Source organism: Pantoea sp. Sc1, from assembly GCF_000255315.1.
GTDB classification, from domain to species: Bacteria; Pseudomonadota; Gammaproteobacteria; order Enterobacterales; family Enterobacteriaceae; genus Pantoea; species Pantoea anthophila.
The window spans coordinates 1,553,784-1,669,126 of the sequence record NZ_AJFP01000001.1; the positions used below are offsets into that span (position 1 = coordinate 1,553,784).

98 protein-coding genes, 2 tRNA genes, 3 pseudogenes and 1 other annotated feature (1 of these 104 only partly in view) are annotated in these 115,343 nt (G+C 55.4%); of the genes and pseudogenes, 68 read left to right on the plus strand and 35 right to left on the minus strand.

All coding sequences use genetic code 11. The features are described from left to right. Positions 1–35: 35 nt before the first annotated feature. From wcaK to gndA, 18 genes are all read left to right on the plus strand, one after another. Entirely contained in the window at positions 36–1,298 is a 1,263-nt protein-coding gene (gene wcaK, locus S7A_RS07155; RefSeq protein ID WP_033736181.1) for a colanic acid biosynthesis pyruvyl transferase WcaK, read from the plus strand. 4 nt (positions 1,299–1,302) lie between these two features. After that, complete coding sequence (locus S7A_RS07160; protein ID WP_009089267.1) at positions 1,303–2,526, plus strand: glycosyltransferase; 1,224 nt, start codon at positions 1,303–1,305, stop codon at positions 2,524–2,526. Further along, a complete protein-coding gene (locus S7A_RS07165) occupies positions 2,523–3,863 on the plus strand; it encodes a lipopolysaccharide biosynthesis protein (protein WP_009089269.1) in 1,341 nt (446 codons plus the stop codon). The genes S7A_RS07160 and S7A_RS07165 overlap by 4 nt, the downstream gene beginning before the upstream one ends. A gap of 278 nt (positions 3,864–4,141) precedes the next feature. Continuing rightward, positions 4,142–5,044, plus strand: coding sequence for a UTP--glucose-1-phosphate uridylyltransferase GalF (galF, locus tag S7A_RS07170; protein ID WP_009089271.1), 903 nt, complete (start codon positions 4,142–4,144; stop codon positions 5,042–5,044). 42 nt (positions 5,045–5,086) lie between these two features. Beyond that, a complete protein-coding gene (gene galE / locus S7A_RS07175) occupies positions 5,087–6,100 on the plus strand; it encodes a UDP-glucose 4-epimerase GalE (RefSeq protein WP_009089272.1) in 1,014 nt (337 codons plus the stop codon). 432 nt (positions 6,101–6,532) lie between these two features. Next, entirely contained in the window at positions 6,533–7,612 is a 1,080-nt protein-coding gene (gene rfbB / locus S7A_RS07180) for a dTDP-glucose 4,6-dehydratase (RefSeq protein WP_009089274.1), read from the plus strand. Beyond that, positions 7,612–8,499, plus strand: coding sequence for a dTDP-4-dehydrorhamnose reductase (rfbD, locus tag S7A_RS07185; protein WP_009089277.1), 888 nt, complete (start codon positions 7,612–7,614; stop codon positions 8,497–8,499). Before rfbB ends, rfbD begins: the two co-directional genes overlap by 1 nt. A 44-nt stretch (positions 8,500–8,543) precedes the next feature. Continuing rightward, positions 8,544–9,425 carry a glucose-1-phosphate thymidylyltransferase RfbA gene (gene rfbA, locus S7A_RS07190; protein WP_009089278.1) on the plus strand — a complete coding sequence of 294 codons (882 nt, stop codon included), beginning with the start codon at positions 8,544–8,546 and terminating at the stop codon, positions 9,423–9,425. Beyond that, positions 9,425–9,973, plus strand: coding sequence for a dTDP-4-dehydrorhamnose 3,5-epimerase (rfbC, locus tag S7A_RS07195; RefSeq protein WP_009089279.1), 549 nt, complete (start codon positions 9,425–9,427; stop codon positions 9,971–9,973). Before rfbA ends, rfbC begins: the two co-directional genes overlap by 1 nt. Position 9,974: 1 nt before the next feature. Further along, positions 9,975–10,904: a glycosyltransferase family 2 protein gene (locus S7A_RS07200; RefSeq protein WP_033736183.1), complete on the plus strand. Its 930-nt coding sequence runs from the start codon at positions 9,975–9,977 to the stop codon at positions 10,902–10,904. Between the two features lie 35 nt (positions 10,905–10,939). Beyond that, positions 10,940–11,773 (plus strand): ABC transporter permease, encoded by an 834-nt coding sequence (locus S7A_RS07205; protein WP_071987799.1) that lies wholly within the window; start codon positions 10,940–10,942, stop codon positions 11,771–11,773. After that, positions 11,763–13,136 carry an ABC transporter ATP-binding protein gene (locus S7A_RS07210; RefSeq protein WP_009089285.1) on the plus strand — a complete coding sequence of 458 codons (1,374 nt, stop codon included), beginning with the start codon at positions 11,763–11,765 and terminating at the stop codon, positions 13,134–13,136. The genes S7A_RS07205 and S7A_RS07210 overlap by 11 nt, the downstream gene beginning before the upstream one ends. A 156-nt stretch (positions 13,137–13,292) precedes the next feature. Continuing rightward, positions 13,293–15,146 (plus strand): methyltransferase, encoded by a 1,854-nt coding sequence (locus S7A_RS07215; RefSeq protein ID WP_071987800.1) that lies wholly within the window; start codon positions 13,293–13,295, stop codon positions 15,144–15,146. Between the two features lie 34 nt (positions 15,147–15,180). Continuing rightward, positions 15,181–17,328, plus strand: a complete 2,148-nt coding sequence (locus S7A_RS07220) for a glycoside hydrolase family 99-like domain-containing protein (protein WP_141629804.1) — start codon at positions 15,181–15,183, stop codon at positions 17,326–17,328. A gap of 193 nt (positions 17,329–17,521) precedes the next feature. Continuing rightward, positions 17,522–19,306: a hypothetical protein gene (locus tag S7A_RS07225; protein ID WP_009089291.1), complete on the plus strand. Its 1,785-nt coding sequence runs from the start codon at positions 17,522–17,524 to the stop codon at positions 19,304–19,306. Beyond that, entirely contained in the window at positions 19,303–19,683 is a 381-nt protein-coding gene (locus S7A_RS21795; protein ID WP_009089294.1) for a GtrA family protein, read from the plus strand. The genes S7A_RS07225 and S7A_RS21795 overlap by 4 nt, the downstream gene beginning before the upstream one ends. Next, positions 19,680–20,660, plus strand: a complete 981-nt coding sequence (locus S7A_RS07235; RefSeq protein WP_009089297.1) for a glycosyltransferase family 2 protein — start codon at positions 19,680–19,682, stop codon at positions 20,658–20,660. The genes S7A_RS21795 and S7A_RS07235 overlap by 4 nt, the downstream gene beginning before the upstream one ends. Before the next feature lie 152 nt (positions 20,661–20,812). Next, entirely contained in the window at positions 20,813–22,222 is a 1,410-nt protein-coding gene (gene gndA, locus S7A_RS07240) for an NADP-dependent phosphogluconate dehydrogenase (RefSeq protein WP_009089298.1), read from the plus strand. A gap of 35 nt (positions 22,223–22,257) precedes the next feature. Here the strand turns inward: gndA and S7A_RS07245 are convergent, their stop codons facing one another. From S7A_RS07245 to hisL, 12 genes and pseudogenes are all read right to left on the minus strand, one after another. Beyond that, on the minus strand, positions 22,258–23,556 hold the full coding sequence (locus tag S7A_RS07245; RefSeq protein WP_009089300.1) for a succinylglutamate desuccinylase/aspartoacylase family protein: 1,299 nt from the start codon (positions 23,554–23,556) through the stop codon (positions 22,258–22,260). Positions 23,557–23,661: 105 nt separating this feature from the next. After that, positions 23,662–24,453 carry an ABC transporter substrate-binding protein gene (locus S7A_RS07250; RefSeq protein ID WP_009089301.1) on the minus strand — a complete coding sequence of 264 codons (792 nt, stop codon included), beginning with the start codon at positions 24,451–24,453 and terminating at the stop codon, positions 23,662–23,664. Positions 24,454–24,519: 66 nt separating this feature from the next. Continuing rightward, a complete protein-coding gene (locus S7A_RS07255) occupies positions 24,520–24,996 on the minus strand; it encodes a YbaK/prolyl-tRNA synthetase associated domain-containing protein (protein ID WP_009089303.1) in 477 nt (158 codons plus the stop codon). Positions 24,997–25,110: 114 nt separating this feature from the next. Next, complete coding sequence (gene hisIE, locus S7A_RS07260; protein WP_009089305.1) at positions 25,111–25,722, minus strand: bifunctional phosphoribosyl-AMP cyclohydrolase/phosphoribosyl-ATP diphosphatase HisIE; 612 nt, start codon at positions 25,720–25,722, stop codon at positions 25,111–25,113. Continuing rightward, positions 25,716–26,492 carry an imidazole glycerol phosphate synthase subunit HisF gene (hisF, locus tag S7A_RS07265; RefSeq protein ID WP_009089307.1) on the minus strand — a complete coding sequence of 259 codons (777 nt, stop codon included), beginning with the start codon at positions 26,490–26,492 and terminating at the stop codon, positions 25,716–25,718. Before hisF ends, hisIE begins: the two co-directional genes overlap by 7 nt. After that, positions 26,474–27,211: a 1-(5-phosphoribosyl)-5-[(5-phosphoribosylamino)methylideneamino]imidazole-4-carboxamide isomerase gene (hisA, locus tag S7A_RS07270; protein WP_009089309.1), complete on the minus strand. Its 738-nt coding sequence runs from the start codon at positions 27,209–27,211 to the stop codon at positions 26,474–26,476. The genes hisF and hisA overlap by 19 nt, the downstream gene beginning before the upstream one ends. Then, positions 27,211–27,803 (minus strand): annotated as a pseudogene (gene hisH, locus S7A_RS07275) (imidazole glycerol phosphate synthase subunit HisH). The gene hisA and the pseudogene hisH overlap by 1 nt, the downstream one beginning before the upstream one ends. Then, a complete protein-coding gene (gene hisB / locus S7A_RS07280) occupies positions 27,803–28,870 on the minus strand; it encodes a bifunctional histidinol-phosphatase/imidazoleglycerol-phosphate dehydratase HisB (protein WP_009089312.1) in 1,068 nt (355 codons plus the stop codon). The pseudogene hisH and the gene hisB overlap by 1 nt, the downstream one beginning before the upstream one ends. Then, entirely contained in the window at positions 28,867–29,943 is a 1,077-nt protein-coding gene (hisC, locus tag S7A_RS07285) for a histidinol-phosphate transaminase (protein WP_009089314.1), read from the minus strand. The genes hisB and hisC overlap by 4 nt, the downstream gene beginning before the upstream one ends. Further along, positions 29,940–31,244, minus strand: coding sequence for a histidinol dehydrogenase (gene hisD, locus S7A_RS07290; protein ID WP_009089316.1), 1,305 nt, complete (start codon positions 31,242–31,244; stop codon positions 29,940–29,942). Before hisD ends, hisC begins: the two co-directional genes overlap by 4 nt. Positions 31,245–31,247: 3 nt before the next feature. After that, positions 31,248–32,147 carry an ATP phosphoribosyltransferase gene (gene hisG / locus S7A_RS07295; protein WP_009089318.1) on the minus strand — a complete coding sequence of 300 codons (900 nt, stop codon included), beginning with the start codon at positions 32,145–32,147 and terminating at the stop codon, positions 31,248–31,250. 48 nt (positions 32,148–32,195) lie between these two features. Continuing rightward, positions 32,196–32,316: a sequence feature (His leader region), on the minus strand. Next, complete coding sequence (gene hisL, locus S7A_RS21205) at positions 32,292–32,339, minus strand: his operon leader peptide (RefSeq protein ID WP_100396937.1); 48 nt, start codon at positions 32,337–32,339, stop codon at positions 32,292–32,294. It overlaps the preceding feature by 25 nt. 179 nt (positions 32,340–32,518) lie before the next feature. On the opposite strand from hisL, the gene S7A_RS07300 reads away from it, so the two are divergent. Continuing rightward, on the plus strand, positions 32,519–33,346 hold the full coding sequence (locus S7A_RS07300) for an NAD-dependent epimerase/dehydratase family protein (protein WP_009089320.1): 828 nt from the start codon (positions 32,519–32,521) through the stop codon (positions 33,344–33,346). Between the two features lie 163 nt (positions 33,347–33,509). Here S7A_RS07300 and S7A_RS07305 read toward each other — a convergent pair whose 3' ends face one another. The 3 genes from S7A_RS07305 to puuD are packed head-to-tail and all read right to left on the minus strand — an operon-like array spanning position 33,510 to position 36,121. Continuing rightward, positions 33,510–34,787 carry an FAD-binding oxidoreductase gene (locus S7A_RS07305; RefSeq protein ID WP_009089322.1) on the minus strand — a complete coding sequence of 426 codons (1,278 nt, stop codon included), beginning with the start codon at positions 34,785–34,787 and terminating at the stop codon, positions 33,510–33,512. A 19-nt stretch (positions 34,788–34,806) separates the two neighbouring features. Then, complete coding sequence (puuR, locus tag S7A_RS07310) at positions 34,807–35,364, minus strand: HTH-type transcriptional regulator PuuR (protein ID WP_009089325.1); 558 nt, start codon at positions 35,362–35,364, stop codon at positions 34,807–34,809. Next, positions 35,357–36,121 (minus strand): gamma-glutamyl-gamma-aminobutyrate hydrolase, encoded by a 765-nt coding sequence (gene puuD, locus S7A_RS07315; protein ID WP_009089326.1) that lies wholly within the window; start codon positions 36,119–36,121, stop codon positions 35,357–35,359. Before puuD ends, puuR begins: the two co-directional genes overlap by 8 nt. 201 nt (positions 36,122–36,322) lie before the next feature. Between puuD and S7A_RS07320 the strand changes: the two genes are divergently transcribed. Beyond that, positions 36,323–37,741 carry a glutamine synthetase family protein gene (locus S7A_RS07320; protein ID WP_181161925.1) on the plus strand — a complete coding sequence of 473 codons (1,419 nt, stop codon included), beginning with the start codon at positions 36,323–36,325 and terminating at the stop codon, positions 37,739–37,741. A gap of 403 nt (positions 37,742–38,144) precedes the next feature. After that, positions 38,145–39,503 (plus strand): APC family permease, encoded by a 1,359-nt coding sequence (locus S7A_RS07325; protein ID WP_009089331.1) that lies wholly within the window; start codon positions 38,145–38,147, stop codon positions 39,501–39,503. Between the two features lie 50 nt (positions 39,504–39,553). On the opposite strand, the gene ygbI is transcribed toward S7A_RS07325, so the two are convergent. Then, positions 39,554–40,315 carry a DNA-binding transcriptional repressor YgbI gene (gene ygbI, locus S7A_RS07330; protein ID WP_009089333.1) on the minus strand — a complete coding sequence of 254 codons (762 nt, stop codon included), beginning with the start codon at positions 40,313–40,315 and terminating at the stop codon, positions 39,554–39,556. A 253-nt stretch (positions 40,316–40,568) separates the two neighbouring features. On the opposite strand from ygbI, the gene ltnD reads away from it, so the two are divergent. From ltnD to S7A_RS07355, 5 genes are all read left to right on the plus strand, one after another. Beyond that, the gene (gene ltnD, locus S7A_RS07335) at positions 40,569–41,474 is read left to right on the plus strand and encodes an L-threonate dehydrogenase (RefSeq protein ID WP_033736190.1); all 906 of its coding nucleotides are present in this window, start codon (positions 40,569–40,571) and stop codon (positions 41,472–41,474) included. Next, complete coding sequence (gene otnK / locus S7A_RS07340; RefSeq protein WP_009089338.1) at positions 41,474–42,736, plus strand: 3-oxo-tetronate kinase; 1,263 nt, start codon at positions 41,474–41,476, stop codon at positions 42,734–42,736. The genes ltnD and otnK overlap by 1 nt, the downstream gene beginning before the upstream one ends. Next, entirely contained in the window at positions 42,729–43,373 is a 645-nt protein-coding gene (locus tag S7A_RS07345; RefSeq protein WP_009089340.1) for an aldolase, read from the plus strand. The genes otnK and S7A_RS07345 overlap by 8 nt, the downstream gene beginning before the upstream one ends. Next, positions 43,373–44,158: an HPr family phosphocarrier protein gene (locus tag S7A_RS07350; protein ID WP_009089342.1), complete on the plus strand. Its 786-nt coding sequence runs from the start codon at positions 43,373–43,375 to the stop codon at positions 44,156–44,158. The genes S7A_RS07345 and S7A_RS07350 overlap by 1 nt, the downstream gene beginning before the upstream one ends. A gap of 126 nt (positions 44,159–44,284) precedes the next feature. Beyond that, positions 44,285–45,640 (plus strand): GntP family transporter, encoded by a 1,356-nt coding sequence (locus S7A_RS07355; protein WP_009089343.1) that lies wholly within the window; start codon positions 44,285–44,287, stop codon positions 45,638–45,640. A gap of 56 nt (positions 45,641–45,696) precedes the next feature. Here S7A_RS07355 and sbcB read toward each other — a convergent pair whose 3' ends face one another. The 3 genes from sbcB to S7A_RS07370 all read right to left on the minus strand — a co-directional run bounded on the left by sbcB (position 45,697) and on the right by S7A_RS07370 (position 48,962). Beyond that, entirely contained in the window at positions 45,697–47,124 is a 1,428-nt protein-coding gene (gene sbcB, locus S7A_RS07360) for an exodeoxyribonuclease I (protein ID WP_009089345.1), read from the minus strand. A 582-nt stretch (positions 47,125–47,706) separates the two neighbouring features. Next, on the minus strand, positions 47,707–48,198 hold the full coding sequence (locus tag S7A_RS07365) for a type VI secretion system tube protein TssD (RefSeq protein ID WP_009089346.1): 492 nt from the start codon (positions 48,196–48,198) through the stop codon (positions 47,707–47,709). Positions 48,199–48,440: 242 nt separating this feature from the next. Further along, entirely contained in the window at positions 48,441–48,962 is a 522-nt protein-coding gene (locus tag S7A_RS07370; RefSeq protein ID WP_009089349.1) for a DUF2778 domain-containing protein, read from the minus strand. 528 nt (positions 48,963–49,490) lie between these two features. Here S7A_RS07370 and dacD point away from each other — a divergent pair. The 3 genes from dacD to tmaR all read left to right on the plus strand — a co-directional run bounded on the left by dacD (position 49,491) and on the right by tmaR (position 52,461). Next, complete coding sequence (dacD, locus tag S7A_RS07375; protein ID WP_009089351.1) at positions 49,491–50,654, plus strand: serine-type D-Ala-D-Ala carboxypeptidase DacD; 1,164 nt, start codon at positions 49,491–49,493, stop codon at positions 50,652–50,654. A 261-nt stretch (positions 50,655–50,915) separates the two neighbouring features. Next, the gene (locus S7A_RS07380) at positions 50,916–51,974 is read left to right on the plus strand and encodes an FUSC family protein (protein WP_009089353.1); all 1,059 of its coding nucleotides are present in this window, start codon (positions 50,916–50,918) and stop codon (positions 51,972–51,974) included. Between the two features lie 160 nt (positions 51,975–52,134). Beyond that, positions 52,135–52,461, plus strand: coding sequence for a PTS system regulator TmaR (tmaR, locus tag S7A_RS07385; protein ID WP_004571340.1), 327 nt, complete (start codon positions 52,135–52,137; stop codon positions 52,459–52,461). Between the two features lie 96 nt (positions 52,462–52,557). Here the strand turns inward: tmaR and S7A_RS07390 are convergent, their stop codons facing one another. The 3 genes from S7A_RS07390 to S7A_RS07400 all read right to left on the minus strand — a co-directional run bounded on the left by S7A_RS07390 (position 52,558) and on the right by S7A_RS07400 (position 55,593). Continuing rightward, positions 52,558–53,619, minus strand: coding sequence for a LacI family DNA-binding transcriptional regulator (locus tag S7A_RS07390; RefSeq protein WP_009089355.1), 1,062 nt, complete (start codon positions 53,617–53,619; stop codon positions 52,558–52,560). Between the two features lie 132 nt (positions 53,620–53,751). After that, on the minus strand, positions 53,752–54,666 hold the full coding sequence (locus tag S7A_RS07395; RefSeq protein ID WP_033736513.1) for a ketopantoate reductase family protein: 915 nt from the start codon (positions 54,664–54,666) through the stop codon (positions 53,752–53,754). A gap of 153 nt (positions 54,667–54,819) precedes the next feature. Then, on the minus strand, positions 54,820–55,593 hold the full coding sequence (locus tag S7A_RS07400; RefSeq protein ID WP_009089359.1) for a phosphate/phosphite/phosphonate ABC transporter substrate-binding protein: 774 nt from the start codon (positions 55,591–55,593) through the stop codon (positions 54,820–54,822). 219 nt (positions 55,594–55,812) lie between these two features. Here S7A_RS07400 and S7A_RS07405 point away from each other — a divergent pair, with 219 nt between their 5' ends. Both S7A_RS07405 and katG read left to right on the plus strand, forming a co-directional pair. Then, positions 55,813–56,835 (plus strand): LLM class flavin-dependent oxidoreductase, encoded by a 1,023-nt coding sequence (locus S7A_RS07405; RefSeq protein WP_009089360.1) that lies wholly within the window; start codon positions 55,813–55,815, stop codon positions 56,833–56,835. 413 nt (positions 56,836–57,248) lie between these two features. Continuing rightward, complete coding sequence (gene katG, locus S7A_RS07410) at positions 57,249–59,480, plus strand: catalase/peroxidase HPI (RefSeq protein WP_009089362.1); 2,232 nt, start codon at positions 57,249–57,251, stop codon at positions 59,478–59,480. Between the two features lie 435 nt (positions 59,481–59,915). On the opposite strand, the gene S7A_RS07420 is transcribed toward katG, so the two are convergent. Next, on the minus strand, positions 59,916–60,155 hold the full coding sequence (locus S7A_RS07420; protein ID WP_033736515.1) for a hypothetical protein: 240 nt from the start codon (positions 60,153–60,155) through the stop codon (positions 59,916–59,918). A gap of 68 nt (positions 60,156–60,223) precedes the next feature. Here S7A_RS07420 and S7A_RS07425 point away from each other — a divergent pair, with 68 nt between their 5' ends. After that, positions 60,224–60,913 (plus strand): hypothetical protein, encoded by a 690-nt coding sequence (locus tag S7A_RS07425; protein ID WP_009089367.1) that lies wholly within the window; start codon positions 60,224–60,226, stop codon positions 60,911–60,913. A gap of 362 nt (positions 60,914–61,275) precedes the next feature. Here the strand turns inward: S7A_RS07425 and S7A_RS07430 are convergent. Next, positions 61,276–61,351 (minus strand) — tRNA-Asn (locus tag S7A_RS07430). Between the two features lie 332 nt (positions 61,352–61,683). On the opposite strand from S7A_RS07430, the gene S7A_RS07435 reads away from it, so the two are divergent. Then, the gene (locus S7A_RS07435) at positions 61,684–62,805 is read left to right on the plus strand and encodes a Gfo/Idh/MocA family protein (protein ID WP_009089369.1); all 1,122 of its coding nucleotides are present in this window, start codon (positions 61,684–61,686) and stop codon (positions 62,803–62,805) included. A 68-nt stretch (positions 62,806–62,873) separates the two neighbouring features. Here the strand turns inward: S7A_RS07435 and S7A_RS07440 are convergent, their stop codons facing one another. The 3 genes from S7A_RS07440 to S7A_RS07450 form a co-directional block, all read right to left on the minus strand. Further along, a complete protein-coding gene (locus tag S7A_RS07440) occupies positions 62,874–63,704 on the minus strand; it encodes a glycosyltransferase family 8 protein (RefSeq protein WP_009089371.1) in 831 nt (276 codons plus the stop codon). An 8-nt stretch (positions 63,705–63,712) separates the two neighbouring features. Next, positions 63,713–65,095, minus strand: a complete 1,383-nt coding sequence (locus S7A_RS07445) for a D-arabinono-1,4-lactone oxidase (RefSeq protein WP_009089374.1) — start codon at positions 65,093–65,095, stop codon at positions 63,713–63,715. A gap of 83 nt (positions 65,096–65,178) precedes the next feature. Beyond that, positions 65,179–65,811, minus strand: a complete 633-nt coding sequence (locus S7A_RS07450; RefSeq protein ID WP_009089375.1) for a TetR family transcriptional regulator — start codon at positions 65,809–65,811, stop codon at positions 65,179–65,181. Positions 65,812–65,950: 139 nt separating this feature from the next. Here S7A_RS07450 and S7A_RS07455 point away from each other — a divergent pair, with 139 nt between their 5' ends. Next, complete coding sequence (locus S7A_RS07455) at positions 65,951–66,490, plus strand: DUF2058 domain-containing protein (RefSeq protein ID WP_009089376.1); 540 nt, start codon at positions 65,951–65,953, stop codon at positions 66,488–66,490. Between the two features lie 16 nt (positions 66,491–66,506). Here S7A_RS07455 and S7A_RS07460 read toward each other — a convergent pair whose 3' ends face one another. Next, entirely contained in the window at positions 66,507–67,205 is a 699-nt protein-coding gene (locus tag S7A_RS07460; RefSeq protein ID WP_009089377.1) for an RluA family pseudouridine synthase, read from the minus strand. Positions 67,206–67,429: 224 nt separating this feature from the next. Here S7A_RS07460 and S7A_RS07465 point away from each other — a divergent pair, with 224 nt between their 5' ends. After that, complete coding sequence (locus S7A_RS07465) at positions 67,430–67,690, plus strand: hypothetical protein (RefSeq protein ID WP_009089378.1); 261 nt, start codon at positions 67,430–67,432, stop codon at positions 67,688–67,690. A 210-nt stretch (positions 67,691–67,900) separates the two neighbouring features. Here the strand turns inward: S7A_RS07465 and S7A_RS07470 are convergent, their stop codons facing one another. Then, complete coding sequence (locus tag S7A_RS07470) at positions 67,901–69,823, minus strand: methyl-accepting chemotaxis protein (protein WP_009089379.1); 1,923 nt, start codon at positions 69,821–69,823, stop codon at positions 67,901–67,903. 644 nt (positions 69,824–70,467) lie between these two features. On the opposite strand from S7A_RS07470, the gene S7A_RS07475 reads away from it, so the two are divergent. Genes S7A_RS07475 through S7A_RS07490 form a run of 4 tightly spaced genes read left to right on the plus strand, consistent with a single transcriptional unit; the run spans position 70,468 to position 75,380 of the window. Next, a complete protein-coding gene (locus tag S7A_RS07475; protein ID WP_009089380.1) occupies positions 70,468–71,364 on the plus strand; it encodes an ABC transporter substrate-binding protein in 897 nt (298 codons plus the stop codon). Continuing rightward, the gene (locus tag S7A_RS07480) at positions 71,361–72,284 is read left to right on the plus strand and encodes an amino acid ABC transporter permease (RefSeq protein WP_009089381.1); all 924 of its coding nucleotides are present in this window, start codon (positions 71,361–71,363) and stop codon (positions 72,282–72,284) included. The genes S7A_RS07475 and S7A_RS07480 overlap by 4 nt, the downstream gene beginning before the upstream one ends. After that, a complete protein-coding gene (locus S7A_RS07485; protein WP_009089382.1) occupies positions 72,277–73,038 on the plus strand; it encodes an amino acid ABC transporter ATP-binding protein in 762 nt (253 codons plus the stop codon). Before S7A_RS07480 ends, S7A_RS07485 begins: the two co-directional genes overlap by 8 nt. Before the next feature lie 32 nt (positions 73,039–73,070). Continuing rightward, positions 73,071–75,380 carry a molybdopterin-dependent oxidoreductase gene (locus tag S7A_RS07490; RefSeq protein WP_009089383.1) on the plus strand — a complete coding sequence of 770 codons (2,310 nt, stop codon included), beginning with the start codon at positions 73,071–73,073 and terminating at the stop codon, positions 75,378–75,380. Here the strand turns inward: S7A_RS07490 and S7A_RS07495 are convergent. Genes S7A_RS07495 through S7A_RS07505 form a run of 3 tightly spaced genes read right to left on the minus strand, consistent with a single transcriptional unit; the run spans position 75,362 to position 78,359 of the window. Further along, positions 75,362–76,666 (minus strand): MmgE/PrpD family protein, encoded by a 1,305-nt coding sequence (locus S7A_RS07495; RefSeq protein WP_009089384.1) that lies wholly within the window; start codon positions 76,664–76,666, stop codon positions 75,362–75,364. The two genes, S7A_RS07490 and S7A_RS07495, sit on opposite strands and share 19 nt — an antisense overlap. Further along, positions 76,663–77,817, minus strand: a complete 1,155-nt coding sequence (locus S7A_RS07500; RefSeq protein ID WP_009089385.1) for an amidohydrolase — start codon at positions 77,815–77,817, stop codon at positions 76,663–76,665. Before S7A_RS07500 ends, S7A_RS07495 begins: the two co-directional genes overlap by 4 nt. 11 nt (positions 77,818–77,828) lie before the next feature. Continuing rightward, complete coding sequence (locus S7A_RS07505) at positions 77,829–78,359, minus strand: GNAT family N-acetyltransferase (RefSeq protein ID WP_009089386.1); 531 nt, start codon at positions 78,357–78,359, stop codon at positions 77,829–77,831. Positions 78,360–78,614: 255 nt separating this feature from the next. Here S7A_RS07505 and S7A_RS07510 point away from each other — a divergent pair. From S7A_RS07510 to S7A_RS07530, 5 genes and pseudogenes are all read left to right on the plus strand, one after another. Beyond that, positions 78,615–79,684: pseudogene (locus S7A_RS07510) on the plus strand (iron-containing alcohol dehydrogenase family protein). 47 nt (positions 79,685–79,731) lie between these two features. Then, positions 79,732–81,033, plus strand: coding sequence for an LLM class flavin-dependent oxidoreductase (locus S7A_RS07515; RefSeq protein ID WP_009089387.1), 1,302 nt, complete (start codon positions 79,732–79,734; stop codon positions 81,031–81,033). 169 nt (positions 81,034–81,202) lie between these two features. Beyond that, positions 81,203–81,433: a hypothetical protein gene (locus tag S7A_RS07520; protein ID WP_369750590.1), complete on the plus strand. Its 231-nt coding sequence runs from the start codon at positions 81,203–81,205 to the stop codon at positions 81,431–81,433. A 352-nt stretch (positions 81,434–81,785) separates the two neighbouring features. Then, positions 81,786–82,139, plus strand: a complete 354-nt coding sequence (locus tag S7A_RS07525; RefSeq protein WP_009089389.1) for a type II toxin-antitoxin system RelE/ParE family toxin — start codon at positions 81,786–81,788, stop codon at positions 82,137–82,139. A 4-nt stretch (positions 82,140–82,143) separates the two neighbouring features. Next, on the plus strand, positions 82,144–82,446 hold the full coding sequence (locus S7A_RS07530; protein ID WP_009089390.1) for a helix-turn-helix domain-containing protein: 303 nt from the start codon (positions 82,144–82,146) through the stop codon (positions 82,444–82,446). A gap of 122 nt (positions 82,447–82,568) precedes the next feature. On the opposite strand, the gene S7A_RS07535 is transcribed toward S7A_RS07530, so the two are convergent. The 3 genes and pseudogenes from S7A_RS07535 to S7A_RS07540 all read right to left on the minus strand — a co-directional run bounded on the left by S7A_RS07535 (position 82,569) and on the right by S7A_RS07540 (position 83,994). Further along, positions 82,569–83,165: a hypothetical protein gene (locus tag S7A_RS07535; protein ID WP_141629806.1), complete on the minus strand. Its 597-nt coding sequence runs from the start codon at positions 83,163–83,165 to the stop codon at positions 82,569–82,571. Between the two features lie 299 nt (positions 83,166–83,464). Continuing rightward, positions 83,465–83,707: pseudogene (locus S7A_RS21800) on the minus strand (integrase); the annotation flags it as partial. A 211-nt stretch (positions 83,708–83,918) separates the two neighbouring features. Further along, a tRNA-Asn gene (locus S7A_RS07540) sits at positions 83,919–83,994 on the minus strand. 505 nt (positions 83,995–84,499) lie between these two features. Here S7A_RS07540 and S7A_RS07545 point away from each other — a divergent pair. The 24 genes from S7A_RS07545 to S7A_RS07660 all read left to right on the plus strand — a co-directional run. Then, a complete protein-coding gene (locus tag S7A_RS07545; RefSeq protein WP_009089392.1) occupies positions 84,500–85,423 on the plus strand; it encodes a sugar ABC transporter substrate-binding protein in 924 nt (307 codons plus the stop codon). Positions 85,424–85,455: 32 nt separating this feature from the next. Continuing rightward, positions 85,456–86,940 carry a sugar ABC transporter ATP-binding protein gene (locus S7A_RS07550; RefSeq protein ID WP_009089393.1) on the plus strand — a complete coding sequence of 495 codons (1,485 nt, stop codon included), beginning with the start codon at positions 85,456–85,458 and terminating at the stop codon, positions 86,938–86,940. Positions 86,941–86,963: 23 nt separating this feature from the next. Continuing rightward, complete coding sequence (locus tag S7A_RS07555; protein WP_181161923.1) at positions 86,964–87,989, plus strand: ABC transporter permease; 1,026 nt, start codon at positions 86,964–86,966, stop codon at positions 87,987–87,989. Positions 87,990–88,441: 452 nt separating this feature from the next. Further along, positions 88,442–89,359, plus strand: coding sequence for a nitrogen assimilation transcriptional regulator NAC (nac, locus tag S7A_RS07560; RefSeq protein ID WP_009089395.1), 918 nt, complete (start codon positions 88,442–88,444; stop codon positions 89,357–89,359). Between the two features lie 918 nt (positions 89,360–90,277). Beyond that, positions 90,278–91,237 (plus strand): HTH-type transcriptional regulator Cbl, encoded by a 960-nt coding sequence (cbl, locus tag S7A_RS07565; protein WP_009089396.1) that lies wholly within the window; start codon positions 90,278–90,280, stop codon positions 91,235–91,237. Positions 91,238–91,397: 160 nt separating this feature from the next. Continuing rightward, on the plus strand, positions 91,398–92,855 hold the full coding sequence (locus tag S7A_RS07570) for an NAD-dependent succinate-semialdehyde dehydrogenase (RefSeq protein WP_009089397.1): 1,458 nt from the start codon (positions 91,398–91,400) through the stop codon (positions 92,853–92,855). Positions 92,856–93,300: 445 nt separating this feature from the next. Beyond that, complete coding sequence (locus S7A_RS07575; RefSeq protein ID WP_009089400.1) at positions 93,301–94,770, plus strand: aldehyde dehydrogenase; 1,470 nt, start codon at positions 93,301–93,303, stop codon at positions 94,768–94,770. A gap of 28 nt (positions 94,771–94,798) precedes the next feature. After that, complete coding sequence (locus S7A_RS07580) at positions 94,799–95,467, plus strand: haloacid dehalogenase type II (protein WP_009089403.1); 669 nt, start codon at positions 94,799–94,801, stop codon at positions 95,465–95,467. Positions 95,468–95,476: 9 nt separating this feature from the next. Continuing rightward, positions 95,477–96,754 carry an FAD-binding oxidoreductase gene (locus S7A_RS07585; protein ID WP_009089405.1) on the plus strand — a complete coding sequence of 426 codons (1,278 nt, stop codon included), beginning with the start codon at positions 95,477–95,479 and terminating at the stop codon, positions 96,752–96,754. An 81-nt stretch (positions 96,755–96,835) separates the two neighbouring features. After that, on the plus strand, positions 96,836–98,443 hold the full coding sequence (locus S7A_RS07590; protein ID WP_009089407.1) for an ABC transporter substrate-binding protein: 1,608 nt from the start codon (positions 96,836–96,838) through the stop codon (positions 98,441–98,443). Positions 98,444–98,470: 27 nt separating this feature from the next. Further along, positions 98,471–99,427, plus strand: a complete 957-nt coding sequence (locus tag S7A_RS07595; RefSeq protein ID WP_009089409.1) for an ABC transporter permease — start codon at positions 98,471–98,473, stop codon at positions 99,425–99,427. Then, positions 99,424–100,275 (plus strand): ABC transporter permease, encoded by an 852-nt coding sequence (locus S7A_RS07600; protein WP_009089410.1) that lies wholly within the window; start codon positions 99,424–99,426, stop codon positions 100,273–100,275. Before S7A_RS07595 ends, S7A_RS07600 begins: the two co-directional genes overlap by 4 nt. Beyond that, the gene (locus tag S7A_RS07605; protein WP_009089411.1) at positions 100,272–101,936 is read left to right on the plus strand and encodes an ABC transporter ATP-binding protein; all 1,665 of its coding nucleotides are present in this window, start codon (positions 100,272–100,274) and stop codon (positions 101,934–101,936) included. The genes S7A_RS07600 and S7A_RS07605 overlap by 4 nt, the downstream gene beginning before the upstream one ends. A 56-nt stretch (positions 101,937–101,992) precedes the next feature. Continuing rightward, positions 101,993–103,324 (plus strand): FAD-binding oxidoreductase, encoded by a 1,332-nt coding sequence (locus S7A_RS07610; protein ID WP_009089413.1) that lies wholly within the window; start codon positions 101,993–101,995, stop codon positions 103,322–103,324. Between the two features lie 10 nt (positions 103,325–103,334). Then, entirely contained in the window at positions 103,335–104,177 is an 843-nt protein-coding gene (locus S7A_RS07615; RefSeq protein ID WP_009089415.1) for a GNAT family N-acetyltransferase, read from the plus strand. Further along, positions 104,177–105,103, plus strand: a complete 927-nt coding sequence (locus S7A_RS07620; protein ID WP_009089417.1) for a glyoxylate/hydroxypyruvate reductase A — start codon at positions 104,177–104,179, stop codon at positions 105,101–105,103. Before S7A_RS07615 ends, S7A_RS07620 begins: the two co-directional genes overlap by 1 nt. A 1-nt stretch (position 105,104) precedes the next feature. Beyond that, positions 105,105–106,238 carry a M20 aminoacylase family protein gene (locus S7A_RS07625; protein WP_009089419.1) on the plus strand — a complete coding sequence of 378 codons (1,134 nt, stop codon included), beginning with the start codon at positions 105,105–105,107 and terminating at the stop codon, positions 106,236–106,238. A gap of 113 nt (positions 106,239–106,351) precedes the next feature. Further along, positions 106,352–107,668, plus strand: a complete 1,317-nt coding sequence (gabT, locus tag S7A_RS07630; RefSeq protein ID WP_009089421.1) for a 4-aminobutyrate--2-oxoglutarate transaminase — start codon at positions 106,352–106,354, stop codon at positions 107,666–107,668. Between the two features lie 208 nt (positions 107,669–107,876). Further along, the gene (locus tag S7A_RS07635) at positions 107,877–108,389 is read left to right on the plus strand and encodes an Lrp/AsnC family transcriptional regulator (RefSeq protein ID WP_009089422.1); all 513 of its coding nucleotides are present in this window, start codon (positions 107,877–107,879) and stop codon (positions 108,387–108,389) included. Between the two features lie 293 nt (positions 108,390–108,682). Next, positions 108,683–109,129 (plus strand): GNAT family N-acetyltransferase, encoded by a 447-nt coding sequence (locus tag S7A_RS07640; RefSeq protein ID WP_009089424.1) that lies wholly within the window; start codon positions 108,683–108,685, stop codon positions 109,127–109,129. Positions 109,130–109,147: 18 nt separating this feature from the next. Then, positions 109,148–111,193, plus strand: a complete 2,046-nt coding sequence (locus S7A_RS07645; RefSeq protein WP_009089425.1) for a hydantoinase/oxoprolinase family protein — start codon at positions 109,148–109,150, stop codon at positions 111,191–111,193. A 1-nt stretch (position 111,194) separates the two neighbouring features. After that, positions 111,195–113,153 carry a hydantoinase B/oxoprolinase family protein gene (locus S7A_RS07650; protein WP_009089427.1) on the plus strand — a complete coding sequence of 653 codons (1,959 nt, stop codon included), beginning with the start codon at positions 111,195–111,197 and terminating at the stop codon, positions 113,151–113,153. A 62-nt stretch (positions 113,154–113,215) separates the two neighbouring features. Next, positions 113,216–115,003 carry a thiamine pyrophosphate-requiring protein gene (locus S7A_RS07655; protein ID WP_009089428.1) on the plus strand — a complete coding sequence of 596 codons (1,788 nt, stop codon included), beginning with the start codon at positions 113,216–113,218 and terminating at the stop codon, positions 115,001–115,003. Between the two features lie 96 nt (positions 115,004–115,099). Further along, positions 115,100–115,343, plus strand: the start of a protein-coding gene (locus S7A_RS07660) for an oxidoreductase (protein WP_009089430.1). Its footprint extends 605 nt past the window's final position; 244 of the gene's 849 nt are visible here — the first part of the coding sequence; the start codon lies at positions 115,100–115,102; its stop codon lies off the right edge, out of view.

Sequence of the window (115,343 nt, forward strand, 5' to 3'; positions counted from 1 at the left end):
GCTTACAGAATTAAAAAAATTTATTCGGAGTTGTTATGAAAATTTTATTGGTGGGTAACCATACGTGTGGGAATCGTGGGGATGGCGCGATTCTTCGTGGACTGATTGATTCAATGAAGTCTGCACGCAGTGATTTAGACATTGATGTGATTAGCCGTTATCCAACCAGCTCCGGTTATCTGCTCCAGCAGGATATTCAGCAGGATGCGCTGTTTCTGCATAACAGCAAGTCAGGCAAAGGTCTGGTCGGTTCGTTTAAGCGTAAAGTCGCGAACCGTCTGATGCCCGACATCATGATGGCGCACCTGGGCAAGGGCGGCGTCTTTAAGTCGTTTGCCGTGCCACCGCACCTCAAAGCCTTTACCGAAAGCCTGGCGAAATATGACGCCATTATTCAGGTTGGCGGGTCATTCTTCGTCGATCTCTATGGCGTCACCCAGTTTGACCACGCGCTCTGTGCGCTGATGGCGAAAAAGCCTATTTACCTGATTGGTCACTCGGTGGGTCCGTTCCAGAACCCGCGCGTCAATGCGCTGGCGAACTTTGTTTTTGACCGCGTTAACAGCCTGGTTCTGCGTGAGTCAGTCAGCCTCGATCTGATGAAACGTGATGGCGTGACCAGCTCGAAAGTCGCAGCCGGCGTCGACACCGCTTTCCTGGTGCGCGCGCGGGAAGTGGAAAATCCGAGCCATAACCTGCTTCACTGGCAGGGGATTATCAGCAGCCGTAAAACCATCGCCATCACCGTGCGCGAACTGGCTCCGTTTGATAAACGTCTGGGCGTCACACAGAAAGAGTATGAAGCAGCCTTTGGTCGGGTGATCAATGCGATGATCGCAGAAGGCTACCAGGTCGTGGCGTTCTCCACCTGTACCGGCATCGACAGCTATGCCAAAGATGACCGCATGGTGGCGCTGACCCTGCGCGATCACGTGGAGCAGCCTGAGCATTACCATGTCATCATGGATGAGTTTAATGACCTGGAGCTGGGCATCCTGCTGAGCCACTGCCATCTGACCATTGGTACCCGCCTGCACTCGGCGATTATCTCCATGAATTTTGGCACCCCGGCCGTGGCGATCAACTATGAGCACAAGTCGATGGGTGTGATGAACCAGCTGGGTCTGCCGCAGATGGCAACCGATGTGAAAAGCCTGATGGATGGCTCGCTGATCGACAAGGTGAAGAGTGTGCTTGCCGACTACGACAACATTAAGCTGAAGGTCAATACGGCCGTTGCGAATGAAAGGGAAATTGGCAACCGGATCACTGAAGAGATTCTCAAAGTATTAGGGTAATGTGATGAAACTGACTTTTTTCACCATGCGTTTCCCGGTTGCCTCTGAGACATTCGTTCTGAATCAGGTAACCCATTTTATTGATGCCGGTTACGAGGTGGAGATTATTTCAGTCTTTCCCGGCGATTTAGTGAACCGGCACGCCGCGTTTGATGAGTATGGTCTGGCGGCGAAGACGCATTATCTGCTGCCGGAAGAGAAGATTTCGATTGTCGATAAGCTCAACCAGCGCATCAGGCTGGTGCTGCCAAACGTGACCAAACCGTCGCTGCTGCGTTCGCTGAACATGCGTCGTTATGGCGCGCAGTCCAGCAAGCTGCTGCTGCCGTCGATCGTGGCCAACGCGAAGCAGACGTTCACCGCGGATGTTTTCCTGGTGCATTTCGGCTATGCCGGTGCGCTGGCGAATAAGCTGCGTGAGCTTGGCGTACTGAAGGGCAAGCAGGCGACCGTGTTCCACGGTGCCGATATTTCCCGTCGTCACATTCTGGAAGAGCACAAGCTCGACTACGTCAACCTGTTCCGCCAGAGCGAACTGATGCTGCCAATCAGCCACCTGTGGGAAAACAAGCTGATTGAGATGGGCTGCCCGCCGGAAAAAATTCATGTGACACGCATGGGGATTGAGCCAGAGAAGTTTAATTTCCAGCCGCGTCAGGCATTTCACAAGCCGCTGCGTATCGTCTCGGTGGCGCGTCTGACCGAGAAGAAAGGACTGGATGTGGCGGTGAAAGCCAGCGCCATCCTGAAGCAGCGTGGCGGTCAGTTCCAGTACACCATCATCGGCAATGGCGATCAGGATGAGATGATGCGTGATTTCATCGCCCGCGAGGGGATGGAAGATTGCGTCAGTATGCCGGGCTTCAAACCGCAGGAGGAGATCCGTCGCGCACTGAGCGAAGCGGACATCTTCCTGCTGCCCTCCAAAACTGCCGCCGATGGCGACATGGAAGGGATTCCGGTTGCGCTGATGGAGGCGATGGCGGTCGGCCTGCCGGTGGTCTCCACCTTCCACAGCGGTATTCCCGAACTGATTGAGAACAACGTCTCCGGCTGGCTGGTGGAAGAGGACGATCCCGAGGCGCTGGCAGAGACGCTGCTTAAGCTCTCTGAGGGCGAAGTGGATGTGGCCCCGGTGGTCGCTGCTGCGCGGCATAAAGTTGAGACGGAGTTCAATCAGCATATCGCCTATGGCGAACTGGCACAGATTCTGGAGCGACTGGTGTGAGTGGATTTAAGTCACAGGCGATTTGGCTGTTTGGCAGCACCTGCTTTTCTGCGGTGCTGCAGGTTGCACAGCTGAGCTTTCTCGCCCGCAAACTGGAAACCCACGAGCTGGGACTGCTGGCCATCATCAACGCCATTCTGGCGGTGGCGGGTGTCCTGCAGGATATGGGGATGAGCAGTTATCTGGTGCATCGCCAGAACATCACCCGCCGTGAGCAGAGCACCATCTACTGGGTTAACGTATCACTCAGTCTCTGCACCGGCCTGATCATGCTGCTGATCGCTTTCCCGGTGGCCTGGTTCTATCACCTGCCGGAGCTGACGGGGCTGATCATGCTGACCAGTCTCAACTTCCTCGTGCTGGGACATCTGTCGCAGTATCAGGCGCACTACATCAAGACCAAGCGGATGGTGTCGCTGGCGAAGATTGAGATGGGCACCAAGCTGTTTGCCTTCCTCTGTGTGGTGGCAATGCTGGAGTTCACCTCACTGACCGTAGCGGCAGCGATTCTCGGCCTGTTCATCAATGCCTTTACCCGTATCCTCTGCATGATTGCATTGGGTGAGAAGTCATGGCGCCCGACCTGGGAGTTCGACAAAGCGACCTTCTTCGGGGCGATTCGCTACGGCAGCTACCAGCTTGGCTCCCAGACCATTAATCAGCTGCGCACCCAGGCGGATGCGCTGGTGGTCGGTAAGGTGATGGGCGCAGAGATGCTGGGTGTCTACTCGCTGGCGAAAGAGCTGGTGCTGCAACCGCTGAAACTGGTGACGCCGGTCATCAACCGTCTGGCGCTGCCGCGCTTTGCTGAGAAACAGCACGATGCCGAGCAGCTGAAAAAGCTGTTCCTCAAGGGCACGCTGGGGATCATGCTGTTCAGCAGCGCGATGTATCTGGTCATTGGCATCTTCTCACCAGTTATCGTTCGTATACTCTATGGCGCGTCACACGAGCAGGTTTACCACCTGATCCCGCTGATGCTGCTGTTCGGTATGCTGCGGCCGATGGGGGGACTGACCGGTGCCATTTCGCAGGCTAACGGACGCACCAACGTCGAGTTCTACTGGAACATCGTGGCGAGTATCGTGGTGCTGGGTGTGCTGGCGACCACCTTTATCTGGCCAAACGTGCTCTATGTGGCGCTGACGCTCTCCATCTCGCAGATCCTGATCTCGGCGCTGGCCCACCCGTTCTTTATCAAGCCGGTGATTGGCATTCGCTTTATGCCCTATGCCCGGCAGTGGGTGGCGGTGTCGGTGGTCTTTGTCGGCCTGATGGTGCTGGTGAACCACTTCAATCTGTTCATCATGCCGGAGTGGTTTGAAGGCTGGCTGTAATCATCTCACAGCGATATTAACGGGTGACCTCAGGGTCGCCCGTTTTCATTTATGGCTGGTCTCAGCCATGCAACGAACAGTGCTGCAGATCACAGTAGCAATATGCGATTACTGATTGTCTTTACTCAGTTTATGGTATCGCGTGCAATGGGCAAAATGCCGAATTTCTAAGTTATGACAGAGAGTTACTGTCCGCTTTTCAGATAAAGATTATACTTGCTCTTCCGGCCGATCCTGCATAATCGACCCACATCTTCATTTTATTAAACGGAATAAATATGACCAAGCTTAAAGCAGTAATCCCGGTTGCGGGCCTCGGTATGCATATGCTCCCTGCGACTAAAGCCATTCCGAAAGAGATGCTGCCTGTCGTCGACAAACCGATGATCCAGTACATCGTTGACGAATGTGTTGCCGCAGGTATTAAAGAGATCGTGCTGGTCACGCATGCATCGAAAAATGCGGTCGAGAACCACTTCGATACCACTTATGAACTGGAAGCGCTGCTGGAAGCGCGTGTGAAGCGTCAGCTGTTGAGCGAAGTGCAGTCTATCTGCCCGCCAGGCGTAACTATCATGAACGTGCGCCAGGCACAGCCGCTGGGTCTGGGCCACTCGATTCTCTGCGCCCGTCCGATGATCGGTGATAATCCGTTTGTCGTGGTGCTGCCGGATGTGCTGCTGGACGATTCCACTGCTGACCACCTGCGTTATAATCTCGCCGCGATGGTTGCCCGCTTTGAAGAGACCGGCCACAGTCAGGTTCTGGCACAGCATATGCCTGCCTCCGACCTCTCTGAGTACTCGGTGATCACCACTGAAGAGCCGATCAACAACCCAGGCGATATCAGCCGTATCACCAACTTTGTTGAGAAGCCAGAGCATCCGGCTGAGCTGAACTCTGACCTGGCTGCGGTAGGGCGCTATGTGCTCTCTGCGGACATCTGGGCTGAACTGGAGCGCACTGAACCGGGCGCCTGGGGCCGTATCCAGCTGACCGATGCGATCGCCAGCCTGAGCAAAAACAAACCTGTTGATGTTTCACTGCTGACCGGCCACAGCTTCGACTGCGGTCGTAAACTGGGTTACATGCAGGCGTTCGTCTCTTACGGACTGCGTAATAACGCCCAGGGCCGCGATTTCCGCGAAGCGATTCAGAACATCCTGGCAAAACAACAGTAATTACTTTGCCGCGCACTGCGCGGCAGCTTACAAGGAGTGCACATGGCTATTTTGGTAACGGGCGGGGCAGGCTATATCGGTTCCCATACCGTACTGGCGCTGCTGCAGCGCGGTGATGATGTGGTGGTGCTGGATAACCTCTGCAATGCCTCACGCGAAGCGATCAACCGCGTTGAAAAGCTGGCGGGGAAGAAAGCGACCTTCGTCGAAGGCGACATCCGTGACCGCGCCTGCCTGCGCGACCTGTTTGCCTCAAACAGCATTTCCGCCGTCATCCACTTCGCCGCGCTGAAAGCGGTCGGAGAGTCGACGCGTATGCCCCTGGAGTACTACGAGAACAACGTTGCGGGTACGGTAGTGCTGCTGGAAGAGATGCGTAACGCCGGCGTGTGGAACTTCATCTTCAGTTCGTCTGCCACCGTTTATGGCGCGGATGCACCGGTTCCCTATGTGGAAACGACCCCGATTGGCGGCACCACCAGTCCTTACGGCACTTCTAAGCTGATGATCGAGTTCGTCATGCGCGACTTTGCTAAGGCAGAGCCGAAGTTTAAGGCGATTGCGCTGCGCTACTTCAACCCGGTTGGCGCGCATGAGTCAGGCGAAATCGGCGAAGACCCGACCGGGATCCCGAATAACCTGCTGCCCTACATCGCACAGGTCGCGATTGGTCGTCTGGAGAAGCTGGGTGTGTTTGGCGGTGACTACGATACGCCAGACGGCACCTGCCTGCGTGACTACATCCATGTGGTCGACCTGGCTGAAGGACACCTGAAAGCGCTGGACCATCTGAGCAAAGTTGAAGGTTACACCGCCTTTAACCTCGGCGGCGGCAAAGGGTTCTCGGTTCTTGAGATGATCAAGGCGTTTGAGCAGGCCTCCGGCAAAGCGATTCCATTTGAAATCAAACCGCGTCGTGACGGCGACCTGCCTGCCTTCTGGGCGGATGCGTCCCTGGCGAACCGTGAGCTCGACTGGCGCGTGACGCGCGGCATCGATGAGATGATGCGCGATACGTGGAACTGGCAGAGTAAGAACCCGGATGGGTTCCGGTAGTTGAAAAAAGGCGAACTGAGGTTCGCCTTTTTTAATGTTTACATTGAAATATCTTATCGACCCTTTCTCACTATTCTGATTGTCTCGTTCTGGCACATCAGTAACCATCCCCTGCGTCAGTTAAGCGCTCATAAGTTGAACTAACACCTGTTAAACAAACGCATTTTATTCGTAATACCTATACCTGAGTGATAGAATTTGCGATTGTTGAATGATAAACCCACTTAAACAGTTTCATTAATAAAGTGATATCAATCAATGAAATGCTGATAGTGAAGCGAGTGCTCAGTATCAGCATAATCATTCGTCTGAAGACAATCAGCATTGTGGGAGCTGTAACCCAGGGGCGGTAGCGTGCTCTGGACGCATATGATTGTCTGCATTTTATACAGGCACCCATGCCTCAGATAGCTTGTCAGGAATAAACACGTTATGAAGATACTTATCACTGGTGGTGCAGGTTTTATCGGTTCGGCAGTTGTCCGTCATGTTATTAACAATACGAATGATGAAGTTATAAACGTTGATAAACTGACTTATGCAGGCAACCTGGAGTCCTTAAAAGACGTCAGCGACAGCTCCCGCTACACGTTCAGACAGGTTGATATCTGTGATGGACAGGCTGTCACTGACGTACTGAATGAATTTCAGCCAGATGCGATTATGCATCTGGCCGCGGAAAGCCATGTCGACCGTTCAATCACTGGTCCGGCAGAGTTTGTTCAAACTAACGTGGTAGGCACCTATGCTCTGTTAGAGGCGGCACGTCATTACTGGAGTGCTTTACCTGAAGCACGAAAAAATGCCTTCCGTTTTCACCATATCTCGACGGATGAAGTTTATGGTGATCTGCCGCATCCGGATGAAATGGATGGCGAGCTGCCATTGTTTACCGAAGAGACGCCTTACGCGCCGAGCAGCCCTTACTCCTCGACTAAAGCTGCCAGCGATCATCTGGTTCGCGCATGGGGCCGCACCTACAAGTTGCCGGTGATTGTCACTAATTGCTCAAACAACTATGGTCCTTATCACTTCCCGGAAAAACTGATCCCACTGATCATCAGCAATGCGCTTGAAGGCAAACCACTGCCAATCTACGGTAAAGGCGATCAGATCCGTGACTGGCTCTATGTTGAAGATCACGCGCGCGCACTCTATACCGTGGTGAAAAATGCAAAAACCGGAACTACTTACAACATCGGTGGCCATAACGAAAAGAAAAACATTGATGTAGTGCTGAAGGTCTGCGAATTGCTGGATCAACTGCGTCCAAAAGCGACCCCGTACAGTGATCAAATCACCTACGTTCAGGATCGTCCGGGACACGATCGTCGTTACGCAATCGATGCTGCTAAGATTGAAAAAGATCTGGGCTGGAAACCGGAAGAGACCTTTGAAACAGGTCTGAAGAAAACTGTCGAATGGTACCTTAACAATTCACAATGGGTTGAGCATGTGAAGAGTGGTGCCTATCAGAACTGGATCGAACAAAACTACGAGAAACGTAGCTAATGGATATTCTGCTTTTTGGTAAGAACGGTCAGGTTGGCTGGGAGTTACAGCGTGCGCTTGCGCCGCTAGGCAACCTCATCGTGGTTGATCGGCACTCCCGTAACTACTGTGGCGACTTCGAAAATCCCGAAGGCGTAGCTGACACGGTGCGGAAGATTAAACCCGCTGTGATCGTTAATGCGACTGCCTATACTGCGGTGGATAAAGCGGAATCAGAACAGGATAAGGCTCGGCTGGTCAACGCAACCTCAATCAGGGCAATCGCAGAGGCCGCCGAAGAAACTGGCGCGTGGTTGATTCATTACTCAACCGACTATGTGTTTGATGGATCAGGTGAGAAACCCTGGCGTGAAGACGATGCAACAGCTCCGCTGAATGTCTATGGTCAGACCAAGCTGGAAGGGGAGCAGGCCATCGTCAGTAACATGACGAAATACCTCATCTTCCGCACCAGCTGGGTGTATGCCGCAAAAGGAAATAACTTCGCCAAAACTATGCTTAAGCTGGCAAAAGATCGCGATGCATTGTCTGTGATTAACGATCAGTATGGCGCGCCAACAGGGGCAGAACTTATTGCTGATAGTACTGCTCACGCCATCAGAGTGGCGCTGGGTAACAGTGGCGTTGCTGGCATTTACCATCTTATTGCAGCAGGTGAGACCACCTGGCATGCCTATGCCACTAAAGTGATTGAGTTTGCGAAAGCACAGGGTGTTGAGCTTCAGGTTCAGACAATTAATGCGGTGCCTACCAGTGCATTCCCGACACCGGCTAAACGCCCGGCTAACTCAAGACTTAGCACAGAGAAGTTCCAGCAGGCCTTTGGTCTGACACTGCCCGACTGGACTGTGGGCGTCGAACGTATGTTGCTTGAAACTCTTATTTAATAGCAGCAGGCCGCATAAGCGGCCTGTCCAATTAAGGTGATATTGTGAAAAAGAATAAAGGTATTATTCTCGCTGGTGGCTCAGGAACACGCCTCTACCCGGTAACGATGGCAGTCAGCAAGCAATTGCTTCCGGTCTATGATAAGCCAATGATTTATTATCCACTCAGCACATTAATGCTGGCTGGCATCAATGACATTCTGATTATCAGTACCCCGCAGGACACGCCGCGCTTTGAAAGCCTGTTAGGTGATGGTTCCCAATGGGGCATTTCAATTCAGTATAAAGTACAACCAAGCCCGGATGGACTAGCTCAGGCATTTATCATTGGTGAAGAGTTCATTGGTGACGACTCAGTCGCGCTCATCCTTGGCGACAATATTTTCTATGGTCACGACCTCTACAAGCAACTTGAAGCCGCATCTACTAAAGAAGATGGAGCTACTGTTTTTGCGTATCATGTTACCGATCCTGAGCGCTATGGTGTTGTCGAGTTTGACAGCGAAGGTAAAGCGATTTCACTGGTAGAAAAACCTGAGCATCCCCGCAGCAACTATGCGGTCACCGGTCTTTATTTTTATGATAACAGCGTAGTGGAAATGGCAAAAAACCTTGCGCCATCCCCGCGTGGTGAACTTGAGATCACCGACATCAACCGTATCTATATGGAACAAGGCAAGCTTTCTGTCTCGATTATGGGACGTGGTCATGCATGGCTGGATACCGGAACGCATCAGAGCCTGATGGAAGCCAATAACTTCATTCAGACTATTGAATCACGACAGGGCTTAAAAGTTGCCTGCCCGGAAGAAATCGCATTCAGAATGGGTTTCATTAATAAAGAGCAATTACAGGAACTCGCTAAGCCTTATCTTAAAAACGAATATGGCAAATATCTGATGGCTCTGGTTGAAGGACGTTTATAATGAATATTGTTGATACTAAAATTCCTGATGTAAAAATCATTGAGCCAAAAGTGTTTGGTGATGAGCGTGGTTTTTTCCTGGAAAGCTTCAATCAGTCAATTTTTGATAAGGCCGTTGGTCGGCATGTCGACTTTGTTCAGGACAATCACTCAATGTCCAAAAAAGGCGTGTTGAGAGGCCTGCATTACCAACTAGGCCCTAATGCACAGGGTAAACTTGTGCGCTGCGTTGAAGGTGAAGTATTTGATGTAGCTGTAGATATCAGGCGTTCATCAGAAACATTTGGACAATGGGTTGGCATACATTTAAGTGCTGAAAACCACCGCCAGCTCTGGATTCCAGAAGGCTTTGCTCACGGTTTCATCACACTTACGGATCGTGTGCAGTTTGTTTACAAAACCACAAATTATTATGCGCCACAGTCAGAAAGAAGCATTTTGTGGAATGATCCGCAGATAAATATTGAATGGCCTGAAGTTGAAGAAATGACTTTGTCTGGCAAAGATAAAGATGGCGTATTGCTTAATAACGCAGAAACTTTTGATTGAGATGGATAAAAAATCAAGTATCGCAGTTCTATTATGTTCCTACAATGGAAGTGAATATATACGGCAACAGATTGATTCGATAATTAATCAGTCTGAACCGAATTGGACAGTGTTTGTCTCAGATGACGGATCAACTGATGGGACTCTTGATATATTGCAGTCTTATAGAGACAAGTTGGGCAGTAAGCGTTTTATAATCATTAATGGTCCAGGCAAAGGATTTGCCTGGAACTTTTTATCATTGCTTGAAAAGTGTGGGGATCATTTCGACTATTACGCCTTCAGTGATCAAGATGATGAATGGATGCCCAATAAACTAACAAAGAGCGTATCCGTTCTATCAAATTATGATTGCGATGCTCCGTCTGTATACTGTGGACGAACATCACTGGTCGATGAAAATGGACTCTCCCTGGGAGAGTCACCACTATTTAGTAAGCCTGCATCATTCAAAAACGCCCTTATCCAAAGTATAGCTGGAGGCAATACGATGGTATTGAATCGAGCAGCCAGGAATGTTATTAACAAAACATCCAAAGACGTGAGGATTATATCTCATGATTGGTGGATATACATAGTCATCACAGCAGTTGGTGGTAATATTTATTACGATCCAAAACCTACAATAAGTTATCGACAACATACAAATAATATTGTTGGCTCTAATTTAGGTTGGATTGCCAGATTTCAACGCATTTCGGGTCTTCTGGATGGGCATTTTAAAGAATGGATCGATTCAAATATCTACGCTTTAAATAAAACTGACATCAATATTACCGCTGATAATAAGCACTATCTTGAGATGTTTAATGATGTCAGGAATAGCAATTTATTTAAAAGACTGTATGTATTCAGGAAGTTAGGAATGTATCGTCAAACAATTTTAGGCACTTTAGGTCTATATGTTGCTGTTTTCCTGAAAAAATTGTAATCGATAGACAAATTGATTCGTAAAAAGGTGAAATTTTGCAGCAAATTACTAAATATGATACGTCACTATGGTCATTATGCAAAAATACATATAGTAATAGAAATATTATTTTCGAAATGACCAAGCGTGATGTAATTAGTCGTTATAAAGGCTCGGTGATGGGCATATTTTGGTCATTCATAAATCCTGTTTTTATGTTGGCTGTATATACACTTGTTTTTTCTGAAGTCTTTAATGCTCGCTGGGGGAATGCTGCGGCAAATGAGTCTAAGGCACAATTTGCTATTATTCTTTTCGCTGGTTTAATTGTACACGGTATATTTGGTGAAGTGCTTACTAAGTCACCTACACTGATACTTAATAATGCCAACTATGTCAAAAAAGTAGTTTTCCCGCTTGATTCGTTTCCGGTAATAGCATTGCTATCCTCTTGCTTTCAGGCTTTAATAAACATATTTGTGCTGTTGCTGGCATTTCTGTTTGCCAATGGTTTTATACACTGGACGGTAGTATTACTTCCCATTGTTTTTATCCCTGTATTAATTTTAGTATTGGCACTGAGTTTTTTGATTTCTTCACTGGGCGTTTTTATTAGAGATTTAGGGCAGTTCATAACGTTACTAATAACGGTGATACTTTTTCTATCACCTGTATTTTATCCGCTTTCTTCTGTGCCTCAGAATTATCAAGTCATTATCTTGTCTAATCCATTAACATTCATAATAGAACAAACGCGAGAAGTTGTTATTTGGGGTAGGCTTCCTGATTTCAATGGGCTGCTAATATACGCTTTTATTTCAACAATAACATTATGGCTTAGCTACTTCTGGTTTCAGAAAACACGTAAAGGATTTGCTGATGTTATCTAAAGATAATGCATTAGAAATAATCGATGTTAGCAAATGCTATCAAGTATTCGATAGTCCTGTCAGAAGACTCAAGCAGTTTATTGTGCCTAATATTGAACGCAGGCTTGGTAAAGTTCCCCGGGTGTATCATGAAGAGTTTTGGGCATTACAGGATATAAGCTTTAATTTACCGAAGGGCGAGACGCTTGGTGTTGTCGGTCGGAATGGTTCAGGTAAATCGACATTACTTCAAATTATTGCAGGTACATTATCCCCCACGCAAGGGACTGTAAATATACAGGGTCGTGTTGCAGCACTGCTTGAATTAGGTGCTGGCTTTAATGGTGACTTTACCGGGCGTGAAAATGTCTATCTGAATGGAGCACTTCTCGGTCTGACCAAAGAAGAAATTGATAGCAAATTGGATGATATTTTATCTTTTGCCGATATTGGTCATTTTATTAATACACCAGTCAAAACCTATTCAAGCGGAATGATGGTCCGCCTGGCATTTGCTGTACAGGCCCAAATCGATCCTGAAGTATTGATTGTTGATGAGGCATTAGCCGTTGGAGATGCTAAGTTTCAGGCAAAGTGTTTCGCCAGACTTAAGCAGCTCAAGAATAATGGCACATCTATCCTTTTTGTTTCACATGCGACTGAACAAATTATTACTCACTGCGATAAAGCTATCTTACTTAATGATGGATCGATTGTAGACAATGGTGCTCCAAAGGATATTGTTAATCAGTACTTGGATCTCTTATTTGGTAAGTCATCGTCAGCTAACACAAAGCGAATTAAAGAGGACATTCACCTTAAATCAGCCAGCAAGATTGAGAAAGATCAGACTGAAAGATTTAATGAAACACAGGAGGTTGAGCCTTTAGTTATTTTAAAAGAACATGGATTTGAAACTCGTAATAATTACAATTCTAATGAGTTTCGCTGGGGTGACAGAGCTGCTGAAATTTTGGACTTCTCGCTGGTACAAGGCAAGAATGTATATCCATTTAGCGTGTCTGGCAATAATAACTTAAAATTTAAGTTTCTTGTTGAATTCAAGTTGACGATTTTCAGGCCTATTTTTGGTTTTGCAGTTAAAACTAAAGATGGGGTAACAATTTATAATACAAATACAAATATATTAGAAGCTCCTTTTATCGAAGTTGGAGAAGAAGGAAAGTCATATACAGTTAATATTGAATTACCAATGCGTCTTTTTCAGGGGGATTATTTTATTTCAATAGGTCTAGCCAGCTATAATACATCAGGAGAGGTGGTTCCGCACGATCGCCGATATGATTCAATTCATATTACAGTAGAACCAACCACAGATTTCTTAGGTCTGGTAAATTTAGAGGCTTCGATTAATTGTGAATAAAGAAAAACTTGCAACGGTATTATCATCAACTGGATTTTTTTTGATACTGAGCTCAATATCTGGACTGAAAAAGACCAGCAAGAATTCAATTATAATGATGGCGATTATCACGAAAACTATATTTTAGATGTTGTTACAAAAGCTCAGGATTGTTCTGTGCTTTCTCAAGAACTTGCTGGTTATATTAAAGACTGGCCTTCACAATATCATTTGACATCCAAAAGGTCTAACTTGCTCAGGCCTTTTGGGAAAAGCTTTAAGGGTAAACGTGTACTTGAGATCGGATGTGGTTGTGGTGCAATAACGCGCTTTATAGCTGAAGCTGGTGCTGAAGTTATTGCCATTGAAGGCAGTAAAAGAAGAGCATCAATAACACGTAATCGCTGCAAAGACTTATCAAATGTTTCTGTAATAAATTGTTCCAGCGAGAAAATTCCAGACATTGGCGATTTTGATTACGTTTTACTGATTGGTGTTCTTGAATATGCTCAATGTTTCCTGGGTAATGAGGGTCAATTATCACTTTTATCCTTCTGCAAGAAGAGATTGAAATATGATGGTTCATTATTTGTAGCGATTGAAAACCAGCTCGGCATGAAATACTTATCCGGAGCCAAGGAAGATCATTTGGGTATACCTATGGTAGGTATCAACAATGCCTATCATGCCAATGGCGTACGGACTTTTGGTAGGGTCGAATTGATCCAAATGATGAAAAATGTAGGATTCAGCAATGTTGAGGAGTTTTTGCCTTTCCCTGACTATAAGCTTCCTACTTTGGTTATAACTCCTTATGGCCATCAAAAGCGAAGTTCAGTAATTTACCCTTTAGTAAGTGAAGTACATCATAAGGATGCTCAGGCACCTGATTCTTATACATTCTCATTAGAAGAATCAACGAAAATAATCTGGAATAATAAGCTTTCTTCAGATTTGTCAAATTCATTTTTAATGATAGCCTCAGTGTCAGATATAAGTCACGAAAGTGATAATACATTAGCTTGGTATTATTCTGATGCCAGGATTAATGATAGTCAGAAGAAAATAAAGTTTTTTGAGGTTAATGGTAATTATAAGATTGAAAGTTACAAAATCTCAGGAGAGTTCATCAGTGACGAGCCTTTTTATCAAGGTGAAAGCTTGTGGCTGAGTCTGGTTAGTATTATAAATAAACATGGCTGGCAATTAAATAGTGTTATTGAATGGGCGAGACTTTGGATTAGTAAAGCACTCGTCACTGGAAACGATACAGATTCCTGGACATGGAACACTGAGCTTCCGCCAGAATACCTTGATGCAACTCCGTTTAACATTATTAAAACTGAGCAAGGCTATAAGATTTTCGATTTGGAACTAAGCTCTGATAAGCCATTAATGCTTTCCTATCTGGTTTTCAGAGGCGTATTCAACTCTCTTTTACGTGTAACGTCCATCGCTCCTACAAAAGAGCTATCAGATTTTAATGTATTTACCACTACTAAAATTATAGTAACAGAAATCTTCCCGGAACTGACTGAAGAGCATTTTAACGACTACCTAAAAGAAGAGGTTGCTCTGGTTTCGCAAGTTGTAAATGTTGACAATAATGATCTTTTCGAACGCTATAAAAATTCGTTTTTCGTTGTTCGTGACTTCTTAAATGATTATAAAAGTGAACTTGCCAGAGTTTATCATACTAATCAGGAACTCTCGTCAACTGTGACCAATGTTGAAAATCAAATTAAGGATGTTGAAAAGCAGCTTAAGGAGAAAGGTGAGGAGATATTTGGTAAAAATACTTTATTAGATATCAAAGCGAAAGAGTTGATCGATGTGCAAGAATCCTGTTCGAGGTTGCAGGAGCAAATCGACAACCTTCTTAGCGTTGCCGCTGAACAAAAATCCAGAGAAGAAAAACTTACGGAAGAGGTTAAAGTAAAAACGGATAAATTACAGAAAATCACTTCATCAAGAGCATGGAAATTAGCTTCATTTTTTAGTCGGTCTGCTAAGTCGCTCAATAAATATTAAACTGGCAATCTGAAATCAGATAAGGGTATTGACGTTGAAAATCTATCGTTTTGCAAAAAAGATGTTATCTTCCGGAGATCGCGATCTTTTAAAATATCGTATTAAACTGGTCTCCAGGCTTTATAAAGAAGAGGGAATTAAAGCTGTCTATAGCAGATTACATTCAGCCTATAAGAATAATAACCCTGGCAATTATGCTCATAATCCTGCTTCTACAGATACCTTTAATGAAACATCTATCAATGATAGGTCTTCGCTGATTGAGGCTTGGTTAAAAACTGACTTTAAAAAAGCCACATTAAAAGTTAATGAGCAAAGCCATTATGTTCCAAAGGCGCTGGATAGCCTTGAACATGTCGAGTTGCCTGTCAAAGTTATTGCTTATTATCTCCCGCAGTTCCATCCATTTAAAGAGAACAATGAGTGGTGGGGGGAAGGCTTCACTGAGTGGACGAACGTAACTAAAGCAAGACCGCAATATCTGGGACATCAGCAGCCTCGCTTACCGGGTGAACTGGGTTTTTATGACTTACGTTTACCACAGGTTATGCGTCAGCAAATAGATCTTGCTAAACAATATGGAGTTAACGGGTTTTGCTTCCACCATTATTGGTTTGGTGGCAAACGTCTGATGGAAACGCCTGTACAAAATTTCCTTAAGGATAAGACCCTCGATATTGATTTTTGTTTATGTTGGGCTAACGAGAACTGGACGCGTCGCTGGGACGGTCTGGAAAATGATGTTTTAATTTCTCAAAAGCACTCTCCTGAAGATGACATTGCTTTTCTGGATGACATTATGCCCGCTCTGAAAGATGAGCGTTACATCAGGGTAGATGGCAAGCCCCTGCTTATTCTTTATCGTGCAAGTTCACTTCCGGATGCTAAAGAGACGGGTAAACGCTGGCGTGAACATGCTGTCAAGAACGGATTGCCTGGTCTATATCTAGTAGTCGTCAATGCCTTTGACGTTTCAAGTCCAAAACCATTTGATTTTGATGCTATCGTTGAATTCCCACCGCATCAGGTTGGTGCTAAAGATATTACTGATAGCATCACGCCATTAAATAAAGGATTTACAGGCCGGGTATATGATTATGAAGAGTTAGCTTTAAGGGCAGGTAACATCGACAACGAGAATTTCACTTGTTTCAAAGCCGTCATGCCATCATGGGATAACGAAGCGCGAAAACCGACTCAGGGCTTCTCTTTCTATAATGCAAAACCCGAGCTTTATGCCAGGTGGCTCGATAGTGCGATCAAAACCACAATGAAGCGTAAACCTGAAGAGCGACTTGTCTTTATCAATGCCTGGAACGAGTGGGCTGAGGGCGCACACCTTGAGCCAGATCGCCACAACGGCTATGCTTATCTGCATGCTACAGCAAATATTCTCCGCAATTCACTGTCAAAATATGACTGCGACAATAAAGTCATATCTGAGGTTAATCAGGCGTTTTCACCCTGCCACAGTGCGGCAGTGATTCTGCATGCTTACTATGAAGATTTGGCTTGTGAGCTGGTTGAAAAATATATTAAGCAACATCAGGACAAGCTTGATTTAATTGTGACCATTCGTAGTGATGTCAAAATAGCTACACTGGAAAAAATCAAAAGCAACTTTTCGAATGTTTTCTTTATCCTCGTTGAAAACCGCGGACGTGATATAAGACCATTCATTCAGGCATTAAAAGTAGCCCAAGGCTTTGGTTATAAATTTATCTGTAAAGTTCATACGAAAAAATCGCCTCATCGTGTTGATGGCCAGCGTTGGAGAGAAAGTCTCTTTGATGATCTCTTATCTTCACAGCAAAAAGTATCAGCTATCCTGGCTAAATTCGAGTCAGATAAAGAACTGGGAATTATAGCACCAGCAAACTCTATTACTGATTTGTCTGTTCCTGAAATAAATTTAGGCAACAGATTCTGGCTGGATAAACTTTTTGCCCGACTTGGATCACCTGAATTATCCAATGGTTATAATACTCATTTCCCAGCAGGCTCTATGTTCTGGTTCAGATTGAGCGCGCTGGAGTCCCTTACTAATAAACTTATCGAAGAAGATGAATTCGAGCTTGAAGCTGGACAATTAGATGGCACACTTGCCCACGCAGTGGAAAGAATTGTCGGCTCCGTAATATTCAAAGAGGGATATACCCTGAAAGATGTTCAAAGCCTGTAATTGAAAAAAGCGGCATAATCAATTCAGACCTATAAAGCAGAATTTACTAAACCTCCGGTGTTGACATACATACAATGAAAAAATTGTTGTTGTGTCACCATCGGAGGTTTAAATATGCTGATTTATACTATTGTTCCTTAGGGATATTTTATATTGTGGCAAGCTCAATTTTGCTCATATTATAAGGTTGTGTATGTTTGCTAAATCTTCAGTTAAGGTGAATGCAGCTATATTTACTTTAATGATCTCTTGCGCCTTTGTTTATATTTTAAATGCATGGTCACCTTCGTCTTATAGTCTCGCACTAAACGCTATCGGCGTAGGTTCAACTCCTGATTTCGGTCACGCCCGGCAAATCCGAACCGATGAATATTGGGTTCAGACTCCTTTGACTCAGGCTTTGGTCAATAACCATTTTCAGCGAATCAATACCACGTCTTTATATCAGGAAGATCTGAGGATTAACTATGGTCTGCCAATATTTGACTGGGGTATGATCTTTAAACCAACGCAATGGGGCTACACTTTTCTATCTGCACCATATGCATTTTCACTTTATTATTTTTCTCTTTTTGCCCTTTTTGTTATAGGTTACCAACTATTTCTTGAGAAATTAGGCCTTGAGAGAAAATCTGCATTTATTTTCAGTATTGCGCTTTACTTTTCGGGTGCGATACAAGCCTGGTGGACAGTAAACGCCTCAACGTTTGCTTTTTTTCCATGGGTAATGTTATCACTTTTAGCGATCAGGAGTAGTTTGTTGTATGGCATTGCCTTATTTTACTCTCTTGTTGCCTGGCAGTTCGGGAATCTATATCCCCCGTTTTCCTATGCGTTGGGTTTAGCGGGGCTGGCATGGTTATGGAAAGTGGCCGAACGTAAGGATCTTCGCCTGAACGTGCTGGTTGTTGCAACGCTGGCGGGGATTTTAGCCATTTTGACTGTCTGGTTTTATTTTTCAGACTATATACATATGATGAAAGATACCGTCTATCCCGGTATGAGGAGTGTGGGAGGGGGGTCTGCGTTAAGTGTACCCATGCTTTTCTCACTCCTGGTGCCTTCTGCGTGGTACGATTCAAACTTTGAAGTTTTGATTACCAGCGGGTCACCTAATATATGTGTAATATCCACCTTTTCAACGCTATTGCCATCCTTCCTTCTTTTCTTTACATTTTCAACATGGCGTTTTGATCCATCTTTAATTGCTGCCTCACTCAAAAAAAACTGTGTTCCTTTAATTGTTTTTTTGATTATGCTGTCATGGATCGTTATGACCATACCCGCTGAGGCTGGAAAATATCTTTTCCTGAATAAAGTTGTTCCTAACAGGCTATTTCTTGGTTTCGGATTATTAATCTCCATTTTGTGTGTCTCAAAGCTTGTGAAAGTCTCTATTAATATTTCCGTGCGTAAAGTCATATTGTACTGGCTGATATATCTTCTAGTCTGCCTTATAATTAAGCAATCTTTAGCTGCGATGAAGATGGATATCATTGCGGCAGCCGTAACCGCAACAACAATGATATTATTGATGAAATCCCGTCAGTCATTTTCATTAATATTAATCGGCGGATGTTGTACTTTTAGCCTGTCTACCTTCGCATTATTTAACCCTTTACAGGATGCGCGCCCAATTTTCGAAAAGCACGATACAGAATTGACACGGCAGCTCACTGAAGAACAAAAGCAGCACGGTTTTGTCTTAGGCAGCAACCTGCCTGGAGCCATTGCAAATGGTATTGGATTCCGGTCAGTCGCGCATGTGAACACAACACCGCGCCTTGATTTCTGGAAGAAAAAATTCGCAGATCTACCCGCTCCACTCTTCAATGGTATATTCAACCGCTACGCTCATATTCAATTGCATGCTGAAAATTATATTTCTACACCTTCAATAGATGTCATCAGATTGCCAGAGCGCTGCTTTTTAAACGGACTTGATTCTAAATGCGTCAATGTGGACTTTAAACATTGAAAAAAATATTCATATTTTTTACAGTAGGCGTTACTCAACTTCTTGTTGACACTTTGTTGTTTAGCCTCATTGTTAAATTAGGTATCGATTATGTGATTGCCAATTTTACCTCCAGAGCCTTTGCCGCAATCACTGGTTTCATCCTGAATGGTAAATTTACCTTTAAGAAGTCGTTGTCAGCGGCGGTGTTTATTAAATTCTGGTTTTATTGGTTTTTAATGACTGCCTTGAGTTCATTACTTCTTCTTTTTATTCGAAGCTTCTTTGCTACAGTAATTCCTGAAAGTTATGTTGCTGTTTGCTCGAAGATTACTGTTGAGTTTATCTTGTTTTTTATAAGTTATATTCTCGCTAAAGTCTGGGTATACAGAAAATGAATACACTTGATAAAGAATTTAAGGTTGCAGTAGTCATTCCTTGCTACAAAGTCAAAGAACATATATTGAGCGTTATCGAGAGAATTGGGCCTGAAGTCGACGCCATCTATGCTGTTGATGATAAGTGTCCGCAAAACTCTGGCGACTACATTACTGAACATTGTCATGATCCCCGCGTTAAAGTCCTTTTCAATGCAGAAAATCAGGGGGTTGGCGGTGCAGTACTTCATGGTTACCGGATTGGTCTTGAGGATGGGATGGATATTTTCGTCAAGGTTGATGGCGATGGCCAAATGGATCCATGTTTAGTTAAATACTTTATTAATCCCATTTTAAATAAAGATGTGGATTATACTAAAGGCAACCGGTTCCATGATATAGATACTTTAAAGCCAATGCCGAAAATCAGGCTTTTCGGTAATGCCGTTCTTTCATTTATGACCAAGTTTTCATCAGGGTATTATAACCTTTTTGATCCAACTAATGGTTATACCGCAATATCAGCTGTCGTGCTAAAAAAAATACCCCTTGAAAAGATTAGCAAACGATACTTTTTCGAATCTGACATACTTTTCCGTCTTAACATTGCCGGTGCTAAGATCTGTGACATCCCTATGGACGCCGTCTATGGTGACGAAGAGTCAAATTTAAATATCAAGAAAATAATGTTGCCTTTCCTGAAGGGGAATGTAAAAAACCTTTTCAAACGTATTTTTTATAACTATTTCCTGCGTGGATTTTCCATTGCTTCCCTGGAGCTGATTCTGGGTACGTTGCTATCTCTCTTTGGTGTTATTTACGGTATTAGCAGCTGGAGCGAATCAATATCTACGGGCTATCCTGCAACCAGTGGAACAGTTATGCTATCTGCTCTTCCTATCATTCTGGGTGTTCAATTTTTGCTCTCATTTATTCAGGCTGATATTGAAAACCAGCCAGCAATATCGTTGACCCGATTGTTATCCAATCATCGTTGACCCGGTTGTTATCCAATCGTGCCAATCACAGCGATCACAAGTTCCGGATTAATGTCAGCTATCGTAATATGGGTAGTTGCGTTAAAATAAACGACGTATTTGTTCACTGTACAAATAATGTATTGTGGGTGACCTTCAGACAGGAGTATGTAATGTCCAAGCAACAGATCGGCGTTGTAGGTATGGCAGTGATGGGCCGCAACCTGGCTCTTAACATTGAGAGCCGCGGTTACACTGTTTCAATCTTCAACCGTTCACGCGAAAAGACTGATGAAGTCATCGCTGAGAACCCGGGCAAGAAACTTGCTCCTTTTTACACCGTTGAAGAGTTTGTCGAATCGCTGGAAAAACCTCGTCGTATCCTGCTGATGGTTCAGGCGGGTGAAGCGACCGATAAGACTATTGCCTCTTTGACTCCACACCTGGATAAAGGCGACATTCTGATTGATGGTGGTAACACCTTCTACAAAGATACTATCCGTCGTAACAAAGAGCTGTCTGACCAGGGCTTCAACTTCATCGGTACCGGTGTTTCTGGTGGGGAAGAGGGCGCACTGAAAGGCCCATCTATCATGCCTGGTGGCCAGAAAGAAGCCTATGAGCTGGTTGCGCCAATCCTGGATAAGATTGCAGCACGTGCCGAAGATGGCGAAGCCTGTGTGGCTTACATCGGTCCAAATGGCGCGGGTCACTATGTGAAGATGGTTCACAACGGCATCGAATATGGCGACATGCAGCTGATTGCTGAAGCTTACGCACTGCTGAAAGGTGCGCTGGGTCTTAGCAATGAAGAGCTGGCTGAAACCTTCACCGACTGGAACAACGGCGAGCTGAGCAGCTACCTGATCGACATCACCAAAGATATCTTCACCAAGAAAGATGAAGACGGTAAATATCTGGTTGATGTGATTCTGGATGAAGCCGCGAACAAAGGCACCGGTAAGTGGACCAGCCAGAGCTCGCTGGATCTCGGCGAACCTCTGTCCCTGATCACCGAGTCTGTCTTCGCGCGTTATCTTTCTTCGCTGAAAACCCAGCGTGTCGCGGCGTCTAAAGTCCTGAGCGGACCACAGGCGCAGGCCTTCACCGGCGACAAAGCTGAGTTTATCGAGAAAGTTCGTCGTGCTCTCTACCTGGGTAAAATCGTCTCTTATGCGCAGGGCTTCTCACAGCTGCGTGCGGCATCAGAAGAGAACAACTGGGATCTGCACTACGGCGAAATCGCGAAGATTTTCCGTGCTGGCTGCATCATCCGTGCCCAGTTCCTGCAGAAGATCACTGATGCTTATGAAGCAGACGCGGGTATTGCTAACCTGCTGCTGGCGCCTTACTTCAAAGATATCGCGGATCAGTATCAGCAGGCGCTGCGTGATGTCGTTTCTTACGCCATCCAGAATGGTATCCCGACGCCGACCTTTTCGGCAGCGATTGCTTACTACGACAGCTATCGTTCAGAAGTCCTGCCTGCTAACCTGATTCAGGCGCAGCGTGACTACTTCGGTGCCCATACTTACAAGCGCATTGATAAAGACGGTGTGTTCCACACCGAGTGGTTAGATTAATCACTAAAAAGGGCTTCCCTCGGGAAGCCCTTTTTTTATCCCACCAGCAAATCCCCACTCCGAATCTCTTTCTCTCCCGCCAGCCTCACCACCAGCATACCTGCCGTGGCAAACCTCACCCAGTGCCGTGCATAGAGAATACCGCCATGCTCCGCCACCAGCGGGGTGATGTGGTCCGTCAGTGGATCGACAATCTCAGCCACTACCTCTCCCGGACGAATCTCTGCGCCCAGCGGTTTACGATGGAGGATCAATCCTGACACCGGCGAGTGAATATATTCACAGCCAGCCAGAGGTGTCGGTGGGTTTTTCAGGGCAGGGGAGGAGGCCGCAGAACCCTCACTATGGCGTTCTTTGATCACGCCAGTCTCTCCCGGCGCTTCAGCCGCATCGGGTACGGTTAAACCGATGGGGCCGTCATTGATGGCCACCACATCATCCCCGCCTGCGCTCGCCGGGACCAGCTCATCACCGCCAATAACGGGCGCGGCCACTTCCACAGAAATCGAAGGTTCGCTGTAGCCGATATACCCCCCCTCCTGCAACGCTGAAATAATGGCATCCGCATCCTTTTCCGCCTGCTCTGGCGAGACATCACGCACGCCTCTCAACTCCAGTGTCACCGGCAGCAGCCCGCGTGGCATCGGATACGCTTTGCCAAACCGCTCCGCCAGCGTCAGCCAGGGTTCGCAGCAGGCTTCATCAAAGGGTTCGCCGCCGGAGATTTGCGCCAGCAACTGCACTTCACTGCCCAGCCAGCGTGCCAGCGGCTCAATATCCGGCCACGCATGCGGGGTGGTGTAGAGATGCGGTACGGCTTCCCAGTCGCAGTGCAGGTCAATCATCAGATCGGCCTGGCTGGCCATTCGCATCAGCGTGTAGCGCTGTGCATCCAGTTCGGTCTTAGGGACGGTATCGCGGTAATGGCGATCGATCGCCTCGCGGATCAGGCTTCTGTTCTGCGATTCACTCTGGGTCAGGCTCTCAGCCAGCCCGGCCGCCAGGGTGGTGCCCAGTGAGGGGAAACGGCGATTAAAATCCTGACCGGAGAGGGTATGAAAACGTCCGAGGTGAGTACCGTGCCAGTGCTGGCCCAGTGCCAGAGGATTGGCAACCGGCACCAGCGTAAAGGCGGCTTTGAGTTGCCCGGCGGATTCCAGCGCCTGCAGCCGCTGCTTCAGGAACCACGCTACCGCCATCCCCGGCAGTTCATCGCCGTGTAATGCCGCCTGGATATAGACCTGACGCTCATGCTCCTGAGCAAAGTGAAAGCTGATGATTTCACGCTGGGTGCCTAAAGAGGCGCTTAACAGTGGATGATGTTGTTGATGCATACCGTGTTAATGTCCTTTAATCGGCAAAGGACGACAGCGCGCCGTCCCGAAAAGGTTAGAGTATAGTGCCGGATCGCGGTGAGGACGAAAATGGGGCCCGCGACACTACTGCTGAATAGAGATATCCGTGGCGAAGTAGCGCTTCTGAATCTCATCAAAGGTGCCGTTCTTTTTGATGTCGGCAAAGGCGTTATCCAGCGCGGTTTTCAGCTCACTGTCGCCTTTACGCAGGCCAATCGCCGTGCCGGGGCCGATGATCGGATCCTGAATAATCGGACCGGCCAGCTCAAACGCTTTGCCCTGTGGCTGTTTGAGGAACCCGATAGCCGCCTGTGCCGCATCGGTAAAGACCGCGTCCAGCCTGCCTGAAACCAGATCGCTTTCTACCTGTGCCTGATCGCCATAAGGCACCACGGTCACACCATGAGGCTGCCATTTCGCCAGGGCATAGCGCTCCTGAACCGTTCCCTGTTGCACGCCAACCGTTTTTCCTTTCAGAGACTCGACGGTGGGCAGGATGCCTGCGCCTTTACGGGCAATCAGTTGCGTATGGGTGTCGTAGAGCGGGACGGTGAAGTCAATCTGCTTCAGGCGCTCTTCCGTGATGCCCATATCTGACAGGATGGCATCAAACTTACGTGCTTTCAGCGCGGGGATCATGCCGTCAAACTGGCTTTCGACCCAGACGCATTTCGCCTGCATCTGTTTACAGAGTGCGTTGCCCAGATCAATGTCAAAGCCGACCAGCTTGCCCTGGGGTGTTTTAGATTCAAACGGCGGATAGGTCGGGTCAACCGCGAAACGCACCTGTTCAATTTTTGCCTGCGCGCCAAATGCACAGCCTGCCAGAAGGGTGAGAGCCAGCGTCTGACGCAGGCGTTGCGTGAAAATGTTCATGATTTTTCTCTTATTTTGTCGTGATGAAGGTTCATGAAGAGTAACGCCGGGCAGACGGGATAGCAATTAGCGGATAATGTTCACCACGCGAGCGCCGCTCAGCGCCCGGTAATCGTCGGTATTGAGGATCACCGATCGCGCCAGCAGGCCGGCGTTGAAGGCGATCTCCGGGTAACGTTCAAACAGGCTGGGATCCGCAATCAGCAGCAGGTCGGGATGAAAGCTGAATGGCGGGATAGCACCAAACACACAGCCGGTCAGTTGGTCGGTTTCTGCCGGACTGGCCAGTGACGCGCGTCGTCCGCCCACCGCGTCGGCAACCTTATTCAGATCGGCCTGCCGATCGGCCGGTAACACCGCCAGCACATGCTGTCTAACGCCGTTGCCTTTGACATGACAGACCAGCGCCTTCGCGCCCTGACCGATCTCGGTACCACGTATTGCTGCGACGGCCTCGCACTTACCGGTCGGCTCATGCTCCATCAGGCGGTAGCGTGCCTGATGCTGGTCGAGAAGGGCGATTAACTTTTCATGGGTGGTCATGGTCTTCTCCCGGGAAGATGGGCGGTGTTCACGAAGGGGGAGCGGTGCAGGATGTGAGAAGAATCCTGCTCAGAATCCGCATAAAAACGGTATTCTGAGCAGTATGTTGCACATTTACTGATGGCGGTCGCGCAGGTTATTGATCACCGTGCTGAAGTCGAGATCCTGATCCTGCAACAGCACCATCAGATGATAGACCAGGTCTGAGGCTTCATTGGTGAGCTCATGCCGGTCGTTGACGGTTGCCGCCAGCGCGGTTTCCACCCCTTCTTCACCCACTTTCTGCGCGATACGCTTGGTGCCGCTGGCGTAGAGGCGGGCGGTGTAAGAGCTCTCCGGATCGGCTGTTTTGCGCGAAGCGAGCAGCTGCTCCAGCTGGTAAAGGAAGGTCCACTCCGGTGCCGCGGGGGAGAAGCAGCTGCTGGTGCCCAGATGGCAGGTCGGGCCAATCGGATTGGCCAGGATCAGCAGCGTGTCGTTGTCGCAGTCTGGCGTAATGCTCACTACCTGCAGAAAGTTGCCGGAGGTTTCACCTTTGGTCCATAAACGGTTTTTGGTACGGGAGAAAAAGGTGACGTTGCCTTCAGCCAGCGTTTTTTCCAGTGCCGCCGGATTCATGTAGCCATGCATCAGGACTTCGCCTGAGACATTGTGCTGCACGATGACCGGCATCATGCCCTCTGTTTTGTCCCAGTCGAGCTGAGCCTGTTGTTGTTCGGTTAGCACGCGCGAATCTCCACTCCGTTGTCGATCAGGAAGCTCTTCAGCTCACCGATATTAATAATCTGCTTATGGAATACCGAGGCGGCCAGCGCCCCATCAACATTGGCTTCGGTAAAGGCTTCCAGGAAGTGCTGCATCGTACCTGCGCCGCCAGAGGCGATTAGCGGCACCTTGCAGACATCCCGCATTTTCTTCAGCTGCACCAGGTCATAGCCATTACGCACGCCATCCTGATTCATCATGTTCAGCACGATTTCACCCGCGCCCAGCTTCTGCACTTCCTGCACCCACTCCAGCGTTTCCCACTGGGTCACGCGGGTGCGCGCTTCGTCACCGGTGTACTGATTAACCTGATATTTGCCGCTGCTCTCATCGAACCAGGTGTCGATCCCGACCACAATACACTGCACGCCGAAACGATCCGCGAGGCGGGTGATCAGCGTCGGGTCAGCCAGCGCCGGTGAGTTGATCGAAATCTTATCCGCACCAAATTCCAGGATACGCGCCGCGTCTTCGGGTGTTTTGATACCGCCCGCCACGCAGAACGGAATATCGATGACTTCCGCTACCCGCGACACCCAGCTCTTGTCTACGACCCGGCCATCGGAGGAGGCGGTGATGTCGTAGAACACCAGTTCGTCGGCCCCTTCGGCGGCGTAGCGCTGGGCCAGCGGCACGATGTCACCGATGATCTCGTGATTACGAAACTGTACGCCTTTGACCACCTGGCCGTCACGCACATCAAGGCAGGGAATTATCCGTTTTGCCAGCATGAGATCGCCTCCGAAACAGTGAATTTATCTTCCAGCAGCGCACGACCGACAATGACGCCCTGAACACCGCTGCCGCGCAGGGCGGCGATATCATTAAGTTCGCCAATGCCGCCAGAGGACTGGAAGGCGACGGACGGGAAGCGTGCGGTCACTTCCTGATAGAGGGCGACGTTGGAGCCACTGAGGGTGCCGTCACGGGAGATATCCGTGCAGAGCACGTGCTTCAGGCCCACCTGCTGGAAATCGGTAATCACCTCTTCCAGCGTCACGCCTGCCGCTTCCTGCCAGCCGCTGATGGCCACTTCTTTACGGTTACTGGCGTCGATACGCACATCCAGCGCCAGCACGATCGCCTCAGCGCCAAACTCGGCAAACCACCGTTTGACCTCTTCCGGCTGTTTGATGGCGGTGGAACCCACCACCACACGACTGGCACCGGCTTCCAGCAGGGCGTGCACATCGTCACGGCTGCGGATGCCTCCACCGACCTGCACCGTCACATCCACCCCTTCCAGCAGGGTTTTCAGCAGGGGGATCTGACGCTTCGCCGGATCTTTCGCGCCGGTCAAATCCACCAGATGCAGAACGGTTGCGCCCTGACGAACGTAATCCTGCAGACGTGGCAGCGGGTCACTGCCGTAATCGCGCTGCTGCCCATAATCGCCCTGATGCAGACGAACGACTTTACCGTCGATTAAATCTAACGCGGGGATAATCATTACATCTCCAGGAAATTTTTCAGCAACTGTGCGCCCGCTTTGCCCGAACGCTCCGGGTGGAACTGGACGCCGAAGAAGTTATCCTTCTGCACCGCTGCGGTGAAGGGCTTCGCCGTAGTGACACTGTGCGATGGTGCTGGCGTTGGACCGGCATGGCGTAGCTGTGAACAAAGTAGAAATAGCTGCCATCGTCGATGCCGCGGAACAGGTGATTGCCCGCCTGCGCGGTAATCTGGTTCCAGCCCATGTGCGGCAGCGGCAGACCCTGCGTGTCCATCAACGAAACCGGTTCATCGATAATGCCCAGCGTCGGCACGCCGCCGTTTTCATCGCTGCCGCGTCCCAGCAGCTGCATTCCCAGACAGATCCCCAGCACCGGCTGGGTACAGGCTTTCACCAGATCGATCAGGTCACGCTCTTCCAGCTGCGTCATCGCCGCCTTCGCGGTGCCAACGCCCGGCAGAAACAGTTTGTCAGCGCGCAGGACCACATCAGGATCGCGGCTGACTTCCGGGCGGTAGCCCAGACGTTCAATCGCCCATTTCACTGATGAGAGGTTGGCGCACCCGGTATCCATGATCACCACGTTCATCACAGCACTCCTTTCGAGCTCGGCAGGGTATTACCCTCTACGCGAATCGCCTGGCGCAGCGTACGACCAAAGGCTTTGAAAAGGCTCTCGACACGGTGATGGTCGTTCTTGCCTTTGGTTTTGAGATGCAGGGTGCTCATCATGGCGTAAGAGAGCGAGCTGAAGAAGTGCTCGACCATCTCGGTGCTGAGGTCACCCACACGCTGGTAGTTGAACTCGGCTTTGAACTCGATGTGCGGACGGCCGGAGATATCGAGCGCACAGCGCGCCAGGCATTCGTCCATCGGCAACACGAAGCCAAAACGGCCAATACCGCGTTTGTCGCCCAGTGCTTTCAGCAGCGCTTCCCCCAGGGCCAGACCGGTATCTTCCACCGTGTGGTGATCGTCAATGTAGAGATCGCCTTTCACTTCAATGTGCATGCGGAAACCGCCGTGCACCGCAATCTGGTCCAGCATGTGGTCGAAGAAGCCCACGCCGGTATTGATTTTACTGCCGCCTTCGCGGTCCAGCCACAGTTCAACCCGAACCTGCGTCTCTTTGGTGTTGCGCTGCACCAGCGCATGACGATCGCGCTGGGTCAGACGCTGCTGGATGGTCTGCCAGCTCTGGCCATCTGCGCCGTAGCGGATAGCCTGAATGCCCATGTTCTCCGCCAGCTGAACGTCGGTCAGGCGATCGCCGATGACGTAGCTGTTGGCGGTATCGAGCGCGCCTTCCGCCAGCCACGCTTCCACCATTCTGGTTTTCGGCTTGCGGCAGTCGCAGTGATCGTCCGGCATATGCGGGCAGATCAGCACATCATCAAACGCGATACCCTGTGAGGTCAGCACCTGCATCATCAGATTGTGCGGACCATCGAAGTCCGCCTGCGGGAAACTGGCGGTGCCCAGACCATCCTGATTGGTGATCATCACCAGCCGATAACCGGCGGCCTGCAGCGCCAGCAGCGCCGGAATAACGTCTGGCTCGAACGCCAGCTTATCCAGTCGGTCAACCTGATAATCTTCAGGCGGCTCAGAGATGAGGGTGCCATCGCGGTCAATAAAAAGGGTCTTCTGGCTCATGCTTGCTCCACAGAAAAGGCTTGCAGCGCGGCGATCACTCGTTCGCACTCTTCACGCGTGCCGATGGAGATGCGCAGGCATCCCGACAGGCCTGGATTTTTGTTTTGATCACGCAGGATAATGCCCTGATCCCACAAGGTTTTGAAGACCCTGGGCGAATCGGTAAAGCGCGCCAGCACATAGTTGGTTTCACTGGGGAAAACCTGCTCCACGCAGCTGAGCTGAGCCAGTGCATCCAGCAGCCAGCCGCGACTGGCATTCAGCTGCGCCACATGCTCACGCATCAGGGCGATACCCTGCTCGCTGAGTGCCTGACCCGCAACGTCGGCCACGGGGGTCGCCAGCGGGTAGGGGGCAATGACCTTCATCAGCAGGTCGATCACCGGCTTATTCGCCAGCGCAAAGCCACAACGCAGGCCTGCCAGCGCAAAGGCTTTCGAGAGCGTACGCAGGATCACCAGATGCGGATAATCCTTAAGCCATCCGGTCAGGGTCGCCTGCGGGCAGAACTCAATATAGGCCTCATCGGCCACGACCAGCGCTTTTCCGGCGGTCATTGCCAGCAACTGACGGATATCTTCCTGATTGATCAGGTTACCGGTCGGGTTGTTGGGGCTGCAGAGATAAACGACTTTAACGCCTTCCAGCTGCTCTGCAATCGCGGGCAGGTTCAGCTGCCAGCCGTCCAGCGCGGGAGCGGTGCGGTATTCGATGCCGATGGTTTCGGCGCTGACGCTGTACATGCCATAGGTCGGTGGACAGAACAGAATCGCATCCTGACCCGGCTCACAGAAGGCGCGCATGATCAGTTCAATGGCTTCATCCGCGCCGCGGCTCACCAGCACCTGCTCGGGGGTTAAGCCTGCGTAGGCGGCGTAGCGCTCAATCACGATTTTCGGCTGACACTCGGGATAGCGGTTCAGCGTCTGCTGCGACAACTCAAACGGCACCGGCAGCGGAAACTCGTTGGCGTTAAGCCAGACATCGCCGTTACCACCCAGACGACGCGCCGACATATAGGGGGTCAGCGCGCGCACATTGGCGCGCGCCAGCTGCTCAATATCCTGACTCATGCTTGCTCCTTCAGTGCGGCAACGCGCAGGGTGACGGCATTCCTGTGGGCATCCAGCTGCTCAGCGGCGGCCAGGGTTTCAATCGTCGCGGCCAGGTTCAGGAAACCTTGCGGCGTCAGCTCCTGCACCGTCATGCGTTTCTGAAAATCGGCCAGTCCCAGGCTGGAACAGGTCGCGGTGTAACCGTAAGTTGGCAGTACGTGGTTAGTGCCTGACGCGTAATCCCCCGCAGACTCCGGTGACCAGTCGCCCAGGAAGACGGAACCGGCGCTGGTGATGGTGTCCACCAGATCGCGCGGCTGACGGGTCTGCAGAATCAGGTGCTCCGGGCCGTAGAGGTTAGAAATCGCCACGCACTCTTCAAGGTCACGCGCCACGATCAGGCGACTGCTCTCCAGCGCCTGACGGGCGGTGGCCGCACGCGGAAGCTGTGCCAGCTGCTGTTCAACCGCGTCCGCAACTGCCTCAGCCAGCTTCAGGGAAGGCGTCAGCAGAATCACCTGTGAGTCGGGGCCGTGCTCCGCCTGTGAAAGCAGATCAGAGGCGACAAACGCGGGCGTCGCCCCCTCATCGGCGATCACCAGCACTTCAGAGGGGCCTGCCGGCATATCGATTGCCGCGCCATCCAGGCGCTGACTCACCTGACGTTTTGCCTCGGTGACCCACGCGTTGCCCGGACCAAAAATTTTGTCCACGCGCGGCACCGTTTCCGTGCCGAAAGCCATGGCGGCAATAGCCTGCGCGCCGCCCACCTGAAAGACCTCTTCAACACCACACAGCTGCGCGGCATAAAGGATCTCATCGGCAATTGGCGGAGGTGAACAGAGCACCACGCGCCCGCATCCGGCGATGCGTGCTGGAGTTGCCAGCATCAGCACGGTTGAGAAGAGCGGAGCGGAACCGCCGGGGATATAGAGCCCGACCGATTTCACCGGACGGGTAATCTGCTGGCAGCGCACGCCAGGCTGTGTTTCCACATCCACGGGCGGCAGGATCTGGGCATTGTGGAAGGTTTCGATATTCTTCACCGCCACAGCCATCGCCTGCTTCAGCGCGTCACTCAGACGGGCGCTGGCTTCTGCGATTTGCTGCGGGGTCACGCGCAGATGGTCAACCTGCGCCTTGTCGAACCGGGCGCTGAACTGGCGCAGCGCCTCATCACCACCGGACTTTACCTGCTCCAGGACGTCGCGCACCGTCTGTGTGACGTTGTCAGAGGCGGCAATCGCAGGACGTAACAGCAGCGCCTGCTGCTGTTCCGGGGTGCACTGCTGCCATTCAATCGGGGTAGAAAAGGCCATGGCTTACTCCATCATCTTCTCAATTGGCAGCACCAGAATTGAACTGGCACCCAGTGACTTCAGTTTTTCCATCGTTTCCCAGAACAGGGTTTCGCTGCTGACCATGTGCATCGCCACGCGGCTGACATCACCCGCCAGTGGCAGCACGGTCGGGCGCTCTGCGCCAGGCAGCAGGCTGATCACCTCTTCCAGGCGCTCACTCGGCGCGTGCAGCATGATGTACTTCGATTCGCGCGCTTTGATCACGCCCTGAATACGGGTCATCATCTTGTCAATCAGCTCCTGCTTGGCGGCAGGCATCTCGCCGTCGCGCTGAATCAGGACGGCTTTTGAACGATAGATCACTTCCACCTCACGCAGGCCATTGGCCTCCAGCGTGGCCCCGGTGGAGACCAGGTCGCAGATGGCGTCAGCCAGACCGGCGCGGGTCGCAACTTCAACGGAACCGTTCAGCATACAGGTTTTGAAGCTGACGCCTTTTTTGTCGAGGTACTGCTTTAACAGGTGCGGATAGGAGGTGGCGATACGGGCGTTGTCGAGGCACTGCGGGCCGGTGTACTCGTCATCGGTTCCCATCGCCAGCGACAGGCGGCAGCCGCCAAAGTCGAGGCGGCGCAGGGTGAAATAACGCGGGTCTTCACCCTGCGCCCGGCGTGAGAGTAACTCCTCTTCCAGCACGTTCTCACCGATGATGCCTAAATCGACCACGCCATCCATGACCAGGCCAGGAATATCGTCATCGCGCACGCGCAGGATGTCGATGGGCATGTTCTCCGCAAACGCAATCAGGCGCTGTTGCTGAAGGTTGATTTTAACGCCGCAGCGCGCCAGCAGTTCGCGTGAATCATCACTTAAACGGCCAGATTTCTGCATAGCTATGCGTAAACGGGTGTTATCTAACATGGTTCCTGTCCTCTTAATCCTGTCCTGAATGTGTGGTTACGTCAGCCCATAAAAAAACCCCCGGAAGACGATCTTCCGGGGGTTCTCTTGCGTTCGCACCACTGGAAGATCTTGAAAGTCTTCCAGCACCAATCGCCTGAAAGACTAGTCAGGATGATGGTGGTGGTGATGGTTAAACTGAACGCGTGTCATAATAATCTCGTCGATGAATGAGTATTCATTTGTGGGGTTTAACCTAGCGAAGATGCGTGCCGTTGGCAACACTTTTTTATAGACCCGGTTCGGAAAGCACTGAAACAGGTTGTCCTGGTTTGCAATCCGGGGGCAAACTACGGTGAAGTCAGGGTGGATGTTTTACGTCAGGAGTCAATATGAAGAAGGTCGCGATTGTGGGACTGGGCTGGTTGGGCATGCCGCTGGCCACGGCGTTAACGGCGCGGGGCTGGCAGGTGACAGGCAGTAAAACTACGCCGGACGGTGTTGAGGCGGCCCGCCGCTGCGGCATTGAGGCCTTTCAGCTGGAGCTGACGCCTGAACTGGTGTGTGATGCCGCCGATATCGAACCGCTGTTCAATGTTGATGCGCTGATCGTGACGCTGCCCGCCAGCCGCACCGCAGAAGGGGGCGAGGCCTATCTGCAGGCGGTGCAGAATGTGGTCGACACCGCGCTGGTTTACAGGGTGCCACGCATTATCTTTACCAGCTCCACCTCTGTGTATGGCAGCAGCTCCGGGCCTAAGCGGGAAAACAGTCCGCTGACCGCCGAAACTGTCGCCGGAAAGACGCTGGTGAAACTGGAAAACTGGCTGCACGATCTGCCTGGCACCAGCGTCGATGTTGTGCGTCTGGCGGGGCTGGTCGGGCCCAAACGCCATCCGGGACGCTTCCTGGCGGGGAAACAGGATGTGGCAAATGGTTCGCAGGGCGTCAATCTGGTGCACCTCGATGATGTGGTTGAGGCGATTACGCTGCTGCTGCAGTCGCCAAAAGGAGGCCGGACCTATAACCTCTGTGCGCCTAAGCACCCCTCACGCGACACCTTTTACCCGGCGGTGACGCGCCAGCTTGGGCTGCAGCCGCCTCAGTTCGCGCCAGAGGCAGTGAAAGAGAGCGGTAAGCTGATTGACGGGTCGCGTATCTGCAGCGAGCTGGGGTTTGAATATCGCTATGACGATCCGGTGAAGATGCCGCTGGAGTAAGGCGCTGAACACCGTTTTGCGGGAGCCGACTGCTCCCGCTGCATCTTCTCCTGTTCTGACTGTGTGTTAGTTACAACATACTGTTGGCGGGATTCTGGGGTAAACCGTGCCCGTCTGAAATCCGGTAGTTCAGTCGGGCAGGCAGCAGTGACCGTCACTTACCTCATACCCCCAGCCGATCCCGCAGCGCATACCACACCGCGCCCATCGCTGTCAGTGGCACCTTAAAGCGTCTGCCGCCGGGGAAGGGCAGATGGGGCAGACGGGCAAAGGCGTCAAAACGCTCAGCATCGCCGCGTAAAACTTCACTGATCAGCTTGCCGGACAGATGGGTACAGGTGACGCCATGACCGCTGTCACCTTGCATGAAATAGACATTGTTCTCCAGCCGGCCAAACTGCGGCATGCGCGAGAGCGTCAGCAGGAAATTGCCGCTCCAGCTAAAGTCCAGCCTGACGTTTTGCAACTGAGGGAAGGTGCGGCGCAGTTTGGGACGGATCAACGCTTCAATGTCTGCCGGTTCCCGTGCCCCATAGACCACGCCGCCGCCATAGAGCAGCCGGTTATCCGCGGTCAGACGAAAATAATCCAGCAGGTAGTTACAATCTTCCACGCAGTAGTTGTTAGGCAGCAGCGACAACGCCTGATCGGGTGAAAGCGGCTCGGTAACCACAATCTGTGAACCACACGGCATGCTTTTCCTGCTCAGTCGCGGCTCAAGCTGCGGCGAGAGATAGGCGTTACCGGCGAAGATGACAAAGGTGGCGCTGACCTTACCGTGGGCGGTTTTTACCCGATTCGGTGAGCCATAAACCACCTTCAGGGCCGCAGACTGTTCGTAGATGCGCCCGCCATGTCGCCGTATCGCTTCCGCTTCGCCCAGCGCCAGGTTCAGGGGGTGCAGATGGCCGCCACGCCGGTCCAGCAGCCCGCCGACATAACGTTCGGTCGCCACTTCGCGGCGGATCCCCCGTTCATCGAGCAGCTCCAGTTCGTGATTGCCATACTGCTGCCACAGGGTTTTCTGTTTCTGCAGATGTGCCATCTGGCGTGTATTCAGGGCGGCAAAGATCCCGCCAGGCCGGTAATCGCAGTCAATCGCGTAACGATCAATGCGATCGCGGATGATCGCCGCACCCTCAAACATCATGCTGCCCAGCATGCGTGCGCTCTCTTTGCCATAGCGCTGCTCAATCACATCCACGTCGCGGCTGTAGGAGTTGACCACCTGGCCGCCGTTACGTCCGCTGGCACCAAAGCCGATGCGTGCGGCTTCCAGCACGACCACGTCATACCCAACTTCGGTCAGATGCAGCGCCGCAGAGAGGCCGGTAAAGCCGCCGCCAATAATGCAGACGTCACACTGGATGCTCTCCTGCAACGTCGGCCAGGGTTCATGGGCATTGGCGGTTGCCGCGTAATAACTCTCCACATAATTCATAACAACCTCCTGAATGCGCCTAAAAGTTAGCGGGCGTGTGGGCACTGACGATGCGACAGGGGATATCGGCACTGTTGGTGAAGCTGTGCGGTAAGCCGGTATCAATCACATAACTCTCTCCGGCGGAGAGATGAAAGCGCTGCCCGTTGATCATCAGGATAATTTCACCCTCCAGCAGCGTACCGGTCTCTTCACCAGGATGACGCAGCTTCTCACCGGTACTGGCACCGGGCTGGTAAGTTTCCAGCAGCATCCCCAGCGAACGCTGGGCTTTTCCGTTGTCGATCAGTTTCAGCGAGACCCCCTGACTGCCAATCTCCAGCAGTTCGCCGGGCCGGACGATAATTTTCGGCTCAGCATCCGGCCTGGGATCGGAGAAAAACTCCGACAGGGAGAGGCCATAGACCTTCAGCAGTTTCTGCAGGGTGCTGACCGCCGGGCTGACCTTATCCTGTTCGATGGTGCTGATTGCGCTGTGGGTCAATCCGGCCAGCTCAGCCACGCGGCGCTGCGACAGCCCCAGCGTCTGCCGGATCTCCGCCAGCCGCCGTCCCGGTGCCAGCGTGGCATCACTCATCGTCTTTTCCCCTGTGATAACGAATGGCAGCCTGAATAAATCCGCTGAACAGCGCGTGCGAGCCCGGCGTCGTTTCCGGCTGCCATTCGGGATGCCACTGCACCGCCAGGGCGAAAGGGTGATGACGCAGGCTCACGGCTTCGACCAGACCATCGGCTGCGCGCGCTTCGATGCGCAGCTGCGGTCCCGGCTCGCGGATGCCCTGATGATGCAGAGAATTGACCTCCAGGGTGCAGTCGGCAAACAGGGTCGCCAGCACGCCATCCGGTTCGACGGTCACCTGATGCACCGGCGCATACTGCTCAGCCAGGGGGCGCGTCTCATCTTCATGATGACGCTGAACGTCAGGCCGGGCGCTGAGATCCCGCCACAGGCTGCCGCCATTCGCCACCACCAGCTCCTGCAGTCCCCGGCAGATGCCAAACATCGGCATTTTGTGGCTGGTGGCCCAGGTGATCAGCTGAAAGGCGAGGCGGTCACGACCCGGATCGGCGTGCGGCTCCTCACCGGCCTCGCCATAGTGCCAGGGTTCGATATTGCTGGGACTGCCGGTCAGCAGCAGACCATCCAGCACAGCCATAGCGTTTTCTAATAGATGAGGGGCGTTAATCAGACTGTGGGGCAGGGCGAGCGGTACGGCTCCCGCCTGAACGAGTGCATCGCAATATTTGTTGTGCACCGTCTGAGTCGGATGACCGCCGGTATCCTTCTGGCACATCACTACGCCAATCAACGGCTTGTCAAAAATAATGCCCATCTCACGTCCTCGCTTCGCTGTTCGAAATATCTACCGAAAGGGCACGTCTGGCGGTTAAGTGTTCAATATTTTTTCAATCTAGCAATCTGCTGTTTGTTCTTCAAACAGATTTGTTACATTTGCACACTTTTTATGTTGGCGCTATGTTAGTGGTGTGGCCGTTATTTTGAGCATTACGCAAACCTTATAGGGGCGGGTGAGATCATGACTAACCTGGTAGAAGTGGAAGACTTCACGCTTCACAGTGAAGAGAAACGAACCAGCGCGTTCCAGCTTGAGGTGAAAACCTGGCTGGAGCGCCATCCTGAAACGCAGTATGTCGACATCCTGTTAAATGATTTAAATGGTGTGTTTCGCGGCAAGCGCATTCCGGTCTCCGCGCTGCCCAAGCTGGAAAAAGGGTGTTATTTCCCCGCCTCGGTATTTGCCATGGATATCCTCGGCAATACGGTGGAAGAAGCGGGACTTGGCCAGTCACTGGGCGAACCCGACAATCTCTGCCTGCCGGTCAGCGGCACCTTGGTTCCCTCCGCCTCCGATCCTCAACACATTGCACAGCTACTGTTAACCATGTGCAACCAAGATGGCACTCCCTTTGACGTTGAACCCCGAAATGTCCTCAACCGGCTGTGGCAACAGCTGCGCAACCGAGGCCTTTTTCCGGTGGTAGCGGTAGAGCTGGAGTTCTATCTGGTTGACAAAAAGCGCGATGCTGAAGGGTTTATCCAGCCGCCCTGTGCGCCGGGCAGTGATGAACGCAACATGCAGAGCCAGGTTTATTCGGTTGATAACCTCGATCACTTTGCGGATGTGCTGCGTGATATCGACGATCTGGCGCGTCAGCAGGGGATACCGGCCGATGGCGCACTGGCTGAAGCCTCGCCCGGACAGTTTGAAATCAACCTGCATCATACCCGCGACGTGCTGCGCGCCTGCGACCATGCGGTGCAGCTTAAGCGGCTGATCCGGCAGGTGGCGGAGAACCACGGTATGACCGCCACCTTTATGGCTAAGCCCTATGAAGAGTATGCGGGCAGCGGGATGCATGTGCACATCAGCATGCTGGATGCCGCCGATCATAACGCCTTCGCCTGTGACGACGGCAGTGATTCGCCGCTGATGAAGCGGGCGCTGGCTGGCATGATCGACCTGATGCCGGCGTCGATGGCACTGCTGGCGCCCAACGTGAATGCCTATCGCCGCTTTGTGCCGGATGCGTATGTGCCGTTACAGGCCTCATGGGGCCATAACAATCGCACCGTCGCGCTGCGTGTGCCGTGTGGAGATATCGACAATCATCGCATTGAGTATCGGGTGGCGGGGGCGGATGCCAACCCCTATCTGGTGGTTTCTGCTATTCTTGCCGGTATGCTGCACGGACTGGATACGCAACTGCCGCTGCCGCAGCCGGTGACCGGCAACGGGCATCATGCGGAAGGGCTGGCCCTGCCGATCCGGCAGAGCGATGCCCTGTATGAATTTGACAGCAGCTATCCGCTGCAGAAGTTACTCGGCGAACGCTTTGCCAGCGTCTGGCACAGCTGCAAACACCATGAGCTGATGCAGTTTGAACGGCTGATCACCGCCACGGAAATTGACTGGATGCTGAAAAATGCCTGACCGGGGCGTTAATCGCTAATCTGAATTGCTTTTTTTGCTTATGATGCCCCGACGGCTTGAATTTCTGCCCGTGGTTGGGCAGAATACGCGGCCTGCAAAATCAGACGATAACCGACGCTTTAAGCGCCGGTTATTTTTTTTGCATTCAGTTTTAACAGAGCATTTTTGCTGACTTAACCGAGGCCGGGCACGCACCCGGATAGATAAACACTGAAAACACGCACACGCGTGAGATTGAGGATTACAAAGATGGGGATGTTTACCACACTGCCAGTCAATGCTGGCACGCGTTTTCGTGATGATTACGGCGCCGCGTTAACCGCTAACCCTACTCCCTGTCGCTTGATGCGCAGTTGCCCTGTGACCCAGCCCAGCCAGGTTGTCGCACATGGGGGACTGAAGCATGTCGCTTAATACCTCCGCCGCACCGCAGCGTGCGCAACTCAAAAAAACGCTAACGTTACTTCCGGTCGTCATGATGGGCTTAGCCTACATGCAGCCTATGACCCTGTTCGATACATTTGGTATTGTTTCTGGTCTGACCGATGGTCACGTTGCCACTGCTTATGCTTTCGCGCTGATTGCGATTCTGTTCACTGCCGTGAGCTACGGTAAGCTGGTACGCCGCTTCCCCTCTGCGGGCTCCGCTTATACCTACGCTCAGAAGGCAATCAGTCCGCACGTCGGTTTTATGGTTGGCTGGTCATCTCTGCTGGACTACCTGTTCATGCCGATGATCAACATCCTGCTGGCAAAAAATTACTTTGAGTCGCTGGTGCCCGGCATCCCGTCGTGGATTTTTGTGGTACTGCTGGTCGGTTTCATGACGCTCTCTAACCTGAAGGGCATCAAAACTGTCGCCAACTTCAACAGCGTCATTGTGGTGCTGCAGGTTGTTGTTATGCTCGGTATCACCGGTATGGTGATCTACGGTGTGGCAAGCGGCGTGGGTTCGGGCACTCTGGTGAGCAGCAGACCGTTCTGGTCTGAGAATGCGCACGTGGTGCCGATGATTACCGGTGCGACGATCCTCTGCTTCTCGTTCCTCGGCTTTGACGGCATCAGTTCGCTGTCGGAAGAGACCAAAGATGCAGAACGCACCATCCCGCGCGCGATTTTCCTGACGGCGCTGATCGGTGGTGTGATCTTTATCGCGGCATCCTATTTCCTGCAGCTCTACTTCCCGGACATCAGCCGTTTCCAGGACCCGGACTCGTCACAGCCTGAAATCATGCTGTTCGTCGCCGGTAAAGCGCTGCAGGTCGGCATCCTGATCTTCTCGGTGGTCACGGTGCTGGCATCCGGTATGGCGGCGCATGCGGGCGTTTCGCGCCTGATGTATGTCATGGGTCGTGATGGCGTGTTCCCGGAGCGTTTCTTCGGTTACATCCATCCAAAATGGCGTACCCCGTCGCTCAACGTGCTGCTGGTGGGCGCGATTGCGCTGATGGCGATTAACTTCGACCTGGTCACGGCGACGGCGCTGATCAACTTTGGTGCGCTGGTGGCGTTTACCTTTGTGAACCTGTCGGTGATCGCGCAGTTCTGGATCCGTGAGAAGCGTAACCGCACGCTGAAAGATCACGTTCAGTATCTGCTGCTGCCGCTGCTCGGTGCGCTGACGGTCGGTGCGCTGTGGGTGAACCTGGAAGAGAGTTCTATGGTGCTGGGCCTGATCTGGGCCGCCATCGGGATTATCTACCTGGCCTTCGTGACCCGCAGCTTCCGTAATCCGGTGCCGCAGTTCAGCGAAGAGATTTAATCGCGAAGACGTTGCCGCCTTTCCGGCTCTTCCGGGAAGGCGGCAATAACCTAACCTGCCAGTACCAGCTCCCAGCTCCCCGCCTTTAACTGTTCCAGCGCCGCTTCACTCAACTTTTTGTCGGTAATGATCTGATCAAACCTCTCCAGCGGCAACGCCAGAAACGTTGCTATCCGGCTGTACTTCGAACTGTCACTGAGCAGCACGCGCTTACTGCTCACCTCGCTGACCGCCTGCTTCACGGTGACCTTATCTTCATCGGGCGTAAACAGGCCTCGCGGCCCCCAGCAGGAGGCAGAGATAAACGCGATATCAATCGCCAGATGACGCAGGCTTCTTGCTGCCGATTCGCCGACGCAGGAGCGGTTTTCCCGGCAGACCGTTCCGCCGGTGTGGATCACTCTGCACTGACTGCCCTCCATCAACAGATTCGCGACCATGAAATCGTTGGTCACCACCAGTAAATCATCACGATCCACTACCTCTCTCGCCAGGGCCAGCATGGTGGTGCCGGCATCCAGATAGATGCAGCTATTGCGGGGAATGTGCCGGGCGGCGGTGCGGCCAATCGCATATTTCTCATCGTTAAAGAGGGTACTTTTGGTGAGATGTGAAGGCTCAGCCGCCAGCCGATCGGCAGTGCGTACGCCGCCGGAGACTGACAGCACCGCACCCTGTTCCTCCAGTTTCTGCACATCACGACGTATCGTCATGTGTGAGACTCCCAGCCGCTCCGTCAGCTCGGCGATGCTCACCACACCACGATCGGCCACCAAGGCAAGGATCTGTTGATGACGTTCAACCGGAATCATACCTGCTCCTGCTATTTACCATTTTTTCACATTGTAGTGTATTTCATGGTTTATCAGAACAGATAATCACAGGGTCAGGGCTGAGAGTATGTTCAGATTCCCAGACATAAAAGGGAAGCCCGACTGTGTTAAAAATTGTTCTCTGACGAAGCTGTGATGTTTTTTGTGAGACGTGACACATTTTCAGCCGCCGGATGCTGGCACGATTAACAGTAACAAACAAATAATCACTTAATTTAACAGGGGGCGTAACGTGCCAGCGAAGAACATCTGTGTTATCGGGTTAGGATCCATGGGCATGGGGGCTGCACAATCCTGCCTGCGCGCCGGTCTCAACACCTGGGGCGTCGATTTAAATCCGGCCGCACTTGAGACGTTGCGACGGGCAGGTGCGCGCGATGCGCAGCCCTCGGCATCTGCCTTTGCTGACCAGCTCGATGCTGTTTTGCTGCTGGTGGTCAATGCACAGCAGGTGAACGCGGTTCTGTTTGGTGAAAATGGCCTGGCGGCAAAGCTGCGTCCGGGGACCGTGGTGATGGTCTCATCCACGCTGTCAGCCAGCGACGCGCAGCAGATTGAGCAGCAGCTGGCGCAGCATCAGCTGCTGATGCTCGATGCACCGGTCTCCGGCGGGGCTGCCAAAGCGGCCAGCGGTGAGATGACGGTCATGGCGTCCGGCAGTGAGGCGGCGTTTAGCCAGCTGCAACCGGTACTGGATGCGGTCGCGGCCAAAGTCTATCGCGTGGGCAGTGAGATCGGGGCGGGCTCCACCGTCAAAATTATCCATCAGCTGCTGGCGGGCGTTCACATCGCGGTGGGGGCAGAAGCGATGGCGCTGGCGGCACGAGCCGGTATTCCGCTGGAAACGATGTATGAAGTGGTCACCAACGCTGCGGGTAATTCATGGATGTTCGAGAACCGTATGAAGCATGTGGTAGACGGTGACTACAGCCCGAAATCGGCTGTCGATATCTTTGTGAAAGATCTTAACCTGGTGGCCGACACCGCCAAAGCACTGCATTTTCCGCTGCCGCTGGCCTCCACCGCGCTTACTATGTTCACCGAAGCCAGCAACGCCGGTTATGGTCGTGAGGATGACAGCGCCGTGATCAAGATCTTCAGCGGCATAACGCTGCCGCAGGCGAAGGAGGAGGGATGATGCGTCTTGGTGCAATCGCAGATGATTTTACCGGTGCCACCGACATCGCCAGCTTTCTGGTGCAGAACGGGCTGAGCACCATTCAGTTCAACGGCATTCCCGGCGGTGAAATCGCCACCGATGCCCAGGCGATGGTGATCAGCCTGAAGAGTCGCTCCTGTCCGGCAGAGCAGGCGGTTGCTCAGTCGCTGGCTGCGCTGGCATGGTTACAGCAGCAGGGCTGCCAGCGCTTCTATTTTAAATATTGCTCCACCTTCGACAGCACCGCCCAGGGCAATATTGGTCCGGTGACCGATGCCCTGATGAAGGCGCTGGGTGAGACGCAGACCGTTATCTGTCCGGCTCTGCCGGTCAATGGCCGCACGGTCTATCAGGGCCATCTGTTTGTTGGTGACCAGCTGCTGTCGGAGTCGGGGATGCGTCATCATCCGGTTACGCCCATGCGCGAGAGCAACCTGCTGCGTCTGATGGCATCACAGGCGACGGGCAAAGCCGGACTGATCGCGGCGGCACAGGTCGACCAGGGCGCCGACTCCGTCCGGCAGGCGATGCATCAGCTGGCAGAGCAGGGCGTCAGCTACGTGGTGATCGACACGCTGCATCACCAGCATCTGCTGACGCTGGGCGCGGCCCTCAGCGATCTGCGGCTGGTGACCGGCGGTTCCGGGCTGGCTATCGGTCTGGCGCGGCAGTGGGCGAGAGCCGGGGCGGATGCTCAGGCAGAGCAGGCAGGGCGTCCGCAGGGTGGGCGCGCCGTGGTGTTGTCCGGCTCCTGTTCGCAGATGACCTGCCGGCAGGTCAGCCTCTATCGCCAGCAGGCACCGGCCTGCGAAGTGCAGGTCGAACCCTGCATGCAGAATTCAGATGACTATGCCCGCCAGCTCTGTGACTGGACGGAAGCCAATAGCCAGCACTCTCTGGCTCCGCTGCTTTATGCCACCACCGACGCACAGCAGCTGCAGGCGATCCAGCAGCGCTATGGTGCGCAGCGCAGCAGTGAGGCCGTTGAGCAGCTGTTTGCCGCCGTGACGCGGGAGCTGAAACGGCGCGGCTGGCAGCGCTTTATTGTGGCCGGGGGAGAAACCTCCGGTGTGGTGGCGCAGACGCTGGGCGTGACCGCCTTTCACATCGGCCCGACAATTTCGCCGGGCGTACCCTGGGTGCGTGATATCCACCAGCCGCTCTCTCTGGCACTGAAGTCGGGGAATTTTGGCGACGAAGACTTTTTCCGCCGCGCGCAAACGGAGTTTACCTATGACTGAATCTTTCTCTTTAACTGAGCAGCAGGCGCGTGATGAGATGGTGCGGCTGGGGGCCTCATTTTTTCAGCGCGGCTATGCCACCGGTTCGGCGGGCAACCTCTCCCTGCTGCTTGAAGACGGTAATCTGCTGGCGACGCCGACCGGCTCCTGCCTCGGCGAGTTACAGGCTGATCGGCTGGCAAAAGTGACGCCGGAGGGAGAGTGGCTCTCTGGCGACAAACCCTCCAAAGAGATCGCTTTCCACCGCGCGCTCTACCTGAATAATCCCGACTGCCGGGCGGTGGTGCATCTGCACAGCCACTACCTGACGGCGCTCTCCTGTCTGCAGGGGCTGGACACGGACAACTGTATCCGGCCGTTCACCCCCTATGTGGTGATGCGTGTCGGGGATGTGCCGGTCGTGCCCTACTATAAGCCCGGCGATGGGCGACTGGCGGAGGATCTGGCGCGGCTGGCCCCCCGCTATCGCGCCTTTTTGCTGGCGAATCATGGCCCGGTGGTGGTGGGAAAATCACTGCAGGAAGCCGCCGATAACACGGAAGAACTGGAAGAGACGGCCCGGTTAATCTTTACGCTGGGTGACCGGCCCATTCGTTATCTCAATGCTGCCGAAGTGGCGGAATTAAGGAGCCGATAATGCCAAAGTTTGCTGCTAACCTGACCACCCTGTTTACGGAACTGCCGTTCGCGGAGCGCTTCGCGGCGGCGGCTGATGCGGGCTTCCGCGCCGTAGAGTTTATGTTTCCCTATGACTATCCCGCCAGCCAGATCAAAACGTGGCTGGATGAGCATCAGCTACAGCTCGTGCTCTTCAATACTGCTCCCGGCAACGTCGCAGCGGGAGAGTGGGGCGTCATCGCTATTCCTGGCCGGGAAGCGGATGCCAGAGCAGACATCGATCGCGCCCTGAGCTATGCGCTGGCGCTGAACTGCCCGCAGGTGCATGTCATGGCGGCCACCGTGCCGCCGGGGGCTGACCGTCAGCGCTATGCCGACACCTTCATTCACAACATGCGTTATGCCGCGGAGCGCTTCGCGCCACACGGCATCAACCTGCTGATTGAAGCCCTGAATCCGACCACCAAACCGGGGTATCTCTACGCCAGCCAGTATCAGACGCTGGAGATGGCAGAACAGATCGATCGCCCTAACGTCTTTACTCAGCTCGACCTTTTCCACGCACAACGTGTGGATGGCAATCTCACGCACCTGATTCGTCACTATGCCGGGCGCTATGCCCACGTGCAGATCGCCTCAGCACCGGACCGTCATGAGCCGGATGAGGGTGAAATCTATTATCCGTATCTCTTCTCGCTGCTGGATGAAGTCGGCTATAGCGGCTGGGTGGGCTGCGAGTATATCCCGCGCGGTCGCACTAACGAGGGGCTGGGCTGGTTTTCGCCCTGGAAGATAAAAGCCTGATTTAACGCGCTGTAAAAAACCGGTGTTCCGGCACCGGCAGGGAGCGGCTTGCCCTTTTTCCGGCCCTGCACCTGCTCTTCCTGTACCCCGATAACCTAAAAAATATAACACTTTCTGAGGCTTACTATGTCCACCGCACTGCTGTTAGCCATAGCGACCGCCAGCATTGTGATCCTGCTGCTGCTGGTGATCAAAGCTAAAGTCCATCCGTTTGTCGCCCTGTTAATTGTCAGTCTGCTGGTGGCGATCGCCACGGGCATCCCGGCCGAAAAAATCATGGAGACGATTGTTACCGGTATGGGGGGGCTGCTCGGTCACATCACCATTATTATCGTTCTCGGTGCCATGCTCGGCGCGATCATAGAAGCCTCGGGGGGCGCCGAGTCGCTGGCGCAGCGTTTCAGTAAGACGCTGGGGTTAAAACGGACCGTGGCGGCCCTGACCATGGCGGCTTTTATCCTCGGAATCCCGGTCTTTTTTGAAGTAGGCTTCATCATTGTTATCCCGCTGATCTATGGATTTACCAAAGTGGCGCGGGTCTCACCCCTGAAGTTTGGCCTGCCGATGGCGGGCGTGATGCTGACGGTGCACGTGGCGCTGCCGACCCATCCCGGTGCCGCCGCCGCCGCGGGGATCCTGCACACCGACATGGGCTGGCTGATGATGCTGGGTATCGCCATTTCGATTCCGGTCGGGATCATCGGCTACTACGTGGCGAAGGTGATGAACCGTCGCCACTATCATCTTTCAGTGGACGTGCTCGAACAGCTGCAGATGGCAAAACCCGAGGGACAGGAAAAGAAGAATGAGCCCGCACCGCCTGGCGCGCTGACCATCAGCGGGCTGATTGTGGTGCCGATTGTCCTGATTGTGCTGGGCACGCTGTCCCACACCCTGATGGATGAGGGCAATCTGCTGCGGAGCGTGATGACCGTAATCGGTACCCCACCCATTGCTCTGCTGATTGCCCTGGGGCTGGCGGCCTGGCTGCTGGGGGTACGACGTGGCTGGAGCAAAGATAAGCTGGAAGACCTGACCGGCCGGGCGATCCCCACGTCTGCCAGTGTGATACTGGTGGCGGGTGCCGGTGGCGCTTTCGGCAAAGTGCTGGTGGAGTCGGGCGTCGGCAAAGCGCTGGCGGTCACGCTTGAAACGCTGCATCTGCCGCTGGTGCCTGCGGCGTTCATCCTGTCGCTGGCGCTGCGTGCGTCACAGGGCTCCGCCACCGTGGCGATCCTGACAACCAGCGGATTGCTGACGCAGGCGGTGACCGGCGTAACGGACATGCAGCGGGTACTGGTGACGCTGGCGGCCTGCTTTGGCGGGCTGGGACTGTCACATGTCAATGACGCAGGTTTCTGGGTGGTGACGCGCTATCTCGGGCTGTCAGTGGCTGACGGTCTGCGCACCTGGACGGTACTGACCACCTTAATGGGGCTGAGCGGTTTTGCCCTGACCTGGCTGGCGTGGACGCTGCTGTAATCCACGACACAGCCCGGTGCCAGACCCGGCAGAGGATGCCGGGCGGCATTCAGGATTCAGGAGACCAGCTCCTGCGCGTAGAGATAGAGCGCTTTCAGCTGTCCGAGTTTTTCCGCATCGGCTTCATGCAGACTGGCGAGCGACTCCAGCTCCTGCATAAACGCCTGCACCCGATCGCTGTTAAGCACTTCACGCCGATGCTGCAGCCAGCGCTGCTGCTCGGCATCATCCAGCGTGCCGGGGAAGTTACGCGCCCGGTAGCGGAACAGCAGTTTCGCCACCCGCGCACTCTCAAAGGTCAGGTCCAGCGCAGGCAGATTCGCCGGGGCGGTCTGGCGGATGATGTTCATCCCCGCGCGATCTGCATCACTGAAGAAGCCATCATAGAGTTGCGTGTCTACGTCGTCTGATGGCGTAAACGGCTCTGCTTCGGCAAACAGCGTCACCAGTTTCTCCCGCACGTCGGGCTGCTGGCGCAGCAGGGCCAGATTCGCCAGACAGTGCTGACGATCGATGCCCAGCCGGGCAGCATCTTCCGGGCGCAGCGTGCTGGCCGGGGCCAGAACCGGACACTTATTGATATGCACCAGTTTAACCGGCACGGCCGGCAGATCGCCGAGATCGTTTTTCGGCGTATAGAGACGCTCACGCAGTGCAGCGGCATCCAGTTCCAGCAGCGGTGACATATCACCCGCCAGATCCACCACGATCAGCGCATTCCGGTTATCGGGATGCCAGGCCAGCGGCACAATCCAGCTGGTATTCCCGCGCGCGGCACCGAACATACCTGAGACATGCACCAGCGGCTTCATCTGCGGGATGTCGATCAGCGTCATCAGCTTGTTCTTGTTACGATGGGTGAACAAAAATTCAAACAGCTTTGGCTGTTTCTCTTTCACCAGCTTCGCCATCGCCAGCGTGGCGTACACATCGGACATCGCATCATGCGCATTTTCATGCGCTACGCCGTTGGCTTTGGTCAGATGCTCCAGCCGGAAGCTGGGAAAGCCTTCCTCATTCTCCGGCCAGTTGATCCCATCCGGCCGCAGCGCATAGCAGGCACGCATCACGTCGAGCAGGTCCCAGCGGGAATTGCCATTCTGCCAGCTCCAGCCATAGGGATCGTAGAAGTTGCGATAGAAGATATTGCGTGTGACTTCATCGTCGAAGCGCACGTTGTTGTAGCCCACCACACAGGTTTGTTCCGTGGTAAACAGGGAATGGATACGTTCAGCAAACTCCGCTTCATTCACGCCGCGCGTCATCGCCACCTGAGGCGTGATACCGGTAATCATCACCGCTTCGGGCTGCGGCAGATAGTCATCAGGCAGACGGCAGTAGAAGACTTCGGGTTCACCCACCGGATTAAAGTCACTGTCAGTGCGCAGCCCGGCAAACTGAGCAGGCCGGTCGCGCGACGGGCTGGTGCCGAAGGTCTCGTAATCGTGAAAGAGGAAGGTAGGTTGTCCGGGGTCGTTTTTCAATGTGCGTTACCGTTCGTCATTTTTCATTAACTTGCTGAGTTAAAACAATTTTCATCATTTCATTGCCTGGGTTTGTTCACATTTGCCTTTCGTTACTTTTCGCTGTTATACCGGCAACATCGTGTTCCGGATGCGTACCAGAAGCACATTTTGCTGTGTACCAGAAATTATTAAGGCGCTGAGTGACCCTTAATTACGCTCCCTACATGGTAAACCATAATCCGGCCCGGCTGAAATTTCAGATGCTGATGGGCCGGGGACACATATCGCCAAACAGGGGGATACTGATTCAGTATACCTACAAATTGAACGGTAAAAGCCCAGCGGCTAAGTTCAGTTGATATCCTGCACTTACTCTTCAGTATGCCTGCAATCGGATTAGAGCACTTGTAATACTGCGTGTATTTTGGTCGCAGATGCAGGGAGGCTGGTAGTGAAAAGGAGGATGGCGCGGTAATCGGTGATAGTTGGATGTGCGGTAGCGTGGTTAATAATACCCGTACTCATAAACCCTTTCCGATGCTATTGGCTTTACTTTTTATCTGCCAACATCAACCCGGCTTTCACCGGGTTTTTTATTAATTACGCCGTATGTCTTTCATTCCATGCATCTGCATATTGAATATTACCATCTACGATCTTCCACGTTATTTTTTCATACTGAATGCTCACGCTTTCAGTATGATTCATCTTGTTATTACCTTCAAGTTTAACATTAGGGACGCTACAATTAACGCCAGTGATTCTAACGTTTTCCATCAAGACGCTGTAATAACAAACTTCCTGGCCAGCATCGTTAATATTATAAAATTTTATCTCAGCACTTTTAAGTGTCTGGCCTGTGGCCGCAGCTTTATAGAGATAGGGCGTAGAGCTATCAACCTCTTTTTCTATCATCATGGGTGAATGCTGCCGCGTACCCGTTATTTTACCGTTTGCGCTGTCTACAGGCAGATTTATACCGTGGCTGAGCCCGATAATTTCGATACTACCATCACGATCTTGCACGTCAACGGAACCTTTAATATCTGCGCCGCCGTCGTCTTTGAGCCACATATAGGGAGGAATTGGCATTCTAAGAGCTCCTTAATCTTCTGATTAACTTCATTGTTACGATATAAAAAAGAGTGTTGATAGTCAGTATTATAAATAAGTCTATATATGAATAGGCATCATATATAGAATCAGCATTTTCATTATCGTTGATAATTAATGCTAATTTCCTGACCATTTCATAGTTAATGTAACATTCTGGCGAAGGCAAACCATGGCCAGTGCAAAAAAACAGCACTACAAAATAAGCTAATCTGACAAAACTACGGGCAAATTTTTTTATAGCCACCGGCCACCACCTCCACCCAGCCGCGTGCCATAAGTGACCGTTTACAGGGAACAGAAATAAGAGAAGTATTCATCAGAGCATTTCTGATCATTGCAAAATCTGAATTGTGTGCAATGGTAATGCAGCCCTTAGACACGGTTCCTGGATGGAGCCGGAAATTTCCCCGCTCAACCCCCTCTATCCATGTATAATCATCTATCGCCCAGTCATCGCGCCAGAGAGCAAACCAATCAGTTCTGCCGAACTCTCGACGACCCACCAGCTTATTCAGTCCATCATGGATTTCTGCTTTTTTTTGAGAGAACCAGTTACCTTCTCTGCGATCAACAATCCAGTATTTACCGGGAGGCGTGGGGCCAACGTCTGGAATAGCTGCGCAATTCGCATTGTTTCGATAGACGCTCAGCCCGGAGTGCGCCATAAAAACCCCAACGCCGTACAGATTAAATGGCGCGTAATCAGCGCCATTGAGAATCATTTTTCCATGTAGTGCCATGCTCAATCCCTTAGCAAAAAGTGAGAGTTAATTACTCACCGGATAAATCTCTGGGTGCCACCTGCTATAGCAAAGTAATTAACCTTAATAAAAATAAGGTCTTCAGGTTATATTGTAAACAGAAAAGTGATCTGATACGGGCTGTCAATACCTTTAAAATAACTGCACTTATGTTCTGCGCAATTAGGGGGGATAAGAGGTAAGCATAAGATTTGAAGTGAGACACTTCCGTATTTCTGTCCGCTCTCTGCGCCTCTGCACGCAGCAGGGTTAGTGAAGATGGTTGTCTGTTACACGCCTTGATGATTCAGCGTGACCGAACCACTTTAGCGGTTGCGGGCCTGTCTCTATGGTAAACCCTATTGTCACGCGTCAGAAGTTAAGGGCTGTCCCGAATAACGCAGAGGCACGCCGGTTCATACTTTTTTTCAATTTATTCAAACCTTCACAACGCTTTTGCCGTAAAACGTGCGGCTGTTTCCGTTTCGTTTTAGAAATTTTCTCTCCCGTGTAATTAAGGATGAAGTGTTGAAAAGGCGTCTGCTGTTCACCGTTACCGCTACTGTTTTTTGGGCCTCGCTGGCACAGGCCGATGCGATCCCGTTTCCTGTGACGCCGCCGGCAATTGATGCCGCTTCCTGGGTGCTGATGGATGCCATGACCGGGCAGGTTCTGACTGCCGGTAATCCCGATGAGCGCCGCAATCCCGCCAGCCTGACCAAACTGATGACCGGCTATGTGGTCGACCGCGCCATTGACCAGAAGAAAATCAGCCGTGACGACATGGTTACGGTGGGAAAAGATGCGTGGGCGGCCGGAAATCCGGTGTTCAAAGGCTCCTCGCTGATGTTCCTGAAGCCTGGCGATAAGCTGAGCGTCCGCGATTTAAGCCGCGGAGTCATCATTGATTCCGGGAATGACGCCTGCGTGGCCCTGGCCGACTATGTCGCAGGCAGCGAAGCAAATTTCGTCGGCATGATGAACCACTACGTTGAGAAACTCGGCCTGCAGAATACCCATTTTGAAACGGTTCACGGTCTGGATGCGCCGGGTCAGTACTCCAGCGCACTGGATATGGCGAAACTCTCCCGCGCGATTATTGACGGTGAGCCTGACTTCTACGCGATGTACAGTGAGAAGACCCTGACCTGGAATGGCATCACCCAGAACAACCGTAATGGTCTGCTGTGGGACAATAACCTGCATGTCGACGGGCTGAAAACCGGCCACACCGAAACGGCCGGGTTTAACATCATCGCCTCCAACGTGGTGGGTAAGCATCGCCTGATTGCTGTCGTGATGGGCGGGAAAAGCGCGAAAGGGCGTGAAGAGCAGGCGCGTAAACTGCTGGTCTGGGGCCAGAACACCTTCGATACCGTTCAGCTGTTCCACGCCGGTAAGAAGATTGGCAGCGAAAACGTCTGGTACGGCAATCCGCATCAGGTCGAGGTCGGCACTGCAGAGGATATCTATCTGTCGCTGCCGCGCAGTGAAGTGCAGAACGTGAAAGCGAAATATGTTATCGACCGCAAAGATCTGGAGGCGCCGCTGAAAGCCAATGAGGTGATCGGTGAAATTCAGGTGATGGATAAAGATCAGGAGATCGCCCACTATCCGCTGGTGGCGCTGAGTGCGGTTGAACCCGCCGGTGTCATTACCCGCCTGACCGACTATCTCAAACAGAAGTTCTGATCGGTCAATGGGCCACCACTGAAACGGGCAGCCTCTGAGCTGCCCGTTTTTACAGGTGAGCAGCTTCCCGTCTGATCCGGCGTCCGTCAAAGTTAACGAGCAGTAATAAATTGTTTTTAATTTACGGGCGGCAATGTGAGCCGGATGTTGATATTTGTAAGATAACGTCAAAATGGTCTGGAAATAGCGGGCGCAGGCTAAGCCTGAACCCCGTTCGGGGTTAAGATAGCGACAACATAATCCCGCAACCGGAAAGTCACTTTGCGTTCTGATAAACCCATTTCAAAACTGGAATTCTGGTTTTACCGTCACTATCGCGCCGTCCATGGCGTGCGCATTGCCATCGCCTTTTTGCTCTGCTTTATCTTTGTCCGGGCCACTCATATCCCTGAAGGCACCTGGCCCCTGATTACGCTGGTGGTGGTGATGGGGCCCATCTCTACGTGGGGAAACGTCTTTCCACGCGCCCTGCAGCGCATCAGCGGCACCGTAGCCGGCTCGATTTCCGGTCTGATTGCGCTGAAGCTGGAGCTGATCTCCATGCCGATGATGCTGGCCTGGTGCGGCATGATCATGTTCATCAGTGGTTTCCTGACGCTGGGCAAGCACCCCTATATGGCGTTGCTGATCGGGATTACGCTCAGCGTCGTCGTCGGGGCACCGACCGGTGACTTCACGATGGCGCTGTGGCGCGGCGGGGATGTGATTTTGGGGTCGCTGATGGCGCTGCTGTTCACCGCCATCTGGGCGCAGCGCGCCTATACCCACTGGCGCATCCAGCTCTCTGACACGCTGGCGGAGATGGCAAAAATCTACCACGCCGGTTTCTCACCCAATCTGGTCGAAAAGCCGCGCCTTAACAAGCCGCTGGGCAAGCTGCTGAGCAGCGTCATCAAAATGCGGGCGCTGCTGGAGCCGTCCAGCAAAGAGACGCGTATCCCGAAGTCGGTGCTTGAAGCCATTCAGACCATTAACCGTAATATGGTTTACACCATTGAGATGCAGATTAATGCCTGGTGGGCGTCGCGTGAAAGCCACCTGATTATGCTCAACGCACCCGCCTTACGCCGCACCCAGCAGATGACCGAGAACACCCTGCGGGCGCTGTCCGTCATGGCAATCGAGGGGGAAACGGAAGAGGTGGTCGCCAACAGTCACGAACTCACCGAAATCAGTGATGAACTGCGGCGTCTGATTGCGGAGGCGGGCAGCGACGCGCTGGAGGAGACGCCGATCTACGGCTACGTCTGGCTGACGCTGGAACTGGCGAAACAGCTGGAGCGGATGACCGATCTGATGCGGATGGCGCTGCGCAAATAATCACCTCAGACAATGACTTAATGTGAAACGGGGTTTCTTTGCGCTAAGATAAGAGCCAGTCTGAATTTAGCTGTGAAAATTGCTTACCTGGCGGGCTAGCCGCTAAGCTGATCGTTTTGACTCTCTCCCTGCGTCAGCAGGCTTAAAGAAAGGTGCCATCATGGAAAATGCCAAGCAGTCATTTCAGGACGTACTGGAGTTCGTGCGTATGTTCCGCCGCAAAAACAAACTGCAGCGTGAAATTGTCGACAACGAGAAGAAAATTCGTGACAACCAGAAGCGCGTTCTGCTGCTCGACAACCTGAGCGAATACATCAAGCCGGGCATGAGCGTTGAGGCTATTCAGGAGATCATTGCCAGCATGCGCGTGGATTATGAAGATCGCGTGGATGAGTACATCATCAAAAACGCCGACCTCTCGAAAGAGCGTCGCGAGCTGTCGAAAAAGATCAAAGCTATGGGCGTGGGTGAACATCCTAAAGCCTGATAGCCGATAACGGAGCGCAGCGGCTCCGGTTACTGAAGCTGACCCGCATCCACCCCGGTGGCGCGGGTTTTTTTATGGCAGCGGGAAAGCCTGGTGCTACTGGCCCGCCAGCCGACGGGCGATCGCCTGAAGCTGTTGGGACAGCGCGACTAAATCAAGCGGGTTATCGGCTGGCGGGGCGGTGGTTTCCCGGATAACCAGCGTGGTTTCCAGCGCAGCGTCAGAAACCTCTTCACCGCGCAGCCGGGCCAGCATCCGCTCAACGCTCTGCGCGCCCAGATAATGCAAATCCTGGCGCACCGTAGTCAGCGGCGGCTGATACCAGGCACTTTCCGCGGTGTCATCATAACCAATCACTGAGATCTCGCCCGGAATCGCCACGCCATACTGATGCAACGCCCGCATGGCACCCAGCGCCATCTGATCGTTCGCCACCAGCAGTGCCTGGGGCAGGGCGTCCGGCAGCTGCGACATCAGCGCCTGATAGCCCGACTGCGCGCTCCAGTCGCCGCGCAGAGAGCAGTGCGGGGTAAGCTGATGGTCAGCCAGCGCCTGAAGCCAGGCCGCTTCACGCTGACGCGCCGAGACCGACCGCAGCGGCCCGTTGAGCAGGCCAATCCGGCGATGACCCAGCGCCACCAGATGTTCAACCGCGGCGCGCGCGCCGGAGGCGTTCGGATACTGACACTGCGCCACCGCGGCACGCGGTTCGACATCCAGAAACAGCACCGGCTTACTGCCACACAACAGCTGAATCTGCTGCGCCTCATCTGCCGCCAGCGGCAGGTTGATCAGCAGTCCGTCGACCCGCTGCGCCAGCAGTTCATTCACGGTAGCGGCCGCATCATGACCGCTCTCCATCGCAATCACCAGATGATACCCCGCGGCGGCGGCCCGTTGCTGGATCGCCGAGGCGATCTGAGCCGGTGCCATCAGCGCCAGGTCGCTGGTAGCCAGACCCAGCGTGCGCGTCGCCTTGCCTGCCAGCTGCTGTGCCACGCGATTAGGCACATAATTGAGCTGCTGCATCGCCGCCTCAACCCTTTCCCGCGTGCGGGCTGACACCTGTTCAGAACGGTTTAAAACACGTGAAACGGTTTGGTATGAGACGCCGGCCAGTTGCGCGACATCATCAAGGGTCACGGAGCGGGAAGTCATTGCACTCTCCAAAAGATGAAGCGCCGAGTGTAACAAAATTTCCTGCCACACTGCTGCTGCTCATTACACATTCACTCTTTTGCCAGCCGGGACCCATGCGGCCCCGGTCAGAACGGATTACCGCTATCCGACTTAGCGCTGCTGCAGATAGACCTGCAGATTCACATCGACCGCGTTAAGCAGCGGAGTCATCAGACCTTTTCGTTTTGCCCGCAGCAGCAGGTCACCGATCACCTGATCGGCTTCGATATCAAATCCCTGAGTCAGGTCACGATACATCGAGGAGGTCATCGGGGTCTCCGGGTTATTCAGCAGTTCAAAAATGCGGGCGGTGACGGCCGGACGCGGCTGATACCCTTCGGCGGAAATCACCGCCAGAATCTCGCTGAAGATCCCTTGCAGCAGCGCTTCGCCGCCGCGGGTGGTCAGGATTTGCTGTGTATCGCCACGCGCCAGGCAGCAGACCGCCCCGAGCGTACTCAGCAGCAGCCACTTCTCCCACAGCTCATCCATAATGTTATCGCTGAAGCGGTTATCGACCTGACTGGTGCGCAGGGCGGCGTCAACCCGCTGCAGGCGCGCATCGTTATTGCCATCCAGCGCACCGTAGTAAAGCTGATGCAGCGGCGTCATCTGGATCACTTCACCGCTGTCACCCAGCGTGGCGTTGATTTTGCACAGGCCGCCTATCACCTTATCGTCACCGAAACGCTGCTGCAGTGTCGCGATGTGTCGCATCCCGTTGAGAATCGGCATGATCAGCGTGTCAGGGCCGACCGCAGGCGCGATATCCTCCATGACCTGTTCAAGCGCAAAACTCTTTACGGTAATCATGATCAGGTCATAGTGGCCGCTCAGCGAGCAGGCCTGGATCAGCTGCGGCTCCAGCTTTTCCGTTCCCTGCGGCGTCTGTAACACCAGTCCATTCATCTGCAGCTGCTGAAAACGGCGTTCGCGCACCAGAAACGTGACGTCCTGACCCGCCTGAGCCAGTCGGGCACCAAAATATCCGCCGGTCGCGCCGGCTCCTGCCATCAGAATGCGCATCTGCATCTCCCGTTGCTGAAAACCTCTACCTTAAAGCGGTGTGAGCGGGCTTACCAGTGCTGACGTCAGCAGAAAAGGATCGATGCGGGTCGTCACCGACGGGCAGAGCAGGGCTTCCGCTGACGGATCGGCGGGCCGGAAGGGCGTAAAACGTTAAAGCCGGGGGAGGCCCTGCGCAGCCGCGTCGTGCTCCCATTCCAGCACAATCTGATAATCGTCCCGCTCTGCCGGGCTGAATCCGCCGATCAGATTGTCGTCGCAGACGCCACGCCAGGCCGTCTCCTGCACCAGTTGATGCAGCGCCATCCGGAGATGTGCCAGCCGGGTGGAGGAGGTTGACGCTGCCGTGATCAGCGGCAGTCCGGGTGCCCGGGGTGTTTCACCGATTATATGCAGGCCATCCAGTGCTTCCGGTTCATAACGCGCCAGCAGCGCCCAGCTGACGCAGTCGATCGCAGCAATATCGGCATCGCCTTGCTGCAACGCAGCCAGCGACCGGCGATTCCCCCCGCTCAGGATGAGCTGAGAAAAGGTGACGCCCTGACGCGCCGCGACAAACCGCAGTGCGTTATAGCCGGAGTGAGAGTCCAGGCTGTTCGCCACCGCCCGCTGGTCAGTGAAATCGGCCAGCGTCGCCTGTTTATCCCGCGCCACCAGCCAGCTGCGATAGTCGCGACCGCTGCAGCCGGGCGCCCGATAGTGAAAGGTGCCGACAGGCTGGACCGCGGTAAGCCGGGTGACCAGTGGATAGCCACAGGTCTGACTCAGCAGCAGATGCGCATCCTGCCAGTGTGCCTGCAGGTCGTCAGGCCAGACCGGCTGCGCTTCTATGCCACGCCGCGCCAGCAGCGTCTTAATGGCCTGCATCAGCGCCCGGGTGGCGGGCGGGTGAATCGCATACATGGGCAGCGCGAGCCGGTTAGTCATCAGGTTTCTCCCGGTCAGGATAGGGTAGTCCCCCCGCGCGAAGATCGGGCTGCATCAGGGGATAAATAAGCAAAGCAGATAATCAGCCTGGCTATGTCGAAATTCCTGAATATAGCGCTGAAAGATATTGACTATCAGTTGCAGCGCGGAGGGCGTAACCTTTGCCTATCAGAAATTGCCTTACATCCACGGGCGTTTACCCCGTCAGGAGAATGACAGATGAAAAATATCGGCTTCTTATCTTTTGGTCACTGGACCCCCTCTTCACAGTCTGCCACCCGCACGGCGCAGGATGTATTACTGCAGTCGATCGACTTAGCGGTTGCCGCGGAAGAGCTGGGTGCCGATGGCGCTTACTTCCGTGTCCACCACTTTGCCCGTCAGCTCAGCTCACCGTTTCCGCTGCTGGCGGCGGTCGCGGCGCGCACCAGCCGGATTGAGATCGGTACTGGCGTAATCGACATGCGTTACGAAAACCCGCTCTATATGGTGGAAGATGCCAGCGCGGCCGATCTGATCTCCAACGGTCGTCTGCAGCTCGGTCTGAGCCGCGGCTCACCGGAGCAGGTGATTGATGGCTGGCGCTACTTTGGTTTTGAACCTAAACCAGGGGAAAGCGATGCCGATATGGGCCGTCGTCACACCGAGGAGTTTCTGGAGGTGCTGCGCGGGGAAGGCTTTGCTAAGCCGAACCCTCAGCCGATGTTCCCGAACCCGCCAGGACTGCTGCGACCAGAGCCGCTGTCTGAAGGGTTACGCGACCGTATCTGGTGGGGCTCCGGCTCCAACGCAACGGCGGAGTGGGCGGCGAAAATGGGCATGAACCTGCAGAGCTCGACCCTGAAAGATGATGAAACGGGCGAGCCGTTCCACATTCAGCAGGCGAAGCAGATCCGCGCCTACCGTGAAGCCTGGAAAGCGGCGGGGCATCAGCATACTCCTCGTGTCTCTGTCAGCCGCAGCATCTTTGCGCTGGTCAACGACATGGACCGCGCTTACTTTGGCCGTAGCGGCAACGACCGTGACTCTGTCGGTTTTCTCGATGAGAAATCCCGCGCCATCTTTGGTCGCAGCTATGCCGCTGAGCCAGAGGTATTGATTAAGCAACTGGCGCAGGATGAGGCGATTGCTGAAGCCGATACGCTGCTGCTTACCGTGCCAAATCAACTGGGTGTGGCTTATAACGCCCATGTGATTGAAGCGATTCTGAAGTACGTCGCCCCGGAGCTGGGCTGGCGTTAATGACCGGCAGCGCTCTCCTGCGGAGGGCGCTGCGGTTTTATCCCTGATCCGATCCCCTCGTCAGCCCCACCTCTTTTCTCTTCCGCTCTGCCTGTTCTTTTTTCTCTGTATCCCCACGCCTTTTCCAGGCTGTTCTGGCAACAGATCACGCACGCTTTATGTACCGGATTGCGTCACCGATCAGCAACTCTTTCATCAGCTGGTTGTTAAACGTGGTTTGTCAGAATAGTCTGATGAAGAACGGTGTCGTTTCGCTGAAGGTGACGCGGATAACAGCCGTTTGCCATCGTTGGGAGCTGTTAAATAAGACCTTATTCAAAGGGATAAGCTATCAATCATATAGGATAAGACAGGTGTGCCTTCCTGAAAATCCTCTATAGAGTAGCGATGAAAATACAAAAAGAGGTGTGACCATGAGCAATTCCATTGATGAAGATGCAAAAGATGCAAAGCCAATCGTCGAAGCCGACCGTGAAGCTGATCGCGAAGCACCAGCGGGCAAATGCCCCTTTCATGCAGGGAAGTCAGCGCAGCCAAATCAGGCGCCGGGCGGCGGAACAACGAACCGTGACTGGTGGCCTAATCAGCTGCGCGTTGACCTGCTGAATCAGCACTCATCCCGTTCAAACCCCCTTGATGAATCCTTCGATTACCGCAAAGAATTTGCAAAACTAGACTACTCAGCGCTGAAAGCGGACATCAAAGGGTTGCTCACGGAGTCACAGGCCTGGTGGCCCGCTGACTGGGGCAGCTATATCGGTCTCTTTATTCGTATGGCCTGGCACAGCGCCGGAACCTATCGCTCCGTGGACGGACGTGGTGGTTCAGGTCGTGGTCAGCAACGTTTCGCTCCGTTAAACTCCTGGCCGGACAACGTCAGCCTGGATAAAGCCCGTCGCCTGCTGTGGCCGGTAAAACAGAAGTATGGTCAGAAGATCTCCTGGGCCGACCTTTACATCCTGGCGGGTAACGTCGCGCTGGAAAATTCCGGCTTCCGCACCTTTGGCTTTGGTGCCGGACGTGAAGATGTCTGGGAACCGGATATGGATGTGAACTGGGGCGAAGAAGCGACCTGGCTGGAACACCGTCATCCGGAATCGCTGGCGCAGTCACCGCTTGGCGCGACCGAGATGGGTCTGATCTACGTGAACCCGGAAGGCCCGGAACACAGTGGCGATCCCGCCTCTGCCGCCCCGGCCATTCGTGCCACCTTTGGCAACATGGGCATGAACGACGAAGAGATCGTGGCACTGATTGCGGGTGGCCATACGCTGGGTAAAACCCACGGTGCCGCTCCGGCCAGCCATGTCGGTGTCGATCCGGAAACCGCTCCGATTGAAGCGCAGGGTCTGGGCTGGGTTAACAGCCACGGCAGCGGCGTAGGTGCCGATGCGATTACCTCTGGCCTGGAAGTGATCTGGTCGCAGACGCCTACCCAGTGGAGTAACTATTTCTTCGAGAACCTGTTCAAATATGAGTGGGTGCAGACGCGCAGCCCGGCAGGCGCTATCCAGTTTGAAGCGGTCAATGCGCCGGACATTATCCCGGACGCCTTTGACACGGCGAAAAAACACAAGCCGACCATGCTGGTGACCGACCTGACGCTGCGTTTTGATCCGGAATTTGAAAAAATTTCGCGTCGCTTCCTCAACGACCCGCAGGCGTTCAACGAAGCGTTTGCCCGTGCATGGTTTAAGCTGACGCACCGTGATATGGGGCCGAAAGCGCGCTACATCGGACCTGAAGTACCACAGGAAGATCTGATCTGGCAGGATCCGCTGCCTGCACCGGTTTATCATCCGACCGTCGCGGATATTGCGCAGCTGAAAGAGAAGATTGCCGCATCCGGTCTCAGCGTCAGCGAGCTGGTTTCCGTTGCCTGGGCCTCGGCGTCAACCTTCCGCGGTGGCGACAAACGGGGTGGTGCCAACGGTGCCCGACTGGCACTGCTGCCGCAGCGCGAGTGGGACGTTAACGCCGTTGCGGCGCGCGTGCTGCCGACGCTGGAAGCGGTTCAGCGTGAAGTGAACAAGGCTTCGCTGGCGGATGTGATTGTGCTGGCCGGTGTTGTCGGGGTTGAGCAGGCGGCGAAAGCGGCAGGCGTGACCGTTGATGTGCCCTTTACGCCAGGACGTGTCGATGCGCGTCAGGATCAGACCGACATTGAGTCGTTCAACCTGCTTAAACCGCGTGCCGATGGTTTCCGTAACTACGGCACCGGCTTCGGCAAAACCACCACCGAAAACCTGCTGATCGACAAGGCGCAGCAGCTGACCCTGACCGTGCCGGAGTTAACGGTATTGGTGGGCGGGATGCGTGCTCTGGGCGCTAATTTCGATGGCAGCCAGCACGGCATCTTCACGGACAAGGTGGGTTCGCTGAACACGGACTTCTTTGTCAATCTGCTGGATATGCGCACCGAGTGGAAGGCTGCCGATGCGAGCAACGAGTCCTTTATCGGACGCGATCGCGTCAGCGGTGAAACCCGCTACACCGCGACCCGCGCCGATCTGGTGTTCGGCTCCAACGCGGTGTTACGCGCCTCGGCGGAAGTTTACGCCAGCAGCGACGCCCGTGAAAAATTCGTCAAAGACTTTGTGGCCGCCTGGACCAAAGTGATGAATCTGGATCGCTTTGAACTCTGATAGCTGTAAAAGCTGAAACGTAACTGCACCCCAAAGGTCGGAGACCCGACTGAGTAGGGTGCAGTTTTTTTTTGCCTCTCATCTCAGGCTGGTCAGGATGTTCCGGTGAAAGGAGAGTGGAAAATTCCCGCCGGTGGCGTTGGATCCCGGTGCGGGGGCTTGAGTGGAATTTCAGAAACTGTACAATCCGGCTTTACTCAAATTAATTTTTAATTTACAGAACTCTGGACGCAGAAATCCACTTCAGTGCTTTTTTTATTTTTAGTGGCCCTGTAGATACTAATCGCTCCACCTGTCACTATTGTAAGCAACGTACATAAAAACCAGTAATCAGGAATGACAAAATAGTAGAACAGGAAAAGGCATATAACGATGACATGCGCACTGATGTAGCCAAGCTGGCCCCTGATGAATGCTGAAAAAAACCTCATCATTTCACCTTCTAAATTTTGAATAAATCAAGCCAGAAATAATAAGAGCAACCAAAGCTGAAAATAAAACCAACAGCGCAACAAGGGTTTCCAGAGAGGCATTAAGACCCAGGAAGCTTAACTTATCCATTAAACTGATAACAAAGTCAGCAGTCAATAAGCGGAATACAAATTCAAAGAGCAGCACAACTAAAATAATAAAAGAAAAAATAAAAGTAAGAGCAGTAAAAGTCCATTTCTTCAAAGTAAAATCCTCATGATATAGTATGCAAACTATCATGTACTTTTTACCACAGGAAAGGAAAGCCTACAATGTCTGTATCATCAATAGTGAAGTTCAGAATGAATAATGACAGGAGTGCAGCCGAAGCGCTCGAGCGGGCCATGTATGGGGTAGCGCAGAATAATAAAAGCGTGTTGCAGGATGTTAAATCAGGGGTTGAGAGAGCGTCGTGGTACAGCTCATGCCTTTTTGATAAGTACGCGGGCGAGTGCGCTATTCTTAAAGAAGAAGACAAACGGTTTCTGAAAAATATATTTGAAATATACAAAAGACAAGACATCATTCGTGATATGATGAAAATGTATTTTAACGAGGAGCTAAAAAATATAAGTAATAGCCAGATACAGTATCTTGATATGGTGCTGACAAAAAAGATAGCTGACTATTATGGCGGAAAAGCAACTAAAATTGCAATTGCAAATTCACTATCAATAGTCATAGTCAATTCCTTTAATTTCAAGGCTGAAGTAATGACGCAGTTAAATAACTATGCATTGCTCATCGTTACTGTGGCATCTCTTTATGGAAAGGTTCAGGTGGCTGCATTGGCAGCAAGGAATTTAAAAATAATATCCCCAGCACTTTATACGGTTCTCTATAATAATAATATGGAAATGCTCTACTTCCTTGTTAGTGAGAGAATAAATAAAGCCTTAATAAAATCTATGGGTTTGCGTGGGGAAGATCGTATTGTCTCAATTATTAAAAACCTGACGTAACAATAAAACCTTACTCTGAGTCTTACCCGGCAGAAGTCCTGCTACAGGTGTTTCTGACGAACGTCATATGCAGCCTGTGGCATCAGATTTTGTAAGCGACTGTGCGTCGGCTTTATGGCATCGCGGAATGGTCGGCGCATCGTCAGCATTAAGATTACTGAAGTCCGTCCTGTCAGCAATTCCGACAACGTTTTTTGTCAGGCAGCTGATGAGAACAGGTAAGCCGGGTCAGGTCAGGATCATTTTTATCCGTTAAAGAGGTAGCCTGGCATGGTTTAACAGCGGTGACTTTGAGAGGAAGGTGGGTGCGATCGTTATAAAGCAAAAAAGCAGATATCCGAAGATATCTGCTTTTTCTAATCTGGCTCCTCTGACTGGACTCGAACCAGTGACATACGGATTAACAGTCCGCCGTTCTACCGACTGAACTACAGAGGAATCGTTTGAACGGGGCGCATAGTAACGGCCACGCTGAGCCATGTCAAAGCTCTTTTTCATAAATCTGCGCGACTGCTGAAATAGTCGCCAGTACGGCGTTTAATACACCAGAAGAAGTCCGTCAGACGCTGAACGGGGTGTCACAGCCCGTGCGGCAGACTGAGGTATTTATGAGGTGTTTTACCGTTCTGCCTCTCTTGCCAGGCGGCACGAGGCGTGGTTTGCCCGGATAGTTTTTTACTGCCGTCACAAAGTTTTCATTACGCCTTTGTCAGCAGATAAAACGAAACGTAGATTTCATTTCAACCCTGAAATGAATATCCGGAGCTGAAATGAAACAAGTCCGAATCGGCATGATCGGCAGTGGTTATATCGGGCGCTGCCATGCGATTGCTTATGCTCAGGCCCCGACCGTGTTTGCGCTGAAAGGTGAGATCGTGCGGGAGATGCTGGCCGAGGTAAATCCAGAGCTGGCGGCCCGTCAGGCAGCCACCTTTGGCTTTGCGCGTTCCACGGGAGACTGGCGCGAGCTGGTCAGCGATCCCGCCATTGATGTGGTGGATATCTGCGCGCCCAATTTTCTGCACAAAGAGATGGCGCTGGCGGCGATACGCCACGGCAAGCATGTCTACTCAGAAAAACCGCTGTCCTTAAGCGTGGCGGATGCGCAGGAGATGGTAAGCGCTGCGCAGGCGGCAGGGGTGAAAACGCTGGTCGGCTTTAACTACATGAAGAACCCGACCAGCCAGCTGGCGAAAGAGATCATTGCCAGCGGAGAAATTGGCGAGGTGGTCCATTTTTACGGCACGCATAACGAGGATTATCTTGCCAGACCGGAGACACCGCTCGACTGGCACTGTCAGAAAGCGCTGGCAGGGCTGGGTGCGCTGGGCGATCTGGCGGCGCATATCGTCAACATGGCGCACTATCTGGTCGGTGATATTGCGGAAGTCAGCGGTGACATGATGACGGTCATCACCGCACGACCCGACCCGAAAGCGCCCGGACGTCAGTTACCGGTGGAAAACGAAGATCAGGCCAGTGCGCTGCTGCGCTTCCGCAATGGCGCGCACGGCGTCATTGAAACCTCGCGTATCGCCTGCGGCGCGAAAATGGGCCTGACCTATGTTGTGACCGGAACCAAAGGTACGCTGCGTTACACCCAGGAGCGCATGGCTGAACTTGAGCTTTATCTGCATGACGAGCCCGCCGGGCGACAGGGATTTAAAACGATCCTGACGGGACCCGCCCATCCCGACTATGCGAACTTCTGTGTTTCAGCCGGACATGGCATCGGCTTTAACGACCAGAAAACGGTGGAGGTCCGCGATCTGATTAACGGTATCGCGGCGGACGACCGCATGTGGCCCGATTTTACCGAGGGGTTACAGGTGCAGAAGGTGCTGGAAGCGATCGCGCACTCTGCTGAGCAGCGGCGCTGGGTGGAAGTGTAACGGCAGATCAGGAAGGGTGTCAGATAAGAAGGGGACAGGGCGGGAAGAGAGCTTCCCGCCCTTTAAGATCAGATCAGGCCGCTTTTCTCCCACCACAGCTTATCCAGCGCATAGAAGCGATCGCGCTGGCTCTCAGGCTGGTTAAGATCGCGCTTCCACGGCTTGGCCAGTATGTAATGCAGGTTTTTCACCTCATCGTCCTGCCAGAGCCCGCGGTGCTGGAAGGGCAGCGTTTTTAGCGCATTGTAGATATAAGAGAGTGGCTTCCAGCGGTCGGCAAAGATTTCATTCAGCAGATCCTGCTCCGAGAAAGGGTAGGCGCTCAGGTCATCAATGGCGGCAATACGTTTTTCCATCGCCTCAAACACCGCATTATCGGGCTTCAGCACCAGAAAACCGCCGTTAAGGTAGAGATCCACACTCTGTGGTGCTGTCTCACCGCGTGCCTGCCATGTGTAGTGGCACTGCTCCGGCTGCCATTCCGGCGGATAGGAGGCGATCTGGTTGGGATTGCAGCGGCAGGCGTGGCAGGCCGCCAGCAGATTATCACCCAGATCCAGGGTAAACAGCTCATCCATGTTCTGCAGCACGAGCATGTCCGCATCCAGAAAAACGACGCGCTCATAGTCCGTCAGTTGCCAGGCGCGCAGCTTGGTCCAGACCTCGCCGAACTGCGCCGAGGCGTAGTGCTGATCCAGATCTTCACGCGGATAGAGTGGCTCAACCGGCTCAATCACGCAGCCTGCATCCTGCAGACGCTGACAGTCCGCCTCAGAAATGGCGGGAGTCGTCATCACCACCAGTGGCCACTGGCTGTGGCTCTGTTGCAGCGAACGGTGCAGCGCTTGAACGCCCACCAGATAATCGGGTTGTGTTAACAGCGTTACCCAGGCAAACATGGCTTTCCTCAGTCAAAAAGTGGCGTGATGTAGTCGTTACCCAGTCGTCCCTGTGGATCGAGCTGGCTGCGCAGGGCGCGGAAGGCGTCCCATTGCGGATAGATCTCACGCCAGTTGTAGCGTTCTTCATCGTAATACTTGCCCCAGTGCGGACGTCCTCCCTCTTCGGCCAGCAGTTTCTCCACCTCCGTCAGGAAGTGCAGTCCCTCCTGCGACAGCGAACCATCGTCGGCGTAATAGACGACAAAGCCGAAAAAGCAGGTGGGCTGATCGGCGGCCGGGCTGAGCCAGGCCGAGGAGGCGCCGGTGCAGCGCAGGATAATCGGATAGTGCATATGCGGCCGGTTCTCTGCATACCACTGCTTTATCCGGCGGATGATGGCTGGCGTTTTTGCCAGCGGGACGCCGATCTCCACGTTGATCTGTGGCACCGCAATGCCCCGGCAGAAGAGCTGATAGATGTCACCGGTAACATCCGTGAAGTCGCGAAAACGGGTCACGGTGCGAAACTGCTTGCCGCCTTTACCCTGAATCTGGGTATCGCGGTGCATGTGCGCCAGGGTCTGATCGATCGTGTCGTTCAGACTGTCATCCGCTTCGCCCTCATGCTCGACCACTTTGCGCCCCTGCTGCTCATAGCGCTGGCGCTCCTCCTCGCTGGCTTCATGGGCGTTCCAGACATGCATCAGATTGTCGTCAACGAACCACCAGGCTTTGCTGAGAGGGTAGTCGTTGTTCCAGCGCAGCAGATCCTCTTCCAGCGTATCGGCAGAGACCGCATTCTTATGGCAGGTGAAGATGCGGTATGGCCCGGTGCGCAGCGTCACGGCGGTGACAATACCCAGCGCCCCCAGAGAGACCTGAGCTGCCGGGAAATCCGCGTCGCCCCGGACAAACTCGCGCACGCTGCCGTCGGCCAGCACCATGCGGATGGCCAGTGCTTCATCGGCAATCGAACTCTGCTGCAATCCCTGGCCGTGCGTGCCGGTGGCCATCGCCCCTGCCAGGGTCTGAATGGCAATCACACCCGGCGACGACGCCAGCATGCGGTTCATGCGGGTCAGGGTGCGATAAACCTGTTCCAGCGGGGTGGCACCCCCGAAGGTCACGCTATCCTCATCGCTGGCGAGCTGACCGCTGAGCGCGCTGAGGTCGAGCAGTAAATCATCTTCACTGACGTGCAGCATCCGTCCGGGGGAGAGCTTGCTGCCGATGACCCGAATCTGGCCGCGTGACTCCCGGATAAGCGTCTGTAATTCCGCTTCGCTGGCAGGGCGCTGAACCTGATGACGGCTGCCGATTTTAGCGTTCTGCGCCCAGTTCCAGAGCGCATCATCATCGGGTTCAACATGAGTCTGGCGAAGCGGATAGAGGCGTGCGTCTCTGCTCACAACAGCGTTCCTTTTATGGCAATTTAATGACGAATGTTTACTAAGCGTAGACCATGAGTAAGCGGAGCCAGAGCGGTGAGCAATTATTTGCGGATATAGCGCAGTGTGGCGGTGACAGCGAGCTGACGATTGCGCCGGATACTCTCTTCTTCGCTGTTATCCGGACTGAAGAGGGCATTGAAGGTGTAGCGGTTTGAGACGTGATGAACACAGATACTGCTGATCAGACGATGAACGTCGATGGTCTGCACATCGGCGATAAACACGCCCTCCTGCTGACCGCGGGCCAGGATGTCATCCAGCAGATCCAGCGCGCTGCGGTTAAGCGCTTTAATCTGCGGTGACTGCGTGATGTAGCGACCGCGCAGCAGGTTCTCACTGCAGACCAGCCGCATAAAGTCGGGATGGGCAACGTGGTAATCGAAGCTCGCTTCCACCAGGCGGGTCATGGCCAGCTCCGGCGTCATTGCGGCCAGGTTCAGATCGGTTTCATGCGCGCGTATCTGCTGATAGACCTGCTCCAGCACTTCGATGTAGAGCTGCTCCTTGCTGCCGAAGTGATAGACCACCATGCGTTTAGTGGTCTGAGCGTGTTCGGCGATCTGCTCCAGTCTGGCACCCTGCATACCAAACTCTGCGAAGGTTTTCAGTGCGCCTGCGATGATGCGTTTTTTCAGCCCTTCCGGGTCATTTTTGCGTTTCGTAATTTCGGACATGGTGCTCAATAAGGTGATTCTGACCGGGGAATGGTAGCACAGTGTTGAGGCGTAGCCCGCAATCGCGGCGTCAGCCTGGCACAGCCCGAAAGATTACAGGTATAATCCTGAACAATATTTAACAGATTCAGAGACGACAATGACAAAACTCACCTTACAAGAGCAGATGCTGAAAGCAGGCCTGGTATCCAGCAAAAAAATGGATAAGGTTAAGCGCACAGCGAAGAAATCCCGGGTTCAGGCGCGTGAAGCCAGAGCGGCGGTCGAAGACAACAAAAAAGCGCAGCTTGAGCGCGATAAGCAACTTAACGAGCAGCAGAAACTGGCCGTCCTGTCTAAAGAGTACAAAGCACAGGTCAAACAGCTGATCGAAATGAACAAAATCGAGGTGGCAAAAGGCGACATCAGCTTTAACTTTACCGACAACAACCTGATTAAAAAAATCGTGGTGGATAAGCTGACGCAGACCCAGCTGATTAATGGCCGTCTCGCGATTGCCCGCCTGACTGCTGACAAAAATGGTGAGAGCCAGTACGCCATTATCCCGGCCAGCGTGGCGGATAAAATTGCCCAGCGTGATGCCAGTGCTATCGTCCTGAACAGCGCACTGAGCGAAGACGTGCAGGACGAAGATGATCCCTATGCCGATTTCAAAGTGCCGGACGACTTAATGTGGTAACCGCGGACTGAGGCAGTCAGAAGGGGCTGGCGGCTGAGAAGTGTAGAGGCTCACCGCTGACCGGATGTGTAAACGCTAATCCACTGGCGTGCAGCATCAGCCTCTCCGCCTGCTCAGCGCCCGGCAGCACCTGCCCGCCATAGAGATCACAGCCCAGAATCGGGTGCCCCAGCTGCTGACAGTGAATGCGCAGCTGATGGGTACGCCCCGTTTCCGGCGTCAGCTCAACCCGTGTAGCCGCCACCTCCATTCCTTCTCGTCCCTGCCAGTGGCCGCGCGCGATAACCCGGAAGCGCGATCGCGCAGGCTTGCCCTGAAGCGGGCAGATTGTCATGCGGGGAAACTGCGCCGGATCTTTCGCGATGGCGGCATCAATCACACCTTCATCCTCAGCCAGATGGCCGCACAGCAGCGCCTGATACGTTTTGCTCACGCTGCGCTGGCTGAACTGCTGACTGAGCGCCGCGTTGATCGCTTTATTCAGCGCGACGACCATCAGTCCCGAGGTGCCAAAATCGAGCCGGTGCACCAGCGTACAGCCCGGAAACAGTCTGACCAGCCGGTGATGCACTGAATCGAGATTTTGCGGATTCTTACCGGAAAGGCTGAGCAGCCCGCTGGGTTTATTCACCACCAGCAGATGATCATCCTGAAACACAAAGGTGATCTCGTCATGGCAGGGCGGAGCAATAAACGTATCGATAATGGCAGACATAGTGAAACCGGACGATGAAGGGCAGAGGATCATAACCGATTGCGTGTTGAGTGACGACTCCCGGCCTGGCAGGGCAGAGACAAACTGAAGGGATGCCAAAAAAACATTTAGTATTTTGTTCAGCAACTTGCGCGATTTTTAGTGATAAATTCGGGCAGTTCTCCCTTTTACGACTACAGTCTCTGGTGAGGTTGTTTTCAATTCGTACCAATGGAGGATTTTCTGTGTTAATTCAAAACGACGAGAAAGGCCACGTAATTATTGGCGAAGCGGCACTGAGCCTTGCCCTGGGTGAGAAAGAAATCAGTATCGCATCACTCTTTACTCAACTGGGATACATGGCGAAATCCGAGAGCAACCCCGACCGGCTGACGCAAATCTCCGAGGCCAGAAGCTGGCTGAGCAGTTTTACGTCTCCGGCGATTGCCCAGCAACAGGTGCCGTATCTGCAGACACTTACAGGCCTGAACGACGAACTGAACTAGCTGTAACTGAACTGACACCAGTGGACGTAGTCCGGCTCCGGCCGGAAAACGACGAAGCGAATAACCTCACAGGTTGCGCGAAAGCGTATACCGGCCGGAGAAACTGTCATGGACGACACTCCTCTCGCCAGACCCTTTTTATCTCCCCACAGCCTGAACGATCCTCGCCCAGCCAGCCCTGTTGATCAGGACTGGCCAGCCGATACCCTGTTAAAAACTTTCCCAGCTGCTCTCTGCAGAAGCCTTAAGCGGCACGGCCGGAACAAGGCGAGGCGCTGAAGCCGGCGCGGGGCGGCTGACGGCGTGCTGAGCACCAGAGAGGCGGAACACCGCCACCGTTTTTTCCAGCTCCTCTGCCTGTGCTTCCAGTGAACTCGCTGCGGCAGAGGACTCTTCAACCAGTGCGGCGTTCTGCTGGGTCGTCGTGTCCATCTCGGCCATCGCCACGGCGATCTGGGAGATCCCCCGGTTCTGCTCGTCCGAGGCCGCAGCGATTTCGCCCATGATATCTTTCACCTGACTGACGGAGCGGACGATATCATCCATGGTGGACCCTGCGCGTTCTACAAATCCGGACCCTTCACTGACCCGGTCCAGTGACTCACGGATCAGCGTCTCAATCTCTTTGGCCGCCAGCGCGCTGCGCTGTGCCAGATTTCTCACTTCACCCGCGACCACCGCAAACCCGCGTCCCTGTTCACCGGCACGTGCGGCTTCGACCGCGGCGTTGAGCGCCAGGATATTGGTCTGGAAGGAGATGCTGTTGATGACGTGAATGATTTCACCAATTTTGCCCGAACTCTGGCTGATGTTGTTCATTGTCACCGTCACATCACGGATGATCTCGCCACCACGACCGGCATTCACTGACGCCTCTGTCGCCAGCTGACTCGCATGATGCGCATTTTCCGCATTCTGTTTAACCGTCGACGACAGCTCTTCCATACTGGCCGCGGTCTGGACCACGGCCGCAGACTGCTGTTCTGTACGGGAGGAGAGATCGGTATTGCCTGCTGCGATTTCCGCTGAGGCACGTGCCACGCTGCTGACGCCGTCACGCACGTTGGTGATGATGTTCTGCAGGCTGCTGTTCATGGCATCGACCGCCAGCATCAGCTGACCGAATTCATCGCCACGTGTTGTGGTCAGCGAGGTGGTTAAATCTCCCCCGGCAATACGCTGCGCGGCGCTCAGCGTCTCTTTCAGAGGCTGGGTAATGCTGCGGGTGATCCGCCAGGCGATCAGCAGACTCAGTACCACACAAATCAGTGCGGCAAAGGCAATGCGCCACTCTGCCTGTTTAATAAATTCCGCAGAGAGCTGTGACTGGAAAGCGAATGTATCGGAAACCGCCGCATTAAGACGCTCAGCGCTGGTGGTCAGACCCGCCGACTCACTTTTCTCTTTCTCTGCAGCATCGACATAGCGCATTAACGCCTCGCGCTGCTGCGCAAGGGTGCTGAGAACCGTGCGGGACACCTCGTTAATTGCAGGCTGTGCAAAGCTGTCCAGCTGCTCACTCAGCGTGGTGATCGCCGTGAACTCCTCAACAACCGACGCTCTGCTGGCCTCAGACGGTTTTTCCAGGAACGCCTGTTCAATGTTTGCGGCATCAAACAGCGCGGCGGCCAGACGCATGACCGGTAATCCGGCATCAGGGGTCAGTGCCAGATCCAGCGACTCCGACTGATGCGCAAGGGCAATCAGGGCGTCCGGTTTAATGGCATCAAAGGCGTGGGATGTGGTCTGTGCGGCGGTGACAAATTTCTGTCGCTGCTTCTGATAATCGTTAAGCAACTGCCCCATCAGCGCGACTTTCTGCTGACCGAGTTCGTCCCACTGAAAGCCACTGAGGCGTTGATACAGCGTATCCAACTCCTTCAGCGCCTGTACGTTACGGGCGGCAAATTCCGGATCTTTAGTGTACTGGTAGAGCGTGCGGTTAAGGCGCGCATTACTTAAGGTGTTTACCATCTGAACAGTGATGGTGCGTCGTGCCGAGTTATCTTTGATACGGCTGAAGCAATCGAAAGCGAGCCAGGTAATAGCCAGAGAGGCGGCGATGACGATGATAAAACCGGCACCCAGTTTTTTCCCAATTTTAATACCGGAGATGTGTTGAGCAAGGCCCATAAGTTTCACCTTTAATGAGGTTTCTGAAGCGGGAGAGAGGCGATTAAATAATCTCTGTCATCTTCTTCTTATCGTCAGGGTGGGGTGAAGCTTTAATAAAAATTATATATTTCAGTTTATCTTCTTAATTAGAGTTCCATTGTTTTTAAAGGGAATAATAAGCCTGCTAATTTGGGGTTGCTTGTAAAAAATATTGATTTCATTATTAAAAACAGAATTGTTTGCGCAAAATTTCTTTACGTTAACTGAAGAAGACTTTATTGATTAAGATCAATTTATTTAAACCTTAAAAAGTATCAGTCACCAGCAGAGGTGAATCTGTTGCACAGCAGTGATCAATGCAATGCTATTCATGCTCACTCTTTTGACTGTCTGACTCACTACGGTATTCACGGTTGGCCATTATTCCTTGCCTGTCACTTTCTGCACACCCACCCGACTCTCTGCATTGCCGGATTTCAGCAAAATATTGCCGTTTTAAGCATTTGTGATCGCTGTCTGTCTTCACTGAGAATGAGAACAGAAGGTTAAGAGGATGATAATAGTGCTGAAGAGCAGAGTTAATCCGCTCTTCAGGACTGACAATAAATCACGATGATTTTTCCCTCTGGGGGAACATTTTAATTATCAGGAGAAAGGTTCCAGTGAAAATTACAAAAGGCATAACCCTTTTCGCGTTCGCGATCGGTGCACACACCAGCTTTGCTGCCGAACCTTCGGTTCCGACCGAAATCAGTCTGCATGTCAGCGCCGATCCGGCGTTGAAAAGCCTGATACCTGATGATTTCCTTAAACGTGGCTACATCATCGCAGGCACTAACCCCAATACACCGCCGACAACATTTTACAAAGAAGACAACAAAACCCTCGCCGGTCGCGAAATTGACATCATGAATGCGGTAGGGGAGCGTCTGGGCATTGCCGTGCAGTGGCGTGACACTGGTGGGTTTGACAATATTATTCCCGGTCTGAAAACCGGACGATACGACGTGGCACTGTCAAACATCAACGCCACGCCGACCCGTCTGAAACAGATCGATTTTGTCGGTTATTACAACGCCAGCCTGCTCGGCATTATTGCGCGAAAAGATGCCGGCATTACGCCTTTCAAATCGCTCAGCGATGTCTGCGGGAAAGAGGTGGGGGCGGGATCCGGCACCACGCAGGTCACGCGGCTGGAGGAAGCCAGCAAGGCCTGCGAGGCGGCCGGTAAACAGCCGATCAAAGTAGCGATTTTCCCGGATCGCCCGGCGGGCGTGCAGGCCGTAGTCAGCGGGCGTGTTCCGATGTTCCTGGGGCCTTATGAAGGACTGCTGTGGCAGGTTAACGTCATCAAACCGCTGACCATGAGCGGAGAAATCACCGTCAGCGATGCCCCGGTCTCTGTCGCGTTTCCAAAAGCTTCGCCGCTGGAACCCGCCGTGCAGGCCGCACTGAACTCTTTAATTAAAGATGGCAGCTACCGGAAAATCCTCGATAAGTGGGGCATCGGTTTTGGTGCCGTGACCGAAGCCCGTCGCAACGAAGAGATTTTTAAATGAGTGAAATTCAGGACCATACCAACGAACTGAAAATCGTCGGTAAACGCTACTACGGACGCTGGCTGAGTGCGCTGGTCGTGCTGTTATGCCTGGCGGCGATGGCGCATTCTATGGTGAACAATCCCCGTTTTGAGTGGGGCGTGATAGCAGAAAACTTTACGGCTCCCTCTATTCTGCAGGGGGTGCTGATGACACTGCAGCTTACCGCAATTTCGGTGGTGCTGGGATTTGCATTTGGCACGCTGCTGGCGCTGATGCGCCTCTCATCCAATCCGGTGCTGGTCGCAGTGAGCTGGGCTTACACCTGGTTTTTCCGCGGCGTTCCGATGCTGGTGCAGCTGTTTCTCTGGTACAACATTGCCGCACTCTACCCCCGAATCGCACTCGCCATTCCGGGGCTGGGAGAGATCTGGAGCGCGCAGTCTAACGCGCTGGTCAGCCCCTTCAGTGCGGCGGTCATCGCCCTGGTGATGCATCAATCCGCTTATGCCGCAGAAATTGTGCGTGCCGGTATCCAGAGCGTAGGCAATGGCCAGATTGAAGCTGCGCGCGCGCTGGGCTATCGCCCGGCACAGATTTTTCGTCACACCGTGTTACCGCAGGCGATGCGTGCCATTCTGCCCCCCGCGGGCAACGAAATCATCGGCCAGCTGAAAACCACCGCAGTGGTGTCCGTTATCTCTCTGCAGGATGTGCTGTTTTCAGCGCAGATTATCTATCAGCGCACCTATGAAGTGATTCCGCTCCTGCTGGTCGCGACGCTGTGGTATCTGCTGATGACTTCGGTGCTGTCGGTGGGCCAGTACTATGTGGAGCGTTACTTTGGGCGTAGCGTCACGCGGCGTGAAAAGCGCCGTGCGTGGCTGGCTATGCCGCGCTTTTCACTGCCGAAAACGCAAAGGAGCGTAAGCAATGGCTGAAGCAATCGCCCTGCGCAGGGTCACCAAGCGTTTCTCCGGTGTGACCATCCTCGACGATGTAAATCTGGATATTCCTGCCGGATCGGTCACGGTGATTCTGGGACCTTCCGGCTCCGGTAAATCCACCCTGCTGCGCTGCATTAATCATCTTGAAAAACTGGATGGCGGCACTATCCGCATTGATGGCGAGATGGTGGGTTACCGACAGAAAGACCAGGCGCTGCATGAACTCAGCAGCCGTGCGGTTGCGCGCCAGCGTGCCGGGATTGGCATGGTGTTCCAGCAGTTCAATCTCTTCCCGCATCGCACCGTATTGCAGAACATCATTGATGCACCGATGCGGGTGAAAAAGCAGTCCCGCCAGCAGGCGACCAGTAAAGCACTGGCGCTGCTGAAGCAGGTAGGGTTGGCGGGGCGCGAAGCGGAGTGGCCGCAGAATCTCTCTGGCGGTCAGCAGCAGCGTGTGGCGATTGCCCGTGCGCTGGCGATGGATCCGGGCGTGATGTTGTTTGATGAACCGACATCCGCGCTTGATCCTGAACTGGTGGGAGAGGTCCTGCAGGTGATTAAGCAGCTGGCGCATTCCGGGATCACCATGGTCGTGGTCACGCATGAAATCGGCTTTGCCCGGGAGGTTGCAGACAATATTGTCTTTATGGAGGGCGGCAAAATTGTGGCGGCTGGCCCGACGCAGCAGGTACTCGACGATCCGGACAATGGACGTGTCAGAAACTTTATTGCAACGGTGCTCTGAGCACCGTTTCTTTTACAAAGGCAGAAATCAGGATGACGCAGAAATCGGTTATGCACAGCGCCCACTGGGGGGCTTTTCAGGCAAAGCGCAGTGGCGAACATCTGCTTATTGAGCCGTTCCGGAGCGATCCCGATCCGAGTCCGCTGTTGCAAAACTTTCATCGTGCGCTGAACCACCCGGCACGGGTGGCCCGGCCGATGATTCGACGCGGCTGGCTGGAAAACGGACCCGGCCCGGATCGGCGACGTGGGGCAGACGAGTATGTGACGGTCAGCTGGGAAGAGGCGACGCAACGTGTAGCACAGGAACTTAAACGGGTCGGAAATGCGTATGGGCCTGCAGGGATTTTTGGCGGCTCCTACGGCTGGTCAAGTGCAGGGCGCTTTCATCATGCGCAAAGTCAGGTGCATCGTTTTCTGAACACAACACTGGGCGGCTATGTGCGCTCGGTGAATAGCTACAGTTCCGGAGCGGCCTCGGTACTGTTACCCCACATTGTCGGCGACATGAATGAAATCGCGCGACGTGGCGTAAGCTGGGAGGAAATTGCGCATCACAGCGAGGTAGTGGTGGCATTTGGCGGGCTGGCGCTGAAAAATGCGCAGGTGGCCAGCGGCGGTCTGAGTGAACATACCGAGCGTGGGTTTATGCAGCAGGCGGCCCGGCGCGGCACACGGTTTATCTCAGTCAGCCCATTGCAAAGCGATCTGCCTGAGGAGGCGCAGGGCGAGTGGCTGGCACTACGGCCTGGCACGGATGCCGCATTTATGCTCGGTGTGCTGTCGGTGCTGATCGCCGGGGGATTAACCGATGAGGCTTTCCTGGCTCGCTACTGTGTCGGCTGGCCGCAGATGGTGGCTTACCTCTGCGGCAGAGAGGATGGCGTGGTGCGTGACGCGCAGTGGGCAGCCAGCATCTGTGGCATCAGCAGTGACCGGATAGCGCAGTTCGCGCGACAGCTAGCAGGTAAGCGCGTTCTGGTGACGGTGGCCCATGCCTTGCAACGCGCCGAGCATGGCGAACAGCCGGTCTGGCTGGGGCTGGTGCTGGCAGCGGCGCTGGGGCAGCCTGGGCTGCCTGGTGGTGGCTTTACCTATGCACTGGGGGCGCTGGGTCACTATGGCAAACACCATAACCTGGTCAGTTTCCCGGCCCTGCCACAGGGAAAAAATGGCATCGACCTCTTTATTCCGGTGGCCCGTATCGCCGATATGCTGCTCAATCCCGGCGCATCGTTTGATTACAATGGCCAGCGGCTGACCTATCCACATATCCGTCTGGCTTATTGGGCGGGTGGCAATCCTTTTCATCATCATCAGGATCTGGCCCGGCTGCGTCAGGCATTTTGCCAGCTGGATACGCTGATCGTGCATGAAAGTGCCTGGACCGCCAGTGCGCGTCACGCGGATATCGTTCTGCCCGCTACCATGACGCTGGAGCGCGAGGATATTGGCGGCGCCCCCACCGATCGCCATTTAATCGCCATGCATCCGGTTGCTGAGCCTTATGGTGAAGCGCGCGATGATTACACAATTTTTCGTGAGCTGGCCCGGCAACTCGGCAGGGAAGAGGCGTTCAGCGAAGGACGGGATGCGCGTGGCTGGCTGCAGCATCTTTATCAACAGCTCCGGGAGAAACTGGCTGCTCACCAGGTGCAGACCCCTGAATTCAGTGAGTTCTGGCAGCAGGGCATGCTGACGTTACCTCAGCTCAAAGACGGGGGACGAATGATCAATGCGTTTCGCGCCAATCCCGACGGCGCGCCGTTGCCAACACCCAGCGGTAAAATTGAGATTTTTTCGGCGAAGATTGCCAGCTTTGGTTATGAAAACTGCCCTGGCCATCCGGTGTGGCGCGAACCGCAGCAAAAACCCAGTACCGACTATCCCTTCTGGCTGATAGCCAATCAGCCTGCGACACGCCTGCACAGCCAGCTCGACTTTGGCGATTACAGTCAGGGGGCCAAACGGGGCGGGCGGGAGGTCTGCAGCCTGAATCGCCAGGATGCCGCCGCGCTGGGCATCGCGGAGGATGACATCATTGAACTCTACAACGAACGGGGCCATGTGCTGGCCAGCGCACGCCTCACGGATGGCCTCCTGACCGGCGTAGTTCAGCTGCCAACCGGCGCCTGGTACGATCCGATCGATCCCACGGCGGCCCGTCCGCTTTGTCGTCATGGTAATCCTAATGTCCTCACCCTGGATGTCGGGACATCATCACTCGCGCAGGGGTGCAGCGGGCAGATTACGGTGGTTCAGGTGCGTAAATATGCCGGAGAGGTGACACCGGTGCAGGCTTTCATCCCACCACACGGGTCGGTTCAGCGAGTCAGTGCCTGAGCCAGTTGCTGCAGATCTGCCGTTGAACGCAGTTCACTGGCGGCCAGCAGGTCAGGCGAGCGCCTTTTTAATGCCCGTTGCAGTTTACGGTTAACATCGACGCCCTCCGCCAGTGACTGCTGGCGCGTGCGGCGCTGATGGAGCCGGGTGCCATCCCTGAGTGTTAGTGTGACGTCATGAAAGCGCAGAGCAGGATTGATCGCATCGGGCGGCGCATTGTCATCCGGGGCGCGGCGAACCCGGGCGGCCAGTGGCATAATCTGATGATTGAGCGCGCCTTCGGCAAAATCTGACAGACGCAGATCGCCATAGATCAGCATAGCGGCAATCACATATTCCAGGCTGAACCGCGCTTCAAGGCCGTTAAGGGGATGCTGAATCGACGCGGCGATATCACCTCCCGGGGGAAAGGCAACGGTGATCGCTTCAATCTGATTCAGCAGGCTATCGAGCGGGTTTCCGGCTTCCAGCCACTGCTGACGCAGTATCCGTGCGGCCTCTGCCGCGCTGTGCGTTCCCGCGCAGGTCGGAAAAGGTTTAAATTCCAGGCCGGGCGAGCTAATCCGCCAGGGCATACCCCAGTTCTCCAGCAGTTTCTCCGGTTGTGCCTGACCGGCACTGGTGGCGGTCAGAAAGGCCTCCAGCACTCCCTCTTTACGGCCATCGATGCCGGCCAGCGTCAGCTGAGCCGCTACCACTGCGCGCTCTGCCGCGAAGCCAGCGTGCAGCGGTTTAACCGCGGAGCCAAACTGCGCACGCAAGCCACTCGCCTGCGTCGTGGCAATGCCCAGCAGAGTCGTGGTGGCAACGCTATCCAGCGCCAGCAAACGAGCCAGTGCCGCTGCCGCGGCCACGGTGCCCAGTGTCGCTGTATTGTGGTAGCCCAGCGCATAGTGCTGCTGGCTGACAGCCAGTCCGAGACGGCCCGCCATCTCCACGCCGCTGACATAAGCATCCAGAAACGCGTTCAGGCTTGTCGGCTGGTCGTGCTGCCAGGCGAAAAGGGCTGGCAGGATCACTACGCTGGGATGACCGCGAAAATCGGCATGAAAATCATCATAGTCCAGCGCATGCCCGGCATAGCCCAGCAGCAGCGCCTGCGAGCGCACGCTTCCGTCATGATACAGGGCGCGCAGGGCTGGCAGGCCGCTATCCGGCACGTCACCCTGTAATACCGGCCAGCTTACCGCCAGAAAATCCTGCACGCCTTCACGTGCGTGCCTGCGCGCAGTCGCATCAGGCTGGCTGTTAAGCAGTTGGTCCGCCAGTGCCGCACTCAGATTCATTGTGATCGCTCCGGGGAGATCAGTGCTGCCACTGCCAGGTCGGCGAGATAATGTGCTGTCGGCAGCAATACCGCATCATTGACGCGAAAAGCGGGATGATGCAGTGCATAAGGTTCACCAGTGCCCACCATGATGAAGGCGCCCGGCAGTTGCTGCTGATAAAAGGCAAAGTCTTCGCCGATCGGACTGGCTTCCACCACGCGTGCGCTGAGTCCGCTTTCCTCCGCCTGCCGTAATGCAAATGCCGCCCAGTGGGCATCATTCACCACTGAGGGTGGCCCGGCATGCCAGTTAAAGCGGACCTGAGCATCAAAGGCCGAAGCGATACCCGCTACAATACGCCTGAAGCGCTGCTCAAGCTGCTCACGCGTCTGTTGTGAGAATGTACGCACCGTGCCCTCCAGCCAGGCACTCTCCGGAATGACATTCCAGGTACTGCCGCTGTGTATCTGGGTAATGGAGACCACAGCGTTATCGGCAGAGGGGGCATTGCGGCTGATCAGGGTCTGCGCGGCTGAGATGATCTGCGCAGCGATAACAATCGGATCGTTACCCTGGTCGGGTTTAGCGGCATGGCTGCCCGTCCCGGTAATGGCGATGTCAAAACGATCCACCGCAGCGGTCAGCGGTCCGGGTCGGGTGCCGACTGCGCCCGCCGGCAGTGAGGGATCGTTGTGAAGACCAAAAATTGCGACGGCATTGTGCAGTGCGCCGCTGGCAATCACTTCAGGTGCGCCCTGACCAGTCTCCTCTGCAGGCTGAAAAAGAATCCGTACCCGGCCCGGCAGCGCGGATTCCTGCTGTTTTAACAGGATCGCCGCGCCCAGCGCCGCCGCGCTGTGAAAATCGTGACCGCAGGCGTGCATTACGCCGGGACGTTCGGATTGATAGCTGACGCCTGATTGCTCTTCGATCGGCAGCGCATCGATATCGGCCCGCAGCACGATTAACGGTCCTGGCGATTGACCAATCTCTGCGACCAGCCCGGTTTTCAGCGGCAGGTTAACAATACGTATCTGATGTTGCTCAAGTTGTTTACGCAGACGGGCTGTGGTTTCAAACTCCTGATTCGACAACTCCGGAAAACGGTGCAGTTCATGGCGAAGAGCGATCAGCTGTTCGCCCAGGGTTGCAGAGATATCACGACTCATAACGGCTTTCCTTATGCGGCTGTCTGGCGGCGAAGCCAGATATCATGTGCCGCCGGGTCCAGAATTTTTTTCATATAGAGGGTGAGGTGGCCTTTGCCAAGATCGCGGGTATGGATCGGCTGAAAGCCTCGCTTCAGGTACATCTCTTTCAGCCAGGGATGCTGGACGGCGGTACCGAGGGAGACCGCAGGCGCGCGCAGCTGACCTGTCAGAATCTCCCGCTCAAGCCAGTCCTGAATCTGGCGGCCATAGTGGTGACCGGAATGGTCGGGGTGGGCACCAAACCAGCCGATATGCGGCAGCCCAAAGGGACCCGGCAGCGGCCCCCAGGGATAGCGAACGGTGACAGAAGCAACCATCTCCTGGCTGGCATAGAGCGCATAGACGCCGTGAGACCGGAGATGCTGCTGTGCCATGCTGCGGTCGGCAGTGGCGGCATCAAAGTTAATACCCATAGCTTTTACGGGCGCGTACGCGGCATGCATCAGCGCCAGATACACGTCCACTTCATCCTCTCTGACCTGACGAAAATTGAGTTGCATAATCTTTACCGGAAAACCGCCCAGTGGACGGCTAATTAATTCAGCCAGAATGAGAGAGTAACAGTAAAATGCCGGGTCTCTATATGTGAAAAATAACTAATCTCATGCAGATTTGTGAATATGAATTCACCGGTTTTTGATTGATTAAATTGTTATTTACCGTACTATTTAAAAAAGAAAATATGAATAAAATTTTCTGATTAACTCACTGTAAATAATACGTTTATTCTTATATCTTTGACTCAGGATGCCGCTGTGTTAGCCATTATTTCTCCGCGTGCTTATTTGCATGAGGCGGGCCTGCGCAACCGCGTCGGTCAGTTAATTAAACCTTTCGCCACGCAGATTCATATTCTGACTTCACCCCATGCCTGGCAGGCCGTTAATCCGGAATTAAGTCAGAGTCTGGAAGCGGAAGGAATTCGCTTCCAGCTGAACTATTTACCCGGCGAATGTACTGAACAGGCTATCGCCAGCGTAAAGCAAGCTATCGAACAGCAGGGAGCAGAACTTTTACTCGCGATTGGGGGGGGCGGGTACTGGATGCAGCGAAAGCCGCGGCCAGCCAGCTACCGGGGCTGACGCTAATCAACTTCGCCACCCAGGCCGCCACCTGTGCCGCCTGGTCACCGGTAGCGATCATTTACAACGAGGCAGGCGGGCATCTGCGCAGCCAGCCTCTGGCAAAAATGCCTGAGCAGGTGCTGGTGGACAGTGAGGTAATTGCCCGTAGCGACGTACGCTACCTGAAAGCGGGGATCGTCGATGCGCTGGCAAAATATTATGAGTTTCGCCCCTATCAGCAGCACAACCCGGATGATCTGGCGCTGGATCTGAAGATGATGAGTGCGCGGCAGGCTCTGGACATTTTTCTGCAGCAGGGCGATGCCGCTCTTGCGCATTGCCAGCAGCAGCGGGTGACGCCGGAGCTGGTGAAGGTGGTTGATGCCACTATTGTGCTCGCCGGGCTGTCGAACAGCGTGCGCGACGTCCTGCCGACGCCGGGCTTCGCCCATGCCATTCATAATCGCCTGACGCACCAGCCTGAGTTGCATCACTGGCTGCATGGGGAAAAAGTGGGTTTCAGCCTGCTGGTGCAGTCACTGATGGAAAATGAAGGCGAAGCGGATGCGGAGTTGCTGGCTCTGCTACGCCACTACGATATGCCCTTGCGTCTGCCAGCCTTAGCAGGCGATCGTCAGACTGCTCTGCGCACCCTTGCCCAACAGGTAACGTTTCCCGTTGCTTCTGCAGAGCGCCTGCCGTTTAACGTTTCTGCTTGTGCTCTGGAACAGGCGCTCCGGGCAACCGATACCCTTTTTTAAGTGCGTGCTGCGGCGCGCCTTTTCACCCTAAAAACCAGGAACCGTTTATGAATGATGTAGCGTCTGTGCGTCGCCTGCGGCTCGGTCTGTTTGTTCAGCCGGTGGGTCAGCACGTCAGCGGCTGGCGGCTGACGGATCAGCTCGGCGATCCCACCGACATTGACTGGCTGATCACGCTTGCTCAAAAAGCCGAAGCGGGTAAGTTCGATCTCTTCTTTGTGGGTGATGCGCTGGCGACCAGCATGTATCGTCTGCCGTCGACGATGGCCCGTCTTGAACCGCTGACGATGCTGGCAGCGCTGGCGGTTAACACGAAACGTATTGGTCTGGCGGCGACCGCATCCACCACTTTCAGCGATCCCTTTACGCTGGCACGCAGCTTCTCATCGCTGGATCACATCAGCCGGGGGCGTGCCGCGTGGAACGTGGTGACCTCGTTCTCCACTGACGTTGCCCGTAACTTCAGCCGCAGCGATATGCCCGATCATGCTTCGCGCTACGCCCGGGCGCGGGAATTTCTTGAGGTGGCTTACAAACTCTGGGAAGGGTGGGAAGCGGACGCCGTTCAGCCTGACAAAACGACCGGAAGCTATTTTGTCGATGAGAAAATCAGGTCAATTAATCACCAGGGTGAGCATTTTCAGGTGCAGGGCCCGTTAAACATTACCCGTTCGCCGCAGGGACGTCCGGTCATTATTGAAGCGGGTTCTTCTGCGGATGGTCAGAAGCTGGCGGCAGAGACCGCAGAAGTGATTTTTACCGCCTCAGCTACCCTGGAAGAGGCGCAATCCTTTTATCGGTCACAGAAGGCGCAGGTGGTGGCTGCCGGTCGTCACGCAGATCAGGTGGTTATTATGCCTGGCGTAATGCCCATTATTGGCCGCACGCGCGAGGAAGCCAGAGCGCTGTGGAAAGAGCTGAATGCGCTGGTGGATATTGAGAATGGGCTGCGTCAGCTCTCACTGCGGTTCAGCATGGATCTCAGTCACTATCCGCTGGACGGGCCAGTGCCGGAGGTGCCGCTGGGCGAGGGGAATCAGAGCCGCGTCAAACTCATGACCGATATGGCGAAACGCGAGAACCTGACGCTGCGTGAGCTGGCCGCCATTGCTGCCGGTTCGCGCGGGCACCGCGTGATTGTCGGTACGGCTGAAGATATTGCCGACGATTTTCAGCTGTGGCTGGAGCAGGGCGGCGCAGACGGTTTCAACATCATGCCCGCCATCATGCCAGAGCAGCTGGATCTGTTTGTGGCGCTGGTCATCCCTGAACTGCGTCGTCGCGGGCTGTTTCGCGAGGAGTATGAGTTTGCCACACTGCGGGAGAATCTGGGACTGGCGGGGTTATAAAGAAGAGGATTCATCACCGCAGGCGGCCTGTTGTTTCTGCCGCCTCTCTGTCTAAAAGCCTTACTCAGATTTGCTCATATACGATATTTTTTAAACTCACCCTTACGCACGCGAGCTTACATGAATGTCAGACTATAACTTTTACACCAGGGGCAGACACACGGTTGCAGTGAATCGATCAGACGTCACCCGTGCCGTCGCGCTGACGGAGCAGGGGTATAAAAAACAGTTTGAGGAGGTCCGCGCCCCGGATGAGCAGCAGGCACTGACACGGCTGGCAGATATGCGCAGAAACCAGGATATCGATCAGCATAACTTCCTTGCCGGTGCGGCGACGATGCCATTGATCGGTGTACTGACCGCGCTGGCAACTTTTCTGTTCTGGCGAAAAAAGCGCTGAAGTGAACCGGCTTCATTTTGCAGAAGCCGGACTAAGAGAGAGCATAGCGTCAGTAAGAAGGCGCATATTCTGCAACCGCTTACCATCCAGTTTCAAACCTTCCTGATTTATAAGCCCGCTCAGTCAGCCCGATCGGGCTTTTTCATTTAGTGTAGCCATCCCCTGAGCCGCACCCTTATCTGATCCGGCGTGGGTCGCAAAACAGTGAAATTATTATGCGTTCTTCACTGCTAAGGCGGAATACCTCTCGCTGTTTGCGCCAGGGACGCATGCATTCCGGCTGATTCTGCATCACACACGATTATCGCTTTACACCTATATAGCCCCTGAACTATATTGATAAGGATATCTTGTGTGGATGGTTAAAACGACCGACAGGTTTGATCGCTGGTTTAGCTTACTTAATGACACCGACCGTGCCTGTGTGCTGGCTGCATTAATGGTATTGCGGGAGAAAGGGCCGGGCCTGGCAAGACCTTATGCAGATACGCTCAGAGGTTCAGCCTATATCAATATGAAGGAGCTGCGTATTCAGATCCGGGGCGATCCCATCAGGGCATTTTTTGCATTTGACCCGAATCGTACTGCGGTCGTGCTCTGTGCCGGAAATAAGGCCGGCAGCGACAAACGCTTTTATCGGGAGATGCTTCCGATTGCCGATCGGGAATTCACACACTGGCTGAACACCTTTAAATATAGGGAGTAACGTGATGGGCAGAACGCTGGAACAGCTTATTGCGGATGAAAAACCGGACGTCGTTGCTGACGCTGAGGGGAAGGCAACGGATATCCTTCTTAACATACACCTTGCTGAACTGCGCGAAAAAGTGCAGAAAACGCAGGTTGAAATGGCGGAAGCGCTGGGCATCAGACAACCTACCGTTGCCGGAATGGAGAAACCAGGCCGTGACCTGAAGCTCTCAACCCTGAAACGCTATGTTGATGCGGCAGGCGGTAAACTGCGCCTGGTTGTGGAACTGCCGGACGGCTCACACTACGGGTTTGAGGTGTAATCCTACCGCCCTGGATGACCTCCCGTATTGCCCGGAGAGAGAAAGCAAAAAGCCCGCTCAGGTTTCCCTGAGCGGGCTTTTCTGAAAGGCTGATATTTAGTTCGATGTAACCTGACTAATAATCACACCCTTAATACTTTTGTTTTCAAAAAATACTGGAGGCAGTTCATTTGAGTAAAATCGCCATAGTTTTTTATGTTAGTACAGTACTGGACTATATTTCCATCTGGTTTGTTCAGGAAGATTGACGAGATCTTTTCAAATGAAGCATCCAGCAAAGGCGTTCCCTTGATTGTAATGCTCAAATGACCCTTATAAGGAGAGCAGTTTCCTTGTTGCTCTGTCCTGGCAATGGCAATTGATGTTAAATCCCCATGTCCCATCTCATTATCAGAGATAAACCAGTAGTTAACACCTTCAGAAGCGAGGCACAGCCACGATGCATGGTTGTCTTGATTAACAGTCACGCCAGTCGTTTTTGCCATGTCTGTAAGCCTGCTAAATTCCATCGTATAGACATTATCTCCGACAATAATATCCGGCACTAAGCTTTTGTGAGTGTCGTGGTCAGAGATGGATGAATCGTCCTGGTAGTAGCTGGCACCAAAACCTTCCATCTGCGTAGCCGTCGCAACGCAGGATGTTACGCAAAGAGCAAAGAGGAGATATTTCATTTCACCTTTATCCTTTCCATGGGTCAGAGTGAGTAATGTTGCCATCCAGATATGCCACGTGATTTTCTCGTAAGCTAGATCTGCATATTCAAAATGAGCACATCTTCATAAATAAACCGGAATACCCCTTCGACAAACTCCCTTGTAAGGATAAAGAGAGAATTACCTTCCTGATTCTCTTAGAAGGTAAAATGTTAATCAATTACTAATTGATAAAAGTCAATTAAATGCTGAGTGATAGGAGAAGAAATAATAACAGACTCATATTAAGAGCATTTGCGCTTTCATTTTCTGTTACGCCCTGTATGAAAAACTTCTTTATCTCCCCTCGCCGGAAAGGCTCAGGTTTCAGGGCGCTTCCATACGGAATCACCCGAATCTTTTGACCATTTTATTTTCGTGTCAAAACCGGCGTTGGCCACTATAGCGAAGCAGCGTGTCTTATCACATCTGGCCTCTAGCTCTTCAACCTCTGGCTGCTTCTTTGCATGAGGGTCGATGCCTGGTGCAAGAAGCCTTATGGCCTCACCAGGCCGTTGCCTTGCACCAGCACGTGAAACAGCAGGGTAGACACTGTTAGAGAAGATATTTAGCTCTGATATCAGTCAGTGACATGAAAGCCTCCCCTCGTTTGTTGCTTAAAGGGGAAATCGAACCCGCATTACCAGCATTTTTATCATCAAAGGACAGGGCTTCAAGTGGTTTTTAGTAAACGAGGGTGAACGTGAAAGAAGGAGTAACCCATAGACAGAAAGCAAAAAGCCCGCTCAGGTTTCCCTGAGCGGGCTTTTCTAATTCTGGCTCCTCTGACTGGACTCGAACCAGTGACATACGGATTAACAGTCCGCCGTTCTACCGACTGAACTACAGAGGAATCGCTTGAACGGGGCGAATATTAGCGGCGCCGATCCCGCTTGTCAAAGCCCTGTTTAACGAAATGCGTTCGGATGCTCGTAAAAGCAGCGGATTGGTGAATTTTTCCCGAATCTGCTGGCTTTTCAAACTGCCAACAGGATCTCACTTTGCGGGCATTTCTCTGCAGATGTTAGAGGCATGTCAAAGTTTTGTTCTTTGCCGATGTCAAAACAGCCGTTTCAGTGCTTTTATGGTAAAAATTTCAAAACGAGATTTTATGGAATAAATAAACTGCTTAGCGTTACGGTCGCCACTTTCTCCGGAAACTGAAACGGCAGGTCGGAAGTAACTGTTTGCAGATCAAGTGATTGTGAAAAGGAGTGGTCGATCACAAAAATAGCCAGAAGCCGAAGTCTAACCTCAAAATTCCCGAAACAGACGCCAGACAGGCTGGGTGAATGTAAAAGATATTTTTCATTCGCGGTCACAGCCGCTGAGCAAGTTAACAAATAAGAAGGGTCCCTATGAACATCAAAAAAACGATTGTCGCCTCACTGTTAGCCTGCATGTTACCTGCCGCGGTTATGGCAAAAGATATTTCGGTCGGCGTCTCAATGGCGCTGTTTGATGACAACTTCCTCACCATTCTGCGCACGGCCATGCAGAAAGAGATGCAGAAAGATGGCGTTAAAGGGCAGGTTGAGGATGCAAAAGGCGACGTTTCACAGCAGCTGCAGCAGGTGCAGAACTTTATCGGTCAGGGTGTCGATGCCCTGATCGTCAACCCGGTCGACACCAACGCGGTAAAACCGATTATGGATCAGGCGAGCAAAGCGGGCATCCCGCTGATCTTTGTTAACCGCCGTCCAGGAGCTGAACTCACCGGCAAAATGGCCTATGTGGGTTCCGATTCAGAACTGGCCGGGCGGTTACAGATGGAAGCGCTGGCTAAAGCAATGAACGGTAAAGGCAACGTCGCCATTCTGATGGGTGACCTGGCGAATGAATCGACCCGCGACCGTACCAAAGGTGTGGAAGAGGTGGCCGCTAAATATCCTGGCATCAAAATTGTTCAGAAGCAGACCGCCAAATTTACCCGTAACGACGCGGTGGATGTGGTCAGTAACTGGATGACGGCCGGTGATGAAATCAATGCTATCGCGTCGAACAACGATGAAATGGCAATCGGTGCGCTGCAGGCACTGGGTAAAAACCCGAACAAAATCCTGATTGCTGGCGTCGATGGTACACCGGATGCACTGCAGATGCTGAAGCAGGGCAAGATGGTCGCCACCGTCTTCCAGGATGCGAAGGGGCAGGGCGAAGGCTCGGTGCAGACGGCGATCAAACTGGTGAAAGGCGAACAGGTCCAGAAAATTATCAACATCCCTTACCAGCTGATTACCAAAGAGAACATGGAGCAGTTTACCCAGCGTAACCTGAAATAATCGTTCCCGACTCAGCCTGACGGAGGTGATGTATGAACGCGTTTGCGCTTGAAGCCGAAGGCATCAGCAAGTTCTTCCCCGGCGTGAAAGCCCTCGACAACGTCTCGTTGCGGGTGCGTCCGGGAACGGTACATGCCTTGATGGGCGAAAATGGCGCGGGCAAATCCACTTTAATGAAGTGCCTTATCGGGATCTATCGTCCCGATAAGGGCACCATCAAAATTAAAGGGGAGCCGGTGCAGTTTCACGACACCATGGACGCGTTGCGTTCCGGCATTTCGATGATTCACCAGGAGCTTAACCTGGTGCCCTACATGACCGTCGCTGAGAATATCTGGCTGGGCCGCGAGCCGATGAAATTTGGTTTTGTCGATCACGCCCGGCTCAATCAGGTGACACAGGAGCTGCTCAACCGCCTGAACATCCGCCTGAAAGCCGATCGGATGGTGGGTGAACTGAGCATCGCCTCACAGCAGATGGTCGAGATTGCCAGAGCGGTCTCCTGGGACTCGGACGTCGTCATTATGGACGAGCCCACCTCCGCGCTTACGGAAACCGAAGTGGCGCATCTCTTCACCATCATTCGCGACCTGCGCGAGCAGGGCAAAGCGATCATCTACATCAGTCACAAGATGGATGAAATCTTCACCATCACCGATGAGGTCAGCATTTTCCGTGATGGCAGCTGGATCGCCAGCGACCAGACGGAGAAGTACACCCGCCAGTCGCTGATCACCCAGATGGTCGGGCGTGAACTGACTCAGCTGTTTCCGAAATTTAACAGCGCCATTGGCGAAGAGGTGCTGACAGTGCGAAACCTCACCTGCAAAGATCGTTTCACCGATGTCAGCTTCAGCGTGCGGCGCGGGGAGATCCTCGGCGTCGCCGGGCTGGTGGGTGCCGGTCGCAGCGAGGTGATGGAGAGTCTGTTTGGCATGGAGAGCTTCGACAGCGGGGAGATCTTAATTGATAGCGTACCGGTGACGATCGACTCGCCGTCCACCGCGATCGAAAAGGGCATGGCGTTCCTGACCGAAGACCGTAAGAAATCCGGACTCTTTCTGGTGCTTTCGGTGATGGAGAACATGAGCATCGTCAATATGCCGGAGTACAGCGGTAAAAGCGGCTTTGTCAGTCATGTGAAGATGGCGCAGGACTGCATGGACCAAATCCGCCGTCTCAATATCAAAACCCCGACCATGGATCAGATCATCAATAACCTCAGCGGCGGGAATCAGCAGAAAGTCCTGATTGCCCGCTGGCTGCTGGCTCAGCCGAAGATTCTGATTCTGGACGAGCCGACCCGTGGCATTGACGTCGGCGCAAAAGCGGAGATTTACCGCTTAATCAGTGAACTCGCCAACCGTGGCGTGGCGATCATCATGGTCTCCTCTGAACTGCCGGAAATCCTTGGCATGAGCGACCGGGTGATGGTCATGCACGGCGGGCGTATAACCGGCATCCTCGATAAAGAAGAAGCCGATCAGGAAACCATTCTGTCGTTGGCATCCGAATGAGGCGCGAAACCACTATGAGCAATATGAAAGTTACTGCCACCCCGGCAGCCCCGCAGCAACCCTCTTTTTTTGCCAGTCTGCGTCATAAGCTGCCGAAAGATACCGGCATTTTTGTGGTGATGGTGGGGATTGCACTGATTTTTGAAATGTTCGGCTGGTATGTGCGTGACCAGTCTTTCCTGCTCAACACCAACCGCCTGATCCTGATTGTGCTGCAGGTGGCGATTATCGGGATTATTGCCGTCGGCGTGACCCAGGTCATCATTACGACCGGCATCGATCTCTCCTCCGGCTCCGTGATCGCCCTGGCGGCGGTGGTGGCTGCAAGTCTGGCGCAGACCTCCGACAGTCTCTCACCGATGTTCCCGTCACTGGTCAATATGCCCGCGGTCATCCCGGTTGCTGCCGGTATCGGGGTCGGGCTGCTGGCAGGGCTGGTCAACGGGGTGCTGATTACCCGCACCGGTATTCCGCCCTTTATCGCCACGCTGGGTATGATGGTGTCGGCTCGCGGCCTGGCGCAGTACTATACTCAGGGCAATCCGATCAGCTTCCTCTCTGACGGCTTTACCGCGATAGGCCAGGGCGCCATGCCGGTTGTGATTTTCCTGGCGGTCGCGCTGCTGTTCCATATCGCCCTGAAACATACCCGCTACGGCAAATATGTGTATGCCATCGGCGGCAACATGACCTCGGCGAAAGTCTCCGGGATCAACGTTAATAAGTATCTGATCATTGTCTACACCATTGCGGGGGCCCTGTCGGGTCTGGCTGGTGTGGTTCTGGCGGCGCGCGTCAGCAGCGGTCAGTCAAGCATGGGGATGTCCTACGAGCTGGACGCCATTGCCGCAGCCGTTATCGGTGGCAGCAGTCTGATGGGCGGCGTCGGGCGTATCACGGGTACATTGATTGGTGCGGTGATCCTCGGCCTGATTAAAAGCGGATTCACCTTCGTGGGTGTCGATGCCTACATTCAGGACATTATTAAAGGGATCATTATCGTGGCCGCCGTCTCTATCGATATGCATCGCAACCGCAAAAAACGCTGACCGGCAACCGTTGCCCTCTTCAGCGACAGGGAGAGGGCAGCACCTGCTGTTTATTCATCACGGCGCTTCATGATAAGAAATCCCGCTGATAGCGGTTACATCGTTTTCAGGCCGGTTAAGCCGCGATGCAGGCCAGACAGGCCTTCAGCCGATGTCATGCCCTTTCACTGCACTAAAACTGTACAACCCGTCATCACTTTTCTGCACACCCGCCTCGCAGCAAATGCACTGTCACAGTGCGTCCGGGCGGCCTGGCTTCCCGGCTCAGCCATTCCCGATCCTTATTAACCCCTAAGAGGTAATCAGAAACGCTTATTTTCCGGGCCGTTAGGAAAAATCCCGAGCCTGGTCAGGGAGCGAGATTTAAACCTGGCCTGCATCTTGCAAAATCCCTCTCATCAGGCGAAGGACGCAGATCCTATTCGCTATTCAGGGCTAGTGACGGAGGCAAGATGAATTTAAGACGACTGAAATACTTTGTGAAAATCGTCGATATCGGCAGTCTGACGCAGGCAGCGGAAGTGCTGCATATCGCCCAGCCTGCACTCAGTCAGCAGGTCGCCACGCTGGAGAATGAACTGGATCAGCAGTTACTGATCCGCACCAAGCGGGGCGTCACGCCGACAGAGGCCGGTAAGATTCTCTACGGTCATGCGCGCACCATTCTGCGCCAGTGTGAGCAGGCCCAGACGGCGGTCATCAATGCCGGTCAGATCCTCAGTGGTCAGGTTTCAATTGGTCTGGCACCAGGCACCGCGGCCTCTTCGCTGACGATGCCGCTGCTGCAGACCGTTCGCGATCAGTTTCCTGAAGTCCTGGTCTACCTGCACGAAAACAGCGGCAGCGTACTGAATGAGAAAGTGATGTCCGGTCAGCTGGATATGGCGGTGCTCTACGACCGCGCGCCCACAGCCGGGATCAACAGCATGCCGCTGATGAAAGAGGATCTCTATCTGGTGGGTGCCACCGACTGCCCGGGTGCCAGTGTCGATCTGGCGGATGTGGCGCAGATGAGCCTGTTCCTGCCGCGCGACTACAGTGCGGTGCGTAAGCGGGTTGATGAGGCGTTCTCCCTGCGTCGCCTGAGCGCCCGCATTATCGGCGAGATTGAATCGATTTCTACCCTGACCGCCGCCATTTCCAGCGGCATGGGCGTAACCGTATTACCGGAATCCGCCGCCCGTTCGCTGGTGGGGTCGACGGATGCCTGGATGGCGCGCATCAACAGTCCCTCACTCAGCCTGCCGCTGTCGCTGAACATCTCTGCGCGGTTGCCGCTGTCGCCTTCCGCACAGGCGGTGAAAAATATCCTGCTGTCGCTGCTGAACACGCCGCTGAACGAGGAGCGGGAGCTGATGTTAGTGAGTTAATACTGGGGGGCCTGCCAGGCGCGGGGCGTTTTCACCTGGCGGTGGGGTGCTCTGAGAAGGTTTCGCCCGCCAGGCGTGAGGGAGTTTCAGCCTGCCCGTGCAGGCGGACGCGTCAAGGGGCGGACGCCCGCCCCTTAACAATCCCGGCGTCCGGCAGCCTCCGCGCCCCGCGTTGCGGGGTGCCTTCGTCACGCCCTGCGGCCGACGGACCGTCCGGACTCGCCATCCCTGGCTCGTGCCGGCCTCTCGCCGACGTCCTGTCGGCTCATCCTGGCCTCCGGTTGTTCCTCAGCGCGCCGGATGCCTCTCCCACACCCCCGCCTTTGATATCTTCGTTTCTCCTGGACGGATAATTGTCTGCTGGTCTGAAAGCGGAAGCCAGTGACGGAATATCACCGCAATTCTCACCGCAATAAGAGAGCCACATAAAAAAAGAAGAGATAACAGCGGGGAGGGAGGCCGTCTGAGCCGCTGAGCGGATGAGGGATTTCAGGACGAGCGACAGGGATGTCGCGAAGAGGCAGGGTCGCGCCAGGGATGGCGCGTCCTGCCGGTCCGTGAGAAATCCGGAAGAAGCGAAGGGACCGCGGAGCGGCGGTGAGGCAGGCCGGAGCGCGGGGTCAAGGGGGCGCGGCGACTGGCGCCCCCTTGTCGGTCGCCTGCAGAGGCGAAGCTGGAACTGCCGGACTCATCCGGCGAACGAAACCTGCTCATATCCCGTTCGCTGCGCGACCCCACCACGCAACGAACACCACTCAAGCCCGGCCTGCCAGGCCAATCTTCTCAGCCCGTTCACGCAACAAACAACCCCCCTCCTTTATTCCCTAAAGTCATAAAGCCAAATTTTTTAGTATTTCCCGTTATCAATAATAGTTCTTACCATCACAGAATCAGATTATGTAAAGGGAGGTAAATACCGTGAATTTCCAGCAGCTTAAAATCATCCGCGAGGCGGCCCGCTGTGAATTTAATTTAACGGAAGTCGCTAACACGCTCTTTACCTCCCAGTCGGGTGTGAGTCGGCACATCCGGGATCTGGAAGATGAACTTGGCGTGGAGATCTTTATCCGCCGCGGTAAACGTCTGCTGGGGATGACCGAGCCGGGTAAGGCGCTGCTGACCATTGCCGAACGCATCCTGGATGAGGCGGGTAAAGTCCGCCGCCTGGCCGATGTGTTTACCAATGAAACCAGCGGTATCCTCACTATCGCCACCACCCATACTCAGGCGCGCTACAGCCTGCCGAAGATCATCAAAGCGTTTCGCCAGCTCTATCCGAATGTCCGGCTGGAACTCAATCAGGGCTCCCCGCAGGAGATTGTATCGATGCTGCTGGCGGGAGAGGCGGATGTCGGCATCGCCAGTGAGATGCTGGTCAACAACAGCAGCCTGGCGGCCTTTCCCTGGTTCAGCTGGCACCACGCCTTACTGGTGCCGAAAGGGCATGAGCTGGTACAGAACCAGCCCGTTTCGCTGAGCACCCTTAGCCGCCATCCCCTTATTACCTACCGGCAGGGCATTACCGGCCGTTCCCGGGTGGATCGCGCCTTCCAGAGCGCCGGTCTGAAACCGGACATCGTACTCAGCGCTCAGGACTCCGACGTGGTGAAAACTTACGTTAAGCTCGGATTAGGCGTCGGGATTCTGGCCGACCAGGCGTGTGAAACCGAAGAGAGTGAAGAGCTGGTGCGCATTGATGCCACCCATCTGTTCGATGCCAGTACCGTCTGGCTCGGCCTGAAGCGCGGTCAGCTGCAACGCAACTATGTCTGGCAGTTCCTGGAACTCTGCAACGCCAACCTGTCACTGGAGGAGATCAAGCGTCAGGCGCTCTCGTACAGCAGCGACGACGAGCCGGTTATCGACTTCCAGATTTAATCACTCCGCGCATCCGGCAGGATGCGCCGGGTTTCCCCCACGGCATAAAATTTCGAAAGCCTGCTTAAAACCTCTTCGCCAGCCTCTCTCTCACCCTGAAACAACATCCTGCACTCACCGGGCGCGATAAAGTGGAAGCAGCTCACTACAGGGGGATGTTATGTCGCAACTTCAACTCAACGACAGCGATCTGCTGCGCCAGCAGGCGCTGTTTGCCGGATGCTGGCAGGATGCGCAGCAGGGGGCCACGCTGCCGGTTACCAATCCCGCCACGGGTGAAACGCTGGCGACGATCCCGGCGCTGGGATACGCCGAAACGGAGCAGGCCATTGCTTATGCGGAAACGGTACGCATCAGCTGGGGCAGGACACCCAATGCCAGCCGTGCCGCGCTGCTGGAGAAGTGGCATCAGCTGATTATTGAGAATGCCGATGACCTGGCAATCATCATGACCGCAGAACAGGGTAAACCGCTGGCAGAAGCCAGAGGTGAAGTGCTGTACGGGGCCAGCTTTGTGAAATGGTTCGCCGAAGAGGCGCGCCGCATCTATGGCGATACCATTCCCGCGCCCAGCGAGGACCGCCGCATTCTGGTGCTGAAACAGCCGGTCGGCGTGGCCGCCGCGATTACGCCGTGGAATTTCCCGATTGCGATGATCACCCGCAAGGTAGCGCCTGCGCTGGCGGCTGGCTGTCCAATCATCGTCAAACCTTCAGAACTGACGCCGCTCTCCGCGCTGGCGCTGGCCGTGCTGGCAGAGCGCGCCGGTTTCCCGTCCGGGGTTTTGCAGGTAGTAACCGGCCTGCCCACGGAGATTGGCGCGGCCCTGACCGGGAGCCGCACGGTGCGCAAAATCTCCTTTACCGGCTCTACCCGGATCGGGCAGTTACTGATGCAGCAGAGTGCCGACAGCATCAAACGCCTGAGTCTGGAGCTGGGCGGAAACGCACCGCTGATTGTCTTTGAGGATGCCGATATCGAGGTTGCGGTGGCCGGGGTCATGCTCAGCAAATTTCGCAACGCCGGACAGACCTGCGTCTGCGCCAACCGTATTCTGGTGCAGCGCAGCATCTATGCGCGCTTTACCGCACGACTGCTGGAGGCGGTCGCCACCCTGAAAGTGGGCGATGGTTTTGCGCCTGACAGCACCATCGGCCCGCTGATCAATGAGCGCGCGGTGGAAAAAGTGAATGGTCATATTGATGATGCGCTGAGCCAGGGCGCCACCCTGCTGACCGGCGGCATCAGCCAGGGCAACGGTACTTTTGTACAGCCTACGGTTCTGGGGGAGGTGACCGACTCGATGCGCATCGCTCATGAGGAGACCTTTGGCCCGGTCGCGCCGCTGTTTATTTTTGACAGTGAAGAGGAGGCGATCGCCATGGCGAATAACACGCCCTATGGTCTGGGGGCCTACTTCTTTACCGAAAACATCCGGCGGGCGTGGCGGGTCGCGGAAGCGCTGGAGTTCGGGATGGTCGGCTTCAATACCGGTGCGATCTCCCTGGAAGTGGCTCCCTTTGGCGGGGTGAAACTCTCCGGCATTGGCCGGGAAGGATCACGTTACGGCATTGACGAATATCTGGAACAAAAAACGTTTCATATCGGCAGTCTGTGAATAACGAGTAATTAAACGCCAGCCGGGTTGTCCGGCTGGCGTTTTTTTTGGCGGCGATTCCGGATATTTTTTTTGGCGTCAACGTATCGGGTTTAAAACATAAGAAATGATCCGGGATGTGAAGCGCGTCAGTAAACCGGCGGGGCAGGCTGCAGTTAATCACCTGCCTTGCCCGGAATATCCGCTTTGGTGCAATTTCCGTGCAGGCTGCACCAGCAGAGCGCAGTATTTTTGTGAAGTAAATCATCTGTTTAATTGTTCGGCAATTCCGCAAAAAAACATCCGGCAATACGGCAGAAAATTTTTTTGCGCTGTTTTAAACGCATTTTTATTTTTTGCCCGGCTGGCATACTTTCTGCATTAGCTTATTACCCGCGCAGAAATCGGCGGCTAAAAAAACGAATTAACCAGCAACTGATGGGTTTAACAAATAAGGAATTATTCCATGTTAAGTTTCGACCCTGAAAACGTTTCTCTTCCGGCTGGCCATTATATTGGCGGCCAGCACGTGCAAGGCCAGGGCGCCCTGTCTGAGGTTAAACGCCCCTCAGACGGCCGGGTCTATGCGCAGCTACGGGACGCCACGCCAGAAGATGTCGATCACGCCGTGACCGTGGCGCATCAGGCGCTGAAAACCAGCGGCTGGTCAGGCTGCGCGCCACGGGAACGTGGCCGGGTTCTGCGCCGCTGGGCAGATCTGATAGAGCAGGATCCCCTGCTGGCCCAGCTGGAAGCGCTGGGATCGACCCGACCCATCAGCGACGTGGTGCAGCACGAAATCCCTTTCACGGCCGAAGCGATTCGCTTCTATGCCGAATGCGCCGACAAATACAGCGGCGATCTCTTTCCCACCCGCGACAGCAGCCTTGGCATGCTGATCGCTGAACCCTATGGCGTGATTGGCGCGATTACCCCGTGGAATTTCCCGTTGTCGATGGCGTCGTGGAAATGCGGTCCGGCGCTGGCGGCGGGCAATGCGGTGGTGCTCAAGCCGTCTGAACTGACGCCGTTCTCCACCGTGCGCATGGCCGAACTGGCGATTCAGGCGGGCTTACCGGCCGGGGTGCTGAACATCGTGCAGGGCAGTGGGGCGGTCACCGGCAGTGCGCTGGTGAAACACCCGCTGGTGCGCAAGGTCTCGTTTACCGGCTCGACGCAGACCGGTGCACGCATCATGAGCGACGCGGCACAGTTCGGCATGAAACCGGTCACGCTGGAGCTGGGAGGCAAAAGTCCGCAGCTGGTCTTTGATGATGCAGGCGACATTGAGGTGCTGGCCCAGCGCATTCTGCGCGGCTTCACCGCTAACGGCGGTCAGGCCTGTGTGGCGGGCACCCGCCTGATTGTGCAGCGCAACATCGCCGATCCGCTGGTTGAGCGGCTGGCGCAGCTCTGCCGGGAAGTGAAACCGGGCGTCACCTGGCAGGAGAGCAGCCGCTACGCGCCGCTGATTGATGCGCGCCAGGGTAACAAAGTCAGCTCGGTCATTGAGGCGGCGAAAGCGCAGGGCGCCGAGGTGATTGTCGGCGGCGCGCGTTTTGCCGACACCGACGAGGGCTGGTTCTGGCAGCCTACGCTGCTCAGCCACGTCACTCAGGATAACCCGGCGGTGCAGCAGGAGATCTTTGGCCCGGTGCTGACGGTGCAGACCTTTGATGATGAAGAGCAGGGACTGGCGATGGCGGCACATGCGATCTACGGCCTCTGTGCCGGGGTGCACACGCTGAGCCTGCCGCGTGCGCTGCGCGCCATGCGCGCCATTGACGCCGGCACCGTCTGGATCAACCGCTATGGCCGCTCCGGCGACTTCATCATCCCCACCGGCGGCTTTCTCGGCTCCGGCATTGGAAAAGATTTAGGGCGTCAGGCGTTTCAGGCCTGCCAGCGCCAGAAGAGCGTTCTTATCGATTTCTAAGCACAACTGACGACTATGAGGGTGTGACATGGCTCTGTTTAAACCGAAATTTATCACGTTCGACTGTTACGGCACGCTGATTCGCTTCGATATGGCCGGCGCCGCGCAGCGCTGTTTCAGCGACCGCGTCGACCCGGCCGACATGGACGCCTTTACCCGGGATTTTTCAGCCTACCGCCTGGATGAAGTGCTGGGCGCATGGAAACCCTACTACGACGTGGTCAGCAATGCGATTCAGCGCACCTGTAGAAAATGGGGCGTTCGCTGGGAGAAAGCCGACAGCGACTTTATCTACACCGACTGCGCGAGCTGGGGCCCGCATCCCGACGTGCCGGCCGGTCTGGCGAAAGTCGCCGAAGCGTTTCCGCTGGTGCTGCTCACCAACTCAATGAAAGATCTGATCCCGCATCATATCCCGCGTCTGGGCGCGCCCATCCACATGACCATTACGGCGGAAGAGGCGGGTGCCTACAAACCGCAGATGAAGGGCTTCGAGTACATGCTGGATAAGCTCGGCTGCGGCCCGGAGGAGATCCTGCACGTCTCCTCCAGTTTCCGCTATGACCTGATGACCGCACACGATCTCGGCATCAAAAACAAAGTCTGGGTCAATCGCGGCCATGAGCCGGCAAACCCCTACTACGGGTACACCGAAATCAACGACATCGGCGGCCTGCCTGGCGTCGTCGGACTCTGAGGAACCCCCATGAAACTGGAATCGTTCTGGCAGGCCACGGCTCCCGCCTTTACCGGTGCCGCCCGCGAACCGCTACCAGCCCACGCTGACGTGGTGGTGATCGGCGGCGGCTTCACCGGCGTCTCGGCGGCGCTCAGCCTGGCGCGCAGCGGAATCAGCGTTGTGCTGCTGGAGAGTGGCGAAGTTATGAGCCAGGCGTCGGCGCGCAATGGTGGCCACTGCAACACCGGTGTGGCGCAGAACTTCGCCGCGCTGGTGGCCAGTCAGGGCCTGGAGCAGGCCAGCCGCTTCTACCGGGCGTTTGACGATGCCGTGAGCTATGTCCGGCAACTGATCCAGGACGAAGCGATCGACTGTGACTTCCGGCTGTGCGGCAAGCTTAAGCTCGCCAGCAAAGCGTCACATATGGCCGGATTGCGGGAGGCTTATGAACTGATGCGCCGCACCGTTGACCCGGAGATCGCCCTGCTCGACAAAACGGCGGTGCGTGACGAGATCGCCAGCGATGACTTTCACGGTGGCCTGCTGCAGCAGCGTGGCGGTCAGATGCACATGGGCAAGTTTGGAGTTGGTCTGGCCGAAGCGGCCGCCCGCAGCGGCGCAAAAATTTTCCCCCATCACGCCGTGACGAAATTAGAGCGGCTCAAGGGGTATCAGCACCGGGTCCACACCGCGCAGGGCACGCTGCTGGCGGATAAGGTGCTGATGGCGACCGGCTGCTCCAACGTCGGTCCCTTTCCCTGGTTTCAGCGCCGCATCGTGCCGGTCGGCAGCTTTATTGTGGTGACGGAAGCGCTGGATCCGGCGCTGCTGCAACAGGTGCTGCCGCAGGACCGCACCTACGTGACCTCCCTGAATATCGGCAACTACTTCCGCACCACCGCCGATCGCCGGCTGGTGTTTGGCGGGCGCGCCCGGTTTGCGGTCAGCAATCCCACCTCGGACTCCCGCAGTGGCGAGATCCTGCGCCGGGCGATGACGCAGATGCTGCCCCAGCTCGGCCAGGCGCAGGTGGACTACTGCTGGGGCGGCATGGTCGATATGACGGCCGACCGTCTGCCTCACGCCGGTGAACAGGATGGCGTTTTCTACTCGCTGGGCTACAGCGGTCACGGCACCCAGATGTCGGTCTGGATGGGGCGGGTCATGGCCGACCTGCTGGCTGAAAAAGCGACGGACAATCCCTGGCAGCGTGAGACATGGCCCGCGCTGCCCGGTTATCACGGTAAGCCATGGTTTTTACCGCTCGCAGGACTCTATTACAAAGCAAAGGATCGCCTTTCATAACCCCCGTCGGAGGCTGGCTGCCAGGTTGCCAGCACCGTCAGAAAATGATCCCCGGTTCGCCTGACTATTGAGGGTACAGAGATGAGTAAATTTGATAATAACGACGCTGATGCGGTAAATCCGGCACTGACGCGCATGATCACTGAAGGCACACTGTCACGACGCAGCCTGATGAAAATCCTCTCCGCGGGTGCGGTGATGAGCAGCGGCCTGATCGGTTTTTCCGGGGCAGCACAGGCGGATGATAAGCCCGTGAAGGGCGGTAACCTGCGCGCGGCGATGTCGAATGCCTCGGCCACCGACACGCTCGACCCGGCCAAAAGTAACAACAGCGCCGACTATACCCGCCAGTTTATGTTTTACAGCGGCCTGACCGAGCTGGATAAAAATCTGATGGTGCAACCGGCCCTGGCGGAATCGGTGGAGTCGGGCGATGGCGTCACCTGGCATATTAAGCTGCGCAAGGGCGTGACCTTCCATGACGGCAAACCGCTGACCGCCAAAGATGTCATCTACTCACTCAGCCGCCACAAAGATCCGGCTATCGCCTCCATCGCTTTCAAGCTGGCCGACCAGTTCAAAACCTTCACCGCGGTCAGTGACAATGAGGTGCTGCTGGAGCTGAACAGCGCCAACTTCGATGTTCCTTACATGCTGGCCACGCCGCCGTTTTTAATCGTGCAGGATGGCACCAAAGATTTCAGCAAAGGGATCGGCACCGGGCCATTCATCTGCAAAGCCTTTATGCCCGGCGTGCGCGCCGTCGGCACGAAAAATCCCAACTATTACAAGCCGGGCCTGCCGCACCTGGATGAGGTGGAGCTGATAGGCGTCACCGACGGCGCCGCGCGCGTCAATGCGCTGATGTCGGGCGATCTGCAGATCGTCGCGGCCATGACCGCCGCCGACTGCAAGCGCATCAAAGCCAGCAGCGACTTCGGCGTGCTGGAGAGCAAATCGGGGATGTACACCAACCTGATTATTCGCACCGACGTGAAGCCGGGAAGCAACGAAGATTTTGTGCTGGCGATGAAATATCTGCAGCCGCGCGAAATGCTGGTGAAAACGGTCCTGCAGGGCTACGGCGACGTCAGTAACGACACCCCGGTGCCACCTTGGCATCCGCTCTACAACGCCGACCTGAAACCGCGCCCGCTGGATGTGGAAAAGGCGAAATTCCACATCAAAAAAGCCGGGATGGCCGGGTCAACGGTGGAGATTGTGACCACGCCCAACATTGAAGGGGCAACCGAAGGCGGTCAGATGATCCAGCAGATTGCGCGCGGAGCCGGGCTCAACATCAAAGTGCGACGCGTGCCGTATGACGGCTACTGGTCGTCGCACTGGACTAAAGATCCCGTGGGATATGGCTCGATAAACCCGCGTCCGACGCTCGACATGCTCTTCTCACAGTTTTATCTCTCTACCGCGCCGAGTAACGAGTCGGGCTGGAAGAATCCGCAGTTTGACCAGCTGGTCGTGGCGGCACGGGGGGAACGCGATCAGGCGAAACGCAAGCAGATGTATGGCGATATGCAGACGCTGATCTATGACCACTGCGGCACCCTCATCCCGACCTTTATCAGCTCCACCGATGGCTACAGCAAAAAGGTCAAAGGAGTGGAAGCCTGGCCGTCGGGCATGATGATGGGGTATCGCTTCCATGAGTTTGCCTGGCTGACCGCCTGATCCGGAACCTGAGTAAGGAGAACGCCGATGAACCGATATATGCTGTTCCTGATTGCCCGGCGAACCGGTGCCGGCATCCTGACGTTGCTTATCGTCTCGGCGGTGGTGTTTTTCATCACCAGCCTGCTGCCGGGTGACGCGGCGCAGATGATCCTTGGGCAGAACGCCACGCCGGAGACGGTGGCGGCGTTACGGCAGCAGCTGGGGCTGGATCAGCCTTTGCTGATGCGTTACGTCCACTGGCTGACAGGCATGCTGCAGGGCGATTTCGGCACCTCGTTTGCCAGCCATCTGCCGGTTGCACAGCTGGTGGCCCAGCGCATTCCGGCGACGTTTGAACTGGCGGGTATTACCACGCTGATCTGCGTGCCGCTGGCGCTGATCATCGGCATCATCGCAGCGATGAATCGCGGGTCACGGCTCGATCGGGCGCTGGTTATCGGCACTATGGCGACGGTCGCCGTCCCGGAGTTTCTGGTGGCGACGGTCGCGGTGCTGATTTTCGCCGTCAGGCTGCACTGGGTGTCGGCGATGTCGTTCGGCAGCCCGGACAGCGACCTGCTGAGTTACCTCAAAGCCTATGCGCTGCCGGTGCTGACGCTCTGCTGTGTGCTGGTGGCGCAGATGGCCCGGATGACGCGGGCGGCGATCATCAATCAGCTCGACAGCCCCTATCTGGAGATGGCGCGGCTGAAAGGGGTGTCACCGCTCAGAGCCGTGCTGCGTCACGCCCTGCCTAACGCGGTCGGCCCGATTGCCAACGCGATTTCACTCAGCCTCTCCTATCTGTTTGGCGGGGTGATCATCATCGAAACCATCTTTAGCTATCCCGGTCTGGCCAGTCAGCTGGTGGATGCCGTCAGCAACCGCGATCTGCCGGTGGTGCAGCTCTGCGTCATGCTGTTCGCCGCCTGCTATCTGGTGCTGCTGCTGCTGGCCGACATCCTGACTATCGCCTTTAACCCGAAATGGAGAAGCGCATGAATACTCTTCTGCTGCCCTGGCGTTTCTTACAGTCACTCTCCTGGTCTGGCCGGATGGGACTGCTGATCTCCCTGTTCTGGCTGCTGATGGCGCTGTTCGGCACCGCGCTGGCCCCGCACAGCATCGATGATATTGGCGGCGGGCCGCTGATGGGCGGGCTAACGGCGGACAACCTGCTGGGCACCGACTATCTTGGCCGCGATATGCTGAGCCGCATTCTCTATGGCGCGAAGTTCTCAATCGGTCTGGCGCTGAGCGCGGCGCTGCTGGCCAGCCTGGTCGGCACGCTGCTGGCGCTGCTGGCGGCGGTAACGGGACGCTGGCTGGAGGAGTTACTGGGCCGCGTCAACGATGCGCTGCTGGTGCTGCCGGGAAAAGTGCTGTCGCTGATGATCGTCGCCGTCTTTGGCTCGTCGCTGCCGATGCTGATCCTGACGGCGGTCTTTACCTACTGGCCGGGCGCATTCCGTATCGCCTTTGCCATGGCCAGCTCGCTGCGCAGCATGGACTACGTCCGCGCCTCCCGGCTGCGGGGCGAAAGCCGCTGGCATATCGCCATTCACGACATATTGCCCAACATGGTGCACCCGATGCTGACCGACTTTGGCCTGCGCTTTGTTTACATCGTGCTGCTGCTCAGCGGCCTGAGCTTTCTCGGCCTGGGCGTGCAGCCACCCTATGCCGACTGGGGCACGCTGGTGCGTGAAAACATGCAGGGGCTGTTTGACGGCTCACCGGCGGTGCTGATGCCCGCGCTGGCGATTGCCAGCCTGACCATTGGCGCCAACCTGTTTATCGACAGCCTGCAGGCGATGCGTCCGCTGACGCTGGCGAAGGAGGGAGCATGAACGTGACACCCCATACGGCCATGCCGGTGATTTCGGTCGATAAACTGCGCGTCACCGCGCAGACCGATCGCGGCGAAGAGATTGACCTGGTTTCCGACATTCACTTTACCGTGCAGAAGGGCGAGGTGCTGGCGCTGATTGGCGAGTCCGGCTCGGGTAAAACCACTATCGCGATGGCCCTGATGGGCTACGCCCGCAGCGGCTGCCGGATTGCCGGGGGCAATATTCACGTCGCCGGCACCGACGTCAGCAGCCTGACGCCAGGCCAGCTGCGCGCCTTTCGCGGTAATAAAGTGGCTTATATCGCTCAGAGCGCCGCCGCGTCGTTTAATCCGGGCATGAAAATCCTCGATCAGGTGATTGAGCCGGTGGTCATTCACGGCACCCTGACCCGCAAAGCGGCGCGGGAAAAAGCGATTGGCCTGTTCCGTGAGCTGGCGCTGCCCAATCCGGAGAGCATCGGTGACCGCTATCCGCATCAGGTGTCAGGCGGTCAGCTGCAGCGTCTGATGACGGCGATGGCGCTGATTGGCGACCCGGACGTGGTGATTCTGGATGAACCCACCACCGCACTGGATGTGACTACCCAGGTCGAGGTGCTGAAAGCCTTTCGCCGGGTGGTGGTGCAGCGCGGCGTCACCGCCATTTACGTCAGTCACGATCTGGCGGTCGTGGCGCAGATGGCCGATCGGATTCTGGTGCTGCTGCGCGGCAAAATGGCGGAATATGGCACGACCGCACACCTGATTGGCGCGCCACAGGCGGAGTACACCCGCCTTCTGATGGATGCGGCGCGGCAGAAAGAGCGGCCCAGCAGCTGGTGTCCCGCGGCGGCCGATATTCAGCCGCTGCTGGAAGTGCGCGATCTCTGCGCCGGTTATGGCCCGCGCGACAGGGAGGGCCACCCGAAGGTGCGCATCCTGGAAGACGTCAACCTCAGGCTATGGAAAGGGCAGGCGATTGGCATTATCGGGGAGTCCGGCTCGGGCAAAACCACGCTGGCGCACGCCATCGCCGGGCTCAACGCCCCGAGTCACGGCCACATCCTGTTTAACGGTCACTATATCGCGGGCGATATGCAGAAACGCCCTGACAACGAGCTGCGACGCATTCAGTATGTGTTCCAGATGGCGGATACCGCCCTGAATCCGGCTCACAGCGTTGAGCGCATTCTGTCGCGTCCGCTGACGCTGTTTCATGGTCTGAGCGGTGCGGCCCGTCAGCAGCGGCTCAATCAGCTGCTGGATCTGGTGCAGCTGCCGCGCAGCGTGCTGGGACGGCGTCCCTGGGCGCTGTCGGGCGGCCAGAAACAGCGCGTTAATCTGGCGCGCGCGCTGGCGGCTGAGCCCGATCTGATTCTGTGTGATGAGGTTACCTCGGCGCTGGACACCGTGGTGGCGGCCGCCGTGCTCGACCTGATCAGTGAACTGCGCCGGGAGCTGGGCCTCTCCGTGATCTTCATCAGCCACGACATGCATGCGGTGCGCGCCGTGTGCGACGAGATTGTGGTGATGAAAAGCGGGCGCATCGTGACCCAGCTGGCCCGCAGCGACTACGACAAGCCTACCAGCGAGCTCTACTTTGAGCGGCTGAAACGCGCTGTGCCGGAGCTGCGTCAGGGCTGGCTGGATGAGCATGAAGAGATTTTAAAAGCAGAGTAGGTGGCCGCTGGCGTCATGGCGTGCTCCTTTTCATTTACAACAGAGGTCGTTTTGTTATGCCTGCACCGATTCGTTATGTACAGGACAGTACGGACTTTCCCGACGCCGCCGATGTGGTGGTGATTGGCGCCGGTATTGCCGGGGCCGCCGCCACCTGGGAACTGGCGAAGCAGGGCGTTAAGGTTGTGCTGATCGAAAAAGGCCTGGTGGGCGCCGAGCAGTCGAGCCGCAACTGGGGCTGGTGTCGTCAGCAGAACCGCGATGAGCGGGAGCTGCCGCTGATCATCTATGCCCTGCAACGCTGGGGGGAGCTGAACGCGGAAACCGGCGAAGAGCTGGGATTCCGTCGCAGCGGGCTGGTTTACGCCACGCGGGAAGAGTCAGACATCGCCGCCTGGGATGCGTGGATCCAGATGGCTAAGGGGTATGGCGTCAACAGCTCGATTCTTACCGCTGAGCAGGCAAAAGCGATGACGCCCGGCAGTACCACCGCCTGGCGGGGCGGTCTCTCAGCGCCGACGGATGGCCATGCGGAACCCCGCCTGGCGGCACCGGGCCTGGTGACGGGCGCGATGAAAAAAGGTGCGCTGCTGTTTCAGCAGTGTGCGGTGCGCGGGCTGGATATCGCCGCGGGTCAGGTCAGCGGCGTCTGGACCGAACGCGGGCTGATCAAAACCAGCCGGGTGATCTGTGCTGCCGGGGCCTGGACATCCATGTTCTGCCGTCGTCACGGCATCGATCTGCCGCTGGGCAATGTCATCGGCACGGCCTTCCGCACGCAGCCGATAGAGCAGGCGATTGCGATGCCGCTCTATACGCCGGGCTTCGCCTGCCGCCCGCAGATGGACGGCAGCTATACCGTCTCGGTATCGGGGCGCGGACGGCTGGAGCCGGGTGCGCAGGGGCTGCGTTATGCGCGCCAGTTCTATCCGACATTTAAAAGCCGCCGCAAGAATCTCACCCTCAACCTTGGCCTGTCGCCCTTTTTCAAAGGCCCCGAAGCGATGGGGCGCTGGGCCTTTGATCGCCCGTCGCCGTTTGAGCGGGTGCGCATTCTCGATCCGGCGGCAGACAGCCGAATCGTGGAAGAGGGGCTGGCCGCGATGCGCCGCGAATATCCGGCGCTGGCGAATCTCAGGCTGGCCCAGGCGTGGGGCGGTATGATCGACAGTACGCCGGACGCCATTCCGGTGATCTCCACCGTGGCGAAACTGCCGGGGCTGGTGCTCTCGGCGGGCTACAGCGCGCACGGTTTTGGCATCGGGCCGGGTGCCGGACGCCTGGCGGCCGATCTGGCGACCGGGGCCACCCCGATTGTCGACCCTGCCCCTTATCGCTACAGCCGTCTGGTTGACGGCAGCGGATTAGACACCCCAGGCATGATGTAAGGAGAACGCAATGAGCCTGACACTACGCGCAATGACGCCAGATGATATCGAACAGTGCTACCGCATGACGCAGGCGCTGAAGTGGCCCCACCGACGCGAAGACTGGCAGCTGGCGCTGCAGCTGGGCGAAGGCACGGTGATTGAAGAGCAGGGCAGAGTGATTGGCAGCGCCGTGCTCTGGCGCTGGGGCGAACACGCCGCCACGCTGGGACTGGTGATTGTGGATAATCAGCAGCAGGGGCGGGGCCTCGGCAAACAGCTGATGCTGGCGCAGCTGGAAAAAGTCCCGGACGGCAACGTGCGGCTGCACGCCACCGAAATGGGCAAAGGGCTGTATGAAAAGCTCGGCTTTGTCAGCTGCGGCGAGATCCGCCAGCACCAGACCCGCGCACTGGCGTCACTGCCCGACGTGGTGATCCCGGCCGGGCTGCATCTGCGACCGGCGACCCCGACGGATCACGCCGCGCTGGTGAAGCTGGATCAGCAGGCGCACGGCATGCATCGTCCGGCGCTGTTCGACCATCTGCTGCGCGACTGTGAGACCCTGCTGTTACAGGACGATCAGCAGCAGATTCAGGGGTTCGCCAGCCTGCGCCGGTTTGGGCACGGCTGGGCGATTGGTCCGGTGATCGCCGCGGAGCTGCCGGTGGCACAGGCGCTGGTGGCAACCCTGATGCAGCCACTGCAGGGCCAGTTTCTGCGTATTGATACCGACGCCAGCCTGCCGCTGGCCAGCTGGCTCAACACCCTCGGGCTGGATCAGGTGGATGCGCCGACCACGATGGTCCGGGGCACTCCCTGGACGCCACAGGGGATGCAGGCCTTTGGCTTAATGACCCAGGCGATGGCCTGATGCATATCGTCTATAAATCGGAACCGGAACGGGGACGGATCTGGCAGCGCTGGCTGGCGGAGCATGCCCCCGACATTCAGCTGCATATCTGGCCGGAGACCGGCGATCCGGCAGAGGTTGAGGCGCTGGTAGCCTGGCAGCCCCCCGCCGATATTCCGGCGCTGTTTCCCCGGCTGAAACTGCTGTTTTCTGTCGGCGCCGGCGCCGATCAGTTTGACTTCAGCGCGCTGCCGCCCGATCTGCCGGTCATACGAATGATTGAGCCAGGCCTGACGCAGGGCATGGTGGAATATGTCACCTTCGCGGTGCTCGGGCTGCATCGTGACATGCCACGCTATCTTCATCAGCAACGCCAGCAGCAGTGGCAGCCGCATCAGGTGAAGCCTGCGGCTCAGCGGCGGGTGGGCGTAATGGGGCTGGGCGAACTCGGTCAGGCTGCGCTGCAGCAGCTGGTCGCACTGGGGTTTGACTGCGCTGGCTGGAGCCGCACACCGCGCCACGTGCCCGGCGTGCGCTGCTGGCACGGTGCCGGAGAGCTGGCGGACTTTCTGGCACACAGCGAGATTCTGGTCTGTCTGCTGCCTCTGACCGACACCACGCAGGGTCTGCTTAATCACACCCTGTTTACGCAGATGCCGCAGGGTGCGGCACTGGTGCAGGCCGGGCGCGGTCAGCAGCTTAATCATGACGATCTGCTGCAGGCGCTGGCGAGCGGCCAGCTCCGCGCCGCCGTGATTGATGTCACCGACCCGGAGCCGTTACCGCCTGACCACCCCTTCTGGCACCATCCCGCCGTGTGGCTGACGCCGCACATTGCCAGCCAGACACAGAATGAGAGCGCCATTGCGGCGCTGCTGGAGAACCTGCGCCGTTATCAGCGTGGTGAGCCGCTGCACGGTCTGGTCGACCGCTCACAAGGATATTGAGATGGAACATTTAGTGGCACTGCGCCGCGAACTGCATGCGCACCCGGAACTCGGTTTTCAGGAGCACCGCACCAGCGACAGGGTGGCGAACTTTCTGCAACAGCTGGGAATTGAGGTGCATCGGGGCATCGGCCAGACCGGCGTGGTCGGCATTCTGAAAAAGGGTAACAGCGAGCGGATGATTGGCCTGCGCGCCGATATGGATGCCCTGCCGATGCAGGATCAGAGCGGCACCGCCTGGCAGAGCAGCGTGACGCAGGTCAGTCACGCCTGCGGCCACGACGGTCACACCGTGATGCTGCTGGGGGCGGCAGAAAAACTGGCGCGCGACGTCAGTTTTGACGGCACCGTCTGCTTCATTTTCCAGCCCGCCGAAGAGGGGCTGGCGGGCGCGAAGGCGATGATCGACGACGGGCTGTTCAGCCGCTTTCCCTGTGAGGCGGTCTACGCCATTCACAACTGGCCGGAACTGCCGCTGGGCCAGGTGCAGACCCGGCCCGGCCCGATCATGGCGGCGGCAGACCGCTTCGATATCCGGGTGCTGGGCGGGGGCGGCCATGCCGCTCAGCCCCACCTGACCCGCGATACCCTGCTGGCGACCAGCGAGCTGGTGGTTCAGCTGAATACCCTGGTCTCACGCGCGCTCGACCCCTGTGAAACGGCGCTGCTCACTGTGACGCGGATGGAGGGTGGCTTTTCCCACAACATGATCCCGGCGGAGGCGAACATCACCGGTACGGTGCGCACCTTCAGCCCGACGGCACAGGCGACGATTGAAGCGCGACTGCGTCAGATGGCGGAACATGTCACCGCCGCGCATGGCCTGCATGCCGAGGTGCGCTATCTGCGCTACTACCCGGCGACCCTGAACAGCCCGGATGAGGCGCAGTTCTGCCTGCAGGCGCTGAAACAGGCGGGCATCGCCGCTGAAACCGCGCCGCAGCCCGCGCTCACCTCAGAAGATTTCGCCTTTATGCTGCAGGCGCGGCCCGGTGCCTATCTCTGGCTGGGGTCTGCGCCCTGCAGACCGTTACATCACGCCGCCTACGACTTTAACGATGCGCTGATCCCGCATGGCGTTAACGTGTTTGTCACCCTGATTCGTCAGGCGCTGGCAGAGAAATTTCCCTGCTGAAAGCAGCGGGATTTTGACAGGAAATGCCGCTGCCTGCGGAATTACGGCAGCGTCGGAAACCAACAGGTTGCGATACTTGAGCCAACCGAACGTTACGTGGATGAGGGTTTAAAATGCAGAATGTCATGGCAGAGCAGCAAGCATACTCCGATAACAACCTGTTACTGGATGCACGTGAGCAGAACGTGCCGCGTGGCGTCGTCACCGCGCATCCGCTGGTGATCGAGCGCGCCAGAGGCAGTGAAGTATGGGACGTGGAGGGCAATCGCTATCTCGACTTTGTCGGCGGCATCGGCGTGCTCAATGTCGGGCACAATCACCCGGCGGTGGTCAACGCCGTGACCCGCCAGCTCGGTCTGGTCTCGCACGCCTGTTTTCAGGTGGTGGCTTATCCGGGCTACATTGCGTTAGCGGAGCGGCTGAACCGGCTGGTAGGCGGAGACGAAGCCTACAAGAGCGTCTTTTTCACCAGCGGCGCCGAAGCGGTAGAAAACGCGGTGAAGATTGCCCGCGCCCACACGCAGCGCCCCGGCATCATCGCCTTTGACGGTGCATTTCATGGCCGCACCTTGCTGGGTGTCACCCTGACCGGCATGTCCGCCCCTTATAAACAGAACTTTGGCCCGTTCCCTGGCGAGATTTACCGGCTGCCTTTCCCCAATCCGCTGCACGGCATTACTGAGGCGGATTGCCTCAAGGCGCTGGAGCAGCTGTTCGCGGTACAGATCCTGCCTGAGCGGGTGGCGGCGATCATTATCGAGCCGGTGCAGGGCGACGGGGGATTCCTGCCTGCGGGCCCGGCCTTTATGCAGGCGCTGCGCCGCATTACCAGCCAGCACGGCATTCTGCTGATTTGTGATGAAGTGCAGTCCGGCTTCGGGCGAACCGGCACCATGTTCGCGTTCCAGCAGCTGGGCATTAAACCGGATTTGATCACGCTGGCGAAAAGCCTGGGCGGCGGCCTGCCGATTTCCGGTGTGGTGGGACGGGCGGAGATCATGGACGCGCCAGCGCCGGGCGGACTGGGCGGCACCTACGGCGGCAATGCGCTGGGGTGTGCGGCGGCGCTGGCGGTGCTGGATCTGTTTGAGCAGGAGAACCTGCTACAGCGTTCCTGCCAGCTCGGTGAACAGCTCAATGCCCGGCTGCGGCAGCTGGCGGATAAATATGCCTGCATCGGTGATGTGCGCGGCGTGGGCTTTATGCAGGCGGTGGAAATCCTCGATTTCGAAACCGGCCGCCCGGATGCGGCCCTGACGCAGAAGATCCTCGACAGCGCCTGTCAGGAAGGACTGCTGCTCATCAAGTGTGGTCTGCACCGTAATACTATCCGTTTCCTGGCCCCGCTGGTGACGACCGACTCCCAGCTGGAAGAGGCGCTGCATATCTTCGATATTGCGCTGGCGCGTGCCACAGGTCGTCTGGGTTAAACTGTGATTCCTCATTGATTTTATTGAAGTAATTTAAAAACCTCCTGCTGGTATAACCACTGCGAAGCGCTGGCGCATTTACCGTAAAGCGTGATATATCTTCCGGAGGTTCTGAACATTTGCTTAAGCGCCTGGCCCGTCAGGCCAGGTTATTGCCAGCCTGCAATACTGACGCCTGATGGGCCAGGCTCTGACAATGAGGGGTGCTATGAACGGCTTAATGAAACTCGACCGCATCGACATCAACATTCTGGTGCAACTCCAGAAAGATGGCCGTATCAGCAACGTTAACCTCGCCGACGCAGTAGGCCTTTCCCCCAGCCCCTGCCTGCAACGGGTCAAACGTCTGGAACAGGCTGGTTTTATTACCGGTTATGAAGCCCACATCAATCTCACCCGCATTACCGATTCTGTGACGGTCTTTACCGAAGTCACGCTGTCGGGCCATCGCCGCGAAGATTTTATGAAGTTTGAAACGGCGATGCGCAGTGTCGATGAGCTGATGGAGTGCCATCTGATCACTGGCGGCTACGACTATCTGCTGCGCTTTATTACCCGCAGCATTGAACATTACCAGGAAGTGATTGAGAAGATGCTGGATGCGCAGATCGGCATCGACAAATATTTCAGTTATATCGTGATCAAATCGCCCATCATGAAAAGCAGCGTGCCGTTGCGTTCACTTATCGACAAGCAGAACTCTGTCGAACTCGGGGCGTAGTGACCAGAGCCGGGGGCCGATCCTCTGCGCTTTTTACGGCAGAGGGTCACTACCGGCATGCACCGCACCCGGCGCAGACCGCGCTCCGGGGGCTGTGCAGACCTGCACGCTTTACCCGGATTTTTCCCTTACCCGCCCGTTCACTCTGCATCATGCATCGGCCTGACTCCCCTCAGCATAAAATTTCTTCCCGGCGCAAAATTCAGTCGCTGCATCCGGTTTCAGGGCGCGCTTCAGCCTCACCCGATCAGCGAACCCCCTTAGACTGTTTTTAACCGTTATCAGGAGTTGTTATGAGCTCATTACTGATTGCTGACCAGCAGTGGCAGCGCGATGCGTTCACCGTCTCCACCGACCGTCAGCGGCTCGACCTGGCGTGGATACACCACCAGCTGGCGGAGAAGTCCTACTGGGCACAGGGCCAGCCACGCGAGAAAACCCTGCGGGCGATCGCCGGTTCGCTGCCGTTTGGCCTCTATCACCAGCAGGCGCAGATTGGCTTCGCCCGTCTTATCACCGATTACACCCGCTTTGGCTGGCTGTGCGACGTCATCATTGACGAAAACTGGCGTGGACACGGACTGGGCAGCTGGCTGGCGACCTGCGTCCGTGATCATCCGGAGCTGCAAACGGTGCATCGCTGGATGCTGTCGACCCAGGATGCGCATCAGGTCTACCAGCGTCTCGGCTGGCGTGTGGTGCAACACCCCGGGACGCTGATGGAATTTCCCCCTCCCTGACTCAGGAGTTAACCCGAGATGCGATACCGCGTTGGCGTGGATATTGGCGGATCCTTTACCGATTTTGCCGTGCTCGATCAGCAAACGAACCAGATTCATACCCTGAAAGTCCTGTCGCGCCCGGATCAGCCCGGCAGTGAAATCACCACCGGGCTGGCGCAGTTTCAGCAGCGTCAGGGGATCGACCCCGCGGAGATTGGCTACTTTACCCACGGCACCACGGTCGGCATCAACGCGGTGATCCAGCGGCGTGGCGTGCGGCTGGCGCTGTTCGCTACCGAGGGCTTCTGCGATGTGCTGGAGCTGGCCCGGCTGAAAATTCCCCATATCCATGACCTCTTTTCGCGGCGTCCTGCACCGCTGATCTCGCGCGACCGGGTTTTTGCCATCCGTGAACGCATGGACGCGCAGGGCAGGGTACTCCAGCCGGTGGACCGCCAGAGCGTACTCGACGCTATCGCGCAGGCACGCGCTGCGGGCTGCCAGGGCATCGTGGTCTCCCTGCTGCACAGCTATCGCAACCGGCACAATGAAGCGGCCGTGAAAGCGATTATCAATGAGGAGGCACCCGAGCTGCTGACCTCCTGTTCTGCCGACATCTGGCCCATTATCCGCGAATATGAACGCACCATTACCGCGACCATCAACGCCTACGTGCAGCCGATGGTGATCCACTACCTTGAATCCTTTGAGCAGGCGCTACAGCGGCTCGGCGTGCAGCCGCCGCCGCGCATCACCAAATCGAACGGTGGCGTCATGGGCGTCGACCAGGCGAAACGTGAATGTGTGCAGATGGTTCTCTCCGGCACCGCATCCGGGGTCATCGGGGCCAGCTATCTCGCCAGCGCCTGTGGGTTCGGCAACATTCTCAGCCTCGATATCGGCGGCACCAGTGCTGACGTGGCGGTGATCATCGACGGCAACGTGGCGCAGGGCAACGGTGAAATCATCGGGGACTTCCCGATTTACATTCCCTCCGTGGCCGTTACCTCGGTAGGCCAGGGCGGCGGCTCGCTGGCGTGGATTGACGGGCAGGGCGTGCTGCAGATGGGCCCGGACAGTGCCGGATCGCTGCCTGGCCCGGTCTGCTTCGGCCGCGGCGGCACGCAGCCGACCGCCACCGACGCCTTTGCCGCCTGCGGCATGATGGGGCACGGCGCGCTGGGCTACAACGCTGTCGCCGTCGATGTCGCGGCCGCCTGTGCCGCCTGGCAACCGCTGGCCGATGCCCTCGGCCTGACGGTGCAGGAGACCGCGCAAAACGCCATTGAGCTGGCCATCTCCGGTATGTACAGCGACACCAGCGGCCTGCTGTCACGGTTCGGCCTCGATCCGCGTGAATTCTGGTTCCTCGCCTTTGGCGGTGCCGGGCCGATGATGGGCTGTTTCCTGGCCCGTGAACTCAACCTGAAAGGGGTGATTGTGCCGCCGACGCCCGGGGTGCTGTCGGCGCTGGGCGGGCTGGTGGCTGACATCCGTAATGACTTTATCCGCACCCTCTACAGCGATCTGACTCCTGCCCTGGCCGACACCCTGGCCACGGAAGCGCAGGCATTGCAGCAGCGCGCCTGCAACTGGCTGACTGAGGAGCACGGCAGCGCGATGCCTTACAGCCTGCAGTTCAGCGCCGATATGCGCTATCAGGGACAGTCGTTTGAGATCGACGTGCCGCTGGAGGCAGGCTGGCTGAGGCAGGCCGATTTTACGGCGCTGCATGACGCTTTCGATCGCCAGCATCAGCAGCTGTTTGGTCACTGTGATCCGCAGGCCCCGGTGCAGCTGATTAACCTGCGGCTGGTAATCACCTCACCGACGCCGAAACCGGTTATTGCCCCGCTGGCCCCGGCGACGGAACCGGTGCCGGTGCTGAAGCAGACGAAAGCGTGGATTGACGGTGCCTGGCATCAGGTTGATCTGGTGCTGCGGTCCGGGCTGCGCGCCGGCCATCAGCTCAGTGGCCCGGCCATCATTGCTCAGGATGACTGCACCACCTGTGTGCCGCCCGGCATGGGCGTCACGGTCGACACTTTTGGCAACCTGCTGATTACGGCGAACGAGGCATAACATGGCGATTGACGGACGTAACTTACAGATCCTGGCGAACTACTGCGCTGCCGCCGCCGATGCGATGGCCTTTACGCTGATGCGCACTGCGCACTCCACCTTCGTTAAGGAGACGGAAGATTTCTCCTGCCAGATTGTCAGCCGCAGCGGGCTGGCGTTTGCCTCACCCCGCAGTTTTGGTGCGCCCTGGTACAGCGGCATCGACTATGCGCCGGTGCTGGCGCTGATAGAGGAGTACGCCGAGGGGGACATCTGCATCACCAACGATGCCTACGCCGGAAACGTCGCGACCCACTCCCCCGACATCCACATCTGGAAACCGGTGTTCCACCAGGGCGAGATTGTCTGTTTCGCGGTGGGACATATTCACAACACCGATGTCGGCGGGGCCGTGCCCGCCTCGCTGTCGCGTTCGCTGACCGACATTGTGCAGGAGGGGATTCGCATCCCGCCGCTGAAGATCATGCGACAGGGTCAGCTCAACGAAGAGGTCGCCAGCATCATGCGGCTCAACGTGCGGGTGCCGGACCAGAACTGGGGTGACTTCAAGGCACAGCTGGCCTCGGTCAACGTGGGCGAGCGGAAAATTCACGACATTATTGCCCGCTTTGGCATCGACGATTTCCTGCAGGGTATTGAAGGCATTCTGGATTACGCCGAGGCGCAGGCGCGCACGATCATCGCGACCATTCCCGACGGTGAATACTTTTATGCTGACTACGCCGATGAGGATGGCGAGGGTGGCTATCCCTGCCGCATCGCCGTCACGCTGCGGGTGCAGGGCGACCGGCTGGAGCTGGATTACACCGGCAGCGACCCGCAGCTGGCCTCGTCGCTGAACATGCCCACGGGCGGACGGGAGCGACATCCGCTGGCGCTGGTCGGTGTCACCTATGTACTCTCCACGCTGGATCGCTCCCTGTTGCTTAACGCGGGCACGCTGCGGCCCACCCGCGCCATTCTGCCGCCGGGCACGGTCATGAACTGCGAGGCGCCCGCTGCGGTAGGCATGCGCTCGCTGACCTGTGCGCTGTCGCAGATTGCCACCGTCGGCGTCTTCTCACTGGCGATGCCCGATCGTCTGCCCGCCAACTCGCCCGGCGGCAACTCGATCATGAATATCCGCACCCAGACGCACAACCGCAGCGTGGTGGCTTCGCTGGGCCCGGTGGGCGGCGGTGCAGGCGGCACCCCGCGTCACGATGGCCCTGACGGCTCCGGCGGTCTTTCCGCCTTCCTGAAAAACACCCCGATTGAGATTAACGAGGCGGAAGTCCCCATCCGTTTTCACCGCTACGGCCTGGCGCAGGACAGTGCCGGGGCGGGTCACTATCGCGGCGGCCTGGCGACAGAGATGGCGTTCGAGATCTTCTCGCCCAACACCACGATTACCGCGCGCAACCGCAACCGCTCGGTCTTCGCCTCGGCGGGCGTGGTGGGCGGACAAAGCGGGGCGCTCTCCCACTTCCAGACCCGGCGCAACGGCGAGGTCATCCGGCACGGCAACACCGATGTGATCCACTGCCAGCCGGGGGACGTGGTCGAAGTCCGCGGGCCGGGTGCCGGGGGCTACGGGCTGCCGTCACAGCGCGATGCGGAGGCGGTCCTGCAGGATGTGCGCTGCGGTTACCTCAGCCTCGACGCCGCCAGGGCGCAGTATGGCGTGGTGGTGGTGAATAACCGCGTGGATCGGGTCGCGACTGAGCAACTGCGTGCTGCCATGCCGCAACGGGTCACGCACCATTTTGAGCATGGCGAGGCGCGTCAGCGCTTTGAAAAACGCTGGACACCCCAGCGCTATCAGTCACTGACCACCTTTCTTGCCGCCGCGCCGGTCAGCTGGCGTCACTTCCTGAAAACCCAGGTTTTTCGGGCGGTCGCAGAGGCAGGCGAAACGGCGGACATGGCGCAGATATTCAGTGATTTGCGTCAGCGCTACCCGGCTATGGCGAACAATTAACGGCGATGGCGCATCGTCGACTACGCTTTAAGTCTGCATGGACTACAAGGGGAACCGCGACGATGAGCATGAAAACCAGTGATTTTTTTGTCCAGCGCCTGAAAGAGTGGGGTGTGAGCCGCATTTACGGCTATCCGGGGGACGGGATTAATGGCGTGCTGGGGGCCATTCAGCGCGCGAACGCCAAAGGGGACGGCATCGAATTTATTCAGGTGCGGCACGAAGAGATGGCCGCTTTTATGGCGGCCGGTCACGCGAAGTTCACCGGTGAGCTGGGCGTCTGCCTCTCAACCGGCGGGCCGGGTGCGACCCATCTGCTGACCGGGCTCTATGACGCAAAAATGGACCATGCGCCGGTGCTGGCGATTGCCGGACAGGCGGAAGCGACCGCGCGCGGGGCCAGTTATCAGCAGGAGATGAACCTGGACCGCATCTTCTCCGATGTGGCGAACTTCGTTCAGGAAGCCGCCACCCCGGCGCAGGTGCGTCACCTGCTTGATCGTGGCGTGCGGATTGCCAAAGCGCAGAATGGCGTGGCGGTGGTGATCCTGCCGAAAGATATTCAGGATGAAGCCTGGCAGCCGCCGCAGCATCTGCACGGCTTCACCCACTCCGGCAGTGGCTATCAGCGGCCGAAAGTGATCCCCTATGAGGAGGATCTGCAACGCGCCGCTGAGGTGCTCAACGCCGGTAAAAAAGTGGCGATTCTGATCGGGGCAGGCGCACGCAATGCCGCTGTCGAGGTGGTGCAGGTCGCCAATGTGCTGGGGGCCGGTGTGGCAAAAGCGCTGCTGGGCAAAGATGTGCTGCCGGACGATGCGCCCTTTGTGACCGGCTCGATTGGCCTGCTCGGCACCAAACCCTCATCCGATTTAATGCAGAACTGCGACACCCTGCTGATGATCGGCAGCGGCTTCCCCTGGACCGAATTTCTGCCGGAGGAGGGCAAGGCGCGAGCGGTGCAGATCGATATCGATCCCGCCATGCTCGGCCTGCGCTACCCCAGCGAAGTGAATCTGCACGGCGATGCGGCAGAAACCCTGCGCGCGCTGTTGCCGCTGCTGGAGCACAAAGAGGATCGCAGCTGGCAGGAAGGGATTGCGGTTCAGGTGCGTGACTGGTGGACGCTGATGGAGGAGCGCGCGATGGCACCGGCGAACCCGGTCAATCCGCAGCGGGTGGTGTGGGAGATGTCCCCGCAGCTGCCGGACAACGCCATTGTTACCTCTGACTCCGGTTCCTGTGCCAACTGGTTTGCCCGCGACTATCGCGTCAAACAGGGGCAGCGGGCCTCGCTCTCCGGCGGGCTGGCCTGCATGGGCGCAGCGGTGCCTTACGCCATTGCAGCGAAATTTGCGCACCCGGATAAACCGGTAGTGGCGCTGGTGGGTGACGGCGCCATGCAGATGAACAACATGGCTGAACTGATCACCATCCAGAAATACTGGCAACAGTGGGCCGATCCGCGCCTGATCGTCTGCGTGTTTAACAACGAAGATCTCAATCAGGTGACCTGGGAGCAGCGCGTGATGGAGGGCAACCCCCGCTTTGACGCCTCGCAGCAGGTGCCGGACGTGAAGTACGCGGAATTTGCCCGCTCGCTGGGCATGGTCGGGATTTTTGTGGATAACCCTGACGACCTCGTGGGGGCCTGGCAGCAGGCGCTCAGCGCCGATCGCCCGGTGCTGCTGGAGGTGAAAACCGATCCGGAAGTGGCGCCGCTACCGCCGCATATCACCTTTAAACAGGCAAAAGCCTTTATGGCCTCCATGGCGAAGGGCGATCGCGGCGCAGCGCAGATCATCAGCGACACCGCCAGCCAGCTGTTCCATAAAAGCACGAAGGGCTAAGCCAGGCGATGGCGCCTCGCTAGCCTTATCTGTCTCTCCCCGGATACGTTCGTATCCGGGTCTTATCGCTTCATCAAACGCAACAGGAGTCCTACTATGGCGGCTCAATCAGGCCCAGTCTGGTTTATATCGGGATGCTCGACCGGTTTTGGTCGGGAACTGGCGCAGCAGACTATCGCGCGGGGTTTTAACGTGGTGGTGACAGCCCGGAACCTGTCGGCCGTGGCCGATCTGGTGGAAGGTCATGATAATGCGCTGGCGGTCGCCCTGGATGTCACGCAGCAGGCGAGTATCGATCAGGCGGTGCAGGCGGCCATCGGTGCGTTCGGAACGATTGACG

Coding starts and splice junctions, on each gene's coding strand:
- S7A_RS07250 (WP_009089301.1), bottom strand. CDS start 24,453: ATGAACATTTTCACGCAACGCCTGCGTCAGACGCTGGCTCTCACCCTT.
- tmaR (WP_004571340.1), top strand. CDS start 52,135: ATGGAAAATGCCAAGCAGTCATTTCAGGACGTACTGGAGTTCGTGCGT.
- S7A_RS07405 (WP_009089360.1), top strand. CDS start 55,813: ATGAAAAATATCGGCTTCTTATCTTTTGGTCACTGGACCCCCTCTTCA.
- hisF (WP_009089307.1), bottom strand. CDS start 26,492: ATGCTGGCAAAACGGATAATTCCCTGCCTTGATGTGCGTGACGGCCAG.
- S7A_RS07245 (WP_009089300.1), bottom strand. CDS start 23,556: ATGCATCAACAACATCATCCACTGTTAAGCGCCTCTTTAGGCACCCAG.
- S7A_RS07555 (WP_181161923.1), top strand. CDS start 86,964: ATGAAAGTTACTGCCACCCCGGCAGCCCCGCAGCAACCCTCTTTTTTT.
- S7A_RS07635 (WP_009089422.1), top strand. CDS start 107,877: ATGAACGGCTTAATGAAACTCGACCGCATCGACATCAACATTCTGGTG.
- S7A_RS07255 (WP_009089303.1), bottom strand. CDS start 24,996: ATGACCACCCATGAAAAGTTAATCGCCCTTCTCGACCAGCATCAGGCA.
- S7A_RS07460 (WP_009089377.1), bottom strand. CDS start 67,205: ATGTCTGCCATTATCGATACGTTTATTGCTCCGCCCTGCCATGACGAG.
- hisG (WP_009089318.1), bottom strand. CDS start 32,147: ATGTTAGATAACACCCGTTTACGCATAGCTATGCAGAAATCTGGCCGT.
- hisC (WP_009089314.1), bottom strand. CDS start 29,943: ATGAGTCAGGATATTGAGCAGCTGGCGCGCGCCAATGTGCGCGCGCTG.
- S7A_RS07505 (WP_009089386.1), bottom strand. CDS start 78,359: ATGCAACTCAATTTTCGTCAGGTCAGAGAGGATGAAGTGGACGTGTAT.
- S7A_RS07450 (WP_009089375.1), bottom strand. CDS start 65,811: ATGTCCGAAATTACGAAACGCAAAAATGACCCGGAAGGGCTGAAAAAA.
- hisB (WP_009089312.1), bottom strand. CDS start 28,870: ATGAGCCAGAAGACCCTTTTTATTGACCGCGATGGCACCCTCATCTCT.
- S7A_RS07545 (WP_009089392.1), top strand. CDS start 84,500: ATGAACATCAAAAAAACGATTGTCGCCTCACTGTTAGCCTGCATGTTA.
- S7A_RS07570 (WP_009089397.1), top strand. CDS start 91,398: ATGTCGCAACTTCAACTCAACGACAGCGATCTGCTGCGCCAGCAGGCG.
- puuR (WP_009089325.1), bottom strand. CDS start 35,364: ATGAGTGATGCCACGCTGGCACCGGGACGGCGGCTGGCGGAGATCCGG.
- S7A_RS07325 (WP_009089331.1), top strand. CDS start 38,145: ATGTCGCTTAATACCTCCGCCGCACCGCAGCGTGCGCAACTCAAAAAA.
- S7A_RS07435 (WP_009089369.1), top strand. CDS start 61,684: ATGAAACAAGTCCGAATCGGCATGATCGGCAGTGGTTATATCGGGCGC.
- rfbB (WP_009089274.1), top strand. CDS start 6,533: ATGAAGATACTTATCACTGGTGGTGCAGGTTTTATCGGTTCGGCAGTT.
- S7A_RS07580 (WP_009089403.1), top strand. CDS start 94,799: ATGGCTCTGTTTAAACCGAAATTTATCACGTTCGACTGTTACGGCACG.
- S7A_RS07305 (WP_009089322.1), bottom strand. CDS start 34,787: ATGAATTATGTGGAGAGTTATTACGCGGCAACCGCCAATGCCCATGAA.
- S7A_RS07485 (WP_009089382.1), top strand. CDS start 72,277: ATGGCTGAAGCAATCGCCCTGCGCAGGGTCACCAAGCGTTTCTCCGGT.
- S7A_RS07345 (WP_009089340.1), top strand. CDS start 42,729: ATGACTGAATCTTTCTCTTTAACTGAGCAGCAGGCGCGTGATGAGATG.
- S7A_RS07515 (WP_009089387.1), top strand. CDS start 79,732: ATGAATGATGTAGCGTCTGTGCGTCGCCTGCGGCTCGGTCTGTTTGTT.
- wcaK (WP_033736181.1), top strand. CDS start 36: ATGAAAATTTTATTGGTGGGTAACCATACGTGTGGGAATCGTGGGGAT.
- S7A_RS07400 (WP_009089359.1), bottom strand. CDS start 55,593: ATGACTAACCGGCTCGCGCTGCCCATGTATGCGATTCACCCGCCCGCC.
- S7A_RS07535 (WP_141629806.1), bottom strand. CDS start 83,165: ATGGCAACATTACTCACTCTGACCCATGGAAAGGATAAAGGTGAAATG.
- hisD (WP_009089316.1), bottom strand. CDS start 31,244: ATGGCCTTTTCTACCCCGATTGAATGGCAGCAGTGCACCCCGGAACAG.
- S7A_RS07550 (WP_009089393.1), top strand. CDS start 85,456: ATGAACGCGTTTGCGCTTGAAGCCGAAGGCATCAGCAAGTTCTTCCCC.
- S7A_RS07575 (WP_009089400.1), top strand. CDS start 93,301: ATGTTAAGTTTCGACCCTGAAAACGTTTCTCTTCCGGCTGGCCATTAT.
- katG (WP_009089362.1), top strand. CDS start 57,249: ATGAGCAATTCCATTGATGAAGATGCAAAAGATGCAAAGCCAATCGTC.
- S7A_RS07210 (WP_009089285.1), top strand. CDS start 11,763: ATGTTATCTAAAGATAATGCATTAGAAATAATCGATGTTAGCAAATGC.
- S7A_RS07225 (WP_009089291.1), top strand. CDS start 17,522: ATGTTTGCTAAATCTTCAGTTAAGGTGAATGCAGCTATATTTACTTTA.
- S7A_RS07530 (WP_009089390.1), top strand. CDS start 82,144: ATGGGCAGAACGCTGGAACAGCTTATTGCGGATGAAAAACCGGACGTC.
- S7A_RS07350 (WP_009089342.1), top strand. CDS start 43,373: ATGCCAAAGTTTGCTGCTAACCTGACCACCCTGTTTACGGAACTGCCG.
- S7A_RS07235 (WP_009089297.1), top strand. CDS start 19,680: ATGAATACACTTGATAAAGAATTTAAGGTTGCAGTAGTCATTCCTTGC.
- S7A_RS07425 (WP_009089367.1), top strand. CDS start 60,224: ATGTCTGTATCATCAATAGTGAAGTTCAGAATGAATAATGACAGGAGT.
- S7A_RS07590 (WP_009089407.1), top strand. CDS start 96,836: ATGAGTAAATTTGATAATAACGACGCTGATGCGGTAAATCCGGCACTG.
- S7A_RS07620 (WP_009089417.1), top strand. CDS start 104,177: ATGCATATCGTCTATAAATCGGAACCGGAACGGGGACGGATCTGGCAG.
- gndA (WP_009089298.1), top strand. CDS start 20,813: ATGTCCAAGCAACAGATCGGCGTTGTAGGTATGGCAGTGATGGGCCGC.
- galE (WP_009089272.1), top strand. CDS start 5,087: ATGGCTATTTTGGTAACGGGCGGGGCAGGCTATATCGGTTCCCATACC.
- S7A_RS07455 (WP_009089376.1), top strand. CDS start 65,951: ATGACAAAACTCACCTTACAAGAGCAGATGCTGAAAGCAGGCCTGGTA.
- S7A_RS07655 (WP_009089428.1), top strand. CDS start 113,216: ATGAGCATGAAAACCAGTGATTTTTTTGTCCAGCGCCTGAAAGAGTGG.
- S7A_RS07650 (WP_009089427.1), top strand. CDS start 111,195: ATGGCGATTGACGGACGTAACTTACAGATCCTGGCGAACTACTGCGCT.
- S7A_RS07480 (WP_009089381.1), top strand. CDS start 71,361: ATGAGTGAAATTCAGGACCATACCAACGAACTGAAAATCGTCGGTAAA.
- S7A_RS07640 (WP_009089424.1), top strand. CDS start 108,683: ATGAGCTCATTACTGATTGCTGACCAGCAGTGGCAGCGCGATGCGTTC.
- S7A_RS07500 (WP_009089385.1), bottom strand. CDS start 77,817: ATGAGTCGTGATATCTCTGCAACCCTGGGCGAACAGCTGATCGCTCTT.
- nac (WP_009089395.1), top strand. CDS start 88,442: ATGAATTTAAGACGACTGAAATACTTTGTGAAAATCGTCGATATCGGC.
- S7A_RS07355 (WP_009089343.1), top strand. CDS start 44,285: ATGTCCACCGCACTGCTGTTAGCCATAGCGACCGCCAGCATTGTGATC.
- S7A_RS07600 (WP_009089410.1), top strand. CDS start 99,424: ATGAATACTCTTCTGCTGCCCTGGCGTTTCTTACAGTCACTCTCCTGG.
- S7A_RS07605 (WP_009089411.1), top strand. CDS start 100,272: ATGAACGTGACACCCCATACGGCCATGCCGGTGATTTCGGTCGATAAA.
- S7A_RS07390 (WP_009089355.1), bottom strand. CDS start 53,619: ATGACTTCCCGCTCCGTGACCCTTGATGATGTCGCGCAACTGGCCGGC.
- S7A_RS07595 (WP_009089409.1), top strand. CDS start 98,471: ATGAACCGATATATGCTGTTCCTGATTGCCCGGCGAACCGGTGCCGGC.
- S7A_RS07470 (WP_009089379.1), bottom strand. CDS start 69,823: ATGGGCCTTGCTCAACACATCTCCGGTATTAAAATTGGGAAAAAACTG.
- S7A_RS07495 (WP_009089384.1), bottom strand. CDS start 76,666: ATGAATCTGAGTGCGGCACTGGCGGACCAACTGCTTAACAGCCAGCCT.
- rfbC (WP_009089279.1), top strand. CDS start 9,425: ATGAATATTGTTGATACTAAAATTCCTGATGTAAAAATCATTGAGCCA.
- S7A_RS07395 (WP_033736513.1), bottom strand. CDS start 54,666: ATGCGCATTCTGATGGCAGGAGCCGGCGCGACCGGCGGATATTTTGGT.
- S7A_RS07490 (WP_009089383.1), top strand. CDS start 73,071: ATGACGCAGAAATCGGTTATGCACAGCGCCCACTGGGGGGCTTTTCAG.
- hisA (WP_009089309.1), bottom strand. CDS start 27,211: ATGATTATCCCCGCGTTAGATTTAATCGACGGTAAAGTCGTTCGTCTG.
- galF (WP_009089271.1), top strand. CDS start 4,142: ATGACCAAGCTTAAAGCAGTAATCCCGGTTGCGGGCCTCGGTATGCAT.
- S7A_RS07585 (WP_009089405.1), top strand. CDS start 95,477: ATGAAACTGGAATCGTTCTGGCAGGCCACGGCTCCCGCCTTTACCGGT.
- gabT (WP_009089421.1), top strand. CDS start 106,352: ATGCAGAATGTCATGGCAGAGCAGCAAGCATACTCCGATAACAACCTG.
- ygbI (WP_009089333.1), bottom strand. CDS start 40,315: ATGATTCCGGTTGAACGTCATCAACAGATCCTTGCCTTGGTGGCCGAT.
- S7A_RS07610 (WP_009089413.1), top strand. CDS start 101,993: ATGCCTGCACCGATTCGTTATGTACAGGACAGTACGGACTTTCCCGAC.
- puuD (WP_009089326.1), bottom strand. CDS start 36,121: ATGGGCATTATTTTTGACAAGCCGTTGATTGGCGTAGTGATGTGCCAG.
- rfbD (WP_009089277.1), top strand. CDS start 7,612: ATGGATATTCTGCTTTTTGGTAAGAACGGTCAGGTTGGCTGGGAGTTA.
- S7A_RS07365 (WP_009089346.1), bottom strand. CDS start 48,198: ATGCCAATTCCTCCCTATATGTGGCTCAAAGACGACGGCGGCGCAGAT.
- S7A_RS07645 (WP_009089425.1), top strand. CDS start 109,148: ATGCGATACCGCGTTGGCGTGGATATTGGCGGATCCTTTACCGATTTT.
- S7A_RS07625 (WP_009089419.1), top strand. CDS start 105,105: ATGGAACATTTAGTGGCACTGCGCCGCGAACTGCATGCGCACCCGGAA.
- S7A_RS07200 (WP_033736183.1), top strand. CDS start 9,975: ATGGATAAAAAATCAAGTATCGCAGTTCTATTATGTTCCTACAATGGA.
- S7A_RS07440 (WP_009089371.1), bottom strand. CDS start 63,704: ATGTTTGCCTGGGTAACGCTGTTAACACAACCCGATTATCTGGTGGGC.
- S7A_RS07300 (WP_009089320.1), top strand. CDS start 32,519: ATGAAGAAGGTCGCGATTGTGGGACTGGGCTGGTTGGGCATGCCGCTG.
- S7A_RS07615 (WP_009089415.1), top strand. CDS start 103,335: ATGAGCCTGACACTACGCGCAATGACGCCAGATGATATCGAACAGTGC.
- otnK (WP_009089338.1), top strand. CDS start 41,474: ATGCGTCTTGGTGCAATCGCAGATGATTTTACCGGTGCCACCGACATC.
- S7A_RS07160 (WP_009089267.1), top strand. CDS start 1,303: ATGAAACTGACTTTTTTCACCATGCGTTTCCCGGTTGCCTCTGAGACA.
- S7A_RS07370 (WP_009089349.1), bottom strand. CDS start 48,962: ATGGCACTACATGGAAAAATGATTCTCAATGGCGCTGATTACGCGCCA.